A 115,343-nucleotide genomic window follows, 5' to 3' on the forward strand; every position below is an offset into this window, starting at 1 on the left:
TAACAGTACGAAGTAATTCATTTCGTTCTAGCGAGCTGACCTTTGTATCTTTCCAAGGTTTCGCATTTTTTCTTGGAGGAATCACCGCATGCGCTTGCCGATCTGCAATGACCTGACGACATTGTTTGGTGTCATAAGCGCCATCCGTATAAACAGAGTCAATCTGCTCATCTAAGGAAATTTGATCGAGTAAATCACCAAGTACCTGTGAATCACTTACATTGTTAGTTGTAAGCTGAACTGCACGTATTTGGAGAGTTTTAGCATCTATACCAATATGTAATTTACGCCATTGACGACGATATTCAGGCTGATGTTTCTTCCTTTTCCATTCACCTTCACCTAAAAACTTTAGACCGGTAGAGTCTACTAGCAAGTTAAGCCCACCACTGCTTTTTTGATAACTAATCGCAATATCAATATGTTTTTGTCTTCTGCAAAGCGTACTGTAATCTGGTGCTGTCCAATTTAATCCACAGAGTTTAATCAGACTTTGAACAAAACCTGTGACCATACGTAAAGAAAGGCGAAATAAAGATTTAATCATTAGACAGCATTGGATGGCGGTGTCGGAATAAGTTTGATTTCGTCCATGCTTGCCTTTTGGCTGCGCATACCATTGAGTCTTAGTGTCAAACCAAATTGAAATATTTCCTCGATTTATTAATGCTCGATTATAAGAAGACCAATTGGTGGTACGATAAATTTTAGGTGCAGGCTTGTTCATTTGGAAATTATATTGTGGAATAAGCCCTTAACGATAGGTTTGTGCAACAAAGTCGTCCTGTACCAACAGCTATAGGAGAGTTTTTTTGTGCTTCCGATAACTTTAATCTACCATTTTCATCTCTTTCAAACATTTTAGAGGGATCAACGAGAGACTTATCCACCCCAAATTGTAATAATCCGCCTATGGTCGCACTAAAAGAAGCACCATCAAGTGCTGCATCAACAGCTTTCGCTCTCTTTAAATCCTCAAGCCCCTTACCTAAGTTTTGGATACTAAATATCATACATCCTACCGAGGCATTGAAACTTAATTTCCTCCTATCCGGAATAGGAGTATGCTTCATCGCATAAATATTTTTAACTTGCCCCGCCGATACACCACCTCCTGCAAATATATTACCGTTATGCATATTAATCGCAATTGATCCAGATGGAGTAAAACTAGAGCCTGCAGAGCAAACGATATAATCTAGTTGAGCTGGATAACAATGACCTGCTGCGCATTTTACCATCGCAGATGCACGCGAAGATGGAGACCTAACCTGTGCTAGGCGCTCGCCTCCTTTATTAATGTTATTTACAGCAGAACCTAACTTTTCTTTTGCAGTCTTATTAATGCTTCCTAAAAAAGTACTTTCCTGTTTCTGTTTCAATTTATTATATTCTTTAAATTGAGCGTCTATACCCTCCTGATATGCTTTTTTAGCATCAGGAAAATCTTTCTCAGCCACCAGCCCCATTCGATCCACCCACAGATTAGGATCGCTTACATATTTCGTAGTGTGTAATCCACCAAACAATCCAATTGGATCTTTACTTACATATCTTGCCTTGCGCAATTCTAAAGCAGTGCTTTAAAATTTCTCAGGCTCATAATAACGGTAACGGTTATAATGTAAGCCTGTTTCGCCATCCTTGCGCTTAAATCTGAGCAGTGCTCAGATCTTGCTCATGCCCTTGAAAACGAATATTGGTTTGTTCAAGTAAATTATGAGAAGCCTTTATTTCTAAAGCTTCACCCCATACATCCTGCTTAATTTCCCATATACATTCACCTAGCTCATTGCTCAATGTTTGCGGTGTACCAACTTGGTCACAATGATAGAATGCAAAACGTTCTAATTCAGCCTTGTTCTTGAAAACTCCAAAAGAATCAGCTAGGTCGAAAAATTTATTTGCTATTTAAATATCTAGAATATGAAGGAATCAAATATCTACCATTAATACTTATAAAATAGAAATACAATATAAATAGAACAGGTGATAAAAAATAATATTTAGACATAAGAGAAAAAGATACTACCCCAACACCCAAAAATAAATATAAGTAAAACAAAAAAACATTCAAAAGAAACCTATTGCGCGAATAAAAATTCCTTTTGCACTCTAAGAAACTATATACGTTATAGGATAAAAAAAATAACCCACCATATGTTATCAAACCTGGAGTTACCAACAAAATAATCACGGCTATGAAAAACCTAAAAATTGAATCAGCTGGCAATTTAATCAAAACATAAAGCAATATGTATAAAATTAATAAAGCTATATAGTAAAAATATTTAAGATTATTAAAATCTGATCTACTTAAGCTCAATCTAAGATCATTATTCACAACTATCACCCAATGCCTTATTTATTCCTGCCTTCACAGCAGATCCACCCAAAACACCACTACTGTACATTCCTCCAATTAACAGACCCGTAACAGCTCCTCCTGAAACTTTTCCTACAATTACTTGTTTACCAGTATAGGGACCATATTTATTAGATTTTATTACTGCAGTTGACTTTTTATACTGTTCAAGCATAGCTGAACCAGTCGTCCAAGTTTGTAAACCCGTTTCTTTAGTTATAGCTTTACCAAAAAGCCCACCTAAACCAGCAGAAATAAGCCATGGAGCATCTAAGGGATTTAACTGTAAAGCAGTATTAACCGTAGCTGCAGTATATTTATTTCCATTTATTTTATCTCTAAGATATGAAACTGCTGGAATGTCTGTAAGCTGAAACCCCATAGTATCAGTATAATTATCAAATGTTTGATCAATAAAACTTTTATCCTTAACGTAGCAACCACCTGTAAACTCCACGACTGCCTTTCCAAGGCTATTTTCTTTTTTTAATCCCATCCTATCTACCCATTGATTTGGATTCCTGACGTATTTGGAATTATTCATCCCACCTAACAACCCAATCGGATCTTTACTCACATACCTTGCACTATGCGGCTCATAATAACGGTAACGGTTATAATGTAAGCCAGTCTCTCCATCATAATATTGGCCTTGAAAACGAATATTGGTTTGCTCAAGTAAATTATGAGAGGCCTTTATTTCTAAAGCTCCCCCCCATACATCCTGCTTAATTTCCCATATACATTCACCTAGCTCATTACTTAAGGTCTGAGGTGTACCAACTTGGTCACAGTGATAAAAAAGCACCCGCTCCAATTCAGCTTTATTTTTTCGTGTTTCAGTTTTCCAAATCGGATCTTTATAAACCAAATAATCTTCATGCTGAAATTGAGCATAGTCAGGCGTTTCTAAAAGCTTGATAAAACCTGTATAGCCCGTTTGCAGCAGCGGTACAAAACTCTGCGGTTCATAGACATAATGCTTGGTGTAGTTTTCTTCGACGTCATGAGATTGCTGTGACTCCCAAATCATCAAGTCACCGTCCCAGCCAAATAAGGTCAGGGTTTGCGCATTTTGATTTTTCTTGTATAAACGCCGTCCAAATACATCATACCCATATTCGGTCACTTGACCATTATGATCACTGCGAATCAAACGGTTCAGATTATCCCACGTCAGTTTTAATCATTTGCCTGCATGGCTGCTTTCAATCACATTGCCTTGTGCATCGTATTTATAGTTTTTACCCTTATATTGAGCGATCAAATTACTTTTCGCTTGAGACGCTTGTGTAGCAAGGGAGTCAATCAAATTCCCTGCAGGGTCAAAAGTAAAGCTTTCCATTTTATGCATACTTTTGCTCTGTATCAAACGGCCAACCGCATCATATTGATAATTCAGCTTGCCTAAACGGCTGTCGTCCACCTGCGTGAGTAGATAATTTTGATCATAATGATACTGCCGTTCCGCCTGATGCTGTACTCGCCCTAGAGTCTCTTGCTCTGGCTGAATCAGCTGCGAACTGAGTAAACCTACATCATTATAATTTTTGCTTTGAACCAATCCATTGGCGAGCATCCGCGCTGTTTCACGGTGCAAGTCATCGCGCTGAAATGCCACCATGTCTTTTTTATTTAACGCAATGCCATAAATATGCCCTGAACCATAACTCAAATTGCTTTGAACCTGTCCGTCAGGGCGAATCGTTTGAGCTAAATTTCCCAGCACATCATATTCATAACGCAGCACAGCCGTCAGCGGAGTGAAATGCGGCACTTTATAATGCTGATGCTCACGGACCAATTGGCCAAGCGCGTTGCGATAAAAATCGATTTGACTGTCTTTATTCGTCGCCTTACTCAATTGATGATTCATGTTGTATTCAAATTCTTCTATTTGACTTACACGAGTTTGTACATGGGTATAAGTTTTTGAAGCGATTGCGCCATCAGCAAAATATGCAAATTGAGTAAAAACATTCGGCTGACGGATTTGGAACAGCTGACCGTTTTCATTGTAGCTATAATATTTTTCTTCGCCATCGAAAGCCTGTTCACGCGCCAATTGACCATAACGGTTATATTCAAATAAATATTCTGCATAGTTTTGATTGATCAGCTTTTGAATACGACCTTGCTGATCCCATTGGTAGCCAATTTGATGACGGTTCGCATCTATACGCTGTTCGAGCAAACCCGCAGCATTATAACGGTACTGCGTGCTTAAACCTTTGGTATCCGTATGCTTGAGCAAACGCCCTTCTTCATCATGCTCAAATTGTTCTTTTAAACCATCAGGGTAGACAATTGCTTTAAGCTGGCCTTTGTCTTTGCCATCTGAGCTGTAGATATATTTGACTTGCTGCGCATCAGCAGACTGCTAGGCAGTCAGTGCGCCTTCTTCATCGTATTCCCATGCGCTTTCTTTACCTGAACAATCGCTATATGCGGTCATTTGCCCCAAATCATTGTATTGAATTTTTTTAGCGCCGCCTTTGGCATCAATGATTTCGACAATTTGATTATCGTTGTTGTATTTATATTGCGTGCTATGTCCTAAAGGATTAATTTCCTTCGTTACATTACCGTCTGCATCGTATTCTTTTTTCCAGATATGACCTTCTGGATCTTTGGTTTCCGTCAAATTTCCTGCTTCATCATAGGCAAAACGGATGATGCCTCCATTCGGCTGTACAATTTTAATTAGCTGATCTTGCTCGTTATAAACTTGTTCTGTTTCTAGGCCTGCAAAATCAATTTGACGGGTAATGCGTTTTTGACTGTCACGCGATAGCCATTTTTCACGGCCATCGGCTAAGCGTGTGCGATAGGTGAAACCATCTAAGTCAAAATAGTAATAGGTCGGCACATCATAAGCATCATAGACCGCAACTTGGCGCAATCGCGGATGCCACTCCAAACGGGTCTTAAAACTGCCGTCATCTGCCCATTCCGCTATGGCTTTGGCATTTGCTTCTTTTGATTCATATCGAATATTATGCCCGCGCCCTGTACGGTCGGCATAACGGGTCAGCTGATGCGCATCATTATATTCATAGCTGCGCACGTGACCATTTTGATCTACGGCCTTTATTAAATTGCCTTGCGCATCATATTCATAACGTGACACTGGCTCTACCTGTCCATCCACAAAAGCAGCAATGAGTTTTACTTGATCATTAAAGGCAAACTTGAGCTAGTGCTTGCCACGCTTCAATTGAAAATCAATGCCTTGAAGATAAGCTTGCTGTTCAAACAACAGATAACTTAAGGCAACTTTTTCATCTGTTTCTTCATTAAATTGCTGAAAAAAATTAAAGCCCGCCAAATACCGCATTAAAAAACTAAACTTCTTTGTCTATCTTAAGTAAAAAATTATAAGGTATCATCAAATAAAAGAATGTTTTATTTAAAATATAAAAAGCTATCAACAAAAAAACAGCAACAATAAAAATAGGGCCAAAATACTCATCATTTTTTAAAAAACCATTCAGAAAAATAATCAACCCCACTTGCATACCTAAAAATACCATTATTGGTGCAAATTTATTTTTTTTATTAACTAGACCATCAAAATACTCATAAAACTCATGCAAAGTCATTTCTTCAGGATTATTTATTTTATCTAAAAGAAATTTATCATAATTTTCATTGTTTTTTAAATTTTTAGAAAATAAAAAAACAGATAAAATAAAATAAAATAAAATTCCAAAATATAAAAAAATCGGATTCACCTCAATTAACAATGTAAAACCAATAATAAAAAACACAAAAGATACAAAAATATGCCCTAATATCCTATGCCTAGAATATGATATATAGTTTTTTCCACGCTTAAGTTTGAAATAAAAAAATAAAACCAAAATAAAGTAAAATAAATAAATAAATTTTAATAAATCCTTCTCAAATCCACCATTAATTGTTAAGGCAAATAAAAAACCAAAAACACCTATAGCAACATTTAAAATAAATTGATTTTTTATAAAGAAATCAGAATCAAACTTTGTTAATTTTATAGACATAATAATTCTCAAAATAACCAGGATGGCAATGTATAATTAAGCCATAATAACTTATTTCCCTTTTCAGTTATTTCCACCATCGTGTTTTGAGTACAAGTCTGTAAATGATTGTAAAAATCCCTTAATCCCTCAGTAAAACCAAATTTTTCATCAAAGTAGTCGAGGGCCCATCCGATTGCAATACCAACTAATACTCCGACACCAATAACGACACCAATTGGACCTCCACCAACTACAAGACTTACAATTAGAACGCCTAACCAAGTTCCAACTATTGTTTTTACAGCCATTCCCGTAAGATTTGCTAAAAGATCTGTAATATCTTTTTGGCTAGTAGGTAATTTTGCCCATTTTTGAATTTCAATAGCTCCACCTACAATCAAACCTGCTAGCGATCCTTTGACCGTTCCCTTCGGGCTAAAATCAAAAGCAACCTCTCTTGGCAATACTTGAGTTAGCACATCTTTGGAGTTTGCTGCAAACTTTGCATAATGAAAATATGCACGCCCTCTGATTAAACCAATAAAGAATAGACCATTATGATTACCCAAATTTTTTATAATAAATACAGCTTGTGAAGCAGCAACTCCCATAACATTAAAGAAAGGTTTAAAAAATTTATCAATAATACTTACTCGTTTTGCCACATCTAGTGAAGCTGTAGCGACACCTACGCTTACATTCCACCAAGTAGCACTATTATCAAATGAAAATGTTTCTTTTATGCTTTTCCAAATACTCTTAAACTCTTTATCATTACATTTTTTAGGATCTTTCATATCCTCTAATGAAAACTTCTTATCTGGCCCATTATAATTTATATCAATACAATATTGAGCATATTCGTTACCATTAAAATCTTGCTTATTAGATTTTCTTCCATCAACCAATGGTTGTTTTAAAATCGAAATTGTCTTTGGCTTTTCATTAGACTTATAAATCTTTCCATCTAATGCCCCGATATTTATCATTTCAATTTCTTTTCCATTTTTATCACTTATAATTATCCCCCCTTTAAATCTCGCAGGCACTTTAAAAATTACTTCCTGCCCATCTTGCCAATTTATAAAACTATTTTGCTTTAATGCATTATTAAATAACACACCACCATCATCCCTTTTAGCAATATAAGTTTTACCTTTAGATAATGATAATAATACTTTAATATCTCTAGAAAATTTCAACTCATTAATTAATGCTGTACTCTGATTTCCTCTAGGCTTAGTGAAAGTTTGTAAAGCATTTCTATCTATTTTCCATTCTCGATACAATTTATCAGAACCAACTGCTATTGCACGTTCCTCTCTGATAATTTCTAATTTAGTTTTTTTATGTCTCAGATAAATATCCAAGTATGGCCGAGTATAAAATCTACTCCGAAAATTATCAACTGAAGACCCTAATGAAATTAATCCCTTATCAGTAGATATAAGATCCGTAAATCCATTTGTATTGAAACTCGACCAATCTTTTATAATCAAAGATTTACCATTCTTATCATTTTCTTTTGCTAAAATCTTGTATTCAAAATGATTTTTATCTAACAACTTCCCAAATGGATCAAAAATTTTAAGTTTAAAATACCCCTTTTCAATCTGAACTGTTTTCACGTTTTCTTTTAAAGAGGTTTCAACTTCTGATAAACTCACTTCATACGTTGGAATCTCATAATATCCTTTACTTGGATTAAATAACTCTATTCTAATTTTTACAGGCGTTTTTGAGGATATTAAAACCGTATAACCATCTTTTGATGCAAAAATATTTTCTACAATTGGTTTATCTCCACCTTCCGAATAAACAATTCTATATTTTGCCCCCCAAAAACCAACTGATTGCGCGTATCTATCTTTAAGTACTACTCTAAATTTAGCTTTATAAGGCTTAGTCATTTTTATTTACCTATTTCTTCTTGAAATGATAAATCATTTTCAAATTTTCCATCAAAATGAATATAAAATTTCTGGCTTTGATCAGTTTCAATTAAATGTGTTTCACCATTGGAATTTGTTTTACCACTTTCCACATCTCCATTTTCATAGAAAATAAAATAATTAATATTCTTTCTTAAATTATTATCTGAATCTTTAATAATAAACTTTTTAGAATATGCTTTGCCTTGAGATATTTGAGGTAAAAAAGGAATTTTATAATCTTTTTTAGATCCTGTTACAAACTGATGCTGCCCTGCCTTTGCTTCAAATTTCCCACCAGTAGTCGAAAAAACACCAGATCCATTAATTTTGATCTGTGAACCGCCTGCAGTTAAATTAATCTCTTTCGGGCTGGTAATATAAATCGTATCTTCGGTTGAAATAATTTGAATGCCTTTACGTGCAATCAAATCTGCACCATCGCCCTGAGCCTGAATCTCAACCTTTCCTTTACCAGCAAAAGCACGTAGGCCTTCTTGCGCTGCAAATAAGCTAATCTTCTTACTTGCATGTGCAATTAAACTCTTTTGAGTACTTAAGTTAATGCTGTCACTCGCACTTTGGCTGATCTGCCCATCTGCAGAAATATGAATATCTTCATTTGTACTCAAAGCGATAGAATTGGGTGAAGCCAAGACCATTACAGCTGTTTTAAAGGCATCAGCCTGTTTCGGATCGGTTTTACTTAAGCTATCAATAAAACCCTTAATATTATCCAATACTTCTAATGGATCAGTTTGCTGATTCTTAGCCACCTCACTGAGCGCTTTACTACTGTTTAAACTCCCTTCCAATTGCTGTTTTGCTTCTTGGGCATCCAAGTGCATGCCTGAGGCTTGCCCTTGTGAATGTGTACTGAGTAATAAACCTTGCCCTGCCCGAACTGCGCCCCACTGATCAGTCCGCAGTTCAAAGCCCTCGCCTCGGTCTGCACTGCTTTCTTTATCTTTCGGATGACTGAGCTTACCTAAATTCAGCTGCGCTGCGCCATGACTGCTTTGCAGTTGTGTTGATATTTGACCTGTAGTGTCATCAAAACGAAGCTGTCCAAAACCTTGCCCTGCGACCTCTTTGGAACGGATACCTGCAATTTTTTTGGTGTCTGGCAATTGTCCTTTATTATCAAATTTGGTTGGGTTACGTGCTCCTTCATGAATACGTCCCACCACAAAAGGTCGGTCAATATTGCCGTCAAAGAAATCGATCACCACAATTTCATCTATACGTGGTAAGAACCGTGCACCATAACCTTCACCCGCCCATGGGGTTAAAACATCCACCCAAGCAGAGTCCGTATCGGTATCATTACTGCCTGCGCCCCCATCATGGCTGTGGTCATCGCTACGAGTGAAAAGGAAGCGAACTTTAATCCGCCCCCACTTATCGACATGAATTTCCTCACCTGCTGGCCCAACCACTTTTGCACGCTGTGCATAAGCATTTGGGCGATGCTGTTCGATGTGATACTCAGGGACAAATGCAATATTACGTCGTTGTAAACTCAGCGTATTGGCTTGTCGTTCATCTTCATCTGCCAAATTTTTAATTGACCATTGACTCTGTTGAATCAGCTGATTGACTTGTGTATTCAAATCTTTCGGTAAGTTGTTTTGATTATAAAAAGATTTTCCGACAATCAAAAACTCTGCATCTGCACCGCTGTGTTGGTCTATTTCTGGATGTTCTTGTAGCTCAAACCAATAACCGACATGGGTATCACGCACCGTACTCTGTGCACTAAATTGTTTTGCTTGAAGCGCATGATATTGGTTCAATTGTTGATTGAGACGCTCAATTTGCGAACCGCCCGAAGCCGTCGCCCCATCTTCACCGTTCAGGTCTTGCATCCACGCTGGGCTGGCATGCCATGCCTGTTCTAAACCCAAGCTGGCATTGTCTTGATTATCGCTATGTTGGTGGCTACTTTGTACAGAACCTGCGCCTTCTTCTTGACTCAGGCTATCTGCTTGCCAGCGTTGTACATGTACTGCGGTAGGTTGCAAGCTACGCTGTGCAATAAAGCTCGTAATACTGTCTTGTTGCTCTGTAGCACTACTGCGATGAAAGCGTATAGAACGACGCGCAAGTGCGCTGTATTGGCTATTATCATCAATTAAACGTAACTTTTGTGGCTGAATGCTCTCTGAAGCATGCATCACCCTATTTTGCGTTTCATCAATCAGCCAATTGATACCTTCACTGCGCAGTAAACGCGTTAAGAAGTCATAATCCGTCTCATTCGACTGCATCATAAATGGACGAACATCATATTCGCGTTGTAAGCCTGAAGTATCTAAACTTAAAGCGGTGGCAAACAGTGGGCTTTTTTGTTGCCATTCTTTAAAAAGAAGCTGCACCACATCAGGTACAGATTTATTCATAAACACACGACTATTACGACGCTTATGCCATAAAGATGTTGCATCTTGCACGCGGAGTTTATACAGCGTTAATGAGCCGTCACTTTGCCCTTGGACTGCTTCCGTAATAATGCCCGTTGTACGGATCAATTGTCCGCGATCAGAGACTTGATCGACTGCGACTTGAGCACCCAAAAAGTTTTTTAAAGGGATGAGTGCATCTGTCGAAAGGCAAATGAGTTCTGCACTCAAACCTTGGTTAATTAAATGTTCGCCATCAATGCGCTGTAGGAAAACTTGTGTGTTTAAGGCTGGATTAGAAAACTGAACATGAATAGCACGCTTTTGTGGGCTTAAGCCTAATTTTTCTAATGCAGCAAAGATATGACTTTGCATAATTATTATCTATTATAAAAATTTGATTTTTTAATTCGAGCGTATTTTAAGCAAATTTTAAGCTTTTTTCCAAGCCCTTAATTATTTCTTTTTATCAATACTTCGTAAATTGATGAGTTTATTTGATTATTATTTGTAATTGTTTTGGCCATGTCTCATCTTGGTTTAATTCGTTTCCAAGATACACGTTGACATGGCACTCATAACTCAATACCTGATTTAGGCTGACTTAGCTTTGCTTGCAAGGTGATCTAATTTTTTTAGCACTTCAGCCACAGCCACCATGGCAAAGCTTGAGGTAACCACCACAGCAGAACCATAACCACCACAGCGTAAGCCTGCACTTGGGCAGACATCTGCACTTGAAAATGGGTTATCTATTGAATACACACAGGTAATTCCAAACTTATCTTTAGGCTTTTTACAAATGCCTTTACTCCGCAGTTGTGTACGTAGTTTTGCCAACATAGGGTCTTGTTCTGTCTTGGATAAATCTGCCACACGAATTTTAAGCGGATCGAGTTTACCCCCTGCTCCACCCGAAACAATCAGAGGTACTTTGTTAAAACGACAGTGCAACATCAGGGCAAATTTGGCTTTCACATCATCAATACAATCTAATATCAGATCTGGATTGCCCGCCAAAAGCTCTGTGACATTTTCTGGCGTTAAATAGTCATCGATTAAATTAATTTTAATGCGAGGGTTGATTGCACGACAGCGCTCAGCCATCACTTCAATTTTTTCATGACCTAAAGTCGTGCTCATAGCAGGCAACTGACGGTTAATATTGGATGCAGCCACTACATCCATATCAACCAGCGTTAATTCGCCAATACCTGTACGTGCCAGTGCCTCAACTGCCCATGAACCTACACCACCAATACCAATGACCATCACATGGCTTTTTTCATAATGATTAAAGTTTTCTTCGCCATAAATTTTAGCGACGCCAGCAAAACGGCGGTCATATTCATCATCTTGAAGTAAGTCGGTCATAAAGGTTCAAAACAGCAAAAACAAGAGCGCTAGTCTAACAAATTTAGTCTGTGTTGACTGCGCTAATATTTTCACAGCACAGTTCGCTTGCGCTTGTTTGATAAATTCCGCACAATTATTTTGATTAAAATTTAAACTAAAATAATTTAAACAATGTGAAATTCAACGGTGCAAGCTGATGACGTTTTTTACTTTTTTATTGTGTCTCAATGCTTTGCTTATTTTGGCTTATGCAACACTCATTTTAATGTATCAAAAGAAAAATCTAAATTTAAGTATCATTATTCGAGTGTTATTTTTAACTCTATTTAGCTTGGTCGTATTTGCGCATTATGAAAGTGAGCAGCAATTTATTGTGATGCTGTGTTTATGGGTCATCTTTGAAGCCTTTTATTTAAAAAAAATTCATCATGCCCAATCTGGCAAATAAGGTCTTGCACAACTCGGCACCATAAAAAAAGAGGCTTTCGCCCCTTTTTGCTCCACCACAACTTAGTCTTTATTCATAATAAAGAAGTATTCACGGTAGTATTTGAGTTCTGCAATCGAATCGCGGATGTCATCCATTGCCAAGTGAGAGGCATTCTTTTTCAAGCCACCCATAATTTCTGGACGCCAGCGTTTTGCCAGCTCTTTAACACTTGAAACATCTAGGTTACGGTAATGGAAGAATTGCTCAAGCTCAGGCATTAAACGGTGCATAAAGCGGCGGTCTTGGCAAATTGAGTTACCGCACATTGGTGAAGTTTTTGGGTTTACCCACTTTTTCAAAAATTCTAAAGTCTGCTGTTCTACATCTTGCGCCGACAATTTACTACGGCGTACACGTTCAATCAGACCTGATTGACCATGCTGACGTGTATTCCACTCATCCATCGCATTTAAAATGATATTTGATTGATGTACCGCAAGCACAGGCCCCTCTGCCAGAATATTCAAATTATCATCCGTCACAATCGTTGCAATTTCAATAATTTGATCGTTATCTGTATCGAGACCTGTCATTTCTAGGTCAATCCAAATGAGGCGAGTATCCGGTGTGCTGCTCATAAATGTGCAATCTTATTAGGCATAAAAAATCTATAGTAGCAAATTTATTGGGCCTGCGCTGTAATTAGCCCCCGCTTCATGCTATTTTTGCGGTCTAGTTTCCATGGTTTTTTAGGACACGAATGGCCTTAATTCGCAAGCGCCGCCTGACCGAACAACAGCAGCGCCGCATTCAAAAACAGCATAAATCTCGTCAAGAAGACATCGATACATCGAATGATCTTGAGGGACTGGTGGTACAACATTATGGGCGGCAACTTGAAGTTCAAGCGCTCACTGAACCTGCTGTTCATGCCGAAAAGCCAACTGTTGCTGCCGGTGAACCTGAGCCATTTTGGAAAGCGATTGAATTGGGCAGTATCTGGCGCTGTCATACTCGGACCAATTTAGAAGCATTGGTAACCGGTGACCGCGTGAAATGGCAAGCCGACCCCAATACGGGCCTCGGGATTATTACCGCAATTCATCCACGCCAATCATTGCTTACACGTCCAGACCGCTATCACAAAGTGAAGCCTGTAGCCGCCAATGTCAGTCTGATTGTGATTGTATTTGCGGCCTTTCCAGAGGTTGCTCCTAGCTTGATCGATCGCTATTTAGTGGCCTGTGAAGATGCCAATATCCCTGCATTATTGGTGCTCAATAAAATGGATTTGGTCAAAGAAAACGACCCTATTCTAACGATTGTGCAAGAGTATAAAAACTTAGGTTATGAAGTTTTACTGACACAGTCAGATGGTGATTTATCGGAATTGGCTGGTCGTTTAGCTGGCGAAACCGTTGTATTCGTGGGGCAATCTGGCGTAGGCAAAAGCTCGCTCATTAATACCATTGTTCCAGATGCGCTGCAAAAGACCAACATCATTTCTGAAAACTCAGCACTAGGGCAACATACCACGACCTCGACACGCTTAATTTCCTTTGGTGAAAATGCTGCCTTAATTGACTCCCCCGGAATTCGTGAATTTGGCCTCTGGCATTTAGATACAGAAAATGTGCAAAATGGTTTCCCTGAGATTCATAATTTACTCGGCCATTGCCAATTCCGTAACTGTACCCATAAACATGAGAAAAAATGTGCGTTGCGTATTGCTGCCGAAGAAGGTCAAATTTTGCAACGTCGCCTAGACAGCTTCTTACGTTTAATTGATGAAATTACGGAAGCTCAGCAAAAAAATTAGTTTTATTCTGTTGCAGCACTTGAAGCGGTGATTTTGATCACCATATTTATGAGCTATACTCTTGGCAATTTTTGAATTGTAATTTAGGTGACTTGTGGAACGTTGGTTCGAATTTATGGGGAATCACCCCTTCTTATTTGGAACGCTCGCTGTATTGGTAGTGCTGTTCTTTATCCTTGAAGGCCAACGTAATGGTCGTAAAATTTCACCGCAATCATTGGGTATTTTAGTTAAAGCTAAAAATGCAATGTTGATTGATTTACGTGATGCTAAAGATTTCCGTGAAGGTCATATCAGCGGTAGCCGTAACATTCCATACAGCCAAATTACAAAGCATCTTGATGAACTTAAAACTTCTGATCGTCCATTAGTATTCGTCTGTAATTTGGGTCAAGTCGCAGGTTCAGCTTTACAACAAGTTGGACACGCAGATGCTTATCGCTTAGATGGCGGCATCAGCAACTGGAAAGCTCAAGGCTTACCTTTGGTTAAAGCAAAATAAAGATTGAGGAGATTTAACATGGCTGAAGTAACGATTTATTCTACTACTGTTTGTCCATACTGCATTCGTGCAAAACAGCTCCTTGAGCGCAAAGGCGTAGCTTATAAAGAAGTTAATCTATCCAATGAAGCGCCTGAAGTTCGTGTTGAGTTAATGCAACGCACTAACCACCGCACTGTGCCACAAATCTTTATTGGTGAACAATTTATTGGCGGTTTTGATCAACTTTATGCTTTAGAGCGTGAAGGCAAACTCGATGATTTATTGGCTTAATCGCCAATAAACATCATCTCTTCATATTAAGGATTAAAGAATGAGTGAAGAACAACAAGCTCCACAATTAGCATTAGAGCGCATTTACACTAAAGATATTTCTTTTGAAGTACCTGGGGCACAAGTTTTTACTAAAGAATGGCAACCTGAGTTAAACATCAACCTTTCTTCTTCTGCAGAAAAAGTTGACCCAACTCATTTTGAAGTTTCTTTAAAAGTTGTTGTTCAAGCAAACAATGCGGGCGATACAGCATTTATCGTTGATGTAACACAATCAGGTATTTTCTTGATTGATGCGGTAGAAGAAGAACGTCTTCCGTACATTCTTGGTGCATACTGCCCGAACATTTTGTTCCCATTCTTGCGTGAAGCAGTAAATGATATGGTTACTAAAGGTAGCTTCCCTCAGTTGCTTCTTACACCAATCAACTTCGATGCTGAATTCGAAGCGAATATGCAACGTGCTCAAGCCGCTGCTGCTGAAGGCCAAGCTTAATCGTAAAGCCTCAGATATAAAAAAGACCGCATTTGCGGTCTTTTTTATTGCCTTTTTAAGGGCTCCTTCTCCCTTTGAGAGAAGGTTGGGATGAGGGTGAAATAACCCTCTCCCTAGCCCTCTCCCAAAAGGAGAGGGAACTGAAAGCGAATTATTCAGCATCCAGCATTAATTCAGCGCTCATACCGACAGTATTGAAGCCTGCGTCTACATATAAAATTTCGCCTGTAATACCATTTGCCCAAGGTGAACATAGGAATAATGCTGCATTACCCACATCTTCAATGGTTACATTACGGCGTAATGGTGCAACTTTTTCATTCAAGTCGAGCATTTTACGGAATGATTTAATCCCCGAAGCGGCTAAGGTACGAATTGGACCTGCAGAGATTGCATTCACACGAATACCTTCTGCACCCAAACTTGATGCTAAGTAACGTACACCAGCTTCTAAAGATGCTTTTGCCATGCCCATGACATTGTAGTTTGGCATCACACGCTCAGAACCTTGGTAAGTCAGTGTTAATAAACAACCTTGACGCACTTGCAATAAAGGCTTCGCTGCACGCGCCATTGCTACAAAGCTATAGGCACTGATGTCATGCGCAATTTTAAAGCCATCGCGGTCCGTAATTTCAGTAAAGTCGCCATCTAGCGTATGCGCAGGTGCAAAACCAATTGAATGCACAACGCCATCCAAACCGTCCCAATGTTTTGCAAGTTCTGCAAAAGCTGTATCAATTTCTGCATCTACAGCAACATCACATGGGAACACTAAAGTTGAACCAAATTGTTCTGCAAAATCATCAACACGTTTTTTTAATTTTTCATTTGGGTAAGTAAAAGCAAGTTCAGCACCTTCACGATGTAATGCTTGTGCAATACCAAATGCGATTGATAATTTGCTGGCAATCCCTGCGATTAAAAAGCGCTTACCTGCCAATAGTCCTTGTGCCATGTGAATCTCACTCGAAAAAATTTTAAAGCATAATGCCAAGTCTAAAGCATTTTAGACATTGCATAATGCACCTTTTTTTAAACTTTATCACTCCAGCTTCGCTTCAGCTCAACCAAGAGCAACATTTAAGACAATGCTAAAGCTTCCAAACTATTGCGCCATAACTGGTCTGCAAGTTTCTGTTCATCTTGCCCAAGACTTTGTGCCAAAGCCTGTAAAACATAGGGCAAATTGACAGGCGTATTTCGCGTTCGGCTACCATCACCCAACTGACAACACAGCGGTGTCATGTCTGGGCAATCTGTTTCTAATACCAAATGTTCAGGCCCTAAAGCCTGCACGACCTTATGTAGTTTCTTGGCATTTGGGTTCGTAATTTGCCCTGTCACGCCAATTTTAAAGCCTAAATGAACAAAAGCTTTGGCTTCTTCCACCCCACCACTAAAAGCATGTGCAATGCCACCATGCCGAAACTTTTGGCTTTTCAGCATTTTTAAGACTTCAGCATGAGACTTACGAATATGCAATAAAATTGGCTTTTGATAATGTTGTGCCAGCGTGATTTGACTGGCAAAAAAATACTGTTGCTGTGCAAAAATATCAGGCTGTTTATGCTGTGGCATAAAAGTATCTAAACCAATTTCACCAATGGCCACACACGTTTCTGTTTGTAAAATCTGTTCTAGATCAAACAAATGCTGTTCACGGTGCTGTTCAATATAAAATGGATGCAAGCCTGGCGCTAAATAGCTACGTGGTGCATTTGGCAGCTGTTGTACAAAATGATGACTCTGAATTAATTCTGCAAAGCGTGATTGTAAAAAACCAATATGCACCAAAGCCTCTACGCCTACCGCCTTTGCAGCCTGTGCGAGTTCAGCCCGATCGCCATCAAAGTCAGGCACATCAAAATGCGTGTGCGTATCAAATAAATACATGAATTATTTCGATGCAGGTTTTGGTTGTGCTTCAGATGCAACGGTTTCTACTTTAGCTGGTAAATATTGTGCTTTAAGCACTGTTTCCAACTGAGCGTATGGAATCGTTAAACGAGGTAGCCCCACGACGTAAGGTCCAATGTCATATTCACCGTATTGTAAAATCAGACCCTCTTTAGACAAATAATAATTATCGCTCAGCTTAAATTTCCACGCCTGCTCATAATCTTGCACATTGTCTGCCAACTTGGCATCGATGACCCATGTTTTAAATGCCTCATGTGCTAATTGTTCTAAACGTGGCTTTTGCTTTGCTAAAAGTAGTGCATCTAAAGTTACTAATTTTTTGCTTTTGAGATCAAAGTTATAATACTGCTGTGCCGACGCGCCATGCGCTCCGCCCAAATAGCTACTGCTATTCAAAACAACAGTCGCAATCGGCTCACCTGAATTTAAGATTTTAGGCTTAATCATCAGACTGATTTTTTGGGCTGAGCTTAAATTTTTCAGCTCTTTATCCAACGCCACAAAAGCCTGTAGATAGGGTTCAAGTTGCTGCTGCATTTTCACTTGTGGTGTTTGTACATCGGCCAGTGATTTTGCCTCGGATGCTACCTGAGCTTCACTGGCTGCTAGGTTTGCCTTTTTCTGTTCAGGCTCTACAGAAAGCATTGCTCCCAATTGCTGTAAAATTTGCTGATCAATAAATTCATCAATAAAGCTTTGATTACTGTTTAAGCGATCCAACGAAATTTCAGGGCAACTTTTGCCATCACACTCAGGCAATTGAATTTTTAATTTTTCTGAATCACCAATTAATTTGGCACTGAGGTCTGGCGCAGGCTTGGTCGCTTTTTCAGGCTCTGCCTTAGGCTCAGCTTGCTGTGGTTGACATGCAACTAAGCCCATGGACAACACTAAAATGCTGAATAATCCTATATTTTTATGTTTTAACATTTTATTAACCTATAGCCTAAAGGTGCGCTTACATCATGTCAGTGATTGCGTGCTTTGTCATTTTCCATACACAAAATGCACCTATTTCCATCACTAAACCAATACATATTTATATCAGATTTCAGCATTTTACTTAAAACATGGAAGGGTAAATATCCGCTTTTAATACTTGTTGGGTTTGTTCTTTGGTTAAATAAATATCCAACTGTTGCCCGTCTTTGACAATTTCGTTAGAACGATAATGCAGACCAATACCTTCTTGGTCAAAGAACCAGTCTGCCTGTCCCCAATATAATTTTTTAGGTGCATCCTTACGCACCAATGTATTTTGTTCTTTGAGCCATTGGGCATAGGTTTTTTGTACAAAAGCGTCCATTTTAGCCTGTTGTTTTGGCTCTATAATATCAAGCGCGGTTAAGTTTTTTTGCGTACGGCGGTCCGCGACAAAAAAGTAATACCGCTCTTTTACTTTAATATTTTCTTGGGCACTATCGCCCCCCACTTGCATCAACACAAATTGATTCCGCTGATACGGAATTCGCGTATATACCGCCAACTCATAAGCATGATTGGCCTTAAATTCAGCTTGCCATGCATCCGATTTTTTAACATAAGCATTCACAGCTTGCTGCAAACTCATTTGTTGCTTTAAGCCAATTTGGTCTTGAATCACTTGCGCCTGCTTTTGTTCAATCCACGTATTTAACCAGCTATCTTTGGTTTTTAAGGTTTGAATTTCTAACTCAATACAATTTTTAGTTTCACAAAAAGGCAAAGCGATTTGTGCTGTTTGTTCTTGAATATTTAGGTACGGCAATACTTCTGCTAATTCTTTTTTGGGTGTAGCCTGTACTGGTTCTGAAGCAACCTTAGCATCGGATGCTTGCTGTTTTGCACGATCATTACAGCCACTCAATCCAATACTGAGTGCGATGAATGACAAAAAGGCGGTGTGCTGAAGTAGCTTCATAACAAGCAAATAACCTATAAAAGTTAAGTTAAATTTATCACAAATTAAAACAGCTTCCTAAGAAGCTGTTTTCAATAAATCAGATACTGGTAAAACTAAAGCATATTTTTAGTGTTCACGGGTATTGCGGAACACAATATCAGGATAACGCTCTTGCATTAGCTGTAAGTTCACACGGCTCGGTGCAAGATAGGTTAAATGACCACCACCATCGACAGACAATTGGTCATGTGCTTTTTTCTTAAATTCATTGAATTTTTTCTCATCATCACACGATACCCAACGTACGGTGTTAATGCTGACAGGCTCGTATACACAATCCACTTTGTATTCTTCTTTCAAGCGGTATGCAACCACTTCAAACTGAAGTACACCGACAGCACCAACAATCAAGTCGTTACTGTTTTGAGGCATGAACACCTGTGTTGCACCCTCTTCCGAAAGTTCTTTTAAGCCTTTTTGTAACTGCTTAGATTTTAATGGATCTTTTAAGCGTACGCGACGGAACATTTCTGGTGCAAAGTGTGGAATACCTGTGAATTGAAGCTTTTCACCTGATGTAAAGGTATCGCCAATTTGAATGGTACCGTGGTTATGCAAACCAATAATATCACCCGGCCACGCCTCTTCTAAATGCTGACGATCGCCTGCTAAGAAGGTTAATGCATCTGAAATACGCACATCTTTATCTAGACGTACATGCTTCATTTTTAGGCCTTTTTCATATTTACCCGAACAGATACGCATAAAGGCAATACGGTCACGGTGTTTTGGATCCATGTTGGCTTGAATTTTAAATACAAAGCCTGTGAAACCTTCTTCAGTCGCGTCCACTTTACGGTCTTGTGTTGGGTGCGCTTTTGGTTCTGGTGCATAGTTACTAAATGCATCTAGTACATGGTCTACACCAAAGTTGCCAAGCGCAGTACCAAACAATACAGGCGTTTGACGACCCGCTAAAAACTCTGCACGATCCAATGGTTCATTGGCCATTTGTACAAGTTCTAATGATTCTTCAAACGCTGCCCAAGCCAACTCACCTACTTTTTCACGTAAGTCTGGGTAGTCATAGCCATCACGGATTTCAATGTCTGTAATGGTTGAACCAAAGCCTGCTTTATATACATAGAACTTTTCTTCGATGAGGTTGAATACACCAGCGAAGTCACGACCTGTACCTAAAGGCCAAGTTAAAGGTACACATTTAATTTTGAGGACGTTTTCAATTTCATCTAGCAATTCTAATGGCTCACGAATTTCGCGGTCCATTTTGTTGACGAATGAAATGATTGGTGTGTCACGCATACGACACACTTCCATCAATTTAATCGTACGGTCTTCGACACCTTTTGCACCATCAATCACCATAAGTGCAGAGTCAACCGCTGTTAATGTGCGATAAGTATCTTCAGAGAAATCTTCATGCCCTGGGGTGTCGAGAAGGTTAATCATCTTGTCTTTGAATGGGAACTGCATGACTGACGTGGTAATTGAGATCCCACGTTCTTTTTCCATTTCCATCCAGTCAGATGTTGCCGCACGGTCAGACTTACGGCTTTTTACCATCCCCGCAACCTGAATTGCTTGTCCCCATAACAGCAGTTTTTCTGTCATGGTGGTTTTACCCGCATCGGGGTGGGAAATAATCGCGAACGTACGACGCTGAGCGACCTGTGTCGCTAATTCATCTTTAAAACTCATGGAAAGACACCTACTGCAGACGCGCAGCGCAAAAGACCAAATCTGATCAAATCAAAAATTGGCGATATTGTAGCAGATTTCTTTCGGTATTCCTCCACCCTCACATACACACCAAAATACATGATTACACTTTAGCAGTCCGCATTTCATCCGCTTCTTCGTCATGCCTTCAATCAACTTGGAATTCGTTATTGTTCAATAAAAAAAGACTGACCAGCTTATAATAGAGCCAACATTTCCAAGGTAATTTTTTTCACAGCATCACGACTTTGAATAATATGTGCTTGAATACTCTCCAAGGCTAAATCTTTATTTTTGCTAAGGATCTGTTCCAATATCTTTTGATGTTCTGCATAGGTTGCATCAATACGATAATCTTTAGAAAAATCTAAACGGCGAATAATACGGATTTTTTCACTCACATCCCGATGCACCTTTGCCATTTCACTATTACCAATTGCTTCAACCAATTGACAGTGAAATGCTTCATCTTGCATAGATAAAGTTTTTAAATCATGCAAAAACCGTTCAGGCTGAATACACCACAAATTCACCAATGTCTGTAAAGCCTGTTTGAGTTGTTCTGGTTCCATTTTACAGAGCTGCTCAATGGCATAGCATTCCAGCAAAATCCGTAAATCGTACAGTTCTTCGTAGGCTTTAAAATTGAGTGGCTTCACTTCCCAACCGCTGCGAAAATGCACCCGTACATAACCATCTTGCTGTAAACGGTATAAAGCCTGCCGTACGGGTGTACGGCTGACTTCATACAATTCTGCAATTTCAGATTCGGTAAAACGTGCACCCGGTTTGAGCTGAAAATCAAAAATATCGTTTTTTATTTTTTGGAAAACCAGCTCAGACAAGTTGTCTGAGCTTTTCCCAACAATGGCTGAGCTCATGTTTATTCCATATAAACCAGCGGTTCACCGCTATGTACCGTTTGTCCCGCACGGCAGATAATTGCTTTCACTATGCCGTCATCATCAGCATAGACTGGAAGCTCCATTTTCATCGCTTCAATAATGGCTACAGTATCGCCTTTCTTCACAGGCTGTCCAGCTTCGACAAAAATTTTCCAAATGTTGCCTGTCATCGATGCATTTAAAGCTGCATACTGGCTATAGTCGGTATCATCTTGCAGGATTTCCATTTCCGCTGGCGCATCGAACTCATCTTTCCAGCGTTCAACTTCAGTTGTAAATGCCTGCTGCTGCTGTGCTTTAAATTCGGCAATACTGTCCTTTTCTGTTTCCAAAAAGGCTTGATAGGCTGCAAAATCAAACTCTGTCTCTTCAATTTTAATTTCAGCAACGCCATTGGCAAAGTCAGCACGGAATTGATCGAGTTCAGCTTCGGTTACTTCGTAATATTTAATTTGGTCAAAGAAGCGTAAGAACCATTGCTGATCACCAAACTGCTTGTTCTTTTTAAACTTATTCCAAATGGGCAAGGTACGGCCTATCAATTGATAACCGCCCGGTGAGTCCATGCCATAGATACACATGTACATACCGCCAATACCGACTGTACCTTCGGCAGTAAAGGTACGTGCAGGGTTATATTTCGAGCTGAGCAAACGATGACGCGGATCAATTGGAACGGCACAAGGTGCGGTTAAATACACATCGCCCAAACCTAAAATCAGGTAATTGGCATCAAAAATGATGTCTTTGACTTGCTCACGGCTGTCTAAGCCATTAATGCGCTGAATGAAATCGACGTTATTTGGCAACCACGGCGCTTTGGCACAGACACTTTCTTGATAACGTTCTACAGCACCTAAAGTTGCCGAATCCTCAAATGCCATCGGCAAGTGAATAATACGGGATGGAATTTTGATTTGGCTCAAATCGCCCATCTCATTTTCCAGACCCAATAAGAACTGAATTAAATTCGCTTGGCTGAAACGCAATCCATCATATTTAATTTGCAGTGAACGCACACCCGGTGAAAGCTCTAAAATGCCATCAATGGTCGCTTCACGAATGAGCTGCATCAGTCGATAAACACGTAAGCGTAATGCAAGGTCGAGAACGTTTTCGCCATATTCAAGCAAGATGTAACTGTCACCTGCCTGACGGTAGACTGCTTTCGGCGCATGCATATCTGCTTCACGAACCGCCAATATCCCTTCAGGCTTGCATTCAAAAGTTGCCACCTCTGACTTTTCAGGTGCTTGAGCAAAGCTTTGGATATCGGCAATTTGCTGAACTTCCAAGGCATTGGCTTGTTCCACACTCATCGGGTAGAAACTGATGCTGTCATCCGCCTTCAGTTGACCAATCTTCCAAAGTTCTGCTTTGGCAATCGTCACTGGGCAAACAAAGCCACCGAGGCTTGGGCCATCTTTCGCCAAAATTACTGGGAAATCTCCGGTGAAGTTAATCGCCCCAATAGCATATTCACAGTCATGCACATTGGATGGATGCAAACCTGCTTCACCGCCATTTTCACGTGCCCAGCTTGGTGTCGGGCCTGTTAGTCGAATACCTAAACGGTTTGAGTTAAAGTGCACATTCCATGTTGAAGCAAAGAATTCTTCAATATATTCAGGTTTAAAGAAATCTGGTGCACCATGCGGGCCATAGAGCACACCAATTTTCCATTCTTTGCCATAGCTTGGAATACGCTCTGCTGCCAAAGCTTGCGGTGCTGCTGTTACAAGCTCCAATCCATCCAAAGGCAGGCTTGGATTAACCATTTTAATCATGTCGCCTGCGCGCAACACTCGCCCTGCATGACCGCCAAAATTACCCAATGCAAAAGTTGAACGGCTGCCTAGATATTCAGGTACATTTAACCCATTGCGGATCGCAAGATACGTACGGCAACCCGATTCAACTTGTCCGAGTGCCAAAGTTTGCCCGGCTTTGATGCTGATCGGCTGCCAAAAATCGACATTCACACCATCTAGAGTCGCGCTACATGGCGCACCTGCTAAGGCTACGATGCTATCGGCATGAAATTTAAGACTTGGTCCTTGTAAGGTAAACTCAAAGCCTGCTGCCGATTTTGGATTACCCACAACTTGATTGGCCAATTGAAATGCATAATCATCCATCGGGCCTGATGGCGGTACACCGATATCCCAATAACCGACACGCCCCGGGTAGTCTTGAATCGTACTTTGTGTACCCGGTTGCAGCACTTCAATTACATTTGGCACGTATTTAAAATCATCCAGCAGACGTGTCCAGATTTGCATATTATCAAAGCGTGCATCAGACACTACGGTATGCGCATAATCCAAGTTGGTGCTGATGCCATTCAGGCGGGTTTCAGCCAAGGCTGTTTTTAGCTTGGCAATCGCACTGTCTCGATCTGCGGCATGCACAATAATTTTGGCAATCATCGGGTCAAAATATTGTGAAATTTCTGTGCCTGTAGATACCCACGTATCCACACGAATGTCTTCAGGAAAATATACATCCGTGAGTACACCCGGACTTGGCTGGAAGTTTTTCACTGGGTCTTCCGCATAGATTCGCACTTCAATGGCAGCGCCATTGGGCTGAATATTGCTGAGTTTTTCCCAATCTAAAGCATCACCTGCCGCCACTTTGAGCATGCATTCAATCAGATCTAAACCCGTCACCATTTCAGTGACTGGATGTTCAACCTGCAAACGGGTATTCACTTCAAGGAAATACACTTCATCACGGGCAGCATCATAGATAAACTCAACTGTGCCTGCGCTGCGGTATTTCACCAATTGTCCGAGCTCTACAGCAGCACGGTGCAATTTTTGACGGGTCGCTTCTGGTAAATGCGGTGCTGGTGTTTCCTCCACCACTTTTTGGTTACGGCGCTGCAATGAACAGTCACGCTCACCAAAGGCAACGACTTGACCTAAACCATCACCAAAAATTTGTACTTCTACGTGACGAGCTTTATCGACAAAACGTTCGAGAAACACACCCGCATCTTTAAAGAACTGCTCGCCTAGACGCTTTACACTTTCATACGCATCTTTTAATGATTGCTCATCATCACAGCGGGTTAAACCAATCCCACCACCGCCAGCGGTGCTTTTCAACATGATTGGATAACCAATCTCTGCAGCAGATGCGAGTGCTTCATCCAAATTTGCCAATAATCCTGTGCCCGGTGTCATGGGCACATTGGCGGCAGCTGCCAATTCACGTGCACGATGCTTCAAACCAAACTCTAAAATTTGTTCAGCCGTTGGCCCCATAAAGGCAATGTTATTTTCTTCACATGCACGGGCAAAGTCGGCACTCTCTGACAAAAAACCATAACCGGGAAATATTGCTTCAGCGCCAGTTTGTTTGGCTGCTTGAATCAATTTTTCAATACTTAAATAAGTCTCTGCAGGCTTAACACCTTCAAGCGACACCGCCACATCTGCATCTAAGACATGCTGTGCATAACGGTCTGTCTCTGAGTACACGGCAACCGACTGAACACCGAGTTTCTTTAATGTACGAATCGCACGAACAGCAATTTCACCACGGTTTGCAATTAAAACTGTTTTAAACATGATTATTTCCCCGAATTTTTTAATTTGATTTTGCTGTTGTTGCTTGCAGTGATTGGATATAGGCGCGCCAGCCACCAAATTCACTGATATTTTTTGCACCGTTTAGGCCATAGGGTTCGCAAATAAAGCCTTTCACCCAACGTCCATCGGCAAGCTCGACATTGCCCATACCGAGCGGTGTTGGAATTTCAGCGACAAATTCACCAAAGCGTGCTTTTGGAATATCCCAAAGCTCGACAATAATTTTTTGACCCGATTCCTGACGTGCTAAACCTGGTTTCGGCGGTACAGTGCCCGGCAGTGCATAGAGGGCATAATCGGAAGAAGTGGTTGTGGTTTCGACATGCACGGCTTGGCGTGTTGTCAGTTGGAAATTGAGTGGCATGCCTGTGAGATGTGCACCCACAACCGCAACTCGAAAATGCTGTGCGGATGGTGCAGAAATGACTGAAGCTGTTTCAGGCAATGTTTTACCCATTGCACCGAGGGGTAATTTCAGATGGTTTTGCCATTTTTCTGCAAAATCTGCTAAAGCCGTATCGTGCCAAGCCGGTGCAATGAATGTGATTCCAAAAGGCAGCCCGTCGGCACGAAAGCCTGCAGGTACAGCGATGGCACTCAGGTCTGCTAAATTGGTAAAGTTGGTATAGGTGCCAAAGTGGCTATTATTTTCAATTGGCGCCTCAGCCATTTCAGCCAGTGTGTGAATGGTTGGCGAGCTTGGCACCACTAAGGCATCAAATTGGGCCAAGGTTTGCTGAATGTCTCGAGCCAATTCTTGCTTTAAATATTCGGCGTTATAGGCATCCACCGCAGTGTACTGCTGCCCTTTTTGAATGATTTCCAAAACTGTTGGATCAAAGTCTTGTACCGATGTTTCTAATAAATCTGCAACTGCAGCAGTACGCTCTGCGACCCATGACCCTTGGTAAAGTTGGCTCGCCAATTGACTAAAAGCACTGAAATCAATTTCTGTCAGTTCTGCGCCTAAGTTTTTTAATTCAGTCAGTGCTTGCTGAAATGCATCCGCCGATTGAGCATCACCAAAAAACTCTAACTGTTTTGGAATGGCTAACTTTAATTGTGCGCTGAACTTTGCAGGCGCTGTTGCGGGATTCACACGTGAATAGCTGTCAGCTACGTCAAAACCTTCCATAACTTCTGCCACAGCAGTTGCATCAGCGACGGTTAAGGCAAAAATTGAAATGCAATCGAGGCTTTTGCAGGCAGGCAATAAGCCTGTATTTGAAAAGCGGCCTTTGGTTGGCTTTAAACCGACAATATTATTGAAAGCTGCAGGTATACGCCCTGAGCCTGCTGTATCTGTACCGAGTGCAATCGGGACTAAACCACGCGCCACCACACTGCCTGAACCAGAGCTTGAACCACCGCTTACATAGTCAGGATTAAAAGTATTTGGCACGGCACCAAATGGTGAACGTGTACCAACCAATCCTGTGGCAAATTGATCTAAATTGGTTTTGCCTACAATAATCGCACCCGCTTGTTTTAAGCGTTGTACCACATAGGCATCTTCAGTTTTAATTTCAGTAAATAATTTAAACGCAGCCGTTGACGCAAAGCCTGCCACATCAATATTGTCTTTGACTGCAATAGGCACACCAAACAAAGGTAAGGCAGTCGCATTTTCAATTTGTTTTAAAACTTCAATCTGCGCAGTTATTTGTTCTATCGATGCAATTGAAATCCATGCTGGGTCTACGCGATCAAATTGCTCGACCAAGGCATATAAGTCTTCAAGTTGAAGTGTGTTGTTTGCGTAGCCCGCTTTCCATTCCGCTAAAGTCCAGCCTAAAGTTTTTATTGGGTTCATTGATGTGCTCATTCTTGTATCCAAGTTTGAATACTGTATTGCACACATCATGCCAAAATAATATTTTTATTATTTTTCAATATCTTACTTATTAAATATAATTATTTTTATTTATTTCAGACCTGTCATCATACACCTCTGTTCTAAAATAGAACATTCGTTCACTTTATTTGCACCATGTCAGTTTGAACCGAAAATACAGATCAGCTGGCTCCTGCATCATAAAGCTTATCTTTAATTCAAAGCACAATTCACTTCTGCATTTTGGCTACAGCATAATGGAGAAACCAGCACTGAAGCTAACCTTATAGCATTAAACCTTACTCATTAAACATATTCACGTGACTCTAGGCGTACTACATCTACAGGCAATCCCAATAAATACCCTTGCATTTGTTGGCAGCCCAAACGCGTTAAGATTTCCGCTTGCAAAGGTGTTTCCACCCCTTCTGCTGTCACGGTCAGACCCAGTTTAATCGCCAGATGCACAATGCTTTCTAAAATCATTTCTTCTTTGGAAGATGCCGTTAAATCATGAATAAAGCCTTTATCAATTTTTAACTCATCCACAGGTAAATTTTTTAAATATAAAAAGCTCGAATGGCCTGTACCAAAGTCATCAATAGCCAGCTTGATCCCCATACTGCGTAAATGCTCAAAAGTACGAATACTAATATCGATATGGTGCATGGCTGTAGATTCAGTGATCTCAATCATTAAATGATTAGGATTAATACGATAGCGATCAAATAGCGTTTCAAGGGTTGAAAATAAATGTTTATGCTCGAATTGAATCGCAGAGAGGTTGACTGCAATCGGAAGAAACTGCTCATTTTCGCTGTCTTCCCAGAGTTGAATCTGCTTACAGGCTTGCTCAAGTGCCCAATATCCCATTGGAATAATGAGGCCTGTTTTCTCTGCCCCTCCAATAAACATATTAGGTGTCAGCAAACCCAATGTTGGATGTTTCCAACGGATAAGGGCTTCTACGCCACACATGCTTAAATCGCTGGCATTAAACTTCGGCTGATAAAACAAAATAAACTGTTGTTCTTCAACCGCTTTATACAGATCATTAATCAACTTGGTTTGGCTTTTGGTTTCGTGTTGATCGATGGTATAGCTAAAGATAGAATAGGTATTACGACCTTGATATTTCGAGGTCAGCATCGCTGCATCGGCATTGATTAATAAGTCTTGTAAATTACTGCCATGCTCAGGATACATCGCAATACCAATACTGCCGGACAAATTAATTTCTTTGCCTGCAATTAAAAAACTCTCTTGTATAATTTCTAAAATACGTTGTGCAACTTGTGAAGCATGCTCTGTTTCGGTGTGTTCTAACACCATCAAAAACTCATCGCCACCAATTCTTAATAATTTGGAATCTTGATCCAATAAACGGTGCATACGATTGGCCAATTGAATCAACAATTGATCGCCAACATGATGGCCAAATACATCATTTACAGCTTTAAAGCGGTCTAAATCGATATATAAAAATGCAATTTTTTCTTGACTGCTTCGATGCTCCGTAAACAATAAATGTACATATTCAGCTAAATACAAACGATTGGGTAATTTGGTTAAATTGTCTTGTACTGCTTGATTGGCCAGTTCTTTGTTGGCCTTCGAGAGTTGCTTATTACGGTCTTCTAACCGTTGTTCAAGTAGCGCGACACTAAAAGCTGCAATAAAAATTAAAGCTGTAATAAAGAGCACGGTAAATAGCAACATATCATGGCTAGATTGGGCCTGAAGCAAGCTTTGTGTTGCATCTATTTTTATAAACTTTGTCGCAGCCATGCCAATAAAATGCATGCTCACAATCGTCATGGTTAATATTGCAGATACAACCAATTTAATTAGTGGATTACGGTATTGATTTAATTTTTTTTTAAAGGCTAGCCAAAAAGTTAATCCAGAGCCACAAATCGCAACCACTATGGAACACGTTACCACCAGTGGATCATAGTAAATATCATGTTGTTGTACGATCAGGCCCATCATGCCCGTATAGTGCATACCTGAAATACCCAACCCCATTAGCACTGCGCCTAAAATTAAGCGAGCAAATGGTAAAGTTTGGCGTGTGGTTAACCAAACCACAAAAGTAGATGCAATAAAAGCAATAATGTATGAAGTAAACGTTAAACCAAAATCAAAATGATAAGGTGCAGGCATCGTGCTAGCTTGCATACCTATAAAGTGCATGCACCAGATTGCCGCCCCTAAAATGATACCGCTTGCCACCAAGATCATTCTTTCGTATTTAGGCTTAGAACTGCGAAATACCAACTGTTCTAAAGAAACTGCTAAATAACAGACCACCAAGGTCACCAATACTGATCCAAGCACTAGACTGTAATCATAATGTATATGAGTCATATTTAGCTTTTCCGCATCAGCTCTGATTATTGTTCTTTGTACCCAAAATGCTACACACAAAAAAAGGTGGATGAATAGGCTTTTATTAAAAGACTACCTATAAAACAACCAATTGCCTTAAGAATCCATTACTCTGTGTATAAGGTCAAGTATTTATTCTGCGTTTTATTACCCCTTGTCGAAATCCTGAATTTTGATTTGAATTAGGTCACTCAACTGACAGAAGTTGCTAATTTATACCGATTTACGTCACTTTTCCATTAAAAAAAAACCAGTGCATTCATAAATGCACTGGTTTCATTTTCATCTTATAAAATGATTTAAGAAGCTGGCTTATGTTTCGCCTGTAAACTTGCATAATCCAACAGTACATTGGCTGCTTCATTGACGAAGGTTTCTTCCTCAGGCAATGCAGGGCGTTGATTTGCTTTCATCTTGGCACGCGACTCGACCAAAGCATCCAATGAAGCTTGATAGCTTTCCCAATTGCTATATGGTTTCAATCCTGTTGCTGTACGACGTGCATTTTCTGCATCTAAAGTCTTTTGCTCAAGATCGAGCAACTCTTTTTTGCGTTGCTGTAAATCAAGCACCAATTGCTTTTGCTCATCAGTTTTTTTAGCAAGGCTGGTACGTTGCTCTAAATACTTAAACTGAGGATCAAGGCTGACACGTTGTTGCGATGATTTAACTAGGTCAGGCACATAGTTTTTGATTGAGCCTTCACGTTTGAAGGGTGCTGTTGGAATCGTGTCCCATTGCAATGCATTTTTTGCCTTACGCTCACCAAATTCTTCATTGTAAATATCAACCAATTTTACATCTGGAATCACGCCTTTGTTTTGGGTACTTCCACCGGTAATACGGTAAAACTTACGTTGTGTGAGCGTTGCTTGACCATAAGCCAAAGAGTCCAACTGCACTTGAGCTGTACCCTTACCTGTAGTTGTACTACCAATCACAATACCGCGCTCATAGTCTTGAATCGCCGCTGAATAAATTTCACTTGCCGATGCAGAAGCAAGGTTAATCAGTACAGCCAATGGGCCTGCATAGGTTTGTGCGCCACCATCATCATCCTCAAACACACTGACATTGCCATTGCCATCGCGAATTTGTACCACTGGACCTGATTTAATCACTTGCCCCAACATGCGCGATACTTCATCCAAAGAACCACCAGGGTTATTACGTAAATCGATAATAATCCCTGCCACATTTTGAGCATTTAATGCTTTTAGCGCTTTATTGGTGTCTTCAGACACAGAACGATAATCTGCACCCGCACGACGTGCACGATAGTTCAAATAGAATGATGGGATTTCAATCACACCAAACTTATAGTTTTTGCCATCACGCTGAATATCCACTGTACGTGAACGTACGCCTGCATCTTCTTCTTGAATCACGTCACGGACAATCGTCACGTTACGTGCTTGACTCATAGAAGCACCTGCACCCAATAAACGTACCGTCACTTTAGTGCCACGCTTACCGCGAATTAAGCCCACAATTTCATTGCTCGGCCAACCCACAACGTCCACCATTTTGTCGCCATCTTGTGCTACACCAATGATGCGATCACCTGATTTAACTTGGCCCGATTTACTCGCTGGACCACCTTCTACAATGGTTTCAATTTTGGTGTAATCTTCATTGCCACGCTCTGGACGGATTGATACTCCAATCCCCTCAAGTTGCAACGTCGTTTGACGGTTTAGCTCCATCGCATCTACAGGCGGGAAATAGTTACTGTGTGGATCATAAGTCAGCATCATTGCATTGAGTGTTTTATCTAACACATCATCGCTTTTTAAACGACTAACACGTTCTAATTGACGGGTATAACGCTTAGTTAAGGTCTGAACTGGGGTTAAATCTTCTGGGCCTTTTAAATCTTGCCCATTGGCCAATTCAGGATTGTCCTTTAAAGCTTTTTGCTTGGCTTGTTCTTCTTCTTTACTGATCGTAAGGTTGATCAGTTGCGACACCAGCATTTTGTTCCAATGCGCACGCTGTTCTGCTTCAGTTTTAAAGAACGGTGCTTTTTCACGATCAGTTTCAATCACGACATTGGGTTGATTTAAATTTTGTGGTTTTTTAAGTTCAGCCAAAATATAGCTATAGAATTGCTTTAAGCGCTCGCGATACTGTGCATGAATTTCATAAGGGCCAGACAAATTACCAGCTTTTAAATTCGCACCAAAACTTGGGCCAAAGCGTTTTTTATAATCTTCAACTTCGGATGCCAAGAACAACGAATGTTCAGGGTCTAGACTGTCTAAATAAAAATCTAGAATACGATTAGATGTATTGGCATCTAAACGCTGATTTAGGTAATGCTGACGATCCACCAAAGTTGCAAGCTGGCGCGAAACCAAGGCTTGCTCTTGTGTCGGTTGAATCGATTGAGTTGTTGCTGGCGCACTTTCTGCCGCAATTGCTTCATTCACAACATGTGTAAAAAATAAACCACCTGTTGCCAAGGCAACGGCGCAAGCTAAAGTTTGAAGTTTCATATCTCTGTCGTACTTCCTTGGTTTACGAACCAAATTGCCTTGTCATTTTTGGACTAGAATTAAATATTTTCAAAATCTTAAATGACTTAATCTGTTTATGTCGTGTAGTTTTATCATAATCTGTGCTGACAAAGTGTAGCAAAACATTGCAGAATTCAGGTATTGTTTTTCCCTAAAAATACCAACACGGACCCCCGAATATGATTGGCGCATTAATGCTCGACATTGCTGGCACAGAACTTACTCAAGAAGATATTGAACTATTAAAGGCACCGCAAGTCGGAGGCATGATTTTATTTGGTCGAAATATTGTCTCACCACAACAAGTTCGTGCCTTAACCGACCACATGCGCCAAATTCGCCCTGACATTTTAATTGCTGTCGATCAAGAAGGTGGTCGCGTACAACGCCTAAAAAATGGTTTTACCCTGCTTCCTGCTATGGGCCAGTTTGGCGAACTTTACTTAACCGAACCTGAAAAAGCCCTCGACTTGGCCGAACAATGTGGTTGGCTCATGGCCACGGAAGTTTTGGCCGTAGGCATCGACTTCAGTTTTGCACCTGTGCTTGATCTGAATGACATTAGTGATGTGATCGGAGACCGTGCCTTTGCCAAAAATATGCAAGACATTGTGCCTTTGGCTAGTGCCTTCCTCAAAGGCATGAAACGTGCAGGCATGGCATCTACAGGTAAGCATTTTCCAGGCCATGGTTCTGTTCAAGCAGACTCACATGTGGCAGCTGCGGTGGATAGTCGTAGTTATGAAGAAATTTATCAAAAAGACATGCAAAGCTTTATCCAATTGCAACCACAGCTAGATGCTTTAATGCCTGCGCATGTAATTTATGAAAATGTCGACCCAAATCCTGCGGGTTTCTCGCCTTATTGGATTCAAAAGGTATTACGCCAAGAATTACAATTTGATGGCGTACTGTTCTCTGATGATTTAAGTATGCAAGCAGCCTGTGTAGCTGGCGGTGCCGATGCACGTATTCAAGCCGCTTTAAGTGCAGGCTGTGATATGGGCCTTGTTTGTAATAACCGTGAATCGGCTTGCACTGCATTGGCCGGTATTGAGCATTTACCGCTGCCAAATCAACAGCGCCTAGAACGTATGCGTGGCAACATTCCACACATTCAGATTGGTGAACAACTGGAGTTAGGTGCGGAATGGGCAAGCATTCGTGACCGTATTACTGCATTTAAGCAAGGTCTAAGCCTTTAAACACTATTTTGACAAAATCAATCAGCACTTTTAAGTAAAAGGAGCACGACAAATTGTTCCTTTTTCTTTATGATAAAAACAACAATACATTGCAATATAAAGCAAAAAAAATTAAAAGAAAATCTAGGGCTTATTTCTCATGACTCAACAACTTTCTGTGCATCGTCATATTTCGTTTACAGCGCATTATACAGGCTATATTTGGTACAGCATGGGGATTTCAAATCCAGTTTTTGCGACCTCTAAAGGTAAGTTTTTAGCAAAGTTGGTACATCCACTCGAAAGCTGGGCCGAAAAGCATGTGGGTGGCAGTATGCGCACCACACTCAAACAACGCCACACCCTCATTGACTGTGAACTGACACAGTTAATTCAAAAACACCCACAACTACAAGTACTTGAGATTGCCTGTGGCCTATCGCCTCGCAGTTGGAACTTTCGTCAAAAATTTCCAACGATTGATTATCGCGAGCTCGATTTGCCAGACATGGCCAAAATTAAAACCCAAGCACTACAAAACTTAGATCAAAATGCACCTGAAGTACTCACCGCAGATATTTTTAGCCAAGACTTTGAGCGCATTTTTCAAGTTTTCGACCCAAAGCGCCCATTGGTGATTATCAGCGAAGGCCTGATTAACTACTTCGATAAAACCTTACTCAATCGCTTATTACAAGGCATTAGCGAATATGGGCAAGACTTTGAACAATTACATTATTTGACCGATATTTACCCTGAACCCGTCAAAAATAAACTGGCCAATTTTATTTGGACCAGCAGTAAACTATTAAAAGTAATGTCTCGCAGTTCTTTTACTTTTCATTTTATCAATCCGTTGCAAATTCATGAGTTTTTTCAAAATGCTGGCTTCCAGCAAGTTGAGGTACTCCAACCCATCAATAGCCTCAAAAAACCCAATGACAGCAATGTAATTCCCTTTCTCTCCCCTGACGAACACGGCGGGGACTTGGTATGGGTCATTCATGCAGTCATAAAAAAACAGCGCTCATAGCGCTGTTTTTTTACTTGGAATAAGCATACTAAGTGAATTAGCAGACCTCATCCAATAACGCCACTTGAACTTTTTGACGCTGAATAAAACGCAGTAAACGCTCAGCAATATCAAAACTACCATGCTTAAATAAGGCGCGAATTTCATGCTGCTCAGTTTCAAAAATCAAACATTCAATTTGAAACGGGCCTTCTTCATCTTCTAAATGCAGTGCCAAATCACGAGGATATTGTGCTGCTTGCACAACTGCCTGCTCAGTTTGCAAAGTGAGTAATACACCAAAGTAATTCAGATCAACAATTGTAGTTTCTAAACATAAATCCGAATGGCGATGCGTTAAGACTGTATCCGCTTGATGTACGGTCACACGCGCTTCACCACGACGATCAATCTGCGTCATTTGCTCACGTGTCATTGGGATAATGCCATCTAAAGACTGAATAGACTCCCCACGCAAAAAGGTTGCAAATAAGCCCATGGTTTCTTTACGGCGCTGTAACTGAGGAACATGGTCTGCATTGGCAATCATCGCAAACTGCATATTTGGACATTGCAATGCGAAGTTGGCATTTTCATGAGGCAAGGTAAAACTATCATATTGCCCACATGCAACTAAAACATCACATTCAGGAATTGGTACATTGGTTAAGCGCAGTAAGCGATTACAGTTAATGTCATAACGCTCTTGTTCTGTGGCCGTAAATTCTGCCATTTGACGGAAGAACAAGCGCTTCGCTGTCGGCGACATTCGGGTTAAATCCATTTTGGCATGGTTCACCAAATACAAAATCACCGCTTGGCCAAACTCATCCATGCGCTGTTCTTTCATAAGATGTAAGGATTCTTCCAATAGCATGCGCCAGCTTTTACGGGTTTTTTGCATCACCCCCATCAAAATCATGCGCTCTACAACATCTGGACGCTGATGTGCCAAACAGGATGCCACCACTGAACCCAAAGACATCCCCAATACAGCCACTTTAGGCATGTGTACTAGATCTAACCACGTACCAAGCATGCCAGCAAGGTCTTCCAATTCTAAAGTGCCTGCAGAGACGCCTGTATCGACATTGGTAATTTGTTGATTAGCGCCCATTGAAGGTAAATCAATCAGAATAATCGGGCCTGCATCAAACAATTGTTCAACGCAATATTTATAAGAATTAAAATTTTGAAAAGCCCCACCAATAATGACCATTGGTGTTCGATGTAAGGTATCTGCACGAGCGATGGCCATATATTCGACTTTCCAACCATCGATCCAAGTCGTACGTGGTGGTTGTTTAAAGCTGTTGCGGTCGTATAAATCAAAGAAACCGTAATGCGTACTTGCCTGTACTTCAGGTTCCATTTGGATAACGGAATTCATATTCCTTTCCTCCATCCTTGCTTATTTTTATTGTGCAAGAAATCAATTAGAGATCTCTGCTTGCTTCAAGCATCCTGCTCTGTCGCGAATTTATCAGACGTCAATGTCGTTTATGTTTCATTCTATACAGGAGATGTTTTTACAAGCAACTGCTTCTTGCACCACTCATCTGTTTTCAAGTGAAAAACATTTTCAAAATGTGAATAACACGACTGTTTCACACGTTTTTTCTTCTTGAGACTTCTTTGCGAACAGATAGACTGCTAATATCAAAGGGTAATTTTTATGTGATCACAGCGCTATGCAAGAGTCTATTGAACAATATATGCACACGGTAGGTCAGCAAGCACGTCAAGCATCCCGCGTGCTTTCCAGTGCGTCTACCCAAATTAAAAATCATGCGTTATCTGCTATTTACACTGCTTTAGAAAACAATGAAGTAGAGATTTTAGCAGCCAACAAAAATGATATGGCTAAAGCACACAACAACAATTTAGACAGTGCGCTTCTTGATCGCTTAGAACTTACCCCCACACGCTTTAAAGGCATGCTACATGGCCTAAAAGATGTGATTGCTCTGACAGACCCCATTGGTGAAATTACAGATTTGGCTTACCGCCCTTCGGGTATTCAACTGGGTAAAATGCGCGTACCGCTAGGTGTTGTCGGCATGATTTATGAATCACGCCCGAATGTAACCTTAGAAGCTGCCTCACTGGCCCTTAAGTCTGGTAATGCCATTATTTTACGTGGTGGTTCAGAAGCCTTGGAATCAAACCAAGCGATTGCAGCAGCCATTCAACATGGCTTAAAAGCATCGGGTTTACCTGAGTCTTGTGTACAGGTCATTAAAACCAAAGATCGTGAGGCGGTGGGTCAGCTCATTACCATGTCCGAATATGTTGATGTGATTGTGCCACGCGGTGGTAAAGGACTGATTGAACGTATTACCAATGATGCACGCATTCCTGTGATTAAACATTTAGATGGTAACTGCCATGTTTATGTAGAAGCGCAAGCAGACTTACAAAAAGCCTTGCCAATTGCACTCAACGCCAAAACACACCGTTACGGCGTATGCAATGCCATGGAAACCTTGTTGGTCGATGAAAAAGTGGCTGATGAATTTTTACCGCGTATTGCCGAATTGTATGCAGAAAAGCAAGTTGAACTCCGTGGTTGCCCAAATGTACGTCGCATCTTAGGGGATCAAGTTCAACCAGCCAGTGAAGAAGATTGGTATGAAGAATACCTTGGCCCAATTTTAGCCATCAAAATTGTGTCTGGGATGGATGAAGCAATTGACCATATTAACCAATATGGCTCACATCATACCGATGCGATTATCACTGAAAACTTCAGCCTTGCGCGTCAGTTCCTTGCGCGAGTAGATTCAAGCTCAGTGATGATTAATGCCTCCACTCGTTTTGCCGATGGTTTTGAATACGGTTTAGGTGCAGAAATTGGTATTTCTACAGATAAAATCCATGCCCGTGGCCCTGTTGGTTTAGAAGGCTTAACTTCTCAAAAATGGGTTGTGTTTGGCGATGGTCAAATCCGTCAATAAAACGAACTCATCAGTTTAATCTTTTCATCCCCTCAGTAGAGTCATCTGCTGTGGGGATTTTAATATATGTAAAAGAATGAATAAGCATATTGAAGATATACTCACAAAGAACAACTGTGGTATTCAGCGTATAAGTACAGTTTGTGGCGTATGAAGAATCTATAAAAACACCCACAATTCAGAGTGAGCACAAGTACAAGACCTGCAATCTAAATCAATAAACTACTGTTTATAAAAAATATTTAATAGAATTAAAAAATTAGATGCAACAATTACATACAGTTTTAAAGCTAAATAAGCTTAAAATTCGTGCTAATCTAAATTAAAAAGAGAAAGATAAATTTTAGCCTGTATTTTATCGCGTTAAGTGTATTTTTCTTGAACAGAGTATTTTATTAATAAATGAAAACTATCAACTGATAAATTTTAATTATAATTGTACATGGGGTCGATAGTGCTTAAGTCTAATCTCCTAAAGTCTATCTAGGACTAAAAAAAAACACATGATAAAACATCATTATTACTGATCTACAACGCAGCTCAATGTGTTCAGATCACAAAATGGATAAGTAATTTAATTAGAATTCGGGTAAGAAAAACGTGTCTACATCAGTATTAGTAATTAACTGCGGGTCTTCTTCAATTAAATATGCGTTGGTTTCTGAACGTCGTGAAGACCGTATTTTCGGTTTGGCGGAAAACCTAGGCTCACCTGAAGCTCGAATCAAAGGAATTACCACTGGTGGTGAAGCACTTGAACTGTCTATTCCAAATGCTGATCATGAAAAGGCACTAGAAACCATTCTTGAGCGCTTAGCACATCACAACCCACAAGCGATTGGTCACCGTGTTGTACATGGTGGCACTCTTACCAAAGCTGAATTACTGACACCTGAAATTATTGAACGTATTCGTGAAGCAACGCCACTTGCACCACTTCACAACCCAGCGCATTTAGTGGGTATTGATGCCACTATGCGTTTGTTCCCGCACTTGCCACAAATTGCGGTATTTGACACAGCATTCCACCAAACTATGCCGTCGCATGCATACCGTTATGCATTGCCTAAATTCCTCTACACCATGCACAACGTACGTCGTTATGGTTTCCATGGTACCAGTCATGCTTATGTATCAGAACGTGGCTCTCAACTTGCAGGAAGCTTCAAACAAGGTGGTTGGTTAACAGCACACTTAGGCAATGGTAGTTCAACCTGTGCAATTTGGAATGGCCAATCTGTAGATACATCTATGGGTCTCACTCCTCTTGAAGGTGTGGTGATGGGCACACGTAGTGGTGATGTCGACCCAAGTATCCATAGCTTCTTGGCATCAAACTTAGGCTGGGATATTTATAAAATTGATAAAATGCTAAACAGCCAATCTGGCTTACTTGGCTTATCTGACCTTTCCAACGACATGCGTACGCTAATTGAAGCTGCAGATGAAGGCAATGAAGATGCAGCACTTGCAATTGAAGTCTTCTGCTACCGTTTAGCCAAATCTTTAGCAGCACTGAGCTGTGGCTTACCACGTATTGATGGCTTGTTCTTCACTGGTGGGATTGGTGAAAACTCAGCACTCATTCGTGAAAAAACCTTGGCATACTTACCACACTTCGGTTTTAACTTGAGTAAAGAAAATAACAATGCATTAAAACGTGGCACTGAAGGACGTATTGATGCAGGTACAGGCCCACAAATTTGGGTCGTTCCAACCGATGAAGAAGGCCGTATTGCCAAAGAAACAGAGCATGTAGTGGCAGCATTGGAGCGCCCTACAACAAAAAAGTCTGAACCAGAAACTGAAGTTGCATAAGCAACTTCGGTGTTCATTTCAGCCCTTGCTTTAACATATTTTAAAACTTAGCTTTTTTGATTTTGACATTATGAAAACGATTTTACTTGTACCCACTGGGGAAAGCGTAGGTTTAACCTCCGCATGTTTGGGCCTAATTTATGCGTTGGAATGCCAAGGCATTAAAGCTGGTTTTTTAAAACCTTTTGCACAAGAAGCGCAAAGCACGACAGATCGCACAACTGCGCTTTACCGTCACCTTTTTAGCAATGAAACAGTTGAACCGATTGCTTATGCAGAAGTTACACGTCGCTTAAGTCATGATGAAAATGATGAACTGCTAGAAGATGCTGTTCGCCTACACCGTGAAATTGCAAAAAAGCATGATCTGATTATTGTTGAAGGCTTAGTGCCGAATAACCGTGATGCTTTTGCTTCAGAGCTTAATGCAGATCTTGCCAAAGCACTCGATGCAAAGGTGGTGATTGTGAGTACGGCTGATATTCGCAATCCTACAGAAACACTTGAAAAAATTGAAACACAAGTACGTACTTTTGGCGGTGCAAACAATTCACGCGCTGCAGGTGTATTGTTCATGCGAACCAAAGGCCTGCCTGAAAGCGCAGCTCAAGTGCCGGTAACACTTGATCCAAGCTTACGTTTAATTAGCGATAGCACTCAATTTGCAAATCAGCTACAAGCATTAAATGCACATATTGGTTCTGAAAACTTTCCAATTATTGGCCTCGTCCCTTTTAGTAATACCCTGAGTGTGCCACGTATGTCTGATCTTGCATCGCATATTGCCGCACACTGGATTAACGAAGGCGAAGCCAAACAACGTCGCGTATTACATAGCAGTTTGATTGCATCGAATATTGAGCATGAGCTACATAAATTTGTGGCGGGTGAGCTGATTATTAGTGCATCTGACCGTATTGATGTGTTATTGGCAAGTAGCCTTGCAAGTAGTAACGGTATTCCATTGGCTGGTTTAGTGCTCACAGAACACCATGCGCCCAATGAAAATGTTTTAAATTTCTGTCAAACCGCAATCAAGCAAGGTTTGCCTATTTTGCATACCCCGCTCAGCACCTTTGACACCGCCGAAAAACTAGCGAAGCTGAGTAACGAAATTCCAGTCGATGATACGGAACGTGCCGAGCAAGTGACACGTTTTGTGTCGAGTCATATTGACCCTGAATGGATTACTCAGTTGATCAATGGCTCTTATAAGCCACGCCTTTCGCCTTCGGCATTCCGCCATGAATTGGTACAAAAGTCGATTGCAGCCAAAAAACGAATTGTATTGCCTGAAGGTGATGAGCCACGTACGGTACAAGCCGCTGCCATTTGCCAAGCACGTGGTATTGCTCAATGTGTACTATTAGCCAAACCAGAGGTTGTGGTTGAAGTAGCGAAGGCACGTGGTATTGAGTTACCACACGATCTTGAAATTATTGATCCAGACTTAATTCGCGATAACTATATCGAGAAAATGGTTGAACTTCGCAAAGGCAAAGTGAACGAGCTTCAAGCCCGTGAACAGCTACAAGACACCGTTGTATTGGGTACGATGATGCTGGCGCTCGATCAAGTCGATGGTTTGGTTTCAGGTGCCGTACACACCACAGCCAATACTGTACGTCCTGCATTTCAGCTCATTAAAACTGCACCAGACTATTCATTAGTATCTTCTGTATTCTTTATGCTGTTGCCAGATGAAGTCTATGTATATGGCGACTGTGCGATCAATCCAGATCCAAATGCAGAGCAATTGGCTGAAATTGCAATTCAATCTGCAGACTCTGCCAAAGCCTTCGGTATTGATCCACGCATTGCAATGATTTCTTACTCAACAGGTACATCGGGTGCTGGTGCAGATGTTGAAAAAGTTGCTGAAGCAACGCGTATTGCGCAACAACGCCGCCCTGACCTGCTTATTGATGGCCCATTGCAATACGATGCTGCCTCTGTAGAAAGTGTTGGTCGCTCTAAAGCACCAGATTCTAAAGTAGCTGGCCGTGCCAATGTATTTATATTCCCAGACTTAAATACAGGCAACACGACTTATAAAGCGGTTCAACGCTCTGCTGATGTGGTGAGTGTAGGTCCAATGTTGCAAGGCTTGAACAAGCCGGTGAATGACTTGTCTCGTGGTGCATTGGTTGACGATATCGTCTTCACGATTGCCCTCACTGCTATTCAGTCTGAGCAACAAGCAGCTCAATAATCTTTAATACTCAGTTTTCCAAACCATCTAATTGAAAAATTGGGTGGTTTTTTTATGTGGATTTATCATAAGTAAAAAGGACCATAAATATGGCCCTTTTCATTGTTAATTTTGCAGTTAATTACCGAAAATTTCTTTCTTAAATATATGAGTCAATTTTAGAGATGCAGTCCAACTCATATGATCATCATCATAAAATAAAGGTAAATTATTTTGGGTAAAGTAGCATGTTTTTTTATCACAAAACTCTTTGGATAAATCAATAATTTGAATATTTTTGCTGGACTGTGCAGCCATATCTTGAGCGTTCCAAGTCTGTTTACTTCTTTCGTAATACTCTTTCCAGGTAATAGTTAAATCTTTAGTTGGTAACTGATACCTAAGGATCTTAGCTGTGAGGTTGGAAATTTCTTTTTTAGCTTCAGGAGTTGGCCTTGTGATATACACCTTATGAGATGTAGCGAGGTCTTTTAATGTATCAATATAAGCATTTCTCATTTGGACATAATAGTCCTCATTAAATTCAAGAGATGGGCTATTTATATATCGAATAGGCTGATCACTTTTATCATTTTCTGGTTCGCCTTTAAAAATAGCATTAGCTCTGTTAATGACAAGAATTGGAATATCTGTAGAATAATTAGCTTTCACATCATTGATAATATCTTTAACTCTTTCACCACAGGAGTATTCAGGCATATTAGTCTTTTTTAAATTTTTAACGGTAGGGCAACCGCTAATAGTAAATGAGATCAAAGATGTGTTATTTGGTAAAGAGCTAATAACACCATTTAACATTGCACTTGCATGGCTGTCTCCAACTACTATCAGAGACAATGGACCATTTCCATAAGTACATTTTTTTACTTGAGAGTCATCTTGTTTTCCAAGACATTCATCCCTTCTTGGATTGATGTCATTAGTATAGTTAATAATATTATTAATTTCATTAGAGAATCTATTTTTAACACCATCATATTTAAAAATTAAAATACAAATAAAGCTAAGGACTGCAATGCTTAAAAACCAAACAATATATGCTTTAAGTCTTGAAAGATTCGAAAGATTTTTACGAATTGGATTCTCAATATAAGTATATGAGATCCATCCTAGAATAATTGATGACATAATTCCTAAAATGATAAATACATAATCATCATTTTTATAAAAATAATGTAAGAAAAATACAATTGGCCAGTGCCATAAATAGATTGAATAAGAGTTATTCCCCAGCCATTGAAAAATAGACCCTTTTGTAAAAATCGAGTTCTGTTGATGTGCTAAGAGAATAAGGAAAGCACCTAGAGCTGGTAAAATAGCATTGTAGCTAGGCCATAAAGTATTCGTCGAAAAGATATAACAACTAATACCTATTATTAAAAAACCAATGATTTCTAATGACTTTTTACATTGGACTTTTTCTTTTGGAATAAAAAAAATTAATCCTCCAAGTAGCATTTCCCAAGCTCGAGTTGGTAACAGGAAGAAACCAGCTGAAGGATTCTTTGCAGTAATTATAACGGAAAGTATAAATGAAAGAATTGTTCCCAAAATTAGAAAAGACAACATAAATCGTCTAGATCTTTTAATTTTATAAATTAAGGATACAATTATTGGAAATACTAAATAAAACTGCCATTCAACAGATAGAGACCAAGTATGAAGTAACGCTTTATTGTGTGAGTCAGTATCAAAATAACCCGATTCTCTCCAATAAACAATATTTGAAAAAAAGTTGATACTGGACAGAGTGTGTTTAGCTAAAGCCTTATAATCTGCTGGAAGTAAAAAGAACCATCCTAAGATAAGTATGATTGTGCTTACTACAAAAAGTGCTGGAACAATACGTATCCCACGAGCTAAATAGAAGTTTAAAAGTGAAAAATTTCCTCTTTCTAAGCCTTTAATAACAATACTAGTCATTAAAAAACCAGATATTACAAAGAAAATATCAACACCGATAAATCCTACTGCAAATCCTGTAATACCAAAATGAAAGAGAACTACTAGGATGACAGCATATGCTCTTAATCCATTTATATCATATCGAAAGTTTTTATTATGCATTTACATGTAGCCCCAAAATTATTAGGAGAGATTTTAAGCTTTTAATTTTTAAAAGTAATCTTAATTTTTTCTAAAATTAACATAATACGCGCTATACAAAATGCTCTTTCTTCATTCTATAAAAATCATTCTTTTAACCACTATCCAAAAACCCAACTCCTGCTAATTGGGCTTTTGGATGCAAGCCTTCATATTCCACACTCAACATTCACTCATTGTTTCACACGACTATTTAGCATGACTTCATCATAATTTTTGCGCCAGCCACACCGTATGTCCAGCACAATCCGCATCTTCAGTAATCATCTTGAGTACGTCAAAACCATGCGCAGACAATAAAGTCCGATATTCCTGCTGCGATAAACTGGCATGATACAAAGCATCGCCAAACATATCCCCAATCGCCTCACCTTCTGCTGGGCCACTTGTAAACATGAGCACCGCGCCTTTGGCTGAAAATTTTGAAAATTGCGCAAACATTTGACGCTGATCATCTGGTGTTAAATGAAAGAAACTATCCCATGCCAAAATGCCTTGAAATTGTTGATTCAGCTCTACAGTACGTATATCTGCTACATGCCAATTTTGATTCGGGAAATTGCGCTGCGCCATGTCTATCATCACAATTGAAGCATCTATGCCAGTTATAGTATGGCCTTGCTGAATCAAATAATGCGCAATCGGCCGACCCGAACCACAACCCAAATCTAAAATTTCAGCTTGCTGTAGCAATAAGGCTAAAAAAGCATCCAACCACTGTTTTTCATATAAATATTCACCACGCAATGCAGTCCAAGCACGACCATGTTTGTTATAAATATCAATAATATTTCGGGCAAGATGCATCTGATTCGTCATCACGAATGCCAAGAGGATTTTTAAATCAGTATAAAGAAATCGAGAACAGAAAAATTTATTTTTAGAATAAAATACAAAATTGCAGACATAAAAAAAGAAGATGAAGTTTTAAACTTGATCTTCTTTCTGTCCGTACATCCACGTTGCGGCGATATAAATTGAGAAGCCTACAACCATCAAAACACTTGTAACTGTCATCTTTATGACCTGTGATTTATGTTGAGTTTATTATGCGAAAGTTTTATGACAGTTATATGACAAAGCTGTCATAATTTTAATAATATTTTTTAATAATAAAAACAATAACTTAAATATTTAATTTTAAATTTAAGTCAAAAATTCTCTGTAATATGACAGCTAAATATTTCAAACTGATGCTGAAAATAACCTACAAAAAACCAAAGCCTGTACAGATATTAAACTTTCGCCCAAAGCACAGACAAAACACCCACAGCTTGAGTTTTTTGCCTTATAATTTAGCCCGCTAGCTATCAGCCCGCTCAAGAGATTTTTGTATGACAACTATTATCAAGCAAGATGACTTGATCACATCGGTTAAAGATGCGCTTCAGTTCATTTCTTACTATCACCCACAAGACTTCATCCAAGCGATGAGCCGTGCGTATGACCGTGAAGAAAACAAAGCAGCAAAAGATGCGATCGCTCAAATCTTAATTAACTCTCGTATGTGTGCAGAAGGTCATCGCCCGATCTGCCAAGATACAGGTATTGTTAACGTATTCGTTGAAGTGGGCATGGACGTTAAATTTGATTTAACGATGAGCTTAGATGATGCGATTAACGAAGGTGTACGCCAAGGTTACCTAGAAAATTCTAACGTACTTCGTGCTTCTGTACTTGCAGACCCTGCATTTGGTCGTAAGAATACCAAAGACAACACCCCTGCTGTGATCTATCACAAACTTGTTCCTGGTAACAAAGTAGATATTACTGTGGCAGCTAAGGGTGGCGGTTCAGAAAACAAATCTAAACTTGCAATGCTTAACCCATCTGACTCAATCGTTGATTGGGTTCTTAAAACTGTTCCAACTATGGGTGCAGGCTGGTGTCCTCCTGGTATGTTGGGTATTGGTATTGGTGGTACTGCAGAAAAAGCCATGATGCTTGCAAAAGAAGCATTAATGGAAGAACTCGACATGGACGAATTACTTCGTCGCGGTCCACAAAGCAAACTTGAAGAACTTCGTATCGAAATCTTCGAAAAAGTAAATGCGCTTGGTATTGGTGCTCAAGGTCTTGGCGGTTTAACAACTGTACTCGACATCAAAATTAAAGATTATCCATGTCACGCTGCAGGCAAACCAGTCGGTATGATTCCGAACTGTGCTGCAACTCGTCATGCACACTTCACGCTTGATGGTTCTGGTATTGCACATATCATGGCGCCTAAACTTGAAGATTACCCAGAAGTGACTTGGGATTCTTCAACGTCTAAACGTGTAGATCTAGACAACATCACGCAAGAAGAAATGAACGCTTGGCAGCCAGGCGACACGCTTCTGCTTAACGGTACCATCTATACAGGTCGTGACGCTGCGCACAAACGTATGGTTGACATGCTAAACAACGGTGAAGAGCTTCCTGTAGATCTTAAAGGCAAGTTTATCTACTACGTAGGCCCAGTTGATCCAGTTGGTGACGAAGTGGTTGGCCCTGCAGGTCCAACAACTGCAACGCGTATGGACAAGTTCACACGTCAAGTGCTTGAAGCAACTGGCATGTTCGGTATGATTGGTAAAGCTGATCGTGGTCCTGCTGCTGTTGAAGCAATTAAAGACAATAAAGCAACTTACTTAATGGCTGTGGGCGGCGCTGCATACTTAGTATCGAAAGCCATTCGTGAAGCTGAAGTTGTTGCTTTCGCAGACCTTGGTATGGAAGCAATCTACAAATTTGTCGTTAAAGATATGCCTGTATCTGTAGCAGTTGACGTAAATGGTACTTCTGTACACGCAACTGCACCAAAAATCTGGCAAGCTAAAATTGGTAAAATTCCAGTAGTTGACGCTGCTGCAAAATAATTTTGCCCAGTAAAAAAAGCACCCTACAGGGTGCTTTTTTGGGTCTGCTGTTTTTATTGCCTTATATCGCCAAATCCTTTGTGCTGTATTTAAGACCTGTTATGCTTTTTAGCTTAATAAAAGATAATGCAGATAAAAATATAAGCCGGAAGATGAATAAGATGCGATGGAAATTTAAGATAAAACCCTCGATCTATCGTGCTCTGCTTCTCAGCACGAGTGTATTGATGAGTTCTGCCTTAATGGCTCAACCCGTTCAAGAAAAAACCTTAGATCATTTAATCGAACTTTCTAATTTTACTGGAATGATTGCTCAGTCCAATCAGAATATGCGCCCAATGTTTGATGCACAAGCCGAAGATATTTTGAAAAATAATTTAGGTGTGCTTGAGCTTTCGAGTGAGCAAAAACATGTCGCTCAAAAAATCAGTTTATTGCTACAAAAGACCAATGAAGCAATTATTAGCAATCCTAAATTTTTACACATGATTCGCAAGAACTTCCAACAAACCTATACAGAAGAAGAAGCACAAGCTTATATTCAGTTTCTTAGCACACCAATGGGACAATCGATTAACCGCAAAAGCAGTGTCATGACCAATAATATTCTGCAAGAAACCTTAGCGATTAGTAACGAAATTCTGAACCAACCCTTACAAATGCAAAAATTTAATGAGCAATTGGCTAGCCTCATTCAGCCCCTGCTTTTAAAAACCAAAAGCTAACTGCTCAGCACAGTCCAAAGCAATCCACTGCACCTTACCAGGTCAGTGGATTCCATAATTTGAATGGCTTCACCAACTGAACATCTGTTTTAGGATCATACTTTTCTGCTTTTAATTTTTGAGCACTGTGTCGAACTTTGCCTCGTTGTTCATCTTGTGCCACAAAGTTATAACTTGACGATTTTCTTTCAGTAAATGCAATTTCACTGCGCCCTGTTTGATCCGGCATTAACATTAAAGCACCACTAACCGAACGACGTGTCGCCATGTTTTCTTCATCATATTTAATAAAATATGATTGCCCTGCTTCTACCGTAAAGTCGAGGTACTTGGGTTTTTGAAAGTGATTTACCCCCAATGGTCGACTGGTTGATAATCGATAGTTTCCTGCTGGCAATTCCACCCAATAATAGTGATTGTTTAATAGACTCGGGATACGTTCACTATTGAGAAATAAACTACTCGCAACAATTTCTTGCCGATTCCATTTACTGTCTGGCCGGTATAAATACACAATTGCTGCTTGAGAATGCTGTGGCTCTACAGTCTGAAAATGACGGCCTTGTTTTTGGTTCACCCAACCACCAATGGTAAACATACCAAGACGGTATTGTTCCATAATGCCAGGTGCTTGCTCTGGATTGACGGATTTTAAGGTTGAGCTTAACGCTGGTTGTTGTTCAACACTTGATTTTCCATGACAGCCCAGCAACGCCAAACTACTTAATATGGTGATATATACAACACGCATGATCATCCCTCACTGCGTTTTTTCTTATTGTCGGCTAACTTTCTTTTAAAACTTCGACTTTTAAAATTATGATGTTTAGGCATCCGCGCCAATCATCTGAGAGTAACATTCAGTTTTTATTTTTTAAATAAAAAACGTGTGAAAAACAGCGTTTTCCACACGTTTCTGACGAATAGCAGGCTTTAAATTTCAAGCCTATTCGGCCAACAGTTGATTAAGCAGATTTTGAATCAATCACTTTCAAGTCTGCTTTTGGTGTTACTTCTTCTTGAGTTTTTGGCTGACGTTCAGCTTTAAACTCAGGTTTCTCTTCACCATTAATTACAGCTTCATTAACCACAACCGTGCCAACATCTGTGCGACTTGGCAAGTCATACATGGTTTCAAGTAGTGAATTTTCTAAAATAGAACGTAAACCACGTGCACCCGTATTACGGTCTAATGCTTTTTTAGCCACAGCGCGTAATGCTGAATCTTCAAATACTAAATCAACATTTTCCATATCAAATAAATATTGATACTGACGTGTTAATGCATTTTTAGGTTCTGTCAAAATTTGCATCAATGCTTCTTCATCCAACTCATCTAAAGTAGCAATCACTGGCAAACGACCGATAAATTCAGGAATCAAACCAAATTTAACCAAGTCAGTTGCTTCAACTTGACGGAACAAGTCAGAAAGCTTTTTAGATTCGTCTTTCTTACGCACTTCAGCGGTAAAACCAATACCACCTTTTTCTTGGCGCTGTTGTACAATTTTCTCTAAACCAGAGAATGCACCACCACAAATGAAGAGAATATTCGAAGTATCAATTTGAATAAATTCTTGCTGTGGATGCTTGCGACCACCTTGAGGTGGAATTGACGCAACTGTACCTTCAATCATTTTCAGCAAGGCTTGCTGTACACCTTCACCAGACACGTCACGTGTAATCGACGGGTTTTCTGATTTACGAGTAATTTTGTCAATTTCATCAATATAGATAATGCCTTTTTGGGCTTTTTCTACATCGTAGTCCGCTTTTTGCAAAAGCTTTTGAACAATATTCTCTACGTCTTCACCCACATAGCCTGCTTCAGTTAGTGTTGTTGCATCTGCCATTGCAAATGGAACATCTAACAAACGTGCAAGCGTTTGAGCAAGTAAAGTCTTACCAGAACCTGTTGGACCAACGAGCATGATGTTACTTTTTGAAAGCTCAACACCATCTTCAGGCTTTTTACCGCTGGTCGAAACTTTCAAACGTTTGTAATGGTTATATACCGCTACAGACAACGTCTTTTTCGCAACATCTTGACCAATCACATATTGGTCTAAGGCAGCACGGATCTCATGCGGTTTTGGTAATGGCTTAGAAGCCCAATCACTCGAATCAACTTGTTGACTGGTTTGTACTAAGTCTAAGCATACGTCCACACATTCATTACAGATATATGCGTCCTCGCCTGCAATCAGTTTCCCAACTTCAGACTGCGTTTTACCGCAAAATGAACAATGCTTTTGTCCTTGAGGATGTTCGGACATATTCACTCCAATATAAAAATCTTTAAATTTTATGGACGTTTAGATAAAACTTCGTCCACAAGACCATATTCTTTTGCCTGCTGTGCAGTCATAAAGTTATCACGGTCAGTATCTTTTGCTAAACGCTCGTAGTCTTGGCCACTGTGTTCAGCCATTAAACGATTCAAACGTTCTTTAATAAACAGAATTTCACGCGCATGAATCTCAATATCAGATGCTTGACCACGGAAACCACCAAGTGGTTGGTGAATCATCACACGTGCATTTTCAAGGCAATAGCGCTTACCTTTGGCACCAGCATTCAGTAAGAACGCACCCATCGATGCCGCTTGACCCATACAGTAAGTCACCACGTCTGGTTTAATAAACTGCATTGTGTCGTAAATCGCCATACCAGCAGTCACTGAACCGCCCGGTGAGTTGATATACAAATGGATATCTTTATCTGGGTTTTCAGCTTCTAAAAACAACATTTGCGCAACGATTAAGTTCGCCATGTTATCTTCCACTTCACCTGTTAAAAAGATGACGCGTTCGCGCAAAAGGCGCGAGTAAATATCGAAAGAACGTTCGCCGCGTGATGACTGTTCAACCACCATTGGCACAAGTGCGTTTTCAATTGTTGGAACATACATACGTTTATTTATTCCTGAATTTTTCTGAGTTGACCCATATTCACAATATGAGGGATATTTTTCGAAAATGCAAAAGTTTCCCAATTAAATAACAGATATTTTTTGCATAAGCATTGTGAATTTAGGACATATTCCATTGCGATTTGGCGATAAAAAAAGGCGCTCTAAGCGCCTTTTTTTATTTAGCTAAGAATTAGCCTTGTTGACGAGCTTGTTGCTCTTTCAATAAGTCTTCATAGCTTACTTTTGTATCTGTTACTTTAGCAGACGCTAAGATGTGATCTACAACTTGATCTTCAAGAATAACAGCTTCGATTTGAGCGCGCTGTTGCTTGTCGTTGTTGAAGTATTCAATCACTTCTTTAGGATCTTCGTAAGAAGAAGCCATGTCTTCGATGTATGCATCTACACGTGCAGCATCAACTTCGATTTTAGCTTCAGCTAAAACTTTGCTTACCAATACGCCAAGTTTAACTGCTTTTTCAGCTTGTTCTTTGAACAATTCATCTGGTAGCATGCTTGAGTCAAATGCTTTCGCACCTTGAGCACCAAACTGTTGAGTGAATTGTTGGATCATTTGTTGACGTTGACGATCAATTTCTTGAGTCAACATTGCTTCTGGAAGCTCAACTTCGTTCGCAGCTACAAGGGCATCAAAAGTTGCACCTTTCACTTGGTTGCGAAGACCGTTTTTCACTTCACGTTCCATGTTTTTACGAACGTCAGCTTTAAGTTTTTCAACGCCTTCTTCTTCAGTTAGACCGAAGATTTTAAGGAATTCAGCATCAATTTCTGGAAGCTTTTGTTTTTCAACAAGCTTAACAGTGATTTTGAATTGTGCAGCTTTACCCGCTAAGTTTTCAGCTTGGTAGTCAGCAGGGAAAGTTACATCGATAACTTTTTCTTCGCCTTTCTTCATACCAACGATGCCGTCTTCGAAGCCAGGAATCATGCGACCAGAACCTAAAACAAGTTTAAAGTCTTCTGCAGAACCGCCTTCAAATTTTTCGCCATCAACTGAACCTTCGAAATCAAAAGTTACTTGCATGTCTTTTTTAGCCATGCCTTTTGTTTCAGCCCAAGCTGCACGTTGTTTTTGAAGATTTTCAATCATCTTCTCAACGTCTTTGTCATTTACTTCAGTTGCTTTACGTTCAACAGCTAAACCGTCAAATTTAACTTCAACTTCTGGGTAAACTTCTACAGTTGCTTCATAAACTAAAGCACCATCTTTAAGTTCAGATTTTTCGATGTTCGGCATGCCAACAGCGTTGATTTTTTCTTGTTGAATTGCTTCAAACACAGTGTCACGAATAATGTCGTTCACTACTTCTTGGTAAATGCCCGCGCCATATTCACGACGAACAACGTTTACAGGCACTTTACCTTGACGGAAGCCGTTGATCTTCACAGTTTTGGCAGTGCGTTTCAAGCGAGCTTCAAATTGCTCGTTAATACGGCTCGTCGGTACAGATACATTTAAACGACGGGCAACGCCCGAAACCGCTTCAGAAGTTACTTGCATGGCTTCCTCGATATTTTGTTAGTAAAAACAGTTTTTAAAAAAGTGCCACATTATATGACAACATTTCAAGATATACAAAAGCGGATTATAACACCATACATATCAACATGAAGGATGAACTTTCAGTTTACATAGAATCTAGAAATTACATTTTAAATTGGTTATTTTTTAATTTATTATTGCAAATGATAAGCTTTCTCATTATTATTAGCGTGCAACTTCTTAACTGATTGTTTTTTTATTTTATTTAGCGGATTTTTACCATGGGACATATTAAAAACCATAAAAAGCGTGCACACTTAGCAGCCGCTTCACTTATTAGCATTTCATCCCCCCTAGCTTTTGCTAGTGATGATAAAAATGTGCAACAGATGGATAAGATCACTGTTGTTACTGAGCAACAAGATAGCTATTACATTAAAGAATCCAGTAATACCAAAATAACGACGCCTTTATTAGATACTGCACGTACGATCAATATTATTTCTAAAAAAGAGATTGATGAACGTGGCGCAACGTCTTTACAAGATATTCTACGCACAACCCCTGGTGTCACTTTAGGTGCTGGCGAAGGTGGTACGCCTATGGGCGACCGTCCATTTATTCGTGGCTATGAGGCGAGTACTGACATTTTAATTGATGGTATGCGTGATTTTGCCCGTGGTTCACACGAGGCTTTTAATCTCGAAGCTGTCGAGGTGACTAAAGGGCCAGGTTCTGTGTATTCAGGTCGTGGTTCGACAGGCGGCACCATTAACCTCATTACTAAAAAACCTAAAGATCGTACTGAATCTGAAGTGACGTCGGAATATCAAAATTCAGGTAAAGGCCAAACCAAATATCGCTTTACCACTGACAATAATGTGGTGTTAAGTGATCATATTGCAGTTCGTTTGAATGCCATGCTCGATCAAGGCGAAGTCGCACGCCGTAATGGCGTCGATGTTGACCGTTGGGGCATTGCACCCACCATTACATTTGGCTTGAATACCCCTACACGCGTCACCGCTGGCTACAGTCGTTTAGAGTTTAACGATACCCCAGATATGGGTTTACCATTTAGCAATGCTAAAAATCCAGATCGTAAGACCCCAATTGAAACGATGCCATTTGAAACTAACTTTGGCCGACCAGACATCGACTTTAGAAACTATACATCTGAAAGTTTCGACTTAAGTCTCCAACATGATTTCAATGAAAAATTTAAACTCAATTTTGTTGCTCGTGATTTAGAAACGATCCAAGATTATTTCTTTACGCGTTTAAGTTTTGGCTGTGCAGCCAGCAGTGGTACAGCATGTGAAACTGAATCCAATGGTTTAACGTATGAGCGTAATGATCGTACGTCTTACCGTACCAGTCATGTCAATAGTGCACAAATCAATTTACAAGGCGAATTCAATACTGGGGCGATTAAACATAATTTGGTCACAGGAGTGGATTACAGCAAAGAGCGTATTGGCAATAAGACCATGACCGTCACTGGTGCAGGTCGTGAGGTGACTGATTTCTATAATCCAACCAATCCAGCACATCCTAATTTCAACATTGCTTATGGTGACCATGCAAAAGCTGGTGAAATTAAAAACTTAGGTGTTTACGTCACAGATACTATTGGTCTCAATGATAAATTGGACTTAAATCTTGGTATCCGTTTTGATGATTATGAATCGACTAACTTTAAAGATACTGTTTCAGACAATTTAGTGAGCTATCAAGTTGGTTCAATTTTCAAAATTACACCAAATGGTCGTTTATATGCGAACTATGCAACATCACTGAATCCAAGTGGTGATAACTTAGGTCAAGCTGGCGGTGCAGATGGTGTCTCAAGTGGTAACCGTTTAGCAGACAATATTGATCCTGAAAAAAGTCGCAGTATTGAAATTGGTACAAAATGGGAGCTGTTTAATCAACGTTTAGGCTTAAACGCTGCGCTATTTGAAACGCGTAAAACCAATGCACGATCAACAGACCCACAGGGCATCGTCACCATTGATGGTGAAAACCGTGTTCGTGGTATTGAATTGAGTGCAACAGGCAAACTTACACCGCGTTGGGATATTTCCGCAGGTTATAGCTATTTAGATAGTGAGCTATTAGATGGTGGTTATGTGAATGCAGGAACAAGTGCTGCACCTAACTATGTAACTAACCCATCTAATGGCAACCAGTTAAAATTCATTGCTAAACACAATGCAAATTTGTGGACCACGTACCAAGTGATGGACAAATTCACTGTCGGTGGCGGTGCAACCTACATGGGTAAACGCTTCGTTGATGATAGTAACGACTACTACCTACCCGATCACTTACGTTTAGATGCCTTTGCGAGTTATCAACTTATGCCTGAATTTGGTTTGCAATTGAATGTTAACAATATTACTAATGAACGTATTTATGATGCGTCTCACGTTGGCGTTTTCTCAACAGTCGCACCAGGCCGTTCATTCTCTGTAAAAGGTACATATCGTTTTTAAAAATTTGTACTAAGCACACAAAAGGATGCTCATTTTAGGTTGAGCATCCTTTTTCCACACCACATCTCAAATCTTATATTGTTCAATACTTTCCGGACTTCTTCTTTTGTATGAAGATAGTACTGGAAATCATTCATAATTAATTTCAATAAATAGTTTGTTTTTTAATCTAAATAATCAATATCTATTAAAATCAGTGGATTGTTTACATATTGTTACACTATTTCATCTTATATATAGATTATATATTACTAATCTATTGTCAAAAACAATAGCAAAGACAAGTAAAAACAAATAAGAATTATTATTATTCGCAAACTAATTCACAACTATATTTTCAGGGTTGAAATGGCTTTCATTAAAACACGTAAGAAAATTGTTTCTTCTGCAATTGCTTCGTCTCTCTCTGTTATTGCAATGAATGCTGTTGCACAAGAACAAGTCACTACACTTGAAACCATTTATCAAGATGTTCAAGCTGAGCAAAAACAAAGCTTAAAAGTAGATAAATCAGCGAACACAAAATATGTTGCACCACTACTCGATACACCAAAATCAGTATCGGTAATTTCTAAGCAATTGATTGAAGATACTCAAGTTACAACGTTAAGTGATGCTTTACGTAATGTTCCTGGTATTACCCTAGGTGCAGGTGAAGGTGGCAACCCGAATGGTGACCGTCCATTTATCCGTGGCTTCAATTCTGAAAGCTCAATGTATGTCGATGGTGTTCGTAGTGCTACATCACAAAACCGTGAAATGTTTGCTGTTGAGCAAGTTGAAGTAACCAAAGGTTCTGCATCTGCAATGGGTGGCGCAGGTACAACTGGCGGTAGCATCAACATGATTTCTAAAGTGGCTAAAAAAGGTGACTCTTTAGAAGGTTCTGTTGGCGCAGGTACAGATAATTACCAACGTATTACCTTAGATGGCAACAAAGACTTTGGTAATGGTATTGCAACACGCGTAGCTCTCATGGGCCATCATAATAATAAAGCAGGCCAAGGTGATGATGGTGCTGAATATGCACGTGTGGGTATTGCGCCAAGTATTACTTTTGGTTTGGATACCCCGACTCGTGCCACTGTAAGCTACTATTATTTAAAATCTGATGATACCCCTGATTCAGGTGTCCCATATCAATATGACACATCTAAATTAGTAACTGCAGGTAAACCTGTAGATGTTCCGCAAGGTATTTATTATGGTTGGAAAAATCGCGATTTCCAAAAACAAGAAAACCAAATTGGCACACTTAAACTTGAACACGATTTAACTGATAATTTAACCATCAGCAATGTCGCTCAGTACTCGAATTCAAAAAATAATTATGTATGGACACAGCCAGATGACTCACAGGGCAACGTTGCTCAAGGTGAAGTATGGCGTCGCTCAAACTCAAAAATTACTGATACCAACACATTTACAGATCAGCTGTCTTTAACTGGTAAGTTGAATACTGGCTCACTGGTTCATTCTTTTAATACAGGTGTTGAATACAGCAAACAAGATTCTGACCGTGGTGGATATACATTAAACGATACTACTGCTAACGGATCTAATCCTAATAGCGGTACATCTCAATGGAACGTTAAACCAGGTGGTACGCTTGGTGCATGTGCAAATTCTGGCATGGGTATTGGTGCAGACTCTAACTACTGGTGTACTTCTCTTAACAATCCAAACTCGAATGATCCATGGCTAGGTAGCATCACTGCAAATCCAAAAACTTCGAATGTTACGACCAAAAATACTTCTGTCTATGCATTAGATAGTATCAAAATTAATCCACAATGGATTTTGGATTTAGGCATCCGCTGGGATAAATTTGAAACAAATCTAAATAATTACGCAACCAATAAAAGTTATTCATCAGATAACGACTTTTTCAACTATCAAGCTGGCGTGACATTTAAGCCAGTAGAAAATGGTTCGATCTATGCAAGTTTTGCAACTTCATCTAATCCAATTGGTGTAGATGCAGGTGATGGTTCTGAAGGCTTAAGTACCCCAGGTGGCCGTGGTCCAACTGAAGAACAAGCAATTGCAAACAACAATCTCAAACCTGAAGATGTCCACACAATGGAAATCGGTACGAAATGGGATCTGTTCAATGAAAAATTGAATTTAACTGCTACTATTTTCCGTACTGAAAAAACAAATACCCGTGCAACAGATACGGATGGCTACACTCGTAATATTGGTGAAACACGTGTAGACGGTCTTGAGCTTGGCGTTAATGGTAATATCACTAACAAATGGGCAGTTTCTGCAGGCTATACATATTTAGACAGTACAATTGTTGATGATGGTCCAAAAGACAGCAATGAAGGCAATCAAGTTCAAAACGTTGCAAAAAACTCCGCAACTCTTTGGACAACATATGCATTTACCCCATCATTTACCCTCGGCGCTGGTGCAGTAGCAATGGATAAAGTTTATGGCGATGCTGCAAATACGAAATTTGTTCCAGGTTATGTACGCTACGATGCAATGGCACGTTATAACGTCAATAAAAATGTTGATTTGCAGTTAAACGTAAACAACCTTTCTGACAAACGTTATTTCACTAAAGCATACGCATCTCACTATGCAACAGAAGCTGAAGGCCGTAGTGCTGTACTTTCTGTGAACTTCAAATACTAAGTTCAATATCAATCCATCTCGATGTATTCAACAACGCCCCTTTTCATAGGGGCGTTGTTGTCTTTGCACCATAAGATTCGCGCCTAAAAACCAAACTTTATGGTTTTTTCTAATTAACTCGCTGTTCTTAAGCAAGAATTCCCTCACATTACGCACAAATTAATATTGATAACTATTATCATTATCAATACAATTCACAGCAATTGTTACAGGCCATAACAATCCCTCCATTGTATCTTCATCATATATGTCATCACGAAGTATCAATGTCGCTTTCCTTATAAAATCAGGACTTAGAAATGGCACAGATTAAAAGCCGAAAACACAAAAAAACAGTTTCAATGGTCGCGTTAGCCGCAGCCTTGCCACTGGCGGCTCAAGCTACAACAGCTGAATCAAATTCAGTACAGCTTCCAACCATTAATGTTAAAGCTGCAGCAGAAAATAATTATAAAAAAGAAAAAGTCAGCTCTGCCAAATTTACTCAACCCTTACTCAATACCACACAGACGGTTGCTGTCATCCCCCAAGCGGTACTTAAAGAACAAAATGCCACAACCTTGACCGAAGCTTTACGTAATGTACCTGGCGTAGGAACATTTTCATTGGGTGAAAATGGCCGTATGAATACAGGCGATGCCGTAACCATGCGTGGCTTTGACACAGCAAACAGTATTTTTATTGATGGCGTACGTGATTTGGGCAACGTCACACGCGACATGTTCAACTACGAGCAAATTGAAGTCTTTAAAGGCCCTGCGGGGACGGATAATGGCCGTACAGCGGCATCAGGTTCCATTAACCTCTCGACTAAACATGCCAAACTCGAAGACTCAAATAGTGCAACATTAGGTTTCGGCTCCGACAAATACACGCGCGCAACAGCCGATTTAAATAAAAAAATCAATGAAACAACTGCACTTCGTGTCAATGTGATGGGCGAAAATGCCGACGGAATTGGTCGTGACGGTGTAGAAAATAAAAAATGGGCACTGGCATCTTCATTAGGCTTTGGTTTAGGCACAGATTTACGCGTATTTTTAGACTATCTTCATACAGAGCAAGATAATAAATTAGATGGTGGTATTCCTACTGTTGGCCTAAACGGTTTTAATGCAAATAACAGCACTAATGCCAGCATCAAAAGCTTGGCTGAGTATTTAAATAACCACAAAGTTAATACGTCAAATTATTACGGTGCTCCTGAAGATTTTGACGATGTCAGTGCCGATATGGCCACTGCACGCATCGAATATGATTTATCCGATAAAACCAAGTTAACCAATACCACACGTTGGGGCCAAACCAAACATCAATATTTAACGTCATTCCCTGGCAACGCTTATACCACTACAAATCCATCAGATCCTACTGACGGTTCGTCTATTCAAGTTTCAGGCAGCACCAACAACAGTGATACTGAAAATAAAATCATGACGAACCAAACTAGCTTAGTCACAGAATTCGATACAGGAACACTTCAGCATACCTTAAGTACAGGTGTTGAATTTACCCGTGAAGATATGAAAACCTTTGGTTGGACAGGCGCAATTACGGGTACGAGCTCACTGTATAATCCATCTGGAACAGTACATTCAACCTTAACGCGCAATGAAGCCGCAGATACCAAAGGCCGAATGGATACATCCTCTATTTTTGCTTTTGACACAGTACAACTGTCACCAAAATTTTCGGTCAACGCTGGTATCCGCCTAGACCATTACAAAATGCAAGGTTACTCTTCTTCTGCTAGTTTCAGTGATGATGGCAATCTATTTAACTGGAAAGCAGGTGCGCTGTTTAAGCCAACCGAAAATGGTAGTCTGTACGCCAACTATGCTGTGCAACAGCAACAACCAGGCACTATTACAGGCGGTGATGGTATTGGTAATGCCAACATTTTTGCACCATCAACCTCTGCAAGTAGCAATAATAATCTTGATTTTGATCCACAACAGATTGAAACCATTGAAGTGGGAAGCAAATGGGAATTCTTTGACAACCGCTTATTACTCACAGGTGCACTATTCCAAACTGAAGTCACCAAAGAAATTGAAAAAGATGATAATGGCGGCTATTACCAAACCGGTAAAAAATCCGTTAAAGGTATTGAGTTAGGTGCGATTGGTAACATCAATGATTATTGGAAGATCATTGCAGGCTACACCCATCAAAAAACTGAAATTGATAATGTTACACATGTCAGCTCTGGCAGCCTGACTTCTGCCGATGGTTCCAATAACATTCCATTTACCCCGTCAGATGCTTTCACGCTGTGGACCACCTATACAATGGATAAATGGAGCATTGGTAGTGGTGCACGTTACAATGGCGAAATGAAAAAAAGTAAAGATGGTAATACCGTTGGCCCTGCTGTAATTCCAGATTATTGGGTTCTGGATTCAATGGTCAGCTATCAAGCAACGCCTAATATTGGTGTTCAGTTAAATATTAACAACTTACTTGATGAAGATTATATTGCAAGTATCAACCGTGGTGGCCTACGTTATACGGCAGGTGCTGAACGTAATTATCGTCTTACATTTAATTTTAAATTCTAATTTTCCATAAAATTAAAAGCCTTAATCTTGTATTGGGGCTTTTTTTATTTATGCTTATCCTTAACCGAAAAATTTAACTGCTAGGTGCTTGCCATGTTGCTTCATGTTCCCAATGTGCTTTCTAAAGCGCAAGTCCAATCTATTCGCCAAGCTATGGCAGAAGACAACCAATGGGTATCTGGCAAAAAAACAGCGGGCGGACAAGCACAACTCATCAAAGACAACTTACAAATCAATACCAGTAGCGAGCTGTATCAAGAACTGAGTACCTTTGTTCAACAGCATATTCAAAGCAGCCTACTGGTGCAATCATTTGCACTGCCCAAAGACATTCTGCCACCAATGTTCAATCGCTATGAAAATTCGGGGCATTATGGCAACCATGTCGACAATGCTGTGCATTTTTATGCCGAAAAAAATAAATCTGTGCGTACCGATGTTTCTATGACCGTCTTTCTCTCTGAACCCGATGAATATGAGGGCGGTGAATTGATCATTGAAGACACATACGGCGCACATGAAGTCAAACTCGATGCTGGCGATGCTATTGTGTATCCAGCAACCAGCCTACACCGTGTCGAGCCAGTCACTCAAGGTGCGCGTATTGCTGCTTTTACATGGCTGCAAAGTATGGTGAAGGATGACTGGCAACGGGCCATGTTGTTTAATTTAGACATGACCATTATTCAATTGCGTCAAAAGCTGGGCGACTGCGAAGAAACCGTACAATTAACCAGCCATTATCACAACCTGATTCGTCAATGGGCCGAACTATGAGCCAAGCATCAATTTTGCCACCACTGACCCAAATTCCTCCCTACTTACAGACTGTTGCAGACTATGAGCGCCAAGCACAACTGCATTTATCCGACATGGTTTGGCAATATCTCCAAGGCGGTGCCATGGATGAAGTCAGTGTGCGCTCGAATCTTTCAGCGTTTGACCACATTCAACTGATGCCTCGCCTACTACAAGACCTCACCCACGGCCATACCGAATGTGAAATCTTCGGGCAACGTTATCCGCATCCCATCTTTGTCGCGCCGATTGGGCACCAACAGCAATTTCATCCCGAAGCGGAAGCTGCCACCGCACTGGCTGCAGAAGTTTTGGGAAGCAATATGGTATTGAGCACCTTTACTAATACCGACATGCGTGAACTGAATGCAGACAATCCGCGCAAATGGTTTCAACTGTACTGGCAAGGTGAACGCAACAAATCCTTAGATTTAGTCAAAATGGCCGAAGCGCACAACTACAGTGCCATTGTAGTAACAGTGGACTCCCCCCATACAGGCATCCGTGACCGCGAACGTCGGGTATTTTTCCATTTACCTGAAGGTATGCAACACCCGCATACCCCTGCACATATTCCACTGCCAGAATTACAAGAAGGTGATCACCCTGTATTTCAAGGGCTCATGAAAATTGCGCCGACTTGGCAAGACATTGCTTGGTTGGTTCAACAGACCCACCTCCCCGTTGTGTTAAAGGGTGTACTCAATCCAATGGATGCCCAACTTGCAATACAACATGGTGTACAAGGATTAATTGTGTCGAATCATGGTGGCCGTGTTTTAGATACCAGTATTACACCACTCACCGCGCTCAAACTCATTAAACAGGTGGTGCCAGCTGATTTTCCGTTGCTTTATGATGGTGGAATTCGCCGTGGTTCTGACGTCTTTAAAGCGATTGCCCTTGGCGCCTCAGCGGTGTTGGTCGGTCGTCCTGTGATTTATGGCTTAGCCACTGCAGGCGCATTAGGTGTGGCACATGTGCTGAAAATTCTGAAAGAAGAATTTGAAATTACCATGGCTTTAATGGGAACAGCCCGCATAGATGAGATTAACCAAGATTATATTTTTCAAAAATAGCCATTTTATAGAGAATTTTTCTCTATAAATCCCTGCTCATTGCAAAAATAGGAAAATATTTTCGGAATAAGTGGATTAATATTTATTTATAAATTTGCATGATCTGCGGTAAATCTAAGTCAACGTAACTTCACATGAAATTTTGATACTTTTGGCTAAATCTTCCGACTTCATACTTGTAAATTGATACCATAGACACAATCTATATTAGTAGTACCTAATGTTATCTACGCCCTAACATATAGTGGCTACGACAAGGAGTTACCTCATGATGTTGGCTGATCCAAGTAAAAAATATCGTCGCATGTATCAACGTGTAGACTTACCAGACCGTCAATGGCCGAATAACGAAATTACGAAAGCGCCAATTTGGATGAGCACCGACCTGCGTGACGGTAACCAAGCGATTTTTGAACCAATGAACATGGAACAAAAATTTAAAATGTTCCAAATGTTGGTGAAAATTGGTTTCAAACATATTGAAATTGGCTTCCCATCTGCATCTCAAATCGATTTCGATTTCACGCGTAAATTGATTGAAGAAAACCATATTCCTGATGATGTTTATATCGAAGTTTTGGTTCAAGCACGTGATCATTTAATCCAACGTACTTTCGAATCTTTACAAGGTGCAAAACGTGCAATTGTGCATATCTACAACTCAAACTCTCCGACTTTCCGTAATAAAGTCTTAAATGTAGATGTTGAAGGTGCAAAACAATTAGCGATTAATGCAGCAACCAAAGTTAAAGAATACGCAGCAAAACAACCTGAAACTGAATTTGTATTCCAATACAGCCCAGAGTGTTTTACTGCAACTGAATTAGAAGTTGCGAAAGATGTCTGCGATGCTGTGACTGAAATTTGGGAAGCATCTCCAGACAATAAAGTTATTTTGAACTTGCCTGCAACCGTCGAAGTTTCAGGTCCAAATGTCTATGCAGACCAAGTGGAATGGATGCACCGCAATATTCAGCGCCGTGACGGTGTGATCATTTCTGTACACTGCCATAACGACCGTGGCTGTGGTATTGCGGCCTCTGAACTTGCCATTATGGCGGGTGCAGACCGTGTAGAAGGCTGTGTATTTGGTAATGGCGAACGTACAGGTAACGTCGATGTGGCGGCAATTGCATTGAACATGTACACCCAAGGCGTTGCACCAAACTTAGATTTCTCAAATATCAATGAAGTGATTGCAACCGTTGAAGAATGCACAGGCTTGCCTGTACACCCACGCCATCCGTATGCAGGCGACTTGGTATTTACTGCATTCTCTGGCTCACACCAAGATGCAATCAAAAAAGGTTTCGAGTTCCAAAAGAACGAAGAAATTTGGGACATGCCATACTTACCTATCGATCCAAAAGACTTGGGTCGTGACTATGATGCAGTCATCCGTGTGAACTCACAGTCTGGCAAAGGCGGTATCGCTTACTTATTAGAGTCTAACTACAACGTGGTGTTGCCACGTCGTTTACAAATTGAATTCTCGCAAGTAGTACAACAAAAAACCGATGAAGATGGTACTGAGATTTCAGCACAAGCGATTTGGTCATTGTTTAAAGATACTTATGTCGCACCAGCAGATGCACATTATGTGGCGCAAAACTACCGCTTACATGACAACAACGGTAAGCAAGTGATTGAGCTAGATATTGAAGTAAATGGTGAAACACAACAATTGCGCGGTGAAGGCAACGGCCCTATTTCTGCAATCTTGAATGCATTGCAGTTACCAATTGATGTCTTGAACTATGAAGAACGCAGTATTAGCTCTGGCGCACATGCAAAAGCATTGGCATTAATTGAGCTTCAAGTGAAAGGTTCGGGTAAAGCTGCCTTTGGTGCAGGTGTACACGACAACATCGTAACTGCATCAATCGAAGCAATTATTGCCAGCACCAACCGCTTAATTGATCAAGGCGTATTGAGCTTAGATCAGGTGATTGCAGCGACTGCTTAAGTCCAATCACGGATAGGCTACATAAGGATTTCACATCAAAATGTAGCCTATAGCTCTTTATCACATAAAACAATTTTAAAAGGATACCCCCAAGTGGTATCCTTTTAGTTATTGATCCTCAAGGTTTAAGGCGAACATTTCCAGTGTCCTTTCCAGCTGACTCAGTGGGTTTAGTTACCCCACAAAAGTTCTCATTTGAAGAGCCTCTAGAGCTCGAATGCGGTCGAATTCTTCCTCGTTTTGAAATCATGGTTGAAACCTATGGCGAGCTGAACGCAGATAAATCCAATGCGATTTTGATTTGTCATGCACTGTCAGGGCATCATCATGCAGCAGGTTATCATCATGCAGATGATAAAAAAGCCGGATGGTGGGATTCATGTATTGGCCCGGGCAAGGCAATTGATACGTCTAAATTTTTTGTCGTTTCTTTAAATAATATTGGTGGTTGTAATGGCTCAACAGGCCCAACTTCACCCAATCCTGAAAATGACAATCGTCCATACGGACCAGACTTTCCATTGGTCACAGTCCGTGACTGGGTCAAAACCCAAGCTATGCTCTCTGACCGTTTAGGCATCGATACTTGGGATGCTGTTGTGGGTGGATCTTTGGGTGGTATGCAAGCACTACAATGGTCTGTCGATTTCCCAGACCGTTTACGCAAATGTGTGATTATTGCCAGCGCACCAAAATTGTCTGCACAAAACATTGCCTTTAACGAAGTGGCACGTCAGTCTATTTTATCCGATCCAGATTTTCATAATGGTCGCTATTTAGAAAACGACAGCTATCCAAAACGTGGCCTGATTTTGGCGCGTATGGTGGGTCATATTACCTATCTTTCAGAAGAAGCCATGAAGCAAAAATTTGGCCGCGACTTAAAGTCTGGCAAATTTATGTATGGTTTTGATGTCGAATTCCAAGTGGAAAGCTATTTACGTTATCAAGGTGAGCAATTTAGCCGTAACTTTGATGCCAATACTTATTTAATTATGACCAAGGCTTTGGATTACTTTGATCCTTCACGTGAATACGAACAGTCTTTAGTGAAAGCCATGGCCAATCCGAAGTGTAAATTCTTGGTGGTTTCATTTACCACTGACTGGCGTTTCTCACCTTCACGTTCACAAGAAATTGTGGATGCTTTAATCACAAATAATAAGCATGTCAGTTACTTAGACATTGATGCAGAACAGGGTCACGACTCTTTCTTGTTCCCAATTCCATTGTACGTAAAATCTTTACGTGCCTTCTTAGGTGGTGAACAGCACCTCAAAGCAACCACTGTGGAGGCCGTGTAATGCGTATCGATCAACAATTGGCAGAAAAGTGGATTAATCCAGGTTCTCGTGTGCTTGATTTGGGTTGTGGCGATGGCGAACTGCTCGCTCACATGAGTAAAAAACACAATATTCGTGCATACGGCCTCGAAATTGATCAAGAAAAGATTGCAATTGCCATCAGTCGCGGGTTAAATATCATCCAGCAGGACTTAAATTTAGGTTTAAGTCGCTTTGCCGACCAATCATTTGACTATGTGGTTATGGCACAGGCTTTGCAGGCTGTAGATGCACCAGATGTTTTATTACGTGACATGGTGCGTGTGGGGAAACAAGCCATTATTACATTTCCTAACTTTGCGCATTGGAAGACACGTTCATTCCTTGCCTTAAAAGGAAAGATGCCTGTTTCAGAGGCTTTACCATATATGTGGTATAACACGCCTAATATTCATTTATGTACTTTCCGAGATTTTGAAGCACTGTGTGCAGAAAATAATATTCGGATTATTAACCGACTTGCCGTAAATGGGGATCAACAAGACAGTTTACTCAGTAAACACCTCCCTAATCTGTTTGGTGAAGTCGCAATATATCGAGTGAGCGCTCTATGAAAAAATTATTACTAAGCACGACGCTACTGGTTGGACTTTTTAGTTTTCAAGCCCATGCAGACTATGTTGCTCCAGCCCCTTCTGTTGCGATGCAAGCTGCGCAGTATTCTGTTATGGATATTCATAGCTTAAGTAAAGCGGCTAAAGCAGGCCAAGCCGGTGCACAATTTTACTTAGCAACGAAATACCAAAATGGCAAAGACGTTGCAAAAGATGAGCGCCAAGCCTTTGCTTGGTATAAGGCTGCAGCAGATCAAGGGATTTCAGCAGCACAGCTGAATGTAGGCCGTATGCTTGCTGATGGTATTGGCACCAAAAAAGATGAAGTTCTTGCACGCCAATACTTTGAAAAAGCAGCCAGCCGTGGTGATAACCGCGCCAGCTTTAATTTAGCCGTTATGGAAGAGCAAAAGAAAAACTACATTGGTGCCTACCAGTGGTATGAGCTTTCTACACGTGATGGCATGCTGGACAATAAAGTCATTTCATTGTCTGAAGGTAAAAAAACTGCTTTGGCAGCCAACCTTTCACCAGAACAAATTCGTCAAGCACGTGACCGTGCAGACAAATGGATTCAAGCGCAGTAATCACGCTCTTGAACTACAAAAAGCGCCTTCGGGCGCTTTTTTTATGTTGGAGATATCTAGAATCTATTCGATGTATTAAGAGAGATCTTTACGCATTTGAATAAACCGTAAGCCACTAGCTTCAATGACCGATGAGACTGCATAAAAGCCAAATGCTTCATACACGGCCTGTGCGCCACAGCTAGAATTGACACTGATATGTTGATTGCCGAGTGCCAACATAGAAGCTTCTGCGTACTGCCACAGTTGCCGACCTATGCCCTGCCGAAGAAAAGACTGAGCTGTAAAAAAGTGGATCAAATGGCCTGAGGTTTTAAACGCAATTACAGCGCAAATGTGCTGAGCTTGCTCATAAACATAATAATGTACAGCACCATCTTGAAGTAGTGCCTCAATCGCAGGCTTTTCAAGTTTTTGTGCGCCTTGTTCATCAAGTGCAAACTGCGGAATATAAGGTGCGATGAGCATTGCAATTTGTGTTGCATCCTCCTGCACAGCGCCACGAATATTTTTTAAATTTTTTTCTGTATTCATTGTTATTGCTCTTTTCTTTCACCTGCTCTGCGGACTGACTGTCTGAATGCACACCTCTAACTCATCATGCAGATTCAATACCTGAAAACATCGTAAATACGCTAAAATAAGCGATTATTTTTTTTCAATATGAGCACAATACAATGTCTGCTACCGATTGGCTATCTCAAGGCACACTGGTTCTTGCAAGCAATAACAAAGGTAAAATTGCAGAATTTGAAAAAATGTTTGCAGAGCTTAATCTCCCGGTCGAAGTGGTTGCCCAAGGCAAACTGAATATTGAAGATGCAATTGAAGATGGTTTAAGTTTTGTGGAAAATGCCATTATTAAAGCCCGTCATGCATCGCGTATTTCAGGTAAGCCTGCGATTGCAGATGACTCGGGAATTTGCGTACCTGTACTTGGTGGTGCACCGGGTATTTACTCGGCACGTTATGCAGGTGAGCATGGTAATGATGCAGCCAACAATGCAAAACTTTTGGCTGATTTAAAACCATTGCGTAAAAATGGTGAAACCATTGAAGGCATGTTTGTTTGTGTATTGGCTTTGGTACAACATGCAGAAGATCCATTGCCGCAAATTTTCCAAGGCATTTGGACAGGTGAGATTTTAGAACAAGCCCAAGGCGAAAATGGCTTTGGCTATGACCCTTTATTTTGGCTACCTGAATTAAATGTTGCGAGTGCTGAGCTGAGTAAAGAAGAAAAAAATAAAATCAGTCACCGCGGTCAAGCGATGAAACTGTTTAAAAACAGCTTGAAATAAATACACTAGGAGATAGTCTATCGTTAAAGGTTATCTCCTAACCTTTTTAATTTAACTACTTCAATAATAATCAATCATAAAAAGAGAACTATATGGCCCTGCATCCGATCCATGGTACTTGCCCGTATTGTCAGCATCCATTTAATGAAACACCCTCTAGATCATTTTTAGGTTTCCAAAAAATCAGTTGCCCCGCATGCAATGAGAATCTGACTTATCCTTTAAGCTCTGGCTTTCGCACCACCTATCGGGTTTTGGTAATTGTCATGATCCTCATACTTCTGGTCAATCTATTGCAAGGCAGAATTGGCTTTCCAGGCATTATTGGTATCGCCATGTGTTATGCCCTATTCCGTGATTGGAAGCTCCGCAAAGAACTCAACTTTGATTGAATGCACTGAGTGACGATCGCAGCAGTCATTTTTACTTGCGCTAAGCCATTAAAATTGCATAAAGCAATGCAGTAAAAAGCCGTAGATTGAAATCACTACGGCGCTGACGATCGTGCCCGATGCAATATATTTTGCGGAATGCCCCGTCCCCTGATAATGCGTTTCTAAAGCCACAATATTGGCTGCGGGAGGCAAGCAGAAAAACATAAAAATAACAGCATAAATAAACAGCTGATGTGGAATCGGCAAAAGAACATAGGCCCCGATACAAATCAGTACAGCCAACACCATACGTGCCAGTATGACCATCAGGCTCTGCTGTAAATCATGCCAACCAATGCGAACTTTACTCAGCCACATGCCCAGTACACACATGCCTGCAAAGGTCACCAATATTTTGTTGAGTTGATATGCCCACTGCACAATCGGGTGTTGCTCGTATGCACTCAAATCCCACACTGACAATATTGCAGCAATACTTAACGCGATCACTGGAGGTGAAAGAAGCACATTTTTGCATATAAATCGAAGGTCTTGTTTGCCTGTACTCACCGCCATGACGGCGCAAATATTACCAAACAGTGAGCCACCGATATAAAGTGCAACGATGGTACTGCTGGCATTTGGTCCAAATACAGCTAAAGCAAAAGGAAAGCCTAACCATGCGCCATTTAAATAACTAAAACACAGCGCACGCAATTTATCTTGTTGAACGGCATAAAAAATAGCAAAGAACAATACTGAACTGACAAAGCTTAAGCCAATCAGCCACAAACTGCCCAGCTTATAAAACACCATGTTGTACACAATGAGCGCTGGAATGAGTAATTTGGCCAGCGATGCCGCCAACAATGCGCGAATACTTTGCAGTCGGCTTACGCCCCAATATCCCACTAAAAATGAGAGTAGTGGCAGTATAAGCACCATAGATTAAGTCATCTAAAAGATATCAAGAGTCGCTATGCTAGCACAAATCCTCTTGGTCCTCCCCTTACCAACCCCATGTTGCTCAATGGCAGTTAAGCTGTTTCTTTGAACTGAAACCCAACTGTCACATCCTTGTCATGCAGAACTGTTGCAATGTTTAAAAATTAAACGAGGAAGACAAAATGGCTGGATTATCAATTTGGCATGTACTGATATTTGCAATCGTGGTGATTTTATTATTTGGTACATCTAAGCTTAAAAACCTAGGGAAAGACGTCGGTGGCGCAGTCAAAGACTTCAAAAAATCCGTACGCGATGATGAAGCTGAGCAAGCTAAACTACAAGAACCACGTACCATCGATGCCCAAGTCAAAACCCCTGAAAGTTCTGTAAAAAGCTAAGAGAAACACATCATGCTCAATATTGGATTTACTGAGCTGCTGTGCTTTGCCATTATTGCGCTTTTGGTTTTAGGCCCAGAAAAGCTCCCAGAAGGCGCGCGTTTTGCCGCCAAATGGTATGGCAAAATAAAGCGCTTTATTAGCAGTGTGCAAAATGAGATTGATCAAGAATTAAAACTGTCTGAGTTTCGCGCCGAAGTGCAAAAAGAAATCGAACGCATGACTGAACTCGAAAAACGCATGCAACAACAAATTGATGCATTGCGTCAGACTGGAACCGTAGCATCAGCTCAACAGATCAACTCACCCATACCATCTACGCCTTATTATCCACTCAACACACAAATTCCGAGTCCTTATGCACGCCTGCATCTACAACAGCATTTTAAGGCTTTGGTGCACATGCTCGAGACTCAAACCTCTGCCATTGAATTGAAGATTGCTGTATGAATGAACTGCCCGCGCCCTTAGTGAAAACTGAACACGAACAGCTGGATCAAATGCCAGTCATGCAGCATTTAATTATTCTGCGTAAATATCTCTTTAAAATAGTGGCCGTTACTTTATTGCTATTTTTTTGTTTATTGCCCTTTCGTAATTTCACTTATCAACTGATGTCTGAGCCTTTGCGCCAACAACTTCCTGCATCATCCACCATGATTGCAACCGATGTGACCGCAACATTTATGGCACCATTTAAGTTAAATTTATTTGTGGCACTCATGCTGGCCATGCCCTTTATTATTTATCAACTATGGGCTTTTGTACGCCCAGCCTTATATGAAAAAGAACGACATTTGGCTATGCCCTTATTAATTGGCAGTATTGCTTTATTTTATGTGGGTATTGCGTTTGCCTACTTCATTACCCTACCCGCAATTTTGCATTTTTTTATTAGTGTTTCACCCGAATCCGTCGCGCCCATGACCGACATTAATAGCTATTTAAGCTTCTGTTTAAAGCTATTTTTAGTGTTTGGGCTCACCTTTGAAATTCCCATTATTACTTTGGTCTTGATTTTAATTGGCGTGGTCAGCACCCAAAGTTTAGTGGAAAAACGACGCTTTATTGTGGTGGGATGTTTCTTTGTGGCGATGTTTGCCACACCACCCGATGCACTCTCCATGGTGATGCTGGCCGTGCCGATGTGGATGCTTTTTGAGCTAGGACTGTTACTGGGTAAATTTCTCGAAAAACCGCAAAGCACAGACACATAGTCCGTGTGCATACACACTTCAATATTCAATTGACCTTGGCTGAATGCGCCCTTTGTAGAAAGGGCGCATTTTTTATCTTTTCGTTTTATCTTTAAACTGTCTTCATTCGGTCAAAAAACTGTCATTTCCTCTTCCTACAATCATAAGCGATTTATAGACCGACTTTTATTTAAAAAAACATCGCTTACGGACGTACTATGACAGCCAATACTCAACAGCCAAGCCGCCGTGATTTATTAAAATGGTTTGCAGGGATTCCTTTTTTGCCTTTAGGCGCAATGAGCACAGCAGCAGCCTTATCAGGTTGTAATAGCAGTGATGACAGCACAGTAGTTACACCACCTGTTAAACCTGTGAATTTTAAAAATGCGACATTTACAGCCATGGCAGCACCTATCACTGTGGCTGAAATGGCCAAAACAGCGGTCAGCTCAAAACTTAAAATTACTTGGGATGATACAACCAGTACAGAATATCAACTGGGTTATAAGAGCTTCTTTGAAACGGGTTCAAAAGTACCTAAATGGGGCGGTGGCGAAATTGTCGCTGGTGGCTATTTTAATGCCCAAGGCCAACCGATTATGGATACTTCATCCTCTACACAAGCAGCACGTCAATTTTTCTCTGACTGCCCAGATGGTTCATCACTGTTAAAATTAGACAATGCCAAAGTCGATGGCGTGACCAATCCTGTATTTCATGTGGTGCAATTTGAATATGCCACCATGAACCAAGCTGGAACAAGTGAATACGGCAATTTACCTTCACCGATTGCGATTTTAACCCTAGACCAAGACCAAAAAACTGGGCATCTCGAGCTGAAGAAATACTTCAACGTAGACACAGCACCTGTTCATGGTTTATGGATTACCTGTGGTGCCAGCCTTTCACCTTGGAATACGCATTTATCAAGCGAAGAATATGAACCCGATGCCTTTAACCAAGGTATTGGTGGCCCAAGCCCGACTGGTTTAGGCAAAAACTTCTTTGGCGATGCGAATGCTGCCAAGCCTTATAACTATGGTCATCTACCAGAAGTAATTGTTAACCCAGACGGCAGTGGCAAAATTATCAAACACTATTGTATGGGCCGTATTTCACATGAGCTTGTCCATGTTATGCCTGACAATAAAACCGTGATTATGGGCGACGACTACACCAACGGCGGTTTGTTCATGTTTGTGGCTGATAAAGAAAAGGACCTAAATTCAGGCACTTTATACGTCGCAAAATTTACCAGCTTGCTCAGCAATACCACAACAGGTCAAATCAAATGGATTGAACTGGGTAAAGCAAGCAGTAAAGAAATTGAAGATATGGTGAATGTACAAAACATTCAACCAAGCGACATTATGGAAAGCTATCTTGATACCGACACCAACAAACCTGCGGATCTGAGTGGCTTTACCTCGATTATTTTAGCCAAGAAAAAACTTTGGGTAAAAGTAAAACCGGGCATGGAAAAAGCAGCAGCCTTTTTAGAAACGCATCGTTATGCTGCACTTAAAGGTGCAAGTATGGCCTTTACCAAAATGGAAGGCACCACAGTGAACATTAAAGACAAAGTGGCGTATTCTGCGTTGGCCAATATTGTGGATTCGATGGTTGAAGGTACAGCAAGCTATAGCGCTGCCCACAATGTAAAATTCACAAAAATTCAAGCAGGCGGTATTTTAGCACACGATCTGAGTGGCGGTCAGTCGACGACCACTGGCATGCCAATTAACAGTGAATGGGTACCTTACCAATCTAAGCTACTATTGGCAGGTGAAGACATCGCGCTAGATAGCATGGGCAACACTGCACATCCTGACAAAATTGCCAGCCCAGACAATCTTAAATTCTCTGAGCAACTCCGTACCCTGTTTATTGGTGAAGATAGTGGCAACCACATCAACAACTATCTTTGGGCGTACAATGTAGAATCACAAAAGCTTGATCGTATCCTATCAACGCCTGCAGGTGCAGAATCAACTGGCTTACATGCAGTAGATTCGATCAACGGTTGGACTTATATTATGAGCAACTTCCAACATCCGGGTGATGAATGGAACCGCTTCTACAAAGTTGATGCTTCGGGTGTACGTACAGGTTTAAGCTTAAGCATGCAAAATGAATTGAATGTAGCCATTGATAAAAGCTACAACCAGAAGTTCAGTGCATCGGTAGGCTATATCACTGCAGATGTATTACCTTCTACTACTAAACCCACAGCAACAAAATAAGATCATGCGATAATAAAAATGCCAGCACATTGCTGGCATTTTTATTGGGCTGATTTAGATCATATTTATAGGGTGGCTTAAGCTGAACAAAGTGGCACTTGCAACTTATTGATTTGACCTTGCTGTTCACCTTGCTGATTTTTTTCCAACCATTGCCACTGTTGATGATGCAGACTTAAATAATTGGAGCAACGTGTCCCATACACAGGGCTTTGAATAAAAGTGGACGATAACAACGCTTCCATTTCTGGTTGAATACCTGTATTTGGGAGTTGCTCAAGCACCACTTTGCGCTCATCTTCTAAAATATCCCAAACGGCGTGTTCGATGTCCGCAGTGGGGATTTGAGGCTGCTGCAACATTGGCAAGAGCTCTTGCGTAAAGCGTTTACGTAAATGTCGAGTCTTGACCCAATCTTCCGACATAAGTCCATTCGACACTACATATACCCCTTTTGCTAAGATTTGTGGCGCCTCACCTCGATTGCTCATATAGACGGCTTGCTGGGTATCACCCAAAAATAAATTAAAGCCTGCATACTCACATTGATGCTTTTCCAAGGTCTGTGCAAAGCGAATCGGCGTTTCATTTGAGGCTAAAAATGTTTGTATAAGATGACCGCGCGACGTGGCATATTCAGTTTTGTCTGTGCCATCTCTAAAGTTGGTAATAATGGCCCAGCGCCCTGTAGCCGTCACGCCCATCCATGTTCCACCCGACTGTAAATCTTGTCCTGCCACAATGTGACTTTGTGCCCATACATGCAAAGGCGCTGTAGGACGATGGTAAAATTCGTCACGATTGGAAATTAAACACAGTGGCAAATCATCCAACACTTGCCAAGCAAAGGCCACAATACACATAGTCAAAGTTCATTATCTTTACACATTGAATATACAACATATTTCTATAGATTCCGTTAAAATCTGTGCAAAACAAAATGCTAAGGAGCAGCAATGCTGACCTACCCAAATATCGACCCAGTTGCCGTGTCGCTGGGTCCATTACAAGTCCATTGGTATGGACTGATGTATTTATTGGCCTTTTTATTTGCTTGGGGTCTCGCAACGCACCGCGCCAAACAACGTGATGGTTGGACTTCAGACATGGTATCCGATCTGATTTTTTACGGCGCCTTGGGGGTTGTGATCGGTGGCCGTGTAGGCTATGTCTTCTTTTATGGTTTTGATCAGTTTCTGGCAAATCCACTGTGGCTATTCCAAGTCTGGACTGGAGGCATGAGCTTCCACGGTGGCTTCCTTGGGGTGATGGTGGCCATGCTCCTTTGGTGCAAAAAGTACAAAATGACCTGGTTCCAAACTTTAGACTTTATTGCACCCTGTGTGCCGACTGGTCTGATGTTTGGTCGTATTGGTAATTTTATTGGCGGCGAACTGTATGGCCGTCCTGTACACGATCCAAATTTTGCTTTGGGCATGATCTTCCCAACCGATCCATTACAGTTAGTACGTCATCCATCTCAGCTTTATCAAGCACTGTGTGAAGGCTTAATTTTATTTATCGTGCTGTGGTGGTTCAGTTCTAAACCTCGTCCACGTTTTGCCGTTTCTGCACTGTTCCTCATCGGCTATGGTATTGCACGCTTCGTAGTCGAGTTCTTCCGTGAACCAGACAATGGACAACTCTTTATTGGGTGGATGAGTAAAGGTCAATTCCTTACAGTTCCAATGATCCTCATTGGCCTATGGATGCTATGGTATGCGTACCAGAAAAAAATCTATGATTGGGGCCCGCTCAAAAATAAATAACATCATGATTTAGCATTTTAGCGGAGCTTGAGCTCCGCTTTTTTGTACTGCATTTTTGACCGCATTCTGTGCTAAAGTCTTAGCCTTTCTATCAATCGATACAGTCCAATATGCTTGAGTTTTGGTTTAATCCACAAATTTCGGTGGTCAAAAAATTCCTGATCTTTGCCCTCATTGCCATAGCAACTGCTGTGCTGTATTGGATAGAACCCCTCAAACTTGATGCCATTTTAATGTTCTTAGGCACAGGTGTTATTTTTCTGATTTGCCGCTATTGTAAAATTCACTTTGCCAGTAAAAATCCAACAGGACTGTTTTACCGTGTACTGACGTGGATTCCAATTGCATTACTTTTGGCGCTCATTTTTATGAACATGAAAGATGGCGAAATTTTAATTCCAGGCGCACAAGGGATTGGCTTTATGGCCTTGGCGATTTGCCTATTTTCACCATTGTCCTTATTGAATCAAAATCAACCTCCAGAAGCACAGCCCTAATGCTCGAATTTTGGTATTCAAAACGCTGTACGCGTGAAATAAAACTGGTGCTGTGTATCGCTGTCTGTGCCGTGGTGTATTGGGCTTCTCAAATTCAACAATTGACACCCCTATTTGCAGGGTTAAGTTTGGCCATTGGGATCGCCATTCACCTCATGCGAAGCTATGCTCAACAACAAGAGAAAGCTCCAAACCAAGCATTTCATTATTTTAGAATGATTGCTCCTGTCATCGCCCTACTGATCCTTATCAGTCAGCTTCCAACAGCACACCGTGCCATTTTGGCCTTACAGTGCATTTGCTTTAGCGCACTTGCTTTGTTTTTGGTGTCTATTTATGAAAACCGCGCCAAACGCTTTGAGTAGCGTGACGCGGTTAAATTAGATGTTTGCTCAATTTTGCTGAACGGCAGACGTTATTTATTTAAACGGTAGTATTCATAACGTACATTGGGGTCTTTATACACCGCATAGCCACTTTGCTGAAAGTCCGACACCCAATTTGAACCTGTATATGCCGCAATATGGCCATACACATGCTTTTGCGTACGGTTAATAATATAAATATCGCCTTTTTTAGGACGGTCAAAAGACTGATTAATTCGTTCATAACCAATTTTTTGTAAGGTATTGCCCCAATCTGCTGCTGCTACAGGATGATTATTAAATTTCGCGCCCGCAGACTCCAAAGCAATACGAACACTCTTGGCACATTTTTGCGAGCTGGTTTGTGCAGTTACACCGCGAAGCTTTTGCGCAAATTTATCAATATCAATACGCTGACCATTGTCCGCACCAAAAAGCTTACGTGGTGTATCTTCTTGCGCACTCACACGACTATTACTACGATATGAACGCTTTGGTGCTTGCTGGGATCGGATCACGATTTCTGCCTTGACTGGACCATTTACACTTTGTACGTCAACGCCTTGATCATAAGCCATGTGAAACAACAACCTCTTTTTCAATCCATCTTGATTGAATTTACTACCCTAAACAGCGGCCGATACTACGCCCCTAAACTTAAAATATCATGCCGAAAATGTAAGAAAATTTAAGAAAAGTACTTTAATATCCATTATTTGTATAATTATTAAACAAATTAATTCTAAATATTCACTCTAAAGTGCCAAACGATAATATTCATATTGCACGCCATCATCTTTATACACATCATAGCTTTTTTGCTTAAAATCCGAGACCCACTCCGAACCTGTAAAGCCAGCAATATGGCCATATAAATGCTTTGAAGTCCGATGAATAATATAAATATCACCCTCTTGTGGACGATCAAACTCAGGCTGAATATGTTTATAGCCCAGCTTCATTAAAGTATCCCCCCAATCTGAAGCCGCAATAGGATGACTGCCAATAACAGCACCTGCACTTTCTAAAGCAATCCGAATACTACGCGCACAACGCTGCGAACTCACATGAGATTTAATACTGTCTAGCTTCTGAATAAATCGGTCAATTTGAATTCCAGTTGTGTTGTCCATATTAAAAGTGTTAACTGCATCACGCTTTTGCAAAAATTGCGCTGTTAAATTTGGATCAACTTTTGGATCAACACTGGTGCGCTGAGGATATTGATTTGTAGTTTGTACAATCTCGTGTGGCTGTGCCTGAGCATAACTATTATGTATTTCAAGGTATTGGCTATCAACTAACATCCGCTGTCCTCAATGACTCACTTCAAATTTGCAGTCCTGTGCAAAAAACCAGACTATTTTTCTTGCAGACGATAGTAAAAACCCAAACTTAAATCTTCTTTATAAAATTGTAAGTAAGCGACATAAAGTTCATCTCAAAACGTAACAAAATGCAAAAATGGCACGCTGTACGTAGCATTTTGCTCTGCGCCAAAAACAGGCTAAAATAGCCCGCAAAATTTTATTTAGATGATGAGAGCGATATGCGCCAATACCTCGACCTGTTACAGCACATTCTCGACAACGGTGGCGACAAAGGCGACCGTACAGGTACGGGAACACGTTCTGTATTTGGTCATCAAATGCGCTTTGACCTTTCAAAAGGCTTCCCTTTACTCACCACCAAAAAAGTGCATTTTCGTTCAATTGTGATTGAACTCTTGTGGTTTCTAAAAGGTGACACCAATGTTCAATATTTAAAAGACAACAAAGTCAGCATTTGGGATGAATGGTCTACAGCAGAACAAACTGCACGTTTTGGACGTCCTGAAGGTGAGTTAGGGCCAGTCTATGGTCACCAATGGCGCAATTTTGGTGCCACTAAAAATGCCGATGGTTCGTTTAATGACGACGGTTTTGACCAAATTAAATGGCTCGTAAATGAAATTAAAACCAACCCAAACTCACGCCGTTTGATCGTTTCAGGTTGGAATCCTAACGAAGCAGGCAATGTTGCATTGCCTCCGTGCCATACTTTGTTCCAGTTTTTTGTACAAGATGGCAAATTGTCTTGCCAACTTTACCAACGCAGTGCAGACGTATTTTTGGGCGTGCCATTTAACATTGCCAGCTATGCATTACTCACTCACATGATTGCGCAAGTCTGTGGGCTTGGCGTAGGCGATTTTGTTTGGACTGGTGGTGATACTCACCTTTATACCAATCACTTCGAGCAAGCCAAATTACAGCTGAGCCGTGAGCCAATGACGCTATGTCAACTCCAACTTAATCCAGATGTCAAAGACCTATTTGATTTCAAATTTGAAGATATTGAAATTGTAGGATATGAATCACACCCTGGAATTAAAGCGCCAGTTGCAGTTTAAAGCATCTAAATTGCATAAAAACCAAAATCCCGCTTTGCGAAAAGCGGGATTTTGCATTTTAATAGGGTCAATTTTTATTGTGTTTGAGTAGTTCGCAATGGCGTTCCAAAATTTAGAAGTTGTTCATGTGGTGGCAATGGATCAACAGCGCTGTATTGGTAAAGGCAATGACCTACCTTGGCATATCTCTGCCGACCTTAAACACTTTAAAGAAATCACCCAAGGTGGCGTGGTCGTTATGGGTCGCAAAACCTTAGAATCAATGGGACGCACCCTGCCAAAACGTGTTAACTGGGTCATTACGCGTGACCAAAACTGGCAATTTGAAGGCACTAAAGTGGCGTATAGCATTGAAGATGCCTTAAAACACGCCGTTACAGATGTAGAAGCATCAGAAAAACCCAACACCATTTTTATTATTGGTGGCGGGGAAATCTTTAAACAAACCTTAGACATTGCCGATCGCTTAGAACTCACGCATGTCGAACTGGATGTACAAGGTGATGCCCACTATCCAGCAATTCCATCTGACTTCAATAAAGTTGCCTCTGAACAACATATCGACGACAAAACTGGGATTGCTTTTGAGTTCGCAACTTATCGAAAATAAAGCTAAATAATGAAAACATAACATGATCTTATGCAACAGCCTTCGCGAACCAATAGCTCGATAAAATCTTTCATGCGCAAACTTGCGCATGGGGTATTTAGCCTATTTGTAGTTCTGAGTTCAGCTTGGCTGTGTATGGCCATTTGGGTACAGCAGCCCATTAATAGCATTGTGAGCTATGCGATTATCGGGTTTTGGATTGCCTTTGCACTGAGCATCTTAGGCATCTATTTTTCACACCTGCTCAGTCGTCGCAAAGATATACTCATTTACGGCTTGGCCTTTTTATTTGCCCTAATTTGGTACTTTAGCCTACCTGCACGACAAGACCGTGACTGGAATCCAGAAGTCGCTAAAATGCTGAGCTACGAAAAGCACGGCGACCAAGTCACGCTACACAATGTCCGTAATTTTGATTGGCATGCCGATGGTCGCTATACGGAACGCTGGAAAACACGCCACTACAATCTAAATGACATTACTGGCGTTAATATTATTACCTCTTATTGGATGGGACCTAAAATTGCCCATACCCTCGTCAGCTTTGACTTTGCCCACAGTGCACCCCTGACCTTTTCTATTGAAATCCGTAAAGAGAAAAACGAAGACTTCTCTGCCATTGGAGGCTTCTTTCGTAAATTTGAAGTCAGCCTGATTGCCGCTGATGAAAAAGATATTATCTATACGCGGAGCAATATTCGTGGCGAACAGGTCTATTTCTTCCCGATCAACATGGGTGAGGCCGAACGTAAAGCTTTATTTGAAGAATACTTGTCTAAATCTGACGATTTAGCCAAGCATGCCAAATGGTATAACACGCTAACCAGCAACTGCACCACTTTAATCTTTGATATGGTGCAGGCGGTAAGTAAGCAACACTTACCTGTCGATTATCGCTTACTGGCTTCTGGCTATTTGCCCAATTATTTATATGACTTAAATGCGCTTTCGCATCAATGGGACATCGCTACATGGTATCGACGTGCACATGTTAACCCTAGAGTAACAAGTCACCATACACTCAGTAGTGCACAGTATTCTGCGCTGATTCGCCAAGGACTCAGCTCTGTGACACACACAGCACCACAAAACTCAAAATAGAATAAACCATGGACAGTCACATATATAAATGCAACAAATTGGACTAGCGAATGAGCTAAATATTTGTTTATATTAAAGCTAAAGTTTAAATATTAAACAGATGGGGTAAATCATGTTAAAACCGTTATGTCTTGCCTTAGCCATGAGCTCAGTCGCACTACTTGCAGGATGCGAAACCATGCCAAAGACAACTGCAGAAAGTACAGAAAATTTACAACTCCTGCAAAACCGCACTTGGATTGCCACTCAGATTGGTAATATCGTAATTCAAACTTCGCCTCAAGCCCGTAATATTCCGAGCATTCAATTTGATGAAGCAACCAAACGTGTATCAGGTGCCGATGGCTGTAACCGCATTATGGGCAGCTATAGCGTTAAACGTGACACGCTACAATTGAGTCAAATGGCAAGCACACGTATGGCCTGCATGAACAACAATAATATTGATCGCGACTTCAATGATGCATTAGCCAAAGTCACCCATTACAAAACCATTGGCAAAACCCTGCAACTGCTCGACCGCTATGGCAACCCAGTTCTAAAATTTGAATTAGCAGTGCAACCCCGCTAAATCATGACCATCAGCCTGCTTCTGCAGGCTTTTTAATGCGATTTAGACCAGCAACATTGTAGCTTGGCAATTTGCCCCGATATTAAAAGACAATTCACACATTAATTAGGTTTAACTTATGCAAAAAGCATTATTTGGCGGTGGCTGCTTCTGGTGTACAGAAGCTGTATTTCTGCAACTACGTGGTGTTCATGCAGTAACCAGCGGCTATGCGGGTGGTTTAACATCTAACCCAAGTTATGACGATATTTGCACAGGAACGACACAGCATGCAGAAGTGATTCTGATTGATTTTGATGAATCACAAATTAGCTTTGCACAATTGCTTGATGTGTTCTTTGCAACGCATGATCCAACAACCTTAAACCGTCAAGGCAATGACATTGGCACTCAATATCGCTCTGTCATTTACTTTATGGATGATGCACAGCGTTCACAGGCCATGGAAGCGATTGACGCTTTAAAAGCGGAAGGTTTAGACATCGTCACCGAACTGAGCCCTAGCCCTGAGTTTTATCCAGCCGAAGACTATCACCAAAACTTTTTTGCCCGTAACCCAACACAGGGATACTGCAATTTTGCAATTCCACCCAAATTATTAAAGCTACAAAGTAAATTTCAAGATTTAATGAAATAGTCGCTGGCACGCTCACTTGGAGTTCAACAACAAAACCCAACGCTGAGGCATAAAAAAAGCAACCTATTGGGTTGCTTTTTTTATGTTCAAATGCAGATTAATTATCTGTTGCAAACGCAATATCACTGAGCCCGGCTCCACTCGCACGTGACATCACTTGCGCGACAGTATCATAACGTGATTCTTTATCTGCTTTAAGTACGATGGTTGGCTTACGTTCAGCTTCCGCTGCCGTATTAAAGCGCGTTTCAAGCTCTTCTAGCGACAACACATTACCATTCCATGCAATATCACCATTTGCATTAATGCTAATGGTCACATTCTCTGGTGGTAAATCAATTACTTCAGCAGTAGTTTGTGGCAAGGTTAATGGAATTGATGGGTTGGCAACGGTCGCTGTCACCAAAAAGATGATCATCAATACCAGCATAATATCGATGAGCGGAATGAGGTTCATCTCATTCATGCCTGCATCGTTGTCTTCACCCAATTGAAAAGCCATTAAGCTTGACCTCCAACTAAACCTTCTTGTGCCGCAGTGACTTCAGTCTTTTTTACTGACTCTTGCTGTAGCATGGTATCAATCAACAAGCCATGTGCTTGATCTTGCAATTCATTGCTTAATGTACGGTTAAAGCGTACACAAATGTTATAAGCCAATACTGCCGGAATTGCGACTGCTAAACCTAGACCGGTCATAATTAAGGCTTCACCCACGGGTGTTGCAACTTGAGCTAGACCTGCTTGACCGCTTTTACCTACTGCAACCAAGGCGTGGAAAATACCCCAAACCGTACCAAACAAACCTACGAATGGTGCAAGTGATGCAATCGTACCCAGTACAGAAACGCCTTTTTCTGCATTGGCTTTTTCCACTGCAATTTGGCGAAGCAAAGCTTGTTCAGCAACTGCTTTACGTTGATCAAAGTTTAACGGCGCAAATTTTGCTTTTAATGCCGTTAAAGCATCAGAAAGATGAGCATAAGCTACTTGTTTCAGCTGACGTGTGCCCATAATGCGTAAAACAAAAATGGTCCATGTCGCAATCGACATTGCCAACAACACAAAGTACAGCGTTTTGCTGACTGCATCTGCATGTTGCCAATAAACTGAAAAGTTCATACTCGAACTCCTAATGGGTTAGCCGGTTATTTAAGTTGAAAGTCGAATGGCTGTTCCACACGTGTTGGATACGCCACACCATTTTCAACATATTTGGTGAGTTGAGCCCGTTTTACTGCTGCCGTAACTTTACGGTTGACAGCTGGACTACAACTCGAATTTTTTGCATCAGCAGAAATAACTTTACCTTGCTCATTGGCTGATATTGCAACCACTAATGAACATGAGTCTTTCAGCTCACCACCTTCAAAACTTACCTTCGGTGCACGTAACCATGATACACCTCCACCCAAAGAAACACTTTTAGGTGCTGGTGGTGCAGGCGGTGCCGGAGGAGCTACAGGTGCAGGCGGTGCAACTGGCGCTGGTGCAGGTGTTGGTACAGGTTTTTTCGTTTCAGAGACTACTGTAGATACCACTGGACTTGGTTTTGGTGTTTCCACTGGTTTAACGACGGGTTTCGGCGTTTCAGCTTTCTTCACTTGCTCCACTTTTTCAATTTTTTTCGGTGGTGGCGGTAAAGGCTTATCTACTATTTTAACTTCTTTCGGTTTTGGTGGTTCTTTTTTCGGTTCTGGTTTTGGCTTAGGAGGCAATGGTTTTGGTGCTTCCTGAAGTTTTACAAAGCGTACTTTTAATGGTTCTTTTTCAATTGGCTTTAAATCTGGCGCTTTCATTTGGCCAACTGCCCACAATACCCCAACATGCCCAATCACAACAGCTACAAGTGCCGTGAGGACTTTCTTTTTCATCGAATTTGGGTCTGGCAGCATCGGAGCAGAAGAAGGAGTCATTAAAATCAATATACCTTAAACAAGTGACTGCACATAGAATGAAAATTGCAATCAAACTCATCGGTTCGAACAATTAAAGTGGCACAATGATAAATGAGAAGTGTTTTCATTTGCAACTATTAATTTGGTTACTTTTATGGCTTTTTTGAATGATAAACTGCAACACATCAATAAAAAGGCATACTTAAAGTATGCCTTTTTTAAACACTAGATTCAAAGCATTATTGGAATACAACAGTTTTGTTGCCATGCACAATAATACGGTCTTCCAAATGCCATTTCACAGCGCGTGCAAGTACATTACGCTCAACATCCTGACCTAATTCACGTAGCTGTTCTACGGTAAAGTCATGGCTCACACGCTCAACATCTTGCTCAATGATCGGACCTTGGTCCAAATCAGCAGTCACATAATGCGCTGTTGCACCAATCAACTTCACACCCTTTTCATACGCTTGTTTGTATGGATTTGCACCTACAAACGCTGGTAAGAATGAGTGATGAATATTGATGATTTTCATTTCCCATTTTTGTACAAATTCTTCATCCAGAATTTGCATATAACGTGCTAAAACAAGTAAATCATTGCCTTGCATTAGCTCATCAATTTGCGCATAAGCTTCACGTTTGTTTTCTTTATTCACAGGAACAACTTCAAACGGAATACCAAAGTTTTCTACAGCTTCACGTAAAGTGTCGTGATTCGACACAACTTTGGTAATTTCACATGGCAAACCGCCACGGGCATGGCGCCATAAAAGTTCAAGCAAGGCGTGGTCTACTTTGGAAACCAAAATACCAACCTTTTTCACGTCACTAACTAACGCCAAGCGCCAGTGCATTTCATAACGTGCAGCGACATTATTATCAAAAGTCTGTAATAAGTTTTCTTTACGGCTTTGTAAATTATCAAGCTCAAACTCAACACGCATGAAATAACGTCCGCCCTGAGCTTCCGTTGCGTATTGATCAAGTGCGGTAATATTTGCTCCATGATGATACAAAAAGCTCGATACAGCTTGCACAATACCTGGCTTATCTTCACAGGTAATGAGCAAGCGCGCAGTATTTGCAGTCGACATATTCATTTTGGTGTGTATCGCTAAAATCAATTAATAAAAGTAAGCCGAGTATTCTAACGCGTTTTAAAGACAGACTAAATAGGTAGGATCGAACATTCGAGTTGTTCGAGAAGATTGTTGAGTTTTTATGCTCATTCGACTACTCATTTAAGTATAACTACAAAATAAAAACACGCTTCTGTGGCTTGCACAAAAGCGTGTTCATTTTCACCTATTGGGTAGCTGTTCTCTTAGGGTGCTTCTGGGGTTTTAGGCACCGAGGCTGCTAAACTTTCAAAAAGCTCTGACTCACCCATCGTTTCCAATAAATGCTCATACGTCTGACGGCTTTCACCACGTAAATATGCCCCTTCCAAGAACACCATTTGACGCAATGCCTGCCAAACCCACTTCTCTTCCAAATGGTTTGAATCGGTAATATGACCAGACATATACAAGAAGTTCGTCCAGTTAGTCAGTACAATCCAAAGGTTAATGGTCAAAGCCTCAATTTCTGAGTCAGTCATTTCCATTAAGCCTGCATTTACAAAGGCCTTATAAATTTTTTGCCCTTGTTGCATTACTTGACTGGCAAAGCGTGGATACATCTTACGAAAATCATCATTGTTTTCAACCAAATGATAAACATCACGATGTAAAAAGCGATATGCCCAAAGCTGACTACTCAGCACCTGAAAATAACGAATTTTATCATTTGCATCGAGAGGACGATCTTCAGGTAACGCCAGCATTTCTAGCGTTTCCTTTTGATATTGCTCCATCAATTCTTTAATAATTTCGCTTTTATTGCGGAAATGATAATACAAATTACCTGGGCTCATCCCAAGTTCAGCTGCAATATGGTTGGTCGTAACCGAACGTTCGCCACGTTCATTAAACAACTGTAAGCTCAGCTGTAAAATACGTTCTTTGGTTTTCAACGTTTTTGTTTGGGACATCCTAAAACAACCATAAATTCAATGCATTAATTTCATAACACATAAAGTAACTTGACTATTTAGAGCATTTACTCTAAAAATTTAATAAATCGCTCTTTGAAAATGGTCGTGCGACATGAATAGTCAGACTAAAACAACATCAATGACACCTCATTCTCTTGATACCCAACATCTTGAAAATACGTTGGCGCAACAAAAAAATGCTTATTTGCGTTACCCGTTGCCTACAGCAAAAGAACGCATCGACCGTTTGGCTCGTCTTAAGCGTATCTTAGTTAAGTATCAAGATCAATTTGCTGAAGCAATTAATCAAGACTATGGCAACCGTTCGATCAGTGAAACCAAAATTGGCGAACTACTTACGTGCCTTGAACATATTAAATATTACAGCAAAAATTTAACGGGCTGGATGAAACCGTCTAAGCGACATATTGGCATTATTCATCAGCCTGCAAAAGCTTGGGTACAATATCAACCACTGGGCGTGGTCGGTATTATTACCCCTTGGAATTATCCGCTTCTTCTTTCGATTGGACCACTCATTTGTGCATTGGCTGCAGGTAACCATGCCATGATCAAAATTTCGAGTGCATCGGCAAACTTTGGTTTTGTGTTAGAAAAAGCCTTAGCAGAAGCCTTCCCACAAGAGTTGGTGGCGGTGATTAATGGCGGTGGCGCAATCTCTGATGCATTTAGTCATCTGGCTTTTGACAAAATGATTTTCACAGGCTCAACCAATGTCGGAAAAACCGTCATGGCGGCAGCCGCTGAAAACTTAGTCCCTGTTATTTTAGAACTCGGGGGTAAGTCGCCAGTGCTGGTTCACCCATCCATGGACTTACAAGACGTTGCTGAACGTTTAGCTGTAGGTAAACTTTGGAATGCAGGCCAAACTTGTGTTGCACCTGACTATATGTTTTTACCTCGAGGTAAAACAGCAGAGTTTATTGATCGTTTTAAAGCCTGTGCAGAAAATATGTATCCGCATTTTGCAGATAACCAAGATTACACTTCAATTATTAATGATAAACAGTACAACCGCCTGCAAGGCTATTTAGAAGACGCGCAAGCATCGGGTGCTCAAATCATTGAAATTAATTCAAAACACGAAGATGTGGCTGCGGTGCGCAAAATTGCACCAACTTTGCTAACGGGTGTTAGCCCTGATATGCAAATTATGCAAAATGAAATCTTCGGGCCGATCCTTCCAATCATGGAATATGATCAAATTGACGATGTTATTGAGTTTATTAATAGCCGTCCGCGTCCACTTGCTTTATACTACTTCGACTTTGATCAGGCGCGTGCCGACTATGTCGCACAGCGTACGCATTCAGGGCATTTTGGACAAAACACGGTTTTAACCCATGTTGCACAAGACGATTTACCATTTGGTGGCGTTGGCGCATCAGGTATGGGGAAATACCATGGTCCGGAAGGGTTCTTTAGTTTGTCGCATGAACGGTCAGTGATGTCGAATCCAAAGCTGTATAGCTTGAAATTCATTCTCCCACCATTCAATAAGCCGATCCACAAGCTAATTTCGAAGACACTTCTTCGCTAACTGATCAAGGCATGATCTATCGCACATAGTCATGCCGTGTTTTATTGAAAATCGCTTGTCTTTTAAGCGTATTTTTGGTATAAAACGCCCCTTGAATGATTTCATCCGTTTACTTTTTATGACTAGGCACACAATCGGTGCTGTCTAGCAATGGAGTTCACCATGTCTAAGGTTTGCCAAGTTACCGGCAAGCGTCCAGTCGTTGGCAACAACGTCTCGCACGCCAATAACAAAACCAAACGCCGGTTCGAGCCGAACCTGCACCACCACCGTTTCTGGTTAGAAAGCGAAAAACGTTTTGTACGTCTTCGTCTAACCACTAAAGGTATGCGTATTATCGACAAATTGGGCATTGAAAAGGTTGTTGCTGACCTTCGTGCTCAAGGTCAAAAGATCTAAGGAGTCATTACAATGCGTGATAAGATTCGCCTAGTTTCTTCTGCTGGTACAGGTTATTTCTATACCACTACTAAGAACAAACGTACTATGCCGGAAAAAATGGAAATCAAAAAATTTGATCCAAAAATCCGTCAACACGTAATCTTCAAAGAAGCTAAAATTAAATAATTTTAGATTCTAAAAAAAACGGCCTTCTGGCCGTTTTTTTTTGCATTTTTTTTATTCGACTTGTTACACTTTCAGCATAATTGGCATTTCTTATGCTTAATTTTTCCCTAATATACACTGACTTCAGGAGGTTTTAGTGCCACATGATGTAGAACTCATTATCCTACTTGCAGTCGGGTTTGGTGTTGCGCTGTTTTTTGGTTATATCGCCGCCCGTTTACGCCTTCCCCCTCTTATTGGCTATTTAGTCGCGGGCATTATTATTAGCCCAAACACACCGGGTATTGTCGGTGATATTCATTTGGCCAATCAGTTGGCTGAGCTTGGTGTCATGTTCCTCATGTTTGGGGTTGGCATGCACTTTTCACTCAATGACTTAATGCAAGTTCGACGCATTGCCCTCCCAGGCGCAATTTTACAGATTGCTGTCGCTACACTCTTAGGTGTCGGCATCTCTATGCTCTGGGGCTGGAGTTTTGGTTCTGCACTCATTTTCGGTCTAAGCCTGTCTTGTGCAAGTACAGTGGTATTACTCAAAGCTCTCGGTGATCGAGGTCTGCTCGAATCAGTCAATGGTAAAATTGCCGTAGGCTGGCTGTTGGTTGAAGACCTCGTGATGGTACTGGCATTGGTTCTGTTACCTGCCACTGCAGTCCTACTCGGTGGGCAAGCCATTGAAGGTGCCAATGCAGATGATAGCATTTGGCTGACTTTAGGCATCACACTGCTGAAAGTTGCAGGCTTCATTGCCTTCATGCTGATTGTTGGCAAGCGCTTAGTGCCTAAAATTATGCAAATTGTGGCACGCCTTGGCTCACGTGAACTCTTCACGTTAACTGTTGTTGCTGCTGCGGTGTCCATTGCATTTGGCGCATATAAAATCTTTGGCGTTTCTATGGCCTTGGGTGCATTCTTCGCTGGGATGGTGGTGAAGGAATCCGACTTCAGTCACCGTGCAGAAGAAGAAACCCTGCCTTTACGTGAAATTTTTGCCATTTTGTTCTTCGTTTCTGTTGGCATGCTGTTTGATCCAAGGATCTTGCTAGAACAACCACTGCATGTATTGGCTGTTGTCGGCATTATTATGATTGGTAAAACCATCGCTGCCATGGCTTTGGTTTTATTCTTCCGTTATCCACTCAATACAGCACTGACCGTTGGTGCGAGCTTGGCTCAAATTGGTGAATTTTCTTTCATCTTAGCTGCACTCGGAGTTTCACTTCAACTGCTGTCTATTGAAGGTCAAAACTTAATTTTAGCCGGTGCGCTCATCTCCATTACCCTAAACTCTTTTGTATTTTCAGCCGTTGAACCAATACAAAGATGGATTCGTGAGCGCTCATCATTGGCTCGCTTACTTGAACGTAGTGGTGACCCCTTGGCAATGCTTCCAGATGAAGTCTCACAAGATTACCTACGCGATCAGGTGGTGATCGTTGGCCATGGTGAGGTTGGGCGTCGTATTACCCGTACGCTGATGGAACAAAATATTAAGGTGGTGATTGCAGAAGAAAACCGTGAGATTGTGGAAAACTTACGGGAAAAAGGCATTGCCGCTGTTTCTGGTATGGCCACTGAACCGAGCGTACTCATTCAAGCACACATTCAACATGCACGCCTTTTGGTACTCTCACCCATGGATATTTTGGATATTCATAAAATTGTAGATATTGCCAAAACGTTAAACCCACAAATTCAGGTCTTGGTATGTGCTGAGAGTAAGCAAGAAGCCGAAGTGATCCGCAATGATAATATTGGCGAAGTGTATTTTGCCAAAGAGGAAATGGCCAAAAATATGAGCAATCATATTTTGAATCAAATCCAAATTGCGCATCATGAAGCCCCTACGCATTAAGCTCATCACGCTATAAAAAACGCACGCTTCTGTGCGTTTTTTATTATCCGTTTTTTGAGTACACACTGGTCAAAACAAAGCAAAACCGATAAGCTTCAAACACTTAACAATACATATTTAAATATAATATTTTCGAGGGCATCATGCATTCAAAAGGCACACTCACCACTTGGAAAGACGAGCAAGGCTTTGGGTTTGCAACAACTGAACAGCAAACTGATAAAGTCTTTGTACATATTAAAAATTTTAGCTATAAAACCCGTCGCCCATGCGAAGGGGATCAATTGGTCTATGATATTCAGATGGATGCCAATCAGCGCCCTCAAGCTGTGAATATTCAATTTTTACATGACTTTGAACGAAAAAAATTACGCCATCAACGACATAACCAAGCTGAAGAAGGCAAGCAATTGCTGTCTAAAATTGCAGCCTATCCATTTATTTTAGTGTTATTAGCTTTATGCTTTTGGGGAAAAATCAGTATTTGGGTGCTTGGCTACTATATCGTGCTAAGCCTACTGACCTTCTTTTTGTATTGGCAAGATAAAAACGCAGCACAAAAAAATCAACGGCGCACACCTGAAAAAACGTTACATCAATGGAGTTTTTTAGGGGGTTGGATGGGCGCGCTAATTGCTCAGCTCAGCTTACGTCATAAATCACAAAAGAAAGAATTTCGTGAAACGTTCTGGCTTACGGTGCTGGGTAATATTATAGTGTTTGCGGTCTTTGTCTACTTCACTTGGCCTTCAACATTTTAATGCCAACTTGATCGAAGCACACATAAAAAAACGCACCAAAAGGTGCGTTTAATTTTTTAAATGATTAACTCAAATATTGTGGCTTCTCATCCACAACGCCTGCTTGCCATTCATTGACTTGCTTTTCAAGCAAACCATATAGCGCAGCCTGAATCATCTGCTGCGCAATCACAGGTGTTTGATCCCCAAGTAAGGCTCGGACCTCTTCATTAAATTGAATCGTCACCAAAGGCTCTTGCTCTGAGCCTGCATTACGCAAGGCCAATTCACCACCCTCGAGTTGCACAAGTTCTAAAATTGCGTCTTGATTTCCAAATAATTCTTTCAACTGTTCTATAGACATATATCCTCCATGCACAACATGGTGGCAAAGGCTACTGCACTTTGCACGGCTTAGATCATTAATATCGGGTTGAAATTGGCAATTTCAAGTACTGCTCATTAAATCGAATTAGAACTCCACCATTTCATTACGGAAGCCATCAATCAACTGCGTTAATTCACGATGCCATTCACGTAAAATTTTGGTATCAGGCAACCATGCTTGAGGCGACTGCGTCACTTTAATAATTAAATTTGACGAGGTTTCTGCCTCAGGTTCCGGTGCACTTGGCTCTGGTGCATACTGACACATCCGGTAAGCTCGCTTTAATTCAGCAATAAATCCTTCTTTGGCCAATTTTTGCATGACGGAAATTTCAGGAGACACCTGACCTTTAGCCGCCATATGTTCTTCTACAGATTTTAAAGTTGGATTAAAGTCATTTAAACGATAATAGCGCACCAGTTCCTGCAAGAACGCCAATACCGCACCGTGTAAGTGAAATACTGCAGCCTCTCGATGTGCTTGTGCTTGCTGAATATGTTCTACTTGCTCAGCTTGTTGGCAAGCCAGTCGTGCAAAATAGAGTTTTTGGTTGGTGCGATCAGCATGGTAACGAGCAACTCGAGACATGAATTTAATTCCTACATTTTGGCGTTGAGTACAAGCACAAGCTTAAACTCAAACTCTCTGAATTCACAATAAATATTATGGATGATCCATTTCAATTAAATAGATTTTCCGTTTAGCAATTTGTGGTTGTATTGTTGCAATGGGACGAATATTTTCTAAAGTCCAAGCCCAGTATCCTGCTTCCCAATAAGAGGCCTGTGCAGGCTCAATTTCATCTTCAGTCCAAGCATGGACTTCTCGCACATCCACCATTGCAATGGCATGCCCCATTTCCTCCGCACCTTCTTGGTGTAGAAAATGCTGATTTTCGACAATCACTAAATTCTTTAAAGGCAATTGCTCAGGTCGCCAACGGCGCACTTCCAGTGTTTTTAAACCATTGACAATTTTTTGCCCTGCAGGAGCCACAATAGAAAGTGCAAAATAGGTCTGCATGCTGAATTCACCATAAAAAAAGGAGCAATATTTGCTCCCTTTCTTTATTAAGCTTTTGGTTTGTCTTCGACAGATTTAACTCGAATACCCATACCTTTCACTTTCAGCGTATTTAAACCTTTAATCGCTTTAATTGCTTCACGGCCATTTGGCATTTCTACAAAACCGAAACCTTTAGATTTGCCCGTTTCAGCATCCATCACTACCACTGCTGATTCAACCTTACCAAAAGGTTTAAACAATTCCAGTAATTCTGCTTCTGTTACCGAGCGCTCTAAGTTACGTACTAAAATATTCATTCAATTTTCCAAATAGGCAGCGTCCTCAAAAAGCATTTGCCTATGGTTGCTTTTTGAACTTGCGTGCTCAATCACGTCAATGCACTATTTTAATCGAGATCGATGCCAAAATCTAAATTAATCGACTTACGCTCAATTAAAGCAGTTTTTACTGTTTGTTCACGTTGCTTATAATGTGTTTCCATCGTACATAATTGACGCGTCATATCATTAAAAAAGTAGCTTTGAACTTTGCGTCCTTGCTCATCAACGGTTTCACGCGCCCAATGATTTAAGTTTTGCTTGGTTAAAATCAATTCATTTTGCGCACGAGTTAAAGCCACATACAGTACACGGCGCTCTTCCTCTACGGCATCAAAATCGCCTGCTGCCCGTGAGTTTGGATACTGTCCTGGGCTAACATTGGCCACATAGCAGACTTTCTGCTCTGTCCCTTTGGCAGAATGAATAGTAATTAAAGTCACGACATCGGTATCGGATTGGCGTTCAATTTCAGAAATAGATACCGGATCAAGCACATAAGCTTCTAAAAACTCTGCCAATTGATCGTGCTTAGACGCCAGTTGTTTGACCAACTCAAAATCACCTTGGCGACGTGGCCAATCCTTTTTATAGTTCTCCGCCAACTGCGTTTCAATCGCTTGAATGGCCAAGCTCACACACGCTTTAACCTGATCTTTGAGCACCGACATTTGCTTCATGATCAATATCGCTTCTGCAGGCACTTTACCAAACTTCTCTAATTGCTTTGCAATACCATCAATGTCGTGTTCAAGTAGCAATTGCTGTGAAAGCTTACTCGCGCCTACATCCCCCACACCATTCCACAAGGTTAAAAAGCGCATCCAAGCAATGTCATCAAGTGGATTAGACATGAGGCGAAGCAGGCTCATCAGATCTTTTACATGCGCTGTTTCAAGCAGTTTCATGCCACCAATAAAGCGATAAGGCACGTTGGCAGCAATGCAGGCTGCTTCAATACTACGGGCGGCAAAGCTCGAACGTACCAGCACCATGTGATCTGACCATTTGTTGCCTTGTAAATAATGGCGCTCTTTAATATCAATCGCAATCCATTTGGCTTCATCAAATTCATTTGGGAAAATATGCATTTTCGGCTTAATGCCTTCCCCACGATGCGCATCTAAACGTTTGTCATATTTAATTTCAGATTCATCTAATAACCAATTAGAGAGGTCTAAAATTTCTTGAGTCGAGCGGTAGTTTTTTTCCAGTTTAAAGATTTCAGCATTTGGCACTCGCTCTTTAAAATGATGAATGTTTTCAAAGTCTGCACCGCGAAAGCCGTAAATGGACTGCGCATCGTCACCCACGCAAAATAAACTTACACGATCCTTCAATGGCTCTAATAAAGCCCATTGCAAGGGATTGGTGTCCTGCATTTCATCGACCAACATATAACGACAAATCGACGCCACATAATCCACTAAACCATCAGACTCCGCCAAAGCCTTCGCCACAATGGCTAAAATATCATCATAATCTAAAAATGCACGGGCACGTTTGCGGGCTTCGTACTCTTTCATAATGTCCGCAATCTGGTCTTTGAGCGCCAAATATTCGGGCATTTGTTTTTCTAGTGCTTCACTCAGTTTTTGACGGGTATTGCGTGCATAAGAATATAGATCGCAAAGCTCAGCAGGCTTAGGTAAAAAGTTAGGATTTTTTTTATCGTCGCGCCCACGAATCAAGCGAAACATCATATTTTGATCATCACGATCAATAATGGAAAACTGCTCTAAACCAAAAGCTTTTGGAATACGGCGTAGCAAGTACATACAAAAAGTATGAAATGTCGATGCTCGCAAGCCCAGTGCTTGATCGCCCAAGGCCAGTTCAACACGTGCCACAATTTCACTGGCCGCACGACGGGTAAAAGTTAAAATTTGAATTTGATTGGCTGGTACACCTTGATCAATTAAATAAGCTGCACGCGCCACGATGGTTTTGGTTTTACCACAACCTGCCCCTGCCAAAACCAAGCTATGCTGTGCTTCTGTTGTTGCGGCTTGTTTTTGTTGCGGGTTTAATTCATTAATCAGGTTGGCTAAACTCATGGTGTCTCATCATACGGGTTAGGCCTATAGTTTAGCAGAGCTGTATGCAGAAAACTTGATGAACAAAGCTAAGCTGAGATCACAAGAAAGGCTCAGTAGCGGTACAAAAGTGGCTGAATTTCATTTTGTATCAGCCAATTAGTTTATACGTATTTTAAAAATAAGCATAAAATATTATCGATACACTCTGATGGTTTTATTGTCTAGCACTTCATAGCTCAGACCCAATCGCTGAGTAGTCACATCAAGATAAGTTAAAAAATTTTGATCTCTTAAATTGATGGGAAAACTCCTTTTTTTATCCACGCTTTGATCAATCACAACCTTAATCCCTTTTTCATGCTGAATGAGATATGCAGCTGTTTGAATTGAATTATCATTAAATCGAAAAGACGTTTTATTTCCTTGTTTTAATCTGTCTTTCACTTCATGAGTGGCATCCGCATGAGCAAAGCCAAAACTCTGCAGCCCCAACATCGACACTAAAAAGATTATTTTTTTCATCGTTGATCTCAATAAACATTATTTCAGTAATTTAGCTATATTTTCACACGCTTTTTGCAAGTTCATTTCCGCATTTTTGAATGCATCTTCCAAGGCACAATTTGGTGGATTAATCCCAACAATCTGCGTAAATCCTAAATCATAAAGTTCAGCTATACTCTCACCCACCACACCAGCAAAAGCAATTACAGGCTTATTGAACTGCTTCGCCACCTGCGCCACGCCATACGGTGTTTTACCCAATTTGGTTTGATGATCAATTTTACCTTCAGCTGTCAGCACATAATCCGCCTGCGCAATTTTTTGCGCCAGCTTCGTCTGCTCAATCATCAGCGCTATGCCTGATTGAATGGATGCGCCTGCAAAAGCCATCAGACCAAAACCGAGTCCACCTGCGGCGCCTGCACCTTGAACATTGCGTAAAGTACAACCCAGTGTCGCTTCAACCACATCAGCATAGTGGCTAAGGTTCTGGTCTAACTGTTGTACCATCTGCTGTGTTGCGCCTTTTTGTGGCGCAAAGATATAGGATGCGCCATTTACACCACACAACGGGTTATTGACATCACTGGCAATAATGATTTCGGTCTGTGCTAAACGAGGATCGAGTTGGGTCACATCGACCTGTACGACTTGATGTAGATTTCCGCCACAGACCTCAATTTCTGTAGCTTGATCATTTAAAAATTGAACCCCGAGTGCCTGTGCCATACCAGCACCGCCATCATTGGTTATGCTTCCGCCTAAGCCAATAATAATTTTATTTACGCCTAAATCTAATGCTGCCCTGATCATTTCTCCCGTGCCATAGGTCGAAGTCAGTGACGGATTTCGGGCCCTAACTGTCACAAGATGAATACCATTGGCTTTTGCCATTTCAATAACTGCGGTTTTCCCCCCATCAATAAGACCAAAATAGGTATGAATACGTTGATTAGGCAAAGGCCCTCTAACTGTGATTGCATGTGTTTGCCCATAGCAAACACTGAGTAATGCATCCACAGTGCCCTCACCACCATCGGCCATTGGAACGGCAATAACATCTGCATGTGGAATAACATTTAAAATGGCACGTCGCATTGCGTTACAGGCTTGCTGCGCACTCAGACTTTCTTTAAATGAATCGGGAGCAAGAACAAAAGTGGTCATCTCAATGCTCAAAATAAACCTTGTCCTAAACCATAACGGTTTTAAAATAATGGGTATATCTAAATATCAAAAAGGTTCGAAATGTCTCGAATTAACTTGGGTCAGTCTGCAACTGAACTGTATAAAAAAGTTGCCGAACTAGATGCTTTGGCCATGCAAAAAGTCCAAGAAGCACAGTTGAATGAAGGCTTTGCACATTTGCTTAAACTCCGTGCCTCACAAATTAATCAATGTGCATTTTGCATTCGGATGCATGCTCAAGATGCCCTCAAAACAGGTGAAAGCGCAGAGCGAATTGCGCTTTTGAATGCTTGGCGTGAAACTGAATACTATGACCAAGCAGAACGAGCAGCTTTAGCTTTAATGGAAGCCATCACGCTTATTGCCGTAGACCAAGTGCCCGATGCGATTTATGAAGATGCTTTACCCTTTTTAACGGATGCACAAATTAGTGCCATTGAATGGCTAGCGATTGTCATTAATGCATGGAACCGAATTGTGATTAGCAGTCGCTACAGCGTGAAGCCTTAATTGCAAACTAAAAAGAGCGCCTTAGCGCTCTTTTTTACATCTCATTACTTCTAAGCTTATTGATCTGCCGAGCTCTTTGGCAATTCACGGCGAATATATGAAGCCAAAGTCAGATAGTTAATTCCTTGGAATAAAATATCTACAGCTAAAAATAACCCCAACACCCAAAATGGCGCATCAGGCGACATGAAGATAATCACGCCAGTAATTAAAGTCAGTAAACCTGAAAATAAAGTCCAACCCCAGCCTTGTATCGCGCGGAATACAAGCGCACTCAAGACACGAATCACACCTGCAACAATTAAGATAATCGCCAGAATATTGGTCAAGATAATGGCCGTTTTGACTGGCGTACTAAAGGCATAATACCCAGCAACCAAATACAAAAGACCAAACAACGCCCAAAGCCAGCGAAACCCACCTTCAAAAATTTTAAATGCGGCCACAAAATGCAACAGGCCACCAATCATCATGAGCACACCAAAAATAAACACCACAGACAGTGTCGCAAAAGGCAAAGCGGCTAATAAGACAACGCCAAAAATGGTCAGTAAAATACCCAAGCCTAAATACCATTTACGATTTTCATGTAATTGATGTCGAACTAAATCATTTCCTACTGTTCTCATATTCTTCTCAAGTCAGATGGCTTTATTGAGTTGTAACACGTTCTGTGCTTAAGCAAAAGTCCAAAAGTTATACACAGTTTTCCATCAAATCATACTTAGGACTGTGGATAAAATTTGAGTTATCCATAGTTAAGGTTTGAGCCAACCGACTTCTTGTGCTGTTTGTGTATTGATCAATGTTTGCGCTAAATGCTCTGGCATTTTACTTTGCGTCGCTGAAACTGGAATATGCCCAGCCATGAGTTCAGCCTTAGCCTGTGGATAGCGCGGTAACTGTTCTGGATACGCATAACCCTGCGGAAAAATCGGTTGCCCCGTTGCTAAATCATACTTATCGGTTGCGCCAAAGGCATGTAAAAGCTCATGTACCAAGACAATTTTATTTTGCGCACTTTGCTTTTTGGATGCGAATAAATTCACTGATCCGATGCGTCCATTTTCAAGTGCTGTTGAATGCTTTAACTCTCGCGTTTGGCGCGGATCATAATAATTTAGATACAGCGTTAAGCTGGCAGGACCATCACTTTTTTGCTGATTGTTCCATGCATAAAAACGGAACTTTAAGCTCCATAACATGACATCTAAAATATTGGCCTGATCGGGTACTTTGGGAGGCAACTGTTTCAGCTCACGCCCTAAACGGAAGTAAAAATAGGTCGGTTGCCCACGAAATTGCTGCGCATAGTTTTGTAAATATTGCTGTGCGCCATCTAAATCTCGCTCCGAAAGATGTTGGATATAGGTCTGGGTGGTCGCTAGACCATCGGCATTAATTGGATGCAGTAAAATAAATACAGGCTTGTTCCAATCCTGATTTTTATCTCTATACGCGTTGACTGCTACAATGATTAAAACTATCAACAGACATAAAACACGAATGTTTTTCCACATTCTTCAAGTGCCCTGTTTTTTTCTTTTTCTAAGATACATTTGACTCATTTCAATTTTCGTTTCAAAAAGATTTAATGTTTTTATTAAACCTGAAAGTTTGGCACGACCATAATTACGAGAATCAAAATCTGGCTTTACAGCACTTATATATAAGCCAACCATTCCTAGTTTTGCCCAACCATTTTCATCTGCATTATCTTTCACTGCTTTATAAATTAAATTTAATGTTGCTCTATCCATTCCCTCGGGCAATTGTACTTCTTTTTGAAGCGTTATTGCTTTTTGTCCATTTGTCCGTAGTGTTTCTACCACTTGTTTATCTGTTACAGCAGTTTCTTCTTCCTCACTATTTTTTCCTTCATTATCAACAATTAAATTCTCTATATAAATAAATTTATCACATGCTTTCTTAAATGCCTCAGGCGTCACTTTCTTTCCAAAACCAAACACAGCCAACCCGTTTTCACGAATACGGGATGCTAATGGCGTAAAATCACTATCACTTGAAACAATGCAAAAACCATCTAATGCGCCTGCATACAATAAATCCATCGCATCAATAATTAAAATCATATCCGTAGCATCTTTACCTTTTGTGTAGGCAAATTGCTGTACAGGCGTAATTGCATGAGGAAGTAAAACATCTCTCCAGTTTTTTAATGTTTCACTACTCCAATCACCATATACTCGCTTAACACTAGCTATTCCGTATTTTGCGACTTCTTCAAGTACTGAAGGTATAGCCTGTATAGATGAATTATCAGCATCGATCAAAACTGCAAATTTTTTAGTTTGTAATTCCATCTTTCCCCACAAAAAATTATTTTTTTCAAATGTTGCTTTTATTTATAATGCCATAAAAAATGCCGGCAATCGCCAGCATTTTTTACAACTTAAAATTTACGCTTCAATCCATTTTCCATCTTGGTAAACCAATGACCACTTGGTTTGTTTCCCTTCAGGCGTTTCAGAACCTACATATTGTGCTTGGTTCTTACGGCTAAATTTCACCAAGGTTGGATTACCTTCAGGGTCTACATCTGGTGCTTGTAAAATAAACTGATATTTTGGATCCAGTTGTTCTGCAACACTGCGTAGCTCGGCTACTTTTGGCGCACGTGTTTCACGAATTTTCGGGAACTTGCTAGCAGCCAAGAATAAACCTGCAGCACCATCACGAAGAACAAAGAAATCGTCGTGTTTTACTGAACGGAGATGTTCCATCTTGATTGGATCAACACGCGGTGGTGCAGCTTGACCATTCTTCAGTACTTTACGCGTGTTATCACAACTTGTGCACGCGAAATACGGGCCAAAGCGACCAGTTTTCAGCTGCATCTCGCCATCACATTTGTCACATGGAATGGTTGGACCATCATAACCCTTAATTTTAAACTCACCTTCTTCAAGCTCAAAACCATTACAGTCTGGGTTATTACCACAAATATGTAATTTACGACCGCCGTCAATCACGTAGCTGTCCATCGCTGTTTCACAGATCGGACAGCGTTTTTTCGACATTAAGTCCGCTGTTTCTGCTGCATCATCATCAGATAATGCCGCTAAGGACTCAACAGGTGTTAAGTTTAATGTGCCTTTACAACGCTCTTTAGGTGGCAAGTTATAGCCTGAACACCCTAAGAAAACGCCCGTCGTACCCGTACGAATCTGCATTGGACGTTCACATTCTTTACAGTGAACAGCTGCCACTTCTACAGGTAAATTACGGCGCATACCGCCTTCACCTTGCGCATTGGTTAAACGTGTTTTGAAATCACCATAAAAGCTATTCAGTAGCTCTTTCCAATTACGCTCGCCATCTGCAACTTTATCCAGCTGACCTTCTAAGTCTGCGGTAAAGTCATAGTTCATTAGGTTATTAAAACTTTCATCCAAGCGGTCTGTCACAATCTCACCCATCTTCTCTGCAAAGAGACGACGGTTTTCAAGCTTCACATAACCACGGTCTTGAATGGTTGAAATAATAGCGGCATAAGTCGATGGGCGGCCAATGCCTTTTTTCTCTAACTCTTTGACCAATGATGCTTCAGTAAAGCGTGCTGGTGGCTTAGTAAAGTGCTGTGATGGATCTAACTTTTCAAGTTTGAGCACTTCACCGACTTTCACCGCAGGCAACAGTACATCATCATCAGATTTGTTTTGCCCACGTACTTTGGTAAAACCATCAAACACTAAGGTACGACCTTTGGCTTTAAGTTCTACGCCATTGGCATCCACTAAAATAGTCGAAGATAAATATTCTGCTGGCGTCATTTGGCACGCTACAAACTGACGCCAAATGAGGTCATATAAGCGTTGAGCATCACGCTCTACACCCACTAAGCTATCGCCTTTTAAGCCCACAGTTGAAGGACGAATCGCTTCATGGGCCTCTTGTGCACCGGCTTTGTTGCCATAACGATTTGGCTTGGCTGGTAAATACTTCTCACCAAACTCAGACTCAATATGGCCACGAACCATATTTACCGCATCATCACTCAAGAATGTTGAGTCTGTACGCATATAGGTAATAAAACCTGCTTCATACAAACGCTGTGCCAGCATCATAGTTTTCTTCACAGAGAAACCTAAACGCGTGCTGGCTGCTTGTTGTAATGTTGAAGTGATATACGGCGCGCTTGGATTGACCTTGGTTGGCTTATCTTCACGTGCTGAAACGGTATAGTTGGCATCTTTTATCAGATTTAATAACGCATCAGTTTGCGCTTTGTTCTGAAGTTTAAGTGTTTTGCCATTTTGCTTTACGGCTTCTAAGCGAATGTCATCTTTTGCAGATTTGGTATCTGCAAAGACTTGCCAGTATTCCTCTGGAATAAACGCACGAATATCTCGTTCACGCTCGACCACCAGCTTAACCGCAACAGACTGTACTCGACCTGCCGATAAACCACGGGCAATTTTTTCCCACAGCAATGGCGAAATCATAAAGCCAACAACACGGTCTAAGAAACGACGTGCTTGCTGTGCATTCACTTTGTTGGTATCTAAGCGCGATGGATTTTTAAAGGCTTCTTGAATGGCATTTTTGGTGATCTCGTTAAACACCACACGCTGATAACGTGAATCGTCACCACCAATCACTTCTTTTAAATGCCAAGCAATCGCTTCCCCTTCACGGTCCAAGTCCGTTGCGAGATATACCTCGTCAACCTGCGAAGCAAGCTTTTTCAGTTCTGAAACGACATTTTCTTTACCAGGAAGCACTTCATAATGCGCTTTCCAATCATGTTCTGGGTCAACCCCCATACGATTAACCAAAGCATTTTGAGCTTTTTCAGCCTTCTGTTCATCGGTTAATTTGGTACGAGTTGCAGGTTTTTTTTCTGCAGTTTTTGCTGAGCCACCTGTTGGTAAGTCACGTACGTGACCCACAGATGATTTAACAATGTAATCCGAACCTAAATATTTATTGATTGTTTTCGCTTTTGCAGGCGACTCCACAATCACCAAGGCACGCTTCTTACCAGCTTCGGGAGATTGCGCTGTGCTGCTTTTTGATGTGGACCGAGGAGCGTTCGCCATAATTAACCATTAATCCTGTTTTATTTAAATAATTAAAGTTCAGCCAAAGAATGTAAATATGCTTTCATATCTTCAAGCTGTGTTGCTCTGAGGTCTGATTCTTCATCCCAGAATATACCCACACAGTTCGCCTGCATATCAATAGCATAAATGCCCTTTAATGCAACGGGTAAATCCTTAAACTTGTCGTCGCCATACACCAATTCTAGTTTTTGATCGACCACACGCGCACGCATTAAGGGCAAGCGGGCATCTGGAATTAAAACACTGTAGTACGCCACCATACTGGCACGTTTCTCAGACGCCATTGGGATTTTTGTCCACTCTGGTGCGGCCACCAAACGCGGGTGCAAAGACATTTTTCGCGCCTTATCACGCATAATGCCCAAAGCCTTTTCACGAGGATTGACCCGAAGTCCAAAAATAGACCCTAACACAAACACAACAATGAAGACTGTAATCCAAATTCCAGTATTTTCCATAGCACAACCTTTACGTTCCTTTATTAGAGTTGCACAAGCACAATATAAAAGGCAAGATCAAAATAATTAATGCTCAGCTTATTTGTTCATTTTCGATAAAATGAATCCTTTGATTTGCACGGCTTTTGTGCCATTTCACCTTTTCTTCACACAGCGTGTCGTCTAAAAAGGCCTGTACTCTAAAAACTGGCCTATGTTAAAACAAGCTTTTATTCGCGTTCTGTGACAATCACGTAAAACAACGATGATTTATTGGGCATCTCTAACAACCAGCGAAATCGTAGGCATGAAAAAGGCGATTTTTTAAAACCGCCTTGGATCGACATGCGCATTAATTTAAAAACATTTCATGACTATAAATGACTTCATGACCATTCCAATAAATATAACCTTTATCCAATAATTCTTTGAGTAATAAACGAATATCAGATTGCGGGAACATTTCACTCAGCACATCACGTAGCGCATAAATATCTTTGGGTTTTTGCGCATTTAACAGGTTAAGTTTTTTAATGACTTCCAACTGTACGGGGTCAACTTGCGCAAAGTTTCGATATAAATCCAGTACTTGTATATCAGAATCCCCTACTGATTGTTCTTCGCCTGTAGGTTTATTTAGCTGGGCCATAGCGTCACTTAAATTGGTCACAGGTGCAACCGATTCCGTTTGCTCTAAATCCAGTTTTAGCCACTGTTTGAGTATCTTTTTACGGAAATTCACCTGCTCATCATAGCGCTTTACAATTTTCAGGTTAATCAACATTCCCACCAAATGCTGTGCTTTTTCTGGCAAAACTTGCAAGATGTTTTCAACTGAATTTCTCAGTGCTTCAACCGTATTTGGCTTACCTGTCATTTTACCTAAAGCATCGCAATATTTTTTCACCAATTGCAAATGTGGTTTCGCCTTAATGGTGCTTACACTCGGCAAATGATGCTGTTGACTGTTGTCCTCAACTACTTCTTCTTGAATCTGAATTAAGCTACATGAAATATCGGCATTACTCAGCATATCTAATAGCATTTCGCTACTGTCCATCGCCGAGATAATTTCGACATGACTGTCTGACTCCAATAAAGCCATTAATTGCCCAACCACAACAGCATATTCAAATTCTTTTTGCGCCGCACTTGGCGTGTCTAGAATAATAATCTTCCCACTGCTGACCCAGCTTGAAAATTCGGTTAAATCCTCAAGCGAATATTCAAAATATCCTTTGCAATTCAATAGATATAAAACAGGATAATGTTCAATAATTTCGCGCAACAGACTGGCCGTTGGCATATTATTTTCTAAATCAAGCAATACGGCTTTGGAACTCATAATCAGAAAAATCGTGCAGGAATTTTATTCAGATGCGCATTACAGCGGTACATACCGCAAAGGTCAAGCGATCTTATTCAGGAATTGTAAATCATCATGAATTTAGCAAATGCAATGTCAAACACACAGAAGCGTATTCCATTGAAAAACGCGCATCTATGATATTTATTTGCATTTATCCAGTATGTATCTGGCCATTAATAGTGTGGTGGGCGATTGGTCATTGGATCGAAGGCTGCAATTCCTTCAGATAAATCTGCAGACTCAACGCGCTGGTAAAGTAGCTGCATCTGCTTCTTTAAATTAGCTATTTCCACCGATTGAAGTGCGACTTGATCATTCAGTTGTTCAACTAAATCGTCTAAAAATGCAATTCGGACTTGCAAATCTTCAATGGGTGCGGAAAATGACGCCTGATTATCCAAATTCTGTTGTTTAGTCATTTTAAGTCCTCATTTGAGATTTTCAGGAAACATTATGGCCTATATTACTTTAAGGGATGTCCAACTAGCGTTTGGTGGACCTGCCTTGCTCGACGGCGCGAATTTTAACTTAGAACGCGGCGAACGAGTGTGTTTGATTGGCCGTAATGGTGAAGGTAAGTCTACTTTACTTAAACTGATTGAGGGAAGTTTATTGCCCGATCATGGTGAAATTGCGCTACAAAACGGCATCACCATTTCGATGTTGACGCAAGATGTACCCATGTCATCAGGTAAAGTTGCAGATATCGTTGCCGAAGGTGCGGGTGAAGCAGCCGCAATTTTAAAAGCCTACCATGAAGCCAGCGAATCATGTGTACTGGGTGATATGGATGCTTGCGAACGCATGGGTGAATTGCAACATCAAATGGATTTACATGATGGCTGGTCACTTGAAACTAAAGTGAATGCCATTTTAAGCAAAATGGGCCTAGACCCAGAAGCAGACCTTTCAGACTTATCTGGTGGTCGTAAACGTCGTGTGCTCTTGGCACGTGCGCTATTAACACAACCTGACGTGTTATTACTCGACGAACCAACCAACCATTTGGATGTTGAAAGCATTGAATGGTTAGAAAAGTTCTTACTCGATCAAAACAATTTAACTTTATTGTTTATTTCGCATGACCGTGCATTTGTCGACAGTCTAGCTACACGTATTGTTGAATTAGACCGCGGTATTTTGCGTAGCTATGAAGGTAACTATTCACGTTACCTCGACCTCAAAGCACAGCAAATGGAAGCTGAAGAAAAGCAAAATGCACTGTTTGACAAACGCCTAGCCGAAGAAGAAGTGTGGATTCGCCAAGGCATTAAAGCGCGTCGTACGCGTAATGAAGGCCGTGTTCGCGCTTTAAAAGAACTTCGCGAGCAATCAAAAGCACGTCGTTCGCAACAAGGTAAAGTGACGATGGCGACGCAAGAAGCGAGTCGCTCAGGCAAAGTGGTATTTGAAATTGATAATCTAAGCGTACGCTTTGGAGACAATGCACCAATTATCAAAGACTTCTCAGCGTTGGTATTGCGTGGCGATCGTATTGGCTTAGTAGGCGACAACGGTGTGGGTAAAACAACACTGATTAAAGCCATTTTAGGTGAACAAGAACACACTGGCGTAGTAAAAACAGGTACGCAACTTGAAGTGGCATACTTTGACCAGCTACGTAATGCACTTGATCTTGAAAAATCAGTAAAAGATAACGTATCTGAAGGTTCTGATCATGTCGATGTAAATGGTAGCCGTCGTCATATTTACAGCTACTTACAAGACTTCTTGTTCTCTCCAGAACGTGCGCGTACGCCAGTAAAAGCACTGTCTGGCGGTGAACGTAACCGTATCTTATTGGCTAAGCTCTTACTTAAACCATCTAACCTCATTGTGATGGATGAACCAACCAACGACTTAGATATGGTGACCTTAGAACTGCTTGAAGAAATGCTCGGCAACTACAAAGGCACTTTATTGTTGATTTCGCATGACCGTGCATTTATGGACAACGTTGTGACCTCTACATGGGTATTTGATGGTAAAGGCACCATTGATGAATATGTGGGTGGTTATCAAGATTATTTAGAGCAACGCCCAGATCAAACAGTCGTTGATCAAAAAAGTGCGGTAAAAAAAGCCGTTGCAAAAGCGGAAGCTGCAGCCACTGCTCCTGCAAAAAAAGTGAAGTTGAGTTATAAAGACCAACGTGCGCTGGATCAACTCCCTGCCGAAATTGAAGCCTTAGAACAGGAGCAAGCACAGCTTTCTGAAAAGCTTGCAGATGGCTCTTGGTTTATGAAAGATGCAGATGCAGCGACTCAAGCTTCACAGCGTTTGGCTGAAATTGATGATCTGATGTTAGAAAAAATGGAGCGCTTAGAAGAATTGGAAAATATGACCAAGTAATTCTACGCACACAAAAAAACGCCACTTCACGTGGCGTTTTTTTGTGAACTGAAAAAGCGATCTTCTAACAGCACATTTTGCTTCAAAATAAGCCTGAAGATTGCATTAAGATGATGGACATTTCGCATTCACTTTAACCTCAACCAATCCACCGATTTAGCCCAGCCTAGGACCCGTATGCATTCAAAAGACTTTGCCAATACCGTGTATGTGGTCAAAATTTTATCTTGTGCCATTATCATGGTTTTACTGGCATTAATTTTTGATAAAGACAAAGACACCAATTTCTTTTTATGGGGCTCATTAACTGCATTTTTCACCCTGCAATATGACTTAAAACAAAAAATTAACTTTAACCAAGTCACGGGCAATTTTATTGGCTCAGTGGTCGGAATTATCATTTGGATTGCCATGTCCAAAGCCAGTTTTTTACACCTCTATTATATTAATTTGGAATACTTGTTTTTGGTGATCGGCATTACCCTCACCACCATTATTTGCGTAAGTTGTAAGGCCAGCCAATTTACCGGCATTGCATTATCGAGCTTTTTGATTGTCACCGTGTACGACGTTGGTCATCACACAATTGATGGCGCATTATTAAGAATTGTCTACTGCTTAATTGGCTGTCTCGTCGCTTTTTTAATTGAAAAAATTTCCTTAGCGATTTTGAGCAAAACATCACATCTTAGTTAAATACATATTGAAAAGAACCTGATTGGTGATTCTGACTTCAATCAACTTTGGTTTTCATCCCAAAGCTTGCTATGGTGCAATGCAGAATGCTGAAAAAGGATGGAAATATGCACATTCGTGATCAAATTGTCTTAGTGACTGGTGGTGCACGTGGACTCGGTTTAGCCATTACACAAGCACTGATTGCAGAAGGCGCAAAAGTGGTGGTGAACTATCATTCAAGCCAACACACAGCGGCGCAATTGATGGCACAGCACCCAAAGCAAGTATTTGCAGTGCAAGCCGATGTGACCAGCAAAGCCGAAGTGGAACGTTTATTTGCGCAAGCTAAAGCACACTTTGGGACAGCCATTCATGCCGTAGTCAACAATGCTTTGGTACATTTTGAATTTAACGGTGATGCACGCCCAAAGCTAGAAGACCTCACTGCAGAAGGCATGACGCGCCAATTTGACGGCGCTGTATTGGCTGCACTCTATACCACACAAGCAGCCCTTGCCGATATGAAACAAGCAGGCTTTGGCCGCATTGTGAATATTGGAACCAATTTAGTCCAAAATCCTGTCGTGCCTTATCATGACTACACCACCGCCAAAGCTGCATTATTGGCTTTTACCCGTACAGCAGCGCAAGATTTGGGCCAATATGGCATTAACGTCAATATGCTGTCAGGTGGTTTACTGCAAAGCACCGATGCCAGCAAAGCAACGCCAGATTTTGTTTTTGACTTAATTGCATCTTCTACCCCGCTACGTCGTGTAACCACACCCGACGAATTTGCCGCTGCGATTCTCATGTTCTTATCACCTTATTCACGTGCTGTGACAGGTCAAAACCTCATTGTTGATGGTGGCTTAGTCAAAGGTTAAAGCAAGTGGCTATTTTCAACCTTGTGTGCAGGTTGAACTTTCTCTTTCAATTCAGCTTCATGCTAAACTGAATCCTATATTTAACCTGCATACCCTTCTTTTTTATGAGCCAACAGCCAGATTACCAACCCGGTGAATTTCAGTGGTCCTTTTTATTGCCCCAATATTGGGGAATTTGGATTGGCATTGTATTCCTGATGATCTTGGCCATTTTGCCTTGGGCCATTCAGCACCGTTTGGCCAAAATCTTGGGCAACACAGCATTTAAGCATTTGAAGTCGCGTCGTAAAACCACGCTACGTAATTTAGAAGTTTGCTTTCCAGAATGGTCTGCAGAAGAAGTTCAGCATAATGCTCGTCAAGTTTTTGTCGATCAAATGATTGGCATATTTGAAACCCTCAATGCATGGTATAGCCCGCAGTGGTTTAAAAATCGGGTGAGCATTGAAGGTCTAGAGCATCTGCAACAGGCTCATGCCGAAGGCAAAGGCGTATTACTATTAGGTACGCATTCTACTTTGCTTGATGCAGGTGGTTATTTATGCGCACAATATTTTGAACCCGATGTGGTCTATCGCCCGCAGAACAACCCCCTGCTCGACATGCTGATTTACCGTTGCCGTAGCACCATATACGCCAACCAAATTGACCATGACGATATGCGTGGCTTAATTCGCAATTTAAAAAATGGCCATGCCATTTGGTATAGTCCAGACCAAGATTTTGGACTCAAACAAGGCGTGATGGCGCCATTCTTTGGCGTTCCTGCTGCCACGGTTACGGCGCACCGTCGCTTGCTTAAAATTTCAAAATCAGTGGCTATTCCACTGTATTTTTACCGCACAGGTGATATTAAAGATCCGCGCTATCATGTTTTACTTGAGCCGATTGTAGACAATCTACCGAGTGAAGATGAAGTCGAAGATGCGATTCGGGTGAATAAAATTATTGAAAATCAGCTTCGTATTGCGCCCACTCAATATATGTGGTTTCACCGTCGCTTTAAAAGTCGCCCAGAAGGCTACGACGAAATTTACTAAAACACTTACCTTGATCAGTAGAGAATATTCATGAAAGTCATGCAGCTCTTACCCGAATTAAACAGCGGTGGCGTAGAACGCGGCACCTTAGAAATCGCGCGTGCCTTGGTTGCAGACGGTCATGAATCTTTGGTGGTGTCGCATGGTGGGCGTTTAGTCAACCAATTAGAAACGGAAGGCTCTAAACATTGCACTTTGGCAATTCATAAAAAAGCGCTCTCTAGCCTGTGGCAAATTCGTCCATTACGTCAGCTCATTGAAGCAGAACAACCAGACATTCTACATGTACGCTCACGTGTGCCTGCATGGCTGACACATTTTGCGCTCAAAGGTATTCCTGCACATAAGCGTCCGCACCTGATTAGTACAGTGCATGGCTTTTACTCGATTAATCGCTATAGCCAAATTATGACGCAAGCCGAAAAAGTCATTGCGGTATCGGACAGCGTGGTGCAGTACATTCAGGACAATTATAAAAACTGTCCCCCCCAAGATATTGTCAGAATTTTCCGCGGTATTGATCCTGTGGCCTTCCCACATGGCTACCAACCCTCAGCCCAGTGGATGATCAACACCTATAAAGATTTTCCACAATTGGAAAATAAATTTGTAATTTGCTTACCAGGTCGGATTACCCGACTCAAAGGACATGAAACCCTAATTGATTTGATGCAACAACTGCATAGCCAATATCCACAGTTACATGCCGTGGTTGTCGGTGGTGCAGATCCTAAAAAGGCAGCCTATTTAGAAGAAATGCAAAACACCATTGCCACGAAAGGACTCACCGAGCACATCACTTTTGTGGGTCATCGCTCTGATATTCGTGAATGGCTGGCATTAAGTAATGTGGTTTTATCTTTATCAAATCAAGCCGAAACTTTTGGTCGCACCGCACTTGAAGCCCTGTCTTTAGGTACGCCCGTTATTGGCTGGAAGCGTGGCGGTGTTGCAGAAATTTTAAGCCGTTTATACCCACAAGGTCTGATTAATGTAGATGATCAAGTGGCATTAATACACGCCATTCAACAACACATTGACACGCCACAACAGGTCGCAGAAGTCACAAGCTTTAGCTTAAAAGAAATGTGTGATCAAACTTTAGCGCTGTACAAACAAGTTGTTCAGGCTTCAAACTAACAAGCTCATAATCATCAAAAGCCGACACATAGTTGTCTGCTTTTGATGGTCTGATGGCTTTCAAATAGGGTCTTCGTTAAAAAAGCAACCTTGTTTCAACTACCCAAAAATCTACCCACGCCAAACGCGATAATACGCACTCAGCCAAATTAATAAGGGCATCAGGCTCATGTGGAGTATATTCCGTACACTTTCAGTGACACGCCAGTAGCCACGTTCTAAAATATCGTGCCGTGCCCCAAAGAGTTCCAAGGCCAAAGCCAGTCCGAGCACAGCCCAAATGGCATAATGTGATTTCAGTTGCCGCTGATGACACAGTGCAATCACAAAGAAAATAACCAACCCTAAATAAATATGACCTGCATCGGTCGATAAATGTGCCCACTGCTGAAAAGATATCAACCCTGTGCTCAGGCTCTGCATTGCCATACTCCATACTCTTATTTTTGTGTCGTACTTTTTTTCGAGCTTATTTTAAGCCGCAGAGATGACATAAGAAATACAGACTATCGATCTATTCTGGATCGATAAAAATGGGATGTTTAAAGCACAAAGCATGTGAATGCCGATAATATTGTACATAAAGCAAAGCCCGAGTTTTGCATCCTGCATAACTCGGGCTGATGAGGTTGTGCTTTCACAAGTTTTATTATTGTTTTTTTTCAGTGGCGTTCCTTTCCTGCATCATATCCATGATGACTTGATCCAATCGGCGTTGTCTTCCATAGCTGGGATGATCCATTCCCGATTCCTTTTGCCGATGAAATTAGAATATGTCAATACGTTTAAACTGACCATTCGTCAGAGTCCTAAAGACTTGTAAGCCATTTCCTACATCGTGTATAGCGCCAGTAAAATATCCGTCGACTGTAGCTGTTTTTGAACTGCATCTTAAACCGCCCAAATCGTGTTTTATGGCTTATAGTCCTGTGCAATTTCATCCGTCACAGGCTTTTCCTCACGCTCTGCTTTTTCAATCCCCTCCTGAATCGCTTCTTGTGCTTCCGCTTCGTCATCATCGGTTTGTGTCAAAGACTCTTGCACATGTTCGAACGCCCGGCCCGTCTGAAGGACGACATATACAGGAAAATGATCTGAACCCACATGTGTTACGCGTTCCATGTGGACCAAGGCAAAATCAGTACTATGAAAAATATGATCTAAAGACCAGCGTAAAAATTTATAATCCGCGTGAAAGGTATTGATATATTTACGACCAACACGCGGGTCAAGCAACCCACTAATACGCTGAAATAACCGTGTTGTTCGCGACCACGCTACATCGTTTAAGTCTCCCATCACAATACAGCTTTCATCTAAATCTTTAATTTGATCACCCACAATTAGCAACTCTGCATCTCGCAACGTGGAGTCTTTGGCTTCGGTTGGGCTCGGTGGTTTGGGATGCAAGCAATACAGTTTCACTAAATTGCCTGACCGTAATTGCACGGTGGTATGAATGGATGGAATTTCATCACTCAAAATGAATTTAACTTCAGTGTCGCGCAAAGGCAGACGACTATATAAATGCATGCCATATAAATTATCCAGTGGGACAGGCACCCGATACGGATAGTCTGCCTCAATGGACGATAAAGCATTTTGCCAAGTTTGATCAGTTTCTAAGGTCAGCAATAAATCGGGGTGATATTTCTGTACTTGCTCAAGCAATAAGTGATATTGAGTATTCGGTGTCAGCACATTTGAAACCAAAATCGAAATTTGCTGTTCGGGATTGAGCTCCGCCTCCGTCACTTGCTTGACTTGTTTTTTCCACAAGAAAGTATATGGTAGCACCATTTTGAGCTGATATGCTATTGCTGCCATTAGCAGTAATAAAATTACGCTACGACTCAGCGCCCAAGGTGCAGGCCAAAACATTAGTAAAAGCCATGCAATTGCACCTAATGCTAGAAGTTGTAAACGTGGAAAATCTGCACCACGAAACCACCATTCATCACGTGGAATCAAGGACCAAAAGCTAAGCCAAATCACAATTAGGGCCAGACCCTCTATCCAAAACATCTACTGCACTCCTTATATTCTAATTTTTTTATTCATTTATAAATTAATATCAATTTTGCATGTAACATAAACAAGATATATTGCACAATATAATTGCTGTTTTGATTATGCAGCTATTGCAGTTGAGCACCCTTTTGGTACACTCAAACCCCTTTTAATTTTTTAACGCACCGAGGCAAAGTGACATGAAAGTAGGTCTGGTCGGTTGGCGCGGGATGGTTGGTTCTGTCCTTATGCAACGTATGGTTGAAGAGAATGATTTTGCTCATTTTGAGCCGTTCTACTTCTCTACCAGTAATGCAGGTGGTGAAGCCCCTGTATTTGGCGGTAAGACCGCCCCAGCACTTATGGATGCAACAGACATTAATAGTCTGAAGCAAATGGATGTCATTATTACTTGCCAAGGTGGCGACTATACGACTGACGTTTTTCCTAAGCTAAAAGCTGAAAACTGGGCAGGCTATTGGATTGATGCCGCATCTACCCTTCGTATGGATGATGAAGCAATTATCGTACTTGATCCAGTAAACTTAAACGTCATTAAAGACGGTTTAGTGAACGGTACAAAAACATTTGTGGGCGGTAACTGTACCGTTTCATTAATGCTTATGGGTTTAGGCGGTCTATTCCAAAATAATCTTGTGGAATGGGCAACGTCAATGACTTATCAAGCCGCTTCTGGTGCTGGCGCGCAAAATATGCGTGAGCTGATCACTGGTATGGGCTACTTGTATAACAATACTAAAGATTTGTTAGATGACCCACGTTCACCAATTTTAGACATCGACTCTAAAATTGCACAATTACAACGTGGCGAAGGTTTCCCATCTGCAAACTTTGGTGTGCCTTTAGCAGGTTCATTAATTCCTTATATCGACAAGCAACTTGAAAGCGGTCAATCGAAGGAAGAATGGAAAGGTCAAGTTGAAACCAACAAGATCTTAGGCAATCAACAAATTGTTCCTATTGATGGTCACTGTGTTCGTATTGGCGCAATGCGTTGTCACTCTCAAGCATTAACCTTGAAATTGAAAAAAGACGTACCGCTTGATGAAATTGAAGACATGTTACGTAACGCCAACCCATGGGCGAAAGTTGTACCAAATACACGTGAAGCTTCAATGACTGATCTAACACCTGTAGCTGTAACAGGTACATTGTCTGTTCCTGTTGGTCGTTTACGTAAGCTCAATATGGGTAAAGAATATCTAGGTGCATTCACTGTTGGTGACCAATTACTTTGGGGTGCTGCTGAGCCTTTACGTCGTATGCTTCGCATCTTAATCGATTATAAAAATGCTTAATCAACATTGTTGTTTTTAAGCTGAAAAAGCCGGTCACATTTGATCGGCTTTTTTTCTGTACTAATCTTGTTAATGTTTTACAATTCTTAAACATCCCGTTAATCTATTCACTTTAAACACCGCGCAATTTGAATTGAGCTAAAAATTAAGATGACTGTCTATAACAAATTAAAAATCGCCATTTTAGCTATACTTGCATCACAGCCTTTGCATGCCATTACGATTGATCCGATTCAAATTCAATCTGCGCCTGGGGAGCTGTTATATGCCGAAATCAACTTTCGTCAATCCGATTCAAATCAGCCTTTGCAAGCCAGCCTCGCCAATGCTGAAGACTTAATGCGTATGGGTGTAGGCCATCAACCTCCAGGCCATTTAAACTTTTTTACTCGTCGAGACAGCGCTGGCAACGGTGTCATTACCATTACTTCATCACGCCCAATGACTGATGCAGAACTCAACATTGTGGTTAAAGTGACCGAAGGCAATGCCATTCGCCTGCAACACATTAAAACACCATTAAAACGCAGTGCGGGACAAAATCCCTCTCTCGCCAATCTCAGTCGAAATGAACGACCATTGGCTCCATTGATTATTCGTAATGCAAATGAAATTGGTCTGAATTTACCCGTCAGTACGGCCTATACAGCAAAAACACCCAATTCAATCCAGAAAAATGAAGCACCACTAAGCATTAGCCGCGCTACACCACCAAGTTTAAATAACAGCAGTACACCAACTTTAGCTTCAGTTACACCAGTGGCTCAAGCCTATGCAGTTCCTGCGCCCATGGTAAAACCTGTAGCCCCAGCCACACCAATTTCACCAGTACAAAAGCAGACGGTTGCATCAGCGCAAGCGCCTGCACAATCACCAGCACCAGCTGTAACAAAACCTAGCAATTCGGCTGAACAGCCAGCAACAAGCGTGGCAGCAAAGCCAGCAATGGGTCAGGTGTCTCAAGATCCATTAGTTAAGCAGTTTGCTGAAGCCAAAGCCGAGCAAAAAACCGCTCCAGCTACACCAGCACCAGCACCAGCAAATGTAGCACCCGTGAGCAAAAACCCAGTATCTGCGCAAACACCGCCACCAGCCAAAGCAGAATATGTGGTGCAATCAAATGAAACCCTTTGGGGTATTGCATCTCGTTTAGCGACTGCGCAAAACCGTCCAATTGACGAAGTGATGAAGCAAATTAAAGCCAGCAATGAACATGCCTTTATTCAGGGTGACTCTAACCGCTTACGCCGTGGTGTAGCGCTAAATTTAAACAGCACTGCACCAAGTAAAGAACAACCGAAAGTCAATGCAGCAGCGCTAGCAAAAATTCCATCTGCACAATCAGGTAAAGCTAAATATCGCCTGAATCAAGCTGAAATGAGCCTGATTTCAGAAAATGAGCGCGATTCTGCTCATACAAGCGCCAACAAAAACACAGAAAAAAACCAAACTTCGGACAAGTTGTCATTAAAAATTATGACATCGCGTGAAAAAACCGTTAAATTACAGAGAAACGTAACGCAATTAGAATTGGCGCTAAATCAGAAGGATCAAAGAATTCAATTATTAAATACTCGCTTAGCACAGCTGGAAGAAAAACTGAAAGCACAACGCGCTGCGAAGAAGCCAATACACTAAAAATTGCAACATGAAGATTTTAAATGGATGAGTTCACTGAACCAAAGCTCTATCCACAAGGGGTTAAAATATGCTGATTTATGTGATTCCATTAGTGATTGTCGTGATTGCTTTGGTATTTTTAAAAAAACGTCAAAGTGCACAAGAATCAGATAAAGCGAATGCACAAAAGGCTAAGGCAAAAAAAGCAAGTTCATCCGCTAAAATTGCCCCAAATCGTACACAAGCTGTAGAAGCGGCAGTAAAACCGACAACGACGGCTTTAAACGATGACACGCGTAAAAAAATTCAAAGTTTAATTGATGAAGGTAATTTCTTTTCAGCTGAAGCACAAATTAATCAGGCACTGAAAAAAGATAATACCCAACACGAACTTTATTTGTACTTGCTCGACATTCATATTTTACAAAAAGATGAATTTGCAATTAGTCAATTAATTAGTCATGTTCACTCACTTGAACTTGATGACATCATTGCACAAGCCGAAGCAAAACAAGCAAACTTCGACAAAGCACAAAATAAAACTGTAGATACTATTGCCTTTACAAGCCCTACAGAACCAGCAAGTGCTGCAAAACCACAAGCACAAAATACTGCTGATTTTGATGCTTTAATGGGTAGCCCTTCAACTGCACCTGAGCCAAAAAAAGAAGCGACTCCAGCGCCAGTTGTGGCTACACCCGCTGTAGAAGAAATCAAACCTTTAGACTTCAACTTGTCATTTGATTCTGTAGCAGCTAAACCTGCTGAAGTGGTTGCTGAAAAACCTCAAGAAGCACAAACGCTTGACTTTGCAGCACCAGAAGTTGCACCTGTAGCGAAAGTTGCTGAAGCAGCACCAGCAGCTGAAATCAAACCACTCGATTTCTCTTTAGACTTTGCACCGCAAACAAGCCCTGAAGTTGCACAGCCAGAACCGACGGCTGAACCAGCACCTTTAGACTTTTCGTTTACGACAGAAGAACCTGCTACAGAAACACAAAAAGCAGAACCACTCAGCTTTGATTTAAGCTCAATTGGTGCTCAGCCAGAAGCAGAGCTTGCACCTACTGCACCAGCATCTACAGGCGTGAGCTTCGACATTAGCCAAGTGAGCACACCTGCATCAGGTACAGATCAAAATGATCCATTGGTACAGTCATTTCCAGAACTTTTGGACAGCAATGAAATTACGCTCAATCTAGAATTAGCAGCCCAATACATCCAATTAGGTGCATTTGATGCCGCACGTGAAATTTTAGAAGAAAAAGAAAGCGAATATACTGCTGAACAAATTGAGCAAGTCAAACTGTTACGCAATCAAATCGCTTCTTAATAGAAATCGATTTAAACTAAAGCAGTCTCCATGACTGCTTTTTTTATGATGAAAAAAATAGCCTTAATCTATATGGGTGGTACTTTTGGTTGTGTCGGTGAACCGCTCAGCCCAATGCCTGCAGCGGAATTTATTCCCCAACTACAACATGTTCTGCCCTTACATGTACATATCGATTGTTTTGTTGCACCAGTCATCCGTGATAGCAGTGCATGTACCGCACCTTATTGGCTGTTACTGATCCAACAGATTCAAAGCTTACAGTTACAGCATTATCAGCATTTCGTGATTATTCATGGTACAGACACCCTCAGCTATGCGAGTGCAGTCTTGGCACGATTTATTGCCCAATCTGCACATGTTATTTTGACAGGTAGCCAATATCCTTTACTGAACGTACATGGAACGGATACGCGCGAATTTACCGATGCAATTTCTAATCTAAATTTTGCTTTAGATCAGGTCTTACAAGTTGAAACTGGGGTTTATTTAGCATTTCATCACAAGCTCATTCATGCTTCCACAGCCCTTAAAACACATACTACAGAGCTCGATGCCTTTAGTGGACAACTCAGCGGACTAGCTGTCAATACCGTACCCACAGATGCACTGATTGTACAGACAGCCCATATTGAAAAAGCTCGTGCATTCAATTGCATTAGTTTAATGCTACAACCCGTTGGCGTCGCACAGCTGGAATACAACTTAAAAGCACTGTCTGCTCAGCCCCCTCATGTGTTGATTCTGCAAGGTTTTGGTACAGGAAATATTGCCGTCAATGATCAAGTCGTGGCGCAAATAAAGTACATCCAACAACAAGGCTGTGCTGTCATTCTGACCACCCAAGTTCCATTTGGAGCAATCGATCAACGCTATGCAGTCAGCCAGTGGGTGCAAGATGCCCAGATTCTTGTCAGCAATTGTGCCGGCCATGCAGATCTATATGCAAAAGTCTTACAAATGTATTTACAATACGACGCCATAGAACAATGGCATGCCCATTGGTAACATTGATATAGACTGAGGTGAGTATGCAGCGTTTTGCAGTGGGAATTGAGTTTAATGGTTCACAATATCGTGGCTGGCAAACTCAACAGGCAGGTGTGATTAGCCTCCAAGAAACCATTGAAAAAGTACTCAGCACAGTCGCAAATGAGCCAATCGCACTGCATGGTGCAGGACGTACGGATGCAGGTGTACATGCCACCAATATGGTTGCCCATTTTGATACCCATGCAGTACGTAGCATTCATGGCTGGATTCGTGGCTGTAACAGCCAACTTCCCAAAGACATTTCAATTCAATGGGTGCAAGAAATGGACATGGACTTCCATGC

At 41.0% G+C, this 115,343-nt stretch carries 101 protein-coding genes and 2 pseudogenes (1 of these 103 running past the window's edge); 51 read left to right on the forward strand and 52 right to left on the reverse strand.

Going from position 1 to position 115,343, the window contains the following annotated elements; all coding sequences use genetic code 11:
- The 8 genes and pseudogenes from DYI81_RS03895 to DYI81_RS03925 all read right to left on the reverse strand — a co-directional run.
- On the reverse strand, nt 1–727 hold a 727-nt coding region (locus DYI81_RS03895), incomplete at its 3' end, for an IS5 family transposase (RefSeq protein WP_117006767.1).
- Between the two features lie 7 nt (nt 728–734).
- Complete coding sequence (locus DYI81_RS18070) at nt 735–1,469, reverse strand: hypothetical protein (RefSeq protein WP_240627342.1); 735 nt, start codon at nt 1,467–1,469, stop codon at nt 735–737.
- Nucleotides 1,449–1,866, reverse strand: a pseudogene (locus tag DYI81_RS18075) (RHS repeat-associated core domain-containing protein); the annotation flags it as partial. The gene DYI81_RS18070 and the pseudogene DYI81_RS18075, both read right to left, overlap by 21 nt.
- A gap of 986 nt (nt 1,867–2,852) precedes the next feature.
- Nucleotides 2,853–5,672: pseudogene (locus tag DYI81_RS03905) on the reverse strand (RHS repeat-associated core domain-containing protein); the annotation flags it as partial.
- A gap of 37 nt (nt 5,673–5,709) precedes the next feature.
- Nucleotides 5,710–6,387, reverse strand: a complete 678-nt coding sequence (locus tag DYI81_RS03910; protein ID WP_106986073.1) for a hypothetical protein — start codon at nt 6,385–6,387, stop codon at nt 5,710–5,712.
- 8 nt (nt 6,388–6,395) lie between these two features.
- Complete coding sequence (locus tag DYI81_RS03915; RefSeq protein WP_117006768.1) at nt 6,396–8,279, reverse strand: hypothetical protein; 1,884 nt, start codon at nt 8,277–8,279, stop codon at nt 6,396–6,398.
- 2 nt (nt 8,280–8,281) lie between these two features.
- On the reverse strand, nt 8,282–11,077 hold the full coding sequence (locus tag DYI81_RS03920) for a type VI secretion system Vgr family protein (protein ID WP_171356302.1): 2,796 nt from the start codon (nt 11,075–11,077) through the stop codon (nt 8,282–8,284).
- A 219-nt stretch (nt 11,078–11,296) separates the two neighbouring features.
- On the reverse strand, nt 11,297–12,076 hold the full coding sequence (locus DYI81_RS03925) for a tRNA threonylcarbamoyladenosine dehydratase (protein WP_117006770.1): 780 nt from the start codon (nt 12,074–12,076) through the stop codon (nt 11,297–11,299).
- A gap of 178 nt (nt 12,077–12,254) precedes the next feature.
- On the opposite strand from DYI81_RS03925, the gene DYI81_RS03930 reads away from it, so the two are divergent.
- The gene (locus DYI81_RS03930; RefSeq protein ID WP_106985178.1) at nt 12,255–12,506 is read left to right on the forward strand and encodes a hypothetical protein; all 252 of its coding nucleotides are present in this window, start codon (nt 12,255–12,257) and stop codon (nt 12,504–12,506) included.
- 62 nt (nt 12,507–12,568) lie between these two features.
- On the opposite strand, the gene orn is transcribed toward DYI81_RS03930, so the two are convergent.
- Nucleotides 12,569–13,126, reverse strand: a complete 558-nt coding sequence (gene orn, locus DYI81_RS03935) for an oligoribonuclease (protein WP_106985177.1) — start codon at nt 13,124–13,126, stop codon at nt 12,569–12,571.
- A 122-nt stretch (nt 13,127–13,248) separates the two neighbouring features.
- Here orn and rsgA point away from each other — a divergent pair, with 122 nt between their 5' ends.
- The 4 genes from rsgA (at nt 13,249) to secB (ending at nt 15,578) form a co-directional block, all read left to right on the forward strand.
- Entirely contained in the window at nt 13,249–14,307 is a 1,059-nt protein-coding gene (gene rsgA / locus DYI81_RS03940) for a small ribosomal subunit biogenesis GTPase RsgA (RefSeq protein WP_106985176.1), read from the forward strand.
- A gap of 94 nt (nt 14,308–14,401) precedes the next feature.
- Nucleotides 14,402–14,809, forward strand: a complete 408-nt coding sequence (locus DYI81_RS03945) for a rhodanese-like domain-containing protein (protein ID WP_106985175.1) — start codon at nt 14,402–14,404, stop codon at nt 14,807–14,809.
- A gap of 18 nt (nt 14,810–14,827) precedes the next feature.
- Entirely contained in the window at nt 14,828–15,082 is a 255-nt protein-coding gene (gene grxC, locus DYI81_RS03950; RefSeq protein WP_106985174.1) for a glutaredoxin 3, read from the forward strand.
- 40 nt (nt 15,083–15,122) lie between these two features.
- Nucleotides 15,123–15,578, forward strand: a complete 456-nt coding sequence (gene secB / locus DYI81_RS03955) for a protein-export chaperone SecB (RefSeq protein ID WP_106985173.1) — start codon at nt 15,123–15,125, stop codon at nt 15,576–15,578.
- Between the two features lie 151 nt (nt 15,579–15,729).
- Here secB and DYI81_RS03960 read toward each other — a convergent pair whose 3' ends face one another.
- From DYI81_RS03960 to DYI81_RS04005, 10 genes are all read right to left on the reverse strand, one after another.
- Entirely contained in the window at nt 15,730–16,536 is an 807-nt protein-coding gene (locus DYI81_RS03960; protein ID WP_106985172.1) for an enoyl-ACP reductase, read from the reverse strand.
- Between the two features lie 125 nt (nt 16,537–16,661).
- Nucleotides 16,662–17,474 (reverse strand): TatD family hydrolase, encoded by an 813-nt coding sequence (locus DYI81_RS03965; RefSeq protein WP_117006771.1) that lies wholly within the window; start codon nt 17,472–17,474, stop codon nt 16,662–16,664.
- Nucleotides 17,475–17,477: 3 nt separating this feature from the next.
- Nucleotides 17,478–18,431, reverse strand: a complete 954-nt coding sequence (locus DYI81_RS03970) for an RsiV family protein (RefSeq protein ID WP_117006772.1) — start codon at nt 18,429–18,431, stop codon at nt 17,478–17,480.
- Between the two features lie 133 nt (nt 18,432–18,564).
- Nucleotides 18,565–19,401: a hypothetical protein gene (locus DYI81_RS03975; protein ID WP_117006773.1), complete on the reverse strand. Its 837-nt coding sequence runs from the start codon at nt 19,399–19,401 to the stop codon at nt 18,565–18,567.
- Between the two features lie 108 nt (nt 19,402–19,509).
- Entirely contained in the window at nt 19,510–21,102 is a 1,593-nt protein-coding gene (locus DYI81_RS03980; RefSeq protein ID WP_106985168.1) for a peptide chain release factor 3, read from the reverse strand.
- A gap of 218 nt (nt 21,103–21,320) precedes the next feature.
- Nucleotides 21,321–22,004 (reverse strand): GntR family transcriptional regulator, encoded by a 684-nt coding sequence (locus tag DYI81_RS03985; protein WP_117006774.1) that lies wholly within the window; start codon nt 22,002–22,004, stop codon nt 21,321–21,323.
- A 2-nt stretch (nt 22,005–22,006) separates the two neighbouring features.
- Nucleotides 22,007–25,606 (reverse strand): urea carboxylase, encoded by a 3,600-nt coding sequence (gene uca / locus DYI81_RS03990; RefSeq protein WP_117006775.1) that lies wholly within the window; start codon nt 25,604–25,606, stop codon nt 22,007–22,009.
- A 19-nt stretch (nt 25,607–25,625) separates the two neighbouring features.
- On the reverse strand, nt 25,626–27,440 hold the full coding sequence (gene atzF / locus DYI81_RS03995; protein WP_117006861.1) for an allophanate hydrolase: 1,815 nt from the start codon (nt 27,438–27,440) through the stop codon (nt 25,626–25,628).
- Nucleotides 27,441–27,767: 327 nt separating this feature from the next.
- The gene (locus DYI81_RS04000; RefSeq protein WP_117006776.1) at nt 27,768–29,831 is read right to left on the reverse strand and encodes an EAL domain-containing protein; all 2,064 of its coding nucleotides are present in this window, start codon (nt 29,829–29,831) and stop codon (nt 27,768–27,770) included.
- A 320-nt stretch (nt 29,832–30,151) separates the two neighbouring features.
- Nucleotides 30,152–32,350 carry a carboxy terminal-processing peptidase gene (locus tag DYI81_RS04005; protein ID WP_117006777.1) on the reverse strand — a complete coding sequence of 733 codons (2,199 nt, stop codon included), beginning with the start codon at nt 32,348–32,350 and terminating at the stop codon, nt 30,152–30,154.
- 200 nt (nt 32,351–32,550) lie between these two features.
- On the opposite strand from DYI81_RS04005, the gene nagZ reads away from it, so the two are divergent.
- Nucleotides 32,551–33,576 (forward strand): beta-N-acetylhexosaminidase, encoded by a 1,026-nt coding sequence (gene nagZ / locus DYI81_RS04010; protein WP_117006778.1) that lies wholly within the window; start codon nt 32,551–32,553, stop codon nt 33,574–33,576.
- Nucleotides 33,577–33,715: 139 nt separating this feature from the next.
- Nucleotides 33,716–34,588 (forward strand): class I SAM-dependent methyltransferase, encoded by an 873-nt coding sequence (locus tag DYI81_RS04015; RefSeq protein WP_117006779.1) that lies wholly within the window; start codon nt 33,716–33,718, stop codon nt 34,586–34,588.
- Between the two features lie 37 nt (nt 34,589–34,625).
- On the opposite strand, the gene DYI81_RS04020 is transcribed toward DYI81_RS04015, so the two are convergent.
- Nucleotides 34,626–35,957 (reverse strand): alpha/beta hydrolase, encoded by a 1,332-nt coding sequence (locus DYI81_RS04020; RefSeq protein WP_106985160.1) that lies wholly within the window; start codon nt 35,955–35,957, stop codon nt 34,626–34,628.
- Nucleotides 35,958–36,258: 301 nt separating this feature from the next.
- Between DYI81_RS04020 and DYI81_RS04025 the strand changes: the two genes are divergently transcribed.
- From DYI81_RS04025 to pta, 3 genes are all read left to right on the forward strand, one after another.
- On the forward strand, nt 36,259–37,524 hold the full coding sequence (locus DYI81_RS04025) for a glutamate-5-semialdehyde dehydrogenase (RefSeq protein WP_117006780.1): 1,266 nt from the start codon (nt 36,259–36,261) through the stop codon (nt 37,522–37,524).
- Between the two features lie 600 nt (nt 37,525–38,124).
- The gene (locus DYI81_RS04030) at nt 38,125–39,342 is read left to right on the forward strand and encodes an acetate kinase (protein ID WP_106985158.1); all 1,218 of its coding nucleotides are present in this window, start codon (nt 38,125–38,127) and stop codon (nt 39,340–39,342) included.
- Between the two features lie 70 nt (nt 39,343–39,412).
- Complete coding sequence (pta, locus tag DYI81_RS04035) at nt 39,413–41,554, forward strand: phosphate acetyltransferase (RefSeq protein WP_117006781.1); 2,142 nt, start codon at nt 39,413–39,415, stop codon at nt 41,552–41,554.
- Nucleotides 41,555–41,671: 117 nt separating this feature from the next.
- Here the strand turns inward: pta and DYI81_RS04040 are convergent, their stop codons facing one another.
- Together DYI81_RS04040 and DYI81_RS04045 are read right to left on the reverse strand one after the other, a co-directional pair.
- On the reverse strand, nt 41,672–43,621 hold the full coding sequence (locus DYI81_RS04040; RefSeq protein WP_117006782.1) for an acyltransferase family protein: 1,950 nt from the start codon (nt 43,619–43,621) through the stop codon (nt 41,672–41,674).
- Between the two features lie 246 nt (nt 43,622–43,867).
- Complete coding sequence (locus DYI81_RS04045; RefSeq protein ID WP_117006783.1) at nt 43,868–44,479, reverse strand: class I SAM-dependent methyltransferase; 612 nt, start codon at nt 44,477–44,479, stop codon at nt 43,868–43,870.
- Between the two features lie 515 nt (nt 44,480–44,994).
- Here DYI81_RS04045 and DYI81_RS04050 point away from each other — a divergent pair.
- Nucleotides 44,995–46,521, forward strand: a complete 1,527-nt coding sequence (locus DYI81_RS04050) for a fumarate hydratase (RefSeq protein WP_106985152.1) — start codon at nt 44,995–44,997, stop codon at nt 46,519–46,521.
- 227 nt (nt 46,522–46,748) lie between these two features.
- Entirely contained in the window at nt 46,749–47,246 is a 498-nt protein-coding gene (locus DYI81_RS04055; RefSeq protein WP_240627340.1) for a DUF2059 domain-containing protein, read from the forward strand.
- Nucleotides 47,247–47,280: 34 nt separating this feature from the next.
- On the opposite strand, the gene DYI81_RS04060 is transcribed toward DYI81_RS04055, so the two are convergent.
- The 4 genes from DYI81_RS04060 to tig form a co-directional block, all read right to left on the reverse strand.
- Complete coding sequence (locus DYI81_RS04060) at nt 47,281–47,997, reverse strand: DUF2846 domain-containing protein (RefSeq protein WP_117006784.1); 717 nt, start codon at nt 47,995–47,997, stop codon at nt 47,281–47,283.
- A 214-nt stretch (nt 47,998–48,211) separates the two neighbouring features.
- On the reverse strand, nt 48,212–49,522 hold the full coding sequence (clpX, locus tag DYI81_RS04065) for an ATP-dependent protease ATP-binding subunit ClpX (RefSeq protein WP_117006785.1): 1,311 nt from the start codon (nt 49,520–49,522) through the stop codon (nt 48,212–48,214).
- 29 nt (nt 49,523–49,551) lie between these two features.
- On the reverse strand, nt 49,552–50,157 hold the full coding sequence (gene clpP, locus DYI81_RS04070) for an ATP-dependent Clp endopeptidase proteolytic subunit ClpP (protein ID WP_067666729.1): 606 nt from the start codon (nt 50,155–50,157) through the stop codon (nt 49,552–49,554).
- 193 nt (nt 50,158–50,350) lie between these two features.
- Nucleotides 50,351–51,682, reverse strand: coding sequence for a trigger factor (tig, locus tag DYI81_RS04075; RefSeq protein ID WP_117006786.1), 1,332 nt, complete (start codon nt 51,680–51,682; stop codon nt 50,351–50,353).
- Nucleotides 51,683–51,945: 263 nt separating this feature from the next.
- Between tig and DYI81_RS04080 the strand changes: the two genes are divergently transcribed.
- From DYI81_RS04080 to DYI81_RS04120, 9 genes are all read left to right on the forward strand, one after another.
- A complete protein-coding gene (locus tag DYI81_RS04080) occupies nt 51,946–54,162 on the forward strand; it encodes a TonB-dependent siderophore receptor (protein WP_117006787.1) in 2,217 nt (738 codons plus the stop codon).
- A gap of 348 nt (nt 54,163–54,510) precedes the next feature.
- Nucleotides 54,511–56,808 carry a TonB-dependent receptor gene (locus DYI81_RS04085; RefSeq protein WP_117006788.1) on the forward strand — a complete coding sequence of 766 codons (2,298 nt, stop codon included), beginning with the start codon at nt 54,511–54,513 and terminating at the stop codon, nt 56,806–56,808.
- Nucleotides 56,809–57,107: 299 nt separating this feature from the next.
- Nucleotides 57,108–59,369 carry a TonB-dependent siderophore receptor gene (locus DYI81_RS04090; RefSeq protein WP_117006789.1) on the forward strand — a complete coding sequence of 754 codons (2,262 nt, stop codon included), beginning with the start codon at nt 57,108–57,110 and terminating at the stop codon, nt 59,367–59,369.
- A gap of 93 nt (nt 59,370–59,462) precedes the next feature.
- Nucleotides 59,463–60,146, forward strand: coding sequence for a Fe2+-dependent dioxygenase (locus DYI81_RS04095; RefSeq protein ID WP_117006790.1), 684 nt, complete (start codon nt 59,463–59,465; stop codon nt 60,144–60,146).
- Nucleotides 60,143–61,246, forward strand: a complete 1,104-nt coding sequence (locus tag DYI81_RS04100) for an alpha-hydroxy acid oxidase (protein WP_117006791.1) — start codon at nt 60,143–60,145, stop codon at nt 61,244–61,246. Before DYI81_RS04095 ends, DYI81_RS04100 begins: the two co-directional genes overlap by 4 nt.
- Nucleotides 61,247–61,514: 268 nt before the next feature.
- Nucleotides 61,515–63,212, forward strand: a complete 1,698-nt coding sequence (leuA, locus tag DYI81_RS04105; protein ID WP_117006792.1) for a 2-isopropylmalate synthase — start codon at nt 61,515–61,517, stop codon at nt 63,210–63,212.
- 143 nt (nt 63,213–63,355) lie between these two features.
- The gene (locus DYI81_RS04110) at nt 63,356–64,516 is read left to right on the forward strand and encodes a homoserine O-acetyltransferase (protein ID WP_106985142.1); all 1,161 of its coding nucleotides are present in this window, start codon (nt 63,356–63,358) and stop codon (nt 64,514–64,516) included.
- On the forward strand, nt 64,516–65,109 hold the full coding sequence (gene metW, locus DYI81_RS04115; RefSeq protein ID WP_106985141.1) for a methionine biosynthesis protein MetW: 594 nt from the start codon (nt 64,516–64,518) through the stop codon (nt 65,107–65,109). Before DYI81_RS04110 ends, metW begins: the two co-directional genes overlap by 1 nt.
- Nucleotides 65,106–65,696 (forward strand): tetratricopeptide repeat protein, encoded by a 591-nt coding sequence (locus DYI81_RS04120; protein ID WP_106985140.1) that lies wholly within the window; start codon nt 65,106–65,108, stop codon nt 65,694–65,696. Before metW ends, DYI81_RS04120 begins: the two co-directional genes overlap by 4 nt.
- A gap of 75 nt (nt 65,697–65,771) precedes the next feature.
- Here DYI81_RS04120 and DYI81_RS04125 read toward each other — a convergent pair whose 3' ends face one another.
- Nucleotides 65,772–66,230 carry a GNAT family N-acetyltransferase gene (locus DYI81_RS04125; RefSeq protein WP_106985139.1) on the reverse strand — a complete coding sequence of 153 codons (459 nt, stop codon included), beginning with the start codon at nt 66,228–66,230 and terminating at the stop codon, nt 65,772–65,774.
- Nucleotides 66,231–66,373: 143 nt separating this feature from the next.
- Here DYI81_RS04125 and rdgB point away from each other — a divergent pair, with 143 nt between their 5' ends.
- On the forward strand, nt 66,374–66,997 hold the full coding sequence (gene rdgB / locus DYI81_RS04130; protein WP_106985138.1) for an RdgB/HAM1 family non-canonical purine NTP pyrophosphatase: 624 nt from the start codon (nt 66,374–66,376) through the stop codon (nt 66,995–66,997).
- Between the two features lie 266 nt (nt 66,998–67,263).
- Entirely contained in the window at nt 67,264–67,389 is a 126-nt protein-coding gene (locus DYI81_RS18215; RefSeq protein WP_256733383.1) for a hypothetical protein, read from the forward strand.
- A gap of 48 nt (nt 67,390–67,437) precedes the next feature.
- Here DYI81_RS18215 and DYI81_RS04135 read toward each other — a convergent pair whose 3' ends face one another.
- Nucleotides 67,438–68,316, reverse strand: a complete 879-nt coding sequence (locus DYI81_RS04135) for a permease (RefSeq protein WP_117006793.1) — start codon at nt 68,314–68,316, stop codon at nt 67,438–67,440.
- Between the two features lie 182 nt (nt 68,317–68,498).
- Between DYI81_RS04135 and tatA the strand changes: the two genes are divergently transcribed.
- From tatA to DYI81_RS04155, 4 genes are all read left to right on the forward strand, one after another.
- On the forward strand, nt 68,499–68,717 hold the full coding sequence (gene tatA / locus DYI81_RS04140) for a Sec-independent protein translocase subunit TatA (RefSeq protein ID WP_106985136.1): 219 nt from the start codon (nt 68,499–68,501) through the stop codon (nt 68,715–68,717).
- A 12-nt stretch (nt 68,718–68,729) separates the two neighbouring features.
- Nucleotides 68,730–69,167, forward strand: coding sequence for a Sec-independent protein translocase protein TatB (gene tatB, locus DYI81_RS04145; RefSeq protein ID WP_106985135.1), 438 nt, complete (start codon nt 68,730–68,732; stop codon nt 69,165–69,167).
- The gene (gene tatC / locus DYI81_RS04150) at nt 69,164–69,934 is read left to right on the forward strand and encodes a twin-arginine translocase subunit TatC (protein WP_106985134.1); all 771 of its coding nucleotides are present in this window, start codon (nt 69,164–69,166) and stop codon (nt 69,932–69,934) included. The genes tatB and tatC overlap by 4 nt, the downstream gene beginning before the upstream one ends.
- 197 nt (nt 69,935–70,131) lie before the next feature.
- Nucleotides 70,132–72,159: an alkaline phosphatase PhoX gene (locus DYI81_RS04155; protein ID WP_106985133.1), complete on the forward strand. Its 2,028-nt coding sequence runs from the start codon at nt 70,132–70,134 to the stop codon at nt 72,157–72,159.
- 77 nt (nt 72,160–72,236) lie between these two features.
- Here the strand turns inward: DYI81_RS04155 and DYI81_RS04160 are convergent, their stop codons facing one another.
- Nucleotides 72,237–73,022: an NRDE family protein gene (locus DYI81_RS04160; protein ID WP_117006794.1), complete on the reverse strand. Its 786-nt coding sequence runs from the start codon at nt 73,020–73,022 to the stop codon at nt 72,237–72,239.
- A 93-nt stretch (nt 73,023–73,115) separates the two neighbouring features.
- On the opposite strand from DYI81_RS04160, the gene lgt reads away from it, so the two are divergent.
- The 3 genes from lgt to DYI81_RS04175 all read left to right on the forward strand — a co-directional run bounded on the left by lgt (nt 73,116) and on the right by DYI81_RS04175 (nt 74,790).
- Nucleotides 73,116–73,928 (forward strand): prolipoprotein diacylglyceryl transferase, encoded by an 813-nt coding sequence (gene lgt / locus DYI81_RS04165; RefSeq protein ID WP_106985131.1) that lies wholly within the window; start codon nt 73,116–73,118, stop codon nt 73,926–73,928.
- Nucleotides 73,929–74,038: 110 nt separating this feature from the next.
- Nucleotides 74,039–74,425, forward strand: coding sequence for a hypothetical protein (locus tag DYI81_RS04170; RefSeq protein WP_117006795.1), 387 nt, complete (start codon nt 74,039–74,041; stop codon nt 74,423–74,425).
- On the forward strand, nt 74,425–74,790 hold the full coding sequence (locus DYI81_RS04175; RefSeq protein ID WP_117006796.1) for a hypothetical protein: 366 nt from the start codon (nt 74,425–74,427) through the stop codon (nt 74,788–74,790). Before DYI81_RS04170 ends, DYI81_RS04175 begins: the two co-directional genes overlap by 1 nt.
- Before the next feature lie 50 nt (nt 74,791–74,840).
- Here DYI81_RS04175 and DYI81_RS04180 read toward each other — a convergent pair whose 3' ends face one another.
- Nucleotides 74,841–75,368, reverse strand: a complete 528-nt coding sequence (locus DYI81_RS04180; RefSeq protein ID WP_117006797.1) for a peptidoglycan amidohydrolase family protein — start codon at nt 75,366–75,368, stop codon at nt 74,841–74,843.
- 177 nt (nt 75,369–75,545) lie between these two features.
- The gene (locus DYI81_RS04185) at nt 75,546–76,097 is read right to left on the reverse strand and encodes a hypothetical protein (protein WP_117006798.1); all 552 of its coding nucleotides are present in this window, start codon (nt 76,095–76,097) and stop codon (nt 75,546–75,548) included.
- A 242-nt stretch (nt 76,098–76,339) separates the two neighbouring features.
- Between DYI81_RS04185 and thyA the strand changes: the two genes are divergently transcribed.
- The 5 genes from thyA to msrA all read left to right on the forward strand — a co-directional run bounded on the left by thyA (nt 76,340) and on the right by msrA (nt 80,101).
- Nucleotides 76,340–77,182 carry a thymidylate synthase gene (thyA, locus tag DYI81_RS04190; protein WP_117006799.1) on the forward strand — a complete coding sequence of 281 codons (843 nt, stop codon included), beginning with the start codon at nt 76,340–76,342 and terminating at the stop codon, nt 77,180–77,182.
- A 97-nt stretch (nt 77,183–77,279) separates the two neighbouring features.
- A complete protein-coding gene (locus tag DYI81_RS04195; RefSeq protein ID WP_117006800.1) occupies nt 77,280–77,792 on the forward strand; it encodes a dihydrofolate reductase in 513 nt (170 codons plus the stop codon).
- 72 nt (nt 77,793–77,864) lie between these two features.
- Nucleotides 77,865–78,893 (forward strand): DUF4105 domain-containing protein, encoded by a 1,029-nt coding sequence (locus DYI81_RS04200; RefSeq protein WP_171356303.1) that lies wholly within the window; start codon nt 77,865–77,867, stop codon nt 78,891–78,893.
- A 112-nt stretch (nt 78,894–79,005) separates the two neighbouring features.
- A complete protein-coding gene (locus DYI81_RS04205; protein WP_117006802.1) occupies nt 79,006–79,464 on the forward strand; it encodes an META domain-containing protein in 459 nt (152 codons plus the stop codon).
- 118 nt (nt 79,465–79,582) lie between these two features.
- Nucleotides 79,583–80,101 (forward strand): peptide-methionine (S)-S-oxide reductase MsrA, encoded by a 519-nt coding sequence (gene msrA, locus DYI81_RS04210; RefSeq protein ID WP_117006803.1) that lies wholly within the window; start codon nt 79,583–79,585, stop codon nt 80,099–80,101.
- Between the two features lie 97 nt (nt 80,102–80,198).
- Here the strand turns inward: msrA and DYI81_RS04215 are convergent, their stop codons facing one another.
- From DYI81_RS04215 to DYI81_RS04235, 5 genes are all read right to left on the reverse strand, one after another.
- Nucleotides 80,199–80,603: a biopolymer transporter ExbD gene (locus DYI81_RS04215; protein WP_106985121.1), complete on the reverse strand. Its 405-nt coding sequence runs from the start codon at nt 80,601–80,603 to the stop codon at nt 80,199–80,201.
- Nucleotides 80,603–81,223 carry a MotA/TolQ/ExbB proton channel family protein gene (locus DYI81_RS04220; protein WP_106985120.1) on the reverse strand — a complete coding sequence of 207 codons (621 nt, stop codon included), beginning with the start codon at nt 81,221–81,223 and terminating at the stop codon, nt 80,603–80,605. The genes DYI81_RS04215 and DYI81_RS04220 overlap by 1 nt, the downstream gene beginning before the upstream one ends.
- Before the next feature lie 26 nt (nt 81,224–81,249).
- A complete protein-coding gene (locus tag DYI81_RS04225) occupies nt 81,250–82,017 on the reverse strand; it encodes an energy transducer TonB (RefSeq protein WP_117006804.1) in 768 nt (255 codons plus the stop codon).
- A 221-nt stretch (nt 82,018–82,238) separates the two neighbouring features.
- Nucleotides 82,239–83,105 carry a formyltetrahydrofolate deformylase gene (purU, locus tag DYI81_RS04230; protein WP_106985118.1) on the reverse strand — a complete coding sequence of 289 codons (867 nt, stop codon included), beginning with the start codon at nt 83,103–83,105 and terminating at the stop codon, nt 82,239–82,241.
- 224 nt (nt 83,106–83,329) lie between these two features.
- A complete protein-coding gene (locus tag DYI81_RS04235) occupies nt 83,330–84,037 on the reverse strand; it encodes a TetR/AcrR family transcriptional regulator (RefSeq protein ID WP_106985117.1) in 708 nt (235 codons plus the stop codon).
- 115 nt (nt 84,038–84,152) lie between these two features.
- Here DYI81_RS04235 and DYI81_RS04240 point away from each other — a divergent pair, with 115 nt between their 5' ends.
- The 5 genes from DYI81_RS04240 (at nt 84,153) to DYI81_RS04260 (ending at nt 88,784) form a co-directional block, all read left to right on the forward strand.
- Nucleotides 84,153–85,601, forward strand: coding sequence for a coniferyl aldehyde dehydrogenase (locus tag DYI81_RS04240; protein ID WP_117006805.1), 1,449 nt, complete (start codon nt 84,153–84,155; stop codon nt 85,599–85,601).
- Nucleotides 85,602–85,763: 162 nt separating this feature from the next.
- Nucleotides 85,764–86,000 carry a 50S ribosomal protein L28 gene (rpmB, locus tag DYI81_RS04245; protein WP_000048256.1) on the forward strand — a complete coding sequence of 79 codons (237 nt, stop codon included), beginning with the start codon at nt 85,764–85,766 and terminating at the stop codon, nt 85,998–86,000.
- Nucleotides 86,001–86,012: 12 nt separating this feature from the next.
- Entirely contained in the window at nt 86,013–86,168 is a 156-nt protein-coding gene (gene rpmG / locus DYI81_RS04250) for a 50S ribosomal protein L33 (RefSeq protein WP_001205031.1), read from the forward strand.
- A gap of 136 nt (nt 86,169–86,304) precedes the next feature.
- Complete coding sequence (locus DYI81_RS04255) at nt 86,305–88,023, forward strand: cation:proton antiporter (protein WP_117006806.1); 1,719 nt, start codon at nt 86,305–86,307, stop codon at nt 88,021–88,023.
- A gap of 143 nt (nt 88,024–88,166) precedes the next feature.
- Nucleotides 88,167–88,784: a DUF1294 domain-containing protein gene (locus tag DYI81_RS04260; protein ID WP_117006807.1), complete on the forward strand. Its 618-nt coding sequence runs from the start codon at nt 88,167–88,169 to the stop codon at nt 88,782–88,784.
- A 64-nt stretch (nt 88,785–88,848) separates the two neighbouring features.
- On the opposite strand, the gene DYI81_RS04265 is transcribed toward DYI81_RS04260, so the two are convergent.
- The 7 genes from DYI81_RS04265 to DYI81_RS04295 form a co-directional block, all read right to left on the reverse strand.
- The gene (locus DYI81_RS04265) at nt 88,849–89,127 is read right to left on the reverse strand and encodes a hypothetical protein (RefSeq protein ID WP_106985113.1); all 279 of its coding nucleotides are present in this window, start codon (nt 89,125–89,127) and stop codon (nt 88,849–88,851) included.
- Between the two features lie 108 nt (nt 89,128–89,235).
- On the reverse strand, nt 89,236–89,739 hold the full coding sequence (locus DYI81_RS04270; protein WP_106985112.1) for a DUF6586 family protein: 504 nt from the start codon (nt 89,737–89,739) through the stop codon (nt 89,236–89,238).
- 75 nt (nt 89,740–89,814) lie between these two features.
- The gene (locus DYI81_RS04275) at nt 89,815–90,174 is read right to left on the reverse strand and encodes an ASCH domain-containing protein (protein ID WP_106985111.1); all 360 of its coding nucleotides are present in this window, start codon (nt 90,172–90,174) and stop codon (nt 89,815–89,817) included.
- 47 nt (nt 90,175–90,221) lie between these two features.
- On the reverse strand, nt 90,222–90,473 hold the full coding sequence (locus tag DYI81_RS04280; protein WP_106985110.1) for an RNA-binding protein: 252 nt from the start codon (nt 90,471–90,473) through the stop codon (nt 90,222–90,224).
- Nucleotides 90,474–90,562: 89 nt separating this feature from the next.
- Complete coding sequence (locus DYI81_RS04285; protein WP_117006808.1) at nt 90,563–92,551, reverse strand: ATP-dependent helicase; 1,989 nt, start codon at nt 92,549–92,551, stop codon at nt 90,563–90,565.
- Between the two features lie 174 nt (nt 92,552–92,725).
- Nucleotides 92,726–93,055: a hypothetical protein gene (locus DYI81_RS04290; protein WP_117006809.1), complete on the reverse strand. Its 330-nt coding sequence runs from the start codon at nt 93,053–93,055 to the stop codon at nt 92,726–92,728.
- A gap of 18 nt (nt 93,056–93,073) precedes the next feature.
- Entirely contained in the window at nt 93,074–94,204 is a 1,131-nt protein-coding gene (locus tag DYI81_RS04295; RefSeq protein WP_117006810.1) for a glycerate kinase, read from the reverse strand.
- 81 nt (nt 94,205–94,285) lie between these two features.
- Between DYI81_RS04295 and DYI81_RS04300 the strand changes: the two genes are divergently transcribed.
- Nucleotides 94,286–94,735, forward strand: coding sequence for a carboxymuconolactone decarboxylase family protein (locus DYI81_RS04300; protein ID WP_117006811.1), 450 nt, complete (start codon nt 94,286–94,288; stop codon nt 94,733–94,735).
- Nucleotides 94,736–94,791: 56 nt separating this feature from the next.
- Here the strand turns inward: DYI81_RS04300 and DYI81_RS04305 are convergent, their stop codons facing one another.
- The 7 genes from DYI81_RS04305 to DYI81_RS04335 form a co-directional block, all read right to left on the reverse strand.
- Complete coding sequence (locus DYI81_RS04305) at nt 94,792–95,364, reverse strand: HdeD family acid-resistance protein (protein ID WP_117006812.1); 573 nt, start codon at nt 95,362–95,364, stop codon at nt 94,792–94,794.
- Between the two features lie 129 nt (nt 95,365–95,493).
- Nucleotides 95,494–96,255: a hypothetical protein gene (locus tag DYI81_RS04310; protein ID WP_117006813.1), complete on the reverse strand. Its 762-nt coding sequence runs from the start codon at nt 96,253–96,255 to the stop codon at nt 95,494–95,496.
- 3 nt (nt 96,256–96,258) lie between these two features.
- The gene (locus DYI81_RS04315) at nt 96,259–97,059 is read right to left on the reverse strand and encodes an NYN domain-containing protein (RefSeq protein ID WP_117006814.1); all 801 of its coding nucleotides are present in this window, start codon (nt 97,057–97,059) and stop codon (nt 96,259–96,261) included.
- A gap of 96 nt (nt 97,060–97,155) precedes the next feature.
- Nucleotides 97,156–99,798, reverse strand: a complete 2,643-nt coding sequence (topA, locus tag DYI81_RS04320; protein ID WP_106985399.1) for a type I DNA topoisomerase — start codon at nt 99,796–99,798, stop codon at nt 97,156–97,158.
- Between the two features lie 32 nt (nt 99,799–99,830).
- The gene (locus tag DYI81_RS04325) at nt 99,831–100,280 is read right to left on the reverse strand and encodes a hypothetical protein (RefSeq protein ID WP_106985398.1); all 450 of its coding nucleotides are present in this window, start codon (nt 100,278–100,280) and stop codon (nt 99,831–99,833) included.
- 331 nt (nt 100,281–100,611) lie between these two features.
- Nucleotides 100,612–101,604, reverse strand: a complete 993-nt coding sequence (locus DYI81_RS04330; protein WP_117006815.1) for a hypothetical protein — start codon at nt 101,602–101,604, stop codon at nt 100,612–100,614.
- Between the two features lie 197 nt (nt 101,605–101,801).
- Nucleotides 101,802–102,047, reverse strand: a complete 246-nt coding sequence (locus DYI81_RS04335; RefSeq protein ID WP_106985396.1) for a SlyX family protein — start codon at nt 102,045–102,047, stop codon at nt 101,802–101,804.
- Nucleotides 102,048–102,081: 34 nt separating this feature from the next.
- Here DYI81_RS04335 and DYI81_RS04340 point away from each other — a divergent pair, with 34 nt between their 5' ends.
- The 5 genes from DYI81_RS04340 to DYI81_RS04360 all read left to right on the forward strand — a co-directional run bounded on the left by DYI81_RS04340 (nt 102,082) and on the right by DYI81_RS04360 (nt 107,725).
- On the forward strand, nt 102,082–103,980 hold the full coding sequence (locus DYI81_RS04340; protein WP_106985395.1) for an ATP-binding cassette domain-containing protein: 1,899 nt from the start codon (nt 102,082–102,084) through the stop codon (nt 103,978–103,980).
- Nucleotides 103,981–104,157: 177 nt separating this feature from the next.
- Nucleotides 104,158–104,676 carry an FUSC family protein gene (locus tag DYI81_RS04345; protein ID WP_117006816.1) on the forward strand — a complete coding sequence of 173 codons (519 nt, stop codon included), beginning with the start codon at nt 104,158–104,160 and terminating at the stop codon, nt 104,674–104,676.
- Between the two features lie 107 nt (nt 104,677–104,783).
- Nucleotides 104,784–105,545 (forward strand): 3-oxoacyl-ACP reductase, encoded by a 762-nt coding sequence (locus tag DYI81_RS04350; protein ID WP_117006817.1) that lies wholly within the window; start codon nt 104,784–104,786, stop codon nt 105,543–105,545.
- 104 nt (nt 105,546–105,649) lie between these two features.
- On the forward strand, nt 105,650–106,585 hold the full coding sequence (locus DYI81_RS04355) for a lauroyl acyltransferase (RefSeq protein ID WP_117006818.1): 936 nt from the start codon (nt 105,650–105,652) through the stop codon (nt 106,583–106,585).
- 30 nt (nt 106,586–106,615) lie between these two features.
- A complete protein-coding gene (locus DYI81_RS04360; RefSeq protein ID WP_117006819.1) occupies nt 106,616–107,725 on the forward strand; it encodes a glycosyltransferase family 4 protein in 1,110 nt (369 codons plus the stop codon).
- A gap of 111 nt (nt 107,726–107,836) precedes the next feature.
- On the opposite strand, the gene DYI81_RS04365 is transcribed toward DYI81_RS04360, so the two are convergent.
- Both DYI81_RS04365 and DYI81_RS04370 read right to left on the reverse strand, forming a co-directional pair.
- Nucleotides 107,837–108,154 (reverse strand): hypothetical protein, encoded by a 318-nt coding sequence (locus DYI81_RS04365; protein WP_106985390.1) that lies wholly within the window; start codon nt 108,152–108,154, stop codon nt 107,837–107,839.
- Nucleotides 108,155–108,637: 483 nt separating this feature from the next.
- The gene (locus DYI81_RS04370; protein WP_117006820.1) at nt 108,638–109,750 is read right to left on the reverse strand and encodes an endonuclease/exonuclease/phosphatase family protein; all 1,113 of its coding nucleotides are present in this window, start codon (nt 109,748–109,750) and stop codon (nt 108,638–108,640) included.
- Between the two features lie 185 nt (nt 109,751–109,935).
- On the opposite strand from DYI81_RS04370, the gene asd reads away from it, so the two are divergent.
- The 5 genes from asd to truA form a co-directional block, all read left to right on the forward strand.
- Nucleotides 109,936–111,054 carry an aspartate-semialdehyde dehydrogenase gene (gene asd, locus DYI81_RS04375; protein ID WP_117006821.1) on the forward strand — a complete coding sequence of 373 codons (1,119 nt, stop codon included), beginning with the start codon at nt 109,936–109,938 and terminating at the stop codon, nt 111,052–111,054.
- A gap of 150 nt (nt 111,055–111,204) precedes the next feature.
- The gene (locus DYI81_RS04380) at nt 111,205–112,692 is read left to right on the forward strand and encodes a hypothetical protein (RefSeq protein WP_117006822.1); all 1,488 of its coding nucleotides are present in this window, start codon (nt 111,205–111,207) and stop codon (nt 112,690–112,692) included.
- Nucleotides 112,693–112,762: 70 nt separating this feature from the next.
- Nucleotides 112,763–114,007 (forward strand): fimbrial protein FimV, encoded by a 1,245-nt coding sequence (locus tag DYI81_RS04385; protein ID WP_117006823.1) that lies wholly within the window; start codon nt 112,763–112,765, stop codon nt 114,005–114,007.
- 48 nt (nt 114,008–114,055) lie between these two features.
- Nucleotides 114,056–115,015 (forward strand): asparaginase domain-containing protein, encoded by a 960-nt coding sequence (locus DYI81_RS04390; RefSeq protein WP_171356306.1) that lies wholly within the window; start codon nt 114,056–114,058, stop codon nt 115,013–115,015.
- Between the two features lie 23 nt (nt 115,016–115,038).
- Nucleotides 115,039–115,343, forward strand: the start of a protein-coding gene (gene truA / locus DYI81_RS04395) for a tRNA pseudouridine(38-40) synthase TruA (protein WP_117006824.1). Its footprint extends 493 nt past the window's final position; 305 of the gene's 798 nt are visible here — the first part of the coding sequence; the start codon lies at nt 115,039–115,041; its stop codon lies off the right edge, out of view.

The sequence above is a fragment of the Acinetobacter sp. SWAC5 genome (genome assembly GCF_003419885.1).
GTDB classification, from domain to species: Bacteria; Pseudomonadota; Gammaproteobacteria; order Pseudomonadales; family Moraxellaceae; genus Acinetobacter; species Acinetobacter cumulans.

What these genes read in the sequence shown, in the direction of transcription:
- DYI81_RS04185 (WP_117006798.1), bottom strand. Translation starts at nt 76,097, where the DNA reads ATGTTAGTTGATAGCCAATACCTTGAAATACATAATAGTTATGCTCAG.
- DYI81_RS04305 (WP_117006812.1), bottom strand. Translation starts at nt 95,364, where the DNA reads ATGAGAACAGTAGGAAATGATTTAGTTCGACATCAATTACATGAAAAT.
- DYI81_RS04355 (WP_117006818.1), top strand. Translation starts at nt 105,650, where the DNA reads ATGAGCCAACAGCCAGATTACCAACCCGGTGAATTTCAGTGGTCCTTT.
- DYI81_RS04180 (WP_117006797.1), bottom strand. Translation starts at nt 75,368, where the DNA reads ATGGCTTATGATCAAGGCGTTGACGTACAAAGTGTAAATGGTCCAGTC.
- DYI81_RS04350 (WP_117006817.1), top strand. Translation starts at nt 104,784, where the DNA reads ATGCACATTCGTGATCAAATTGTCTTAGTGACTGGTGGTGCACGTGGA.
- DYI81_RS04080 (WP_117006787.1), top strand. Translation starts at nt 51,946, where the DNA reads ATGGGACATATTAAAAACCATAAAAAGCGTGCACACTTAGCAGCCGCT.
- DYI81_RS04330 (WP_117006815.1), bottom strand. Translation starts at nt 101,604, where the DNA reads ATGAGTTCCAAAGCCGTATTGCTTGATTTAGAAAATAATATGCCAACG.
- DYI81_RS04205 (WP_117006802.1), top strand. Translation starts at nt 79,006, where the DNA reads ATGTTAAAACCGTTATGTCTTGCCTTAGCCATGAGCTCAGTCGCACTA.
- DYI81_RS04265 (WP_106985113.1), bottom strand. Translation starts at nt 89,127, where the DNA reads ATGTCTATAGAACAGTTGAAAGAATTATTTGGAAATCAAGACGCAATT.
- rpmG (WP_001205031.1), top strand. Translation starts at nt 86,013, where the DNA reads ATGCGTGATAAGATTCGCCTAGTTTCTTCTGCTGGTACAGGTTATTTC.
- DYI81_RS04385 (WP_117006823.1), top strand. Translation starts at nt 112,763, where the DNA reads ATGCTGATTTATGTGATTCCATTAGTGATTGTCGTGATTGCTTTGGTA.
- DYI81_RS04085 (WP_117006788.1), top strand. Translation starts at nt 54,511, where the DNA reads ATGGCTTTCATTAAAACACGTAAGAAAATTGTTTCTTCTGCAATTGCT.
- purU (WP_106985118.1), bottom strand. Translation starts at nt 83,105, where the DNA reads ATGAATATGTCGACTGCAAATACTGCGCGCTTGCTCATTACCTGTGAA.
- tatC (WP_106985134.1), top strand. Translation starts at nt 69,164, where the DNA reads ATGAATGAACTGCCCGCGCCCTTAGTGAAAACTGAACACGAACAGCTG.
- DYI81_RS04175 (WP_117006796.1), top strand. Translation starts at nt 74,425, where the DNA reads ATGCTCGAATTTTGGTATTCAAAACGCTGTACGCGTGAAATAAAACTG.
- DYI81_RS04270 (WP_106985112.1), bottom strand. Translation starts at nt 89,739, where the DNA reads ATGTCTCGAGTTGCTCGTTACCATGCTGATCGCACCAACCAAAAACTC.
- DYI81_RS04005 (WP_117006777.1), bottom strand. Translation starts at nt 32,350, where the DNA reads ATGAAACTTCAAACTTTAGCTTGCGCCGTTGCCTTGGCAACAGGTGGT.
- asd (WP_117006821.1), top strand. Translation starts at nt 109,936, where the DNA reads ATGAAAGTAGGTCTGGTCGGTTGGCGCGGGATGGTTGGTTCTGTCCTT.
- DYI81_RS04060 (WP_117006784.1), bottom strand. Translation starts at nt 47,997, where the DNA reads ATGCGTGTTGTATATATCACCATATTAAGTAGTTTGGCGTTGCTGGGC.
- thyA (WP_117006799.1), top strand. Translation starts at nt 76,340, where the DNA reads ATGCGCCAATACCTCGACCTGTTACAGCACATTCTCGACAACGGTGGC.
- DYI81_RS04325 (WP_106985398.1), bottom strand. Translation starts at nt 100,280, where the DNA reads ATGGAAAATACTGGAATTTGGATTACAGTCTTCATTGTTGTGTTTGTG.
- DYI81_RS04370 (WP_117006820.1), bottom strand. Translation starts at nt 109,750, where the DNA reads ATGTTTTGGATAGAGGGTCTGGCCCTAATTGTGATTTGGCTTAGCTTT.
- tatB (WP_106985135.1), top strand. Translation starts at nt 68,730, where the DNA reads ATGCTCAATATTGGATTTACTGAGCTGCTGTGCTTTGCCATTATTGCG.
- DYI81_RS04100 (WP_117006791.1), top strand. Translation starts at nt 60,143, where the DNA reads ATGAGCCAAGCATCAATTTTGCCACCACTGACCCAAATTCCTCCCTAC.
- metW (WP_106985141.1), top strand. Translation starts at nt 64,516, where the DNA reads ATGCGTATCGATCAACAATTGGCAGAAAAGTGGATTAATCCAGGTTCT.
- DYI81_RS04000 (WP_117006776.1), bottom strand. Translation starts at nt 29,831, where the DNA reads ATGACTCATATACATTATGATTACAGTCTAGTGCTTGGATCAGTATTG.
- DYI81_RS03930 (WP_106985178.1), top strand. Translation starts at nt 12,255, where the DNA reads ATGACGTTTTTTACTTTTTTATTGTGTCTCAATGCTTTGCTTATTTTG.
- DYI81_RS04335 (WP_106985396.1), bottom strand. Translation starts at nt 102,047, where the DNA reads ATGACTAAACAACAGAATTTGGATAATCAGGCGTCATTTTCCGCACCC.
- DYI81_RS04365 (WP_106985390.1), bottom strand. Translation starts at nt 108,154, where the DNA reads ATGGCAATGCAGAGCCTGAGCACAGGGTTGATATCTTTTCAGCAGTGG.
- DYI81_RS04025 (WP_117006780.1), top strand. Translation starts at nt 36,259, where the DNA reads ATGCAAGAGTCTATTGAACAATATATGCACACGGTAGGTCAGCAAGCA.
- grxC (WP_106985174.1), top strand. Translation starts at nt 14,828, where the DNA reads ATGGCTGAAGTAACGATTTATTCTACTACTGTTTGTCCATACTGCATT.
- DYI81_RS04300 (WP_117006811.1), top strand. Translation starts at nt 94,286, where the DNA reads ATGTCTCGAATTAACTTGGGTCAGTCTGCAACTGAACTGTATAAAAAA.
- topA (WP_106985399.1), bottom strand. Translation starts at nt 99,798, where the DNA reads ATGGCGAACGCTCCTCGGTCCACATCAAAAAGCAGCACAGCGCAATCT.
- DYI81_RS03915 (WP_117006768.1), bottom strand. Translation starts at nt 8,279, where the DNA reads ATGACTAAGCCTTATAAAGCTAAATTTAGAGTAGTACTTAAAGATAGA.
- tig (WP_117006786.1), bottom strand. Translation starts at nt 51,682, where the DNA reads ATGCAAGTAACTTCTGAAGCGGTTTCGGGCGTTGCCCGTCGTTTAAAT.
- rpmB (WP_000048256.1), top strand. Translation starts at nt 85,764, where the DNA reads ATGTCTAAGGTTTGCCAAGTTACCGGCAAGCGTCCAGTCGTTGGCAAC.
- rsgA (WP_106985176.1), top strand. Translation starts at nt 13,249, where the DNA reads ATGGCCTTAATTCGCAAGCGCCGCCTGACCGAACAACAGCAGCGCCGC.
- DYI81_RS04090 (WP_117006789.1), top strand. Translation starts at nt 57,108, where the DNA reads ATGGCACAGATTAAAAGCCGAAAACACAAAAAAACAGTTTCAATGGTC.
- pta (WP_117006781.1), top strand. Translation starts at nt 39,413, where the DNA reads ATGAAAACGATTTTACTTGTACCCACTGGGGAAAGCGTAGGTTTAACC.
- DYI81_RS18070 (WP_240627342.1), bottom strand. Translation starts at nt 1,469, where the DNA reads ATGGGGCTGGTGGCTGAGAAAGATTTTCCTGATGCTAAAAAAGCATAT.
- DYI81_RS03975 (WP_117006773.1), bottom strand. Translation starts at nt 19,401, where the DNA reads ATGAAGCTACTTCAGCACACCGCCTTTTTGTCATTCATCGCACTCAGT.
- DYI81_RS03910 (WP_106986073.1), bottom strand. Translation starts at nt 6,387, where the DNA reads ATGTCTATAAAATTAACAAAGTTTGATTCTGATTTCTTTATAAAAAAT.
- leuA (WP_117006792.1), top strand. Translation starts at nt 61,515, where the DNA reads ATGATGTTGGCTGATCCAAGTAAAAAATATCGTCGCATGTATCAACGT.
- DYI81_RS03970 (WP_117006772.1), bottom strand. Translation starts at nt 18,431, where the DNA reads ATGTTAAAACATAAAAATATAGGATTATTCAGCATTTTAGTGTTGTCC.
- DYI81_RS04340 (WP_106985395.1), top strand. Translation starts at nt 102,082, where the DNA reads ATGGCCTATATTACTTTAAGGGATGTCCAACTAGCGTTTGGTGGACCT.
- DYI81_RS04040 (WP_117006782.1), bottom strand. Translation starts at nt 43,621, where the DNA reads ATGCATAATAAAAACTTTCGATATGATATAAATGGATTAAGAGCATAT.
- uca (WP_117006775.1), bottom strand. Translation starts at nt 25,606, where the DNA reads ATGTTTAAAACAGTTTTAATTGCAAACCGTGGTGAAATTGCTGTTCGT.
- DYI81_RS03925 (WP_117006770.1), bottom strand. Translation starts at nt 12,076, where the DNA reads ATGACCGACTTACTTCAAGATGATGAATATGACCGCCGTTTTGCTGGC.
- DYI81_RS04315 (WP_117006814.1), bottom strand. Translation starts at nt 97,059, where the DNA reads ATGGAATTACAAACTAAAAAATTTGCAGTTTTGATCGATGCTGATAAT.
- DYI81_RS04170 (WP_117006795.1), top strand. Translation starts at nt 74,039, where the DNA reads ATGCTTGAGTTTTGGTTTAATCCACAAATTTCGGTGGTCAAAAAATTC.
- atzF (WP_117006861.1), bottom strand. Translation starts at nt 27,440, where the DNA reads ATGAACCCAATAAAAACTTTAGGCTGGACTTTAGCGGAATGGAAAGCG.
- DYI81_RS18215 (WP_256733383.1), top strand. Translation starts at nt 67,264, where the DNA reads ATGATCCTCATACTTCTGGTCAATCTATTGCAAGGCAGAATTGGCTTT.
- DYI81_RS04015 (WP_117006779.1), top strand. Translation starts at nt 33,716, where the DNA reads ATGACTCAACAACTTTCTGTGCATCGTCATATTTCGTTTACAGCGCAT.
- lgt (WP_106985131.1), top strand. Translation starts at nt 73,116, where the DNA reads ATGCTGACCTACCCAAATATCGACCCAGTTGCCGTGTCGCTGGGTCCA.
- DYI81_RS04225 (WP_117006804.1), bottom strand. Translation starts at nt 82,017, where the DNA reads ATGACTCCTTCTTCTGCTCCGATGCTGCCAGACCCAAATTCGATGAAA.
- DYI81_RS04360 (WP_117006819.1), top strand. Translation starts at nt 106,616, where the DNA reads ATGAAAGTCATGCAGCTCTTACCCGAATTAAACAGCGGTGGCGTAGAA.
- DYI81_RS04220 (WP_106985120.1), bottom strand. Translation starts at nt 81,223, where the DNA reads ATGAACTTTTCAGTTTATTGGCAACATGCAGATGCAGTCAGCAAAACG.
- DYI81_RS04345 (WP_117006816.1), top strand. Translation starts at nt 104,158, where the DNA reads ATGCATTCAAAAGACTTTGCCAATACCGTGTATGTGGTCAAAATTTTA.
- clpP (WP_067666729.1), bottom strand. Translation starts at nt 50,157, where the DNA reads ATGTATGTTCCAACAATTGAAAACGCACTTGTGCCAATGGTGGTTGAA.
- secB (WP_106985173.1), top strand. Translation starts at nt 15,123, where the DNA reads ATGAGTGAAGAACAACAAGCTCCACAATTAGCATTAGAGCGCATTTAC.
- DYI81_RS04285 (WP_117006808.1), bottom strand. Translation starts at nt 92,551, where the DNA reads ATGAGTTTAGCCAACCTGATTAATGAATTAAACCCGCAACAAAAACAA.
- DYI81_RS04125 (WP_106985139.1), bottom strand. Translation starts at nt 66,230, where the DNA reads ATGAATACAGAAAAAAATTTAAAAAATATTCGTGGCGCTGTGCAGGAG.
- rdgB (WP_106985138.1), top strand. Translation starts at nt 66,374, where the DNA reads ATGTCTGCTACCGATTGGCTATCTCAAGGCACACTGGTTCTTGCAAGC.
- DYI81_RS03980 (WP_106985168.1), bottom strand. Translation starts at nt 21,102, where the DNA reads ATGAGTTTTAAAGATGAATTAGCGACACAGGTCGCTCAGCGTCGTACG.
- DYI81_RS04155 (WP_106985133.1), top strand. Translation starts at nt 70,132, where the DNA reads ATGACAGCCAATACTCAACAGCCAAGCCGCCGTGATTTATTAAAATGG.
- DYI81_RS04235 (WP_106985117.1), bottom strand. Translation starts at nt 84,037, where the DNA reads ATGTCCCAAACAAAAACGTTGAAAACCAAAGAACGTATTTTACAGCTG.
- DYI81_RS04280 (WP_106985110.1), bottom strand. Translation starts at nt 90,473, where the DNA reads ATGAATATTTTAGTACGTAACTTAGAGCGCTCGGTAACAGAAGCAGAA.
- DYI81_RS04095 (WP_117006790.1), top strand. Translation starts at nt 59,463, where the DNA reads ATGTTGCTTCATGTTCCCAATGTGCTTTCTAAAGCGCAAGTCCAATCT.
- DYI81_RS03985 (WP_117006774.1), bottom strand. Translation starts at nt 22,004, where the DNA reads ATGAGCTCAGCCATTGTTGGGAAAAGCTCAGACAACTTGTCTGAGCTG.
- DYI81_RS04135 (WP_117006793.1), bottom strand. Translation starts at nt 68,316, where the DNA reads ATGGTGCTTATACTGCCACTACTCTCATTTTTAGTGGGATATTGGGGC.
- DYI81_RS04380 (WP_117006822.1), top strand. Translation starts at nt 111,205, where the DNA reads ATGACTGTCTATAACAAATTAAAAATCGCCATTTTAGCTATACTTGCA.
- DYI81_RS04055 (WP_240627340.1), top strand. Translation starts at nt 46,749, where the DNA reads ATGAGTTCTGCCTTAATGGCTCAACCCGTTCAAGAAAAAACCTTAGAT.
- DYI81_RS04215 (WP_106985121.1), bottom strand. Translation starts at nt 80,603, where the DNA reads ATGGCTTTTCAATTGGGTGAAGACAACGATGCAGGCATGAATGAGATG.
- DYI81_RS04200 (WP_171356303.1), top strand. Translation starts at nt 77,865, where the DNA reads ATGCGCAAACTTGCGCATGGGGTATTTAGCCTATTTGTAGTTCTGAGT.
- DYI81_RS03960 (WP_106985172.1), bottom strand. Translation starts at nt 16,536, where the DNA reads ATGGCACAAGGACTATTGGCAGGTAAGCGCTTTTTAATCGCAGGGATT.
- DYI81_RS04120 (WP_106985140.1), top strand. Translation starts at nt 65,106, where the DNA reads ATGAAAAAATTATTACTAAGCACGACGCTACTGGTTGGACTTTTTAGT.
- DYI81_RS04045 (WP_117006783.1), bottom strand. Translation starts at nt 44,479, where the DNA reads ATGACGAATCAGATGCATCTTGCCCGAAATATTATTGATATTTATAAC.
- DYI81_RS03920 (WP_171356302.1), bottom strand. Translation starts at nt 11,077, where the DNA reads ATGCAAAGTCATATCTTTGCTGCATTAGAAAAATTAGGCTTAAGCCCA.
- DYI81_RS04020 (WP_106985160.1), bottom strand. Translation starts at nt 35,957, where the DNA reads ATGAATTCCGTTATCCAAATGGAACCTGAAGTACAGGCAAGTACGCAT.
- DYI81_RS04260 (WP_117006807.1), top strand. Translation starts at nt 88,167, where the DNA reads ATGCATTCAAAAGGCACACTCACCACTTGGAAAGACGAGCAAGGCTTT.
- clpX (WP_117006785.1), bottom strand. Translation starts at nt 49,522, where the DNA reads ATGTCCGAACATCCTCAAGGACAAAAGCATTGTTCATTTTGCGGTAAA.
- DYI81_RS04050 (WP_106985152.1), top strand. Translation starts at nt 44,995, where the DNA reads ATGACAACTATTATCAAGCAAGATGACTTGATCACATCGGTTAAAGAT.
- nagZ (WP_117006778.1), top strand. Translation starts at nt 32,551, where the DNA reads ATGATTGGCGCATTAATGCTCGACATTGCTGGCACAGAACTTACTCAA.
- DYI81_RS04195 (WP_117006800.1), top strand. Translation starts at nt 77,280, where the DNA reads ATGGCGTTCCAAAATTTAGAAGTTGTTCATGTGGTGGCAATGGATCAA.
- orn (WP_106985177.1), bottom strand. Translation starts at nt 13,126, where the DNA reads ATGAGCAGCACACCGGATACTCGCCTCATTTGGATTGACCTAGAAATG.
- DYI81_RS04390 (WP_171356306.1), top strand. Translation starts at nt 114,056, where the DNA reads ATGAAAAAAATAGCCTTAATCTATATGGGTGGTACTTTTGGTTGTGTC.
- DYI81_RS04275 (WP_106985111.1), bottom strand. Translation starts at nt 90,174, where the DNA reads ATGCAGACCTATTTTGCACTTTCTATTGTGGCTCCTGCAGGGCAAAAA.
- DYI81_RS04295 (WP_117006810.1), bottom strand. Translation starts at nt 94,204, where the DNA reads ATGACCACTTTTGTTCTTGCTCCCGATTCATTTAAAGAAAGTCTGAGT.
- DYI81_RS04160 (WP_117006794.1), bottom strand. Translation starts at nt 73,022, where the DNA reads ATGTGTATTGTGGCCTTTGCTTGGCAAGTGTTGGATGATTTGCCACTG.
- DYI81_RS04290 (WP_117006809.1), bottom strand. Translation starts at nt 93,055, where the DNA reads ATGAAAAAAATAATCTTTTTAGTGTCGATGTTGGGGCTGCAGAGTTTT.
- DYI81_RS04310 (WP_117006813.1), bottom strand. Translation starts at nt 96,255, where the DNA reads ATGTGGAAAAACATTCGTGTTTTATGTCTGTTGATAGTTTTAATCATT.
- msrA (WP_117006803.1), top strand. Translation starts at nt 79,583, where the DNA reads ATGCAAAAAGCATTATTTGGCGGTGGCTGCTTCTGGTGTACAGAAGCT.
- DYI81_RS04240 (WP_117006805.1), top strand. Translation starts at nt 84,153, where the DNA reads ATGAATAGTCAGACTAAAACAACATCAATGACACCTCATTCTCTTGAT.
- tatA (WP_106985136.1), top strand. Translation starts at nt 68,499, where the DNA reads ATGGCTGGATTATCAATTTGGCATGTACTGATATTTGCAATCGTGGTG.
- DYI81_RS03965 (WP_117006771.1), bottom strand. Translation starts at nt 17,474, where the DNA reads ATGTATTTATTTGATACGCACACGCATTTTGATGTGCCTGACTTTGAT.